Source organism: Streptomyces sp. NPDC127177 (assembly GCF_042672475.1).
Taxonomy (GTDB): Bacteria; Actinomycetota; Actinomycetes; order Streptomycetales; family Streptomycetaceae; genus Streptomyces.
This window is the reverse complement of the sequence record NZ_JBHXUW010000006.1, coordinates 56,664-170,621: the sequence shown is the minus strand read 5'-3', so window position 1 is coordinate 170,621 and position 113,958 is coordinate 56,664. Positions and strand designations below refer to the sequence as shown.

Below are 113,958 nucleotides of genomic sequence, written 5' to 3'. Positions count from 1 at the left end.
AGATCCCGGAGTACTTCGTGGAGAACAAGGAGACGGGAAAGAAGGTCGTGCTGTCCGAGCCGTTGAAGTGGGGGCAGCGGTTGACGCTGTTCGACTTCGATCTCGTGTGGGAGAAGGGGCGCTGGGTGGTCGAGAAGGCCGGCTCCCAGGTGTTGAACTCCAACACGGCGGCGGAGGACCGGAAGATCACCAAGTTGCTGACGGATGAGCACAAGAAGGTGATCGCGTACGTCAACCAGGTGATCGGTACGTCGGCTGCGACGATGACGACGGCTGAGGCGGCGTGGAAGGATGAGCCGATCATCGATCTGATCAGTGTCGTGCAGACGGAGACGGTGAAGGCGGCGCTGGCGGGCGGGGAGTACGCGGAGTTGCCTGTGTTGTCGCAGGCGTCGTGTTTCTCGCGTACGGCGCAGATTCCGGCCGGGGACGTGACGATCAGGGATGCGGCGGGTCTGTACACGTTCGAGAACACGCTTGAGGCGCGGTTGATGACGGGCGCGCAGATCAAGGACTACCTGGAGTTCTCGGCACGGTATTACGTGCAGACGGCGGCCGGAGCTCCGGTGGATCCGGCGAAGTTGACGAATGCGGATGGCACTCCGGACTACAACTACGACGCGGTGTCGGGTGTGACGTACGACATCGACATCGCGAAGCCGAGTGGTTCGCGGATCGTGGGGCTTTCGTTCGACGGGAAGGCGATTGATCCGGCGGCGCAGTTCGTGTTGGCGGTGAACAACTACCGGGCGAGTGGTGGGGGTAACTTCCCGCACGTGGCGGCTGCGAAGCAGTTGTGGGCGAATTCCGAGGAGATCCGTAACACGATCATCGCTTGGGTGCAGGCGAAGGGGTCGGTGGATGGTTCGGAGTTCGCCTCGGTGGACTGGCGGCTGACGCGGGACGGTACGCCGGTGTTCTAGGGGCCGGTGGGGTGTTGTGCGGGTGAAAGGCGGCTGCTCTGTTCTCTCCTGGTTGTTCCGGGAGCCTGGCGGCCGCCTTTCTTCTGTGCGGGGGTGTTTGGTGGGTGGTCAGTTGCTCTGGACGAGTGGGGTGAGGGCGGGGTTCTGTGCGGGGATTCTGGGGTTCTGTGGGGTGAGGCCGAACGTGGTGAAGGCGGTGCGTTGTGGGAGGGGGTAGGGGGTGGTGTCGGTGAGGTTGTTGAGGATGGTGGCGCTGCGCCAGGCGGCGAGTCCGAGGTCGGGGGCGCCGACGCCGTGGGTGTGGCGTTCGGCGTTCTGTACGTAGATGTTGCCCGTGATGGTGGGGTCGAGGTCGAGGCGGAACTGGTCGTCGATGCGGGGGCGGCCGGCGTTGTCGCGGCGGAGGTGGTTGTTGAGGCTGTCGAGCATGTGGTCGAGGGGGCGTTCGCGGTAGCCGGTGGCGAGTACGACGGCGTCGGTGGTGAGGCGGGAGCGGGTGCCTTGTTGGATGTGTTCGAGGTGGAGTTCGACGCGGCTGGTGGCGACGCGGCCCGCGGTGCGTACCTGGACGCCGGGGGTGAGGGTGGCGTCCGGCCAGCCGCCGTGGAGGGTGCGGCGGTAGAGCTCTTCGTGGATGGCGGTGATGGTGTCGTGGTCGATGCCCTTGTGGAGTTGCCATTGGTGCGGGACGAGTTCGTCGCGGACGGTCTCGGGAAGTGCGTGGAAGTAGCGGGTGTAGTCGGGGGTGAAGTGTTCGAGGCCGAGTTTGGAGTACTCCATGGGCGCGAAGGCGGGGGTGCGGGCGAGCCAGTGGAGTTTTTCGTGGCCGGCGGGGCGGGCGCGCAGGAGGTCGAGGAAGATTTCGGCGCCGGACTGGCCTGATCCGATGACGGTGATGTGTTCGGTGTTGAGGAGTTGCTCGCGGTGGTGGAGGTAGTCCGCGGAGTGGATCACGGGGACTGATCCCGCTTCGGCGAGGGGTTTGAGGGGTTCGGGGATGTGGGGTTCGGTGCCTACGCCGAGGGCGATGTGGCGGGTGTGGGCGCGGCCGAGGGCTTCGGCTTCGCCGTGGGTGTCGAGTTGGGTGAAGTCGACTTCGAAGAAGGCGTGTTCGTCGTTCCAGCGGATGGCCTCGACTTGGTGGCTGAAGTGGAGGCCGGGGAGTTGTTGGGTGACCCAGCGGCAGTAGGCGTCGTATTCGGCGCGTTGGATGTGGAAGCGCTCGGCGAAGTAGAAGGGGTAGAGCCGGTCGCGGGTGCGTAGGTAGTTCAGGAAGGTCCAGGGGCTGGTGGGGTCGGCGAGGGTGACGAGGTCGGCGAGGAAGGGGACTTGGAGGCTGGCGCCGTCGATGAGGAGGCCGGGGTGCCAGTGGAAGGCGGGGCGTTGTTCGTAGAAGGCGGTGGTGAGTGGGTGGGGGTTGCCCGGGATGCCGTGGGCGAGGGCGGCGAGGGAGAGGTTGAAGGGGCCGATGCCGATGCCGACGAGGTCGTGGGGTTGGTCGGTCTCGGGGGTGGGCCGGTCTGACCGGGGTGTCCGGGTCGTCATCGGGGGGTGGTGCCTTCCGTGAGTTCTGTTGCGAGGCGGGTGACGAGGTCGAGGAGTGTCTGGAGGTCGTGGGGGGTGGTGTGGGGGTTGAGCAGGGTGGCCTTGAACCAGAGCCGGCCGTGGGTGTGGGTGCGGCCGAGTACGGCGTGGCCCCGGGTGAGGAGGGTGCGGCGGATGGTGGCGACGGTGTGGTCGTCGGCGTCGGTGGGGCGGAAGAGGACGGTGGTGATGGTGGGGCGGTCGTAGAGGTCGAGGGTGGGGGTCTTGGTGATGAGGTCGGCGAGGTGGTGGGCGGCGTTGCTGGTGCGGTCGATGAGGTCGGCGAGTCCGGTGCGGCCGAGTGCTTGGAGGGTGACGGCGATTTTGAGTGCGTCGGGGCGTCGGGTGGTGCGTAGGGAGCGGCCGAGCAGGTCGGGCAGGCCGGCTTCGGTGTCGTCGTCGGCGTTGAGGTAGGGGGCGTGGTGGTGGAGCGCGTCGAGGTGGTGGTGGTCGGGGACGGCGAGGATTCCCGCGGACGCGGGTTGCCAGCCGAGTTTGTGGAGGTCGAGGGTGACGCTGTGGGCACGGTCGAGGCCGTTGACCTTGTTGCGGTGGGCGGGGCTGAAGAGGAGTGGTCCGCCGTAGGCGGCGTCGATGTGGAGTTCGGCGCCGTGGATGGTGCAGAGGTCGGCGATGTCGGTGAGGGGATCGATCTGGCCGGTGTCGGTGGTGCCTGCGGTGGCGGCGACGAGGAGGGGGCCCTGGAGGCGGGTGAGGGTTTCGTCGAGGGCGGTGAGGTCGATGACGCCGGTGGGGGCGGGGACGGTGATGGGTTCGGGGAGACCGAGGAGCCAGGCGGCCCGGGCGATGCTGTGGTGGGCGTTGGCGCCGGTGACGGTCTGGACGGGGCCGTGGCGTTCACGGGCGAGGAGGAGCGCGAGCTGGTTGGCTTCGGTGCCGCCGGTGGTGACCAGGGCGTCGGGTGCGGTGTGGCGGGGGTAGATCTCGGCGGCGAGTGCGGTGGTGAGGTCGGCTTCGAGGGCGGAGGCGGCGGGTGCCTGGTCCCAGGAGTCCATGGAGGGGTTGAGGGCTGAGGCGGCGAGGTCGGCTGCCGCGGCGAGGGCGAGTGGCGGGGTGTGGAGGTGGGCGGCGCAGAGGGGGTCGGCCGGGTCCGCGGCGCCTTGGGTGAGGGCGGTGATGAGGGTGGTGAGGGCGTGGTGGGCGCCGGTGCCGTGGTCGGGGATGACGGGGTGGAGGGCGGTACGGGTGTGGGGGGTGACGGTGTCGGGTCCACCGGCGGGGAGGGGGCCGTCGCGTCGGCGTGCGCCGTCGTGGAGTGCGGTGAGCACGGTGTCGATGAGGGGGCGCAGGGCGGCGGGGCCGGCGGTGCCTCCGGCGAGGGGCGGGGTGGGCATGGAGGTGGTGGCCCTTCGGTGCGCATGGGTGGACATACCAGCTTGTCGGGGTTTCGTGGGGCGCGACCGGTGAGCTCGGTGATCTGAACTCGAAAGGGGGATGGGTGTGGGATGAGGTGCGGCTACTGGGAGTTGGGGTGGTATGGGTGTGCCCGGCCTGCCCCTGGGTGGTGGGGCGGGCCGGGCACGGGTGGTGCGGGTCGTGGGGTCCGGGGTGTCAGTGGGCGTTGCGTACGGCGAGGGCGCGGCGCAGGTCGTCGATCTGGTCGGCGAGCTTGCGGCGCAGGGCGGGGATGAGCGCCTGGTCGGTGAGGGCCTGTTCGCCGAGGTGGAGGCTTTCGGCGTCGATGGCGTAGGCGGGGAAGGCGTAGCGTCCGGCGGCTTCGGCGATGGCGGGGCCGCGGCGGACGGCGAGTTCGGTTGCCTCGGGGTAGTAGCGGGGCACGTACGCGCTGACGAGGTCGGTCTGTTCGGGTTGCCAGAAGCCTTGGGCGGTGGCGTTGAAGAGGTAGTTGGAGAGGGTGTCGTCGGTGAACATGGCGTGCCAGGCGGCGGCCTTGGCCTCGGGGGTGGGGAGGGCGGCGCGGCAGCGGGCGGCGCCTTCCTGGCCGGTGGCGCTGGGGTCCTGGTCGAGTTCGGCGGCGATGGCGGTTTCGTCGGTGGCGCCGAGGACGGCGAGTCGGGTGAGGATGCGCCAGCGCAGTTCGGGGTCGAGTTCGGGTCCGCCGGGGACGGTGCCTTCGGTGAGCCAGCCGTGGATGGTGTCGGGCTGGGTGGCGGTGTCGATGAGGTGGCGTACGGCGATGAGGCGGAGGCCGGGGTTGCTGCCGTCCTCGGTGCGGCGGATGAGGTCGCGGCAGAGGGCGGTGAGGGTGGTGAGGGCGGCGGGCCGTTGTTCGGGGGTGAGGTAGCGTCCGGCGATCTGGGTGTCGGCGAAGGTGAGGACGCCTTGGTGGAGTGCGAGGTCGCTCTCGTGCGGGAGGTGGTTGCGGGCGGCGTCGATGTAGGTGGTGGGGGTGAGTTCGCCGTCGCGGACCATGTCGCGGGCGGCGTTCCAGATGACGGCCCGGGTGAGGGCGTCTGGGATGCCGGAGAGGCTGCGCAGGGTGGTGTTCCAGGAGTCCGGGTCGAGGCGGACCTTGGCGTAGGTGAGGTCGTTGTCGTTGAGGACGACGAGGGCGGGGCGGCGGCCGGGCCGGGTGGTGGTGGCGTTGTCGTCCTGGGGGATGCCGATCTCGAAGCGGTCGCGCAGGACGAGGCGTTCGGGGCCGGACTGGGTGTCGATGGCGTGGTCGTAGGTGCCGACGGCGATGCGGTGGGGGCGGGTGCCGTGGTGGTCGACGGCGAGGGTCCAGGTCGTGTCGGCTTCGGTGATGTGGGGGGTGAGGGTGTCGACGCCGGTGGTGCGCAGCCACTGCTCGGCCCAGGCGTGGACGTCCTGGTCGGTGGCGGATGCGAGGTTGTCGATGAAGTCGGCCAGGGTGGCGTTGGCGAACCTGTGGCGGGCGAAGTGGGTGTTGATGCCGGCGAGGAAGTCCTTTTCGCCGAGCCAGGTGACGAGTTGGCGGAGGGCGGAGGCGCCCTTGGCGTAGGAGATGCCGTCGAAGTTGAGCATCGCGGAGGCGGTGTCGGGGACGGCGGCGGGGTCGGGGGCGACGGGGTGGGTGGAGGGACGCTGGTCTGCGTCGTAGCCCCAGCCCTTGCGTGCGACGCCGAAATCGACCCAGGTGTCGGGGAACAGGCTCTTCCCCGCTCGGGCGGAGTTGAGGGCCTGGGGAACGGTGGCTTCGGCGAGGGTCTGGTAGCCCATGTACTCGGCGAAGGACTCGTTGAGCCAGATGTCGTCCCACCAGGCGAGGGTCACGAGGTCGCCGAACCACATGTGGGCCATTTCGTGGGCGATGACCATGCCGCGGGTCTGGCGTTCGGTGTCGGTGACGGCGGAGCGGTAGACGAATTCGTCGCGGAAGGTGACGAGACCGGGGTTCTCCATGGCGCCCGCGTTGAATTCGGGGACGAAGGCCTGGTCGTAGGAGTCGAAGGGGTACGGCTCGTCGAACTTCTCCTGGAACCGGTCGAAGCAGGCCCGGGTGATGTCGAGGATCTCGTCGGCGTCGGTGTCGAGGTGCGGGGCGAGCGAGCGGCGGCAGTGGATACCGAAGGGCAGTCCGGCGTGTTCGGTGGTCACGGAGTGCCAGGGGCCGGCGGCGACGGCGACGAGGTAGGTGGAGATGGGGGGTGTGGGGGCGAGGGTCCAGCGGCCGTCGCCGGTGTGCCGGGCGGTGCCGTTGCCGAGGACGGTCCAGTCCTGGGGGGCGGTGACGGTGAGGGCGAAGACGGACTTGAGGTCGGGCTGGTCGAACGCGGCGAAGACGCGCTGGACGTCTTCCATGAAGAGCTGGGTGTAGACGTAGGTCTCGTTGTCGGTGGGGTCGGTGAACCGGTGCATGCCTTCGCCGGTGCGGGAGTAGCGCATGGTGGCGTCGACGCGGAGTTCGTGTTCGCCGCTGGTGAGGGCGGTGAGCGGGAAGCGGTTGCCGTCGAGGTCCGCGGGGTCGAGCGGCTGCCCGTCGAGGCTGATCGAGCGCAGGGTGGCGGGCTTGATCTCGACGAAGGTGTCACCGTCGGTGCGGGCGGTGAACCGGATGAGGGTGTGGGAGTGGAAGGTCTCCTCCCCCGCGGTGAGATCGAGGTCGATCGTGTACCGCTGTACGTCGAGGAACTGGGCTCGGGTCTGCGCTTCGTCGCGCATCAGTACGGACATGGGCCCATGCTGCCGTATGCGATGTGCGGTGTGCAGGAGGGTTCGCGGTGGGCTGAGTGGGTTCGGTCCCCACGGCTCGCCCGAGAGCCGGGGTTCCTTGAGCGCTAAGATTCTTACCTGTTGTGTACCTGTACGGAGGAGTGCCCGCGATGGCGAAGAACGAGGCTTCCGACGCGGTGGCGTCGATCGTGCAGGACTGGCGGCGGGAGCGGCCGGAGCTGGACACGGCGCCGCTGGAGGTGTTCGGACGGCTGCACCGGGCGTTCCTGCGGTACAGCACGGCGATCTCGCGGCCGGTGGAGCGCAAGGGGCTGTCGATGGCCGGGTTCGACGTGCTGACGGCGCTGCGCAGGGCGGGGGCGCCGTTCCGTCGTACGGCGGGGGAACTGGCGGACTCGGGGCTGATCAGTTCGGCCGGGGTGACGTTGCGGATCGACCGGCTGGAGAAGGACGGTCTGATCAGGCGGGAGCGGGACCCCGAGGACCGGCGGGTGGTGCACTCGCGGCTGACGGAGGAGGGGCTGTCGGTGATCGACGAGCTGTTCTCGGAGCATCTGGACAACGAGCGGCGGATGCTCGCGGGGTTGTCGCCCGCGGAGTGCCGGCAGTTGGCTCGGTTGCTGGAGAAGCTGGAGCGGTCCGTGTTGGCGGCGGAGTCGGAGTAGCGGTGGCGGTTCGGTGGGGCGGGGGCGCTCCGCGGGGCGCCCCCGCCCCGGCGCGGGCGGTGTCCTCAATCGCCGGACCGGCTTGGACTCCCCCGGTGTCCGACGTGATTTCCGCCTGTGACCGGGGTGATTCCGCCGGTGTCCGGAGTGATTTCCGCCGGTGCGCGGGTGGCGGGCTGGTTGCCGGCGATTGAGGACGGTTTCAGACCGTCGCGGCCTGGGCTTCCGCTTCCGTGCGGTACATGCGTCGGACGCGGACCACGCCGAGGTCGTGCTGGTATAGGTTCTCCGCCTGGTCGGCGTCCGTGCGGAGGTCCTCCAGCATGATGCGGTCCTGTTCGAGGACGTCCCAGTGGCGGTCCTCCAGGAGTGTCCGGTAGAGGAAGCGCCAGGTGTCGCGCTGCCAGCCGGTGACCTTGCGGTAGCGCCAGAAGAAGACGGAGCAGCGGTTCTCGTCGATGGGGGTGGCCATTCCGACGATGCCGAACGGGCCTCCGGGGCCGGCGGTCGGCGGGTACGGGATGGTGAGGTCGACCCAGTCGACGCCGGTGCGGCAGAGCTCGACCCAGTCGAAGTTGACGCCGCTCTGGTCGGTCTTCTCGAAGAAGAAGCCGCGTTCGGTCTCGCGGATGCGGAAGCGTGCGGTGGTCTGGCCCTCGGCCATGCTGTGCGAGTCGCGGTGGAGGAACGATCCGTGCATGGGGTCGAGCAGGTTCTCCACGGCGTAGCGCCAGTTGACGTTCCACTCGGCGTAGCAGAGGAATGCGGTGGTGCCGGGGTCGGTGAGCTGTTCGGGGAGGGTGAGGGGGGCCGGTTCGGCGTGTGTGCTGTCGCCGAAGTAGGCGAGGATCGCGCCGCCGGTCTCGATGAGGTGGGGGGCGGCCACGAGCTGCTTGCCTTCGAGGTTGCAGCCGGGCAGGCCCGGTACGGCGGCGACGGTGCCGGTGCCGTCGACCTGGACACCGTGGTACCAGCAGGCGATGCGGTCGCCGAGGTGTTTGCCGAGGGAGAGCCGGGCGCCGCGGTGCGGGCAGCGGTCCTCGAGCATGTGGAGGGTGCCGTCGGCGCGGCGGAAGAGGAGCCATTCCTCGCCGAGGAGGGTGAGGCGTTTCGTGCCCCCGGCAGGGACGAAGTCGGAGGGGCAGACGGCGTACCACTGGTTGCGGACGCCGGTGGCGAAGAGCCGGTCGGCCGTGCGGTTGCCGGGGCGGGCGACTTCGGAGGGGCGGGTGGGGGTGCCCGGCTGTACGGGGGTGGTGGTGGCGGTGGTCATGGCTGTCTCACGCTCCCAGTCGTCGCATTTCGGTACGGAAGGTTTCCTCGGTCCACGGGCCGCCGTCGGGGGCGGGCAGGTCGCGGGCGTTGAGTCCGGCGACGAGGCCGGGCAGGTCGTGGGCGCCGCCGCCGAAGACCTCCTCGATCTCCGCGGCGAGCTTCTTCTCGTACGGGGTGGGTTCGGCGGAGCGTGACTGGTTCGGGTTGAGGTACTGCGGGCTGGTCATGCCGGCTCCCTTCGGGGGCGGTTCAGAGGTCGAGTACGAGGCGGGGGGTGCGGGCGCGGGAGACGCAGAGCATCATCGAAGCGCCGGTCTCGCGTTCGTCGTCGGTGAGGAGGAAGTCGCGGTGTTCGGGGGTGCCTTCGAGGACCTTGGTCTCGCAGGTGCCGCAGATGCCGTCGCGGCAGGAGGAGGCGATGGTGATGCCTGCGCTCTCCAGCGCGTCGAGGGCGGAGGTGTCGGGGCCGACCCGGACGGTGCGTCCGGTGCGGGAGCAGACGATGTCGAAGCCGGTGTCCTCGCCGTCGCGCGGTGGGGCTTCGGGTGCGGCGAATCGTTCGGTACGGGCGTCGGGGCAGCGTTCCTCGACGGCGGCGAGGAGGGGTTCGGGCCCGCAGCAGTAGACCTGGGTGCCCGGGGTGAGGCCGGTGAGCAGGCTGTCCAGGTCGAGGTGGCCGTGTTCGTCCTGGGGTACGAAGTCGACTGCGCCGCATGGGAGTTGTGCGAGTGCGGCGAGTTCGGTGCCGAAGGCCATGGAGGTGCGGCTGCGACCGCCGTGGACGAGCCGCCAGGGGGTGTTGGTGCGGGCGGCATCGCGGGCCATGGCGAGGATCGGGGTGATGCCGATGCCGCCTGCGATGAAGAGGTAGCCGGTGGCGTCGCCCGTCGGGTCGAGCTCGAAGTGGTTGCGGGGTCCCTGGACGTGGAGGGTCTGGCCGGGGCGGAGCTGGGTGTGGATGTGGGCGGAGCCGCCGCGGGAGTCGGCTTCCCGGAGGATGCCGATGCGCCAGTGGCTGGTGTCGGCGGGGTCGGAGCACAGGGAGTACTGGCGGATGTGGCCGCCGGTGTGCACGTCGATGTGGGCGCCGGGCTCCCAGGCGGGGAGCGGGTCGCCGTCCGGGTGGGTGAGTTCGATGCTCAGGACCCCGTCGGCCTCCCACGTCATGCGGTGGACGAGCAGGTCGAGCCGGGGTTCCTCGGCGGTTGTCATGACGGGTTGCCTCCTTCTCCAGGGGTATCGGTGGCGGTGGCGGGGAGCTTGACCGGCGGTGTGAACGGGGTGTTCATCGGGCCGAGTGCGGTGAGGTCGATCTCGACGAGGGTGGGGCCCGGAGAGGTGGTGGCCTCCTTGATGACGGGTCCGGCGTCGGCCGCTGCGGCGATGCGTGCGTAGGGGAGGCCGACGGCGGCGGCGAGCTGCTGGAAGTCGGGGGTGGTGAGGTCGACTCCGGAGCGGCGTGCGAAGTGGTTGTCCTGCATGTTGCGCAGTACGCCGTAGCCGCCGTCGTTGAAGACGAGCAGGGTGAGATCGGGCTTCTCCTGGGCGAGGGTGAGGAGTTCGCCCAGGTGGACGGCGAGGCCGCCGTCGCCCGCGATGACGACGGTGGGGGTGTCGGGGCGGCCGAGTGCGGCGCCGATGCCCATGGCGAGGCCCTGGCCGATGCCGCCGCCGCGCGGGAAGACGTTGGTGGCCGGGTCGGTGATCTCCAGGAGCCGGTTTCCCCAGGTGGAGGAGGGGATGGTGACATCGCGGGCGATGACGGAGCCGGGTGAGCAGGCGTCGCGGACGGCATCGTTGACCGCGGCCTGCGGGCCGATTGCGTGGCGCTGCGCGGTGCGGGCGTCGGTGCGGGCCCTGCGTACGCGCTCCGGCCAGCTCGGCTCCGTACCGCCGCTGGTGACACGTCCGACGAGGGCGGCGAGTACGGCGGCGGCGTCGCCGTGCAGGGCGGTGGTGGCGGGGTACACGCGGCCGGGGGCGGCCGGGTCCAGGTCCAGCTGGATGTGGACGGTCGGCAGTTCGAGGCTGTAGTCGGCGGTCTCGTTGGAGCGGAAGTGGGTGCCGATGGAGAGCAGTACGTCGGCTTCCGCGAGCAGGGCGCGGCCGGCGGGTGCGGTGGCGTAGTTGCCGAGGACCCGGTCGTCGGTTTCGGGGACGGCGCCACGGCCGGAGTTGGAGGTGACGAGTCCGGCGTTCAACGCTTCCAGGAGCGCGGCGAGTTCGTACCGGGCGTTGTTGGCCCCGCCGCCCGCCCAGACGAGGGGACGCCGGGCGGCGGAGAGCAGGGCGGCGGCTTCGTCGAGGAGCGCGGGGGCGGGCAGGGCGGGGGCATCCGCTGTCCGGACCGGGGCGCCGGTGAGCTGCTGGGGGGCGAACTGCAGGTCGATGGGCCATTCGACGCTGACGGGGCCGTGCGGGGCGGTGAGTGCGCGGGCCGCCGCGTCGCGGAGGACGTCGCCCGCGCTTTCGGCGTCGGGGACGGTGACTGCGTGGGTGGAGACCGCGCGGAGCATGCCGAGCTGGTCCTTGGTCTCGTGGATGAAGCCGCGTCCGGAGCCGAGGTACTCGCTTTCGATCTGCCCGGTGATGTGCAGGACGGGGGTGCCGGAGCTGAGGGACTCGATGAGCGAGCCCGCCGCGTTGCCGGCTCCCGTACCGGTACTGGTGAGGGCGCAGCCCAGCTTGCCGGTGGCGCGGGCGTAGCCGTCGGCGGCGTTGACGGCGGCGGCCTCGTGGCGGACGGGGACGAAGCGCAGATCGCGGTCGGCCGCTTCGACGAGCGGCAGGTTGTGCACGCTGACGATGCCGAACACCGTGTCGACGCCGAGTCCGCGCAGCGTCTCGACGAGCAGGTCGCCGCCGTTGGGTTGGGTCATGTCGGGTGCTCCTGAGTGGGTGGGGGCGGGGCTACCGCGTTACGGGCTACGGGTTGCGGGCTACGGGCTACGGGCTACGGGCTACGGGCTACGCCACGGCGCGGTTCACTCCGCCGCAGACATCGACGGTGGTGCCGGTGATGTACGAGGCCCTGGGCGAGAGCAGCGCGGTGACGGCGTAGGCGACTTCGTCGGCGGTGCCGAGCCGGCCGAGGGCGATACCGCGGTCTTCGGCGAGTGCGGCCTGCCAGGCGCTGTAGTCGAGGGGGCTGCCGGAGGCGGCGTAGCGGCGTTCCCACTGGCCGGTGTCGACGAGGCCGAGGCAGACGGAGTTGACGCGGATGCCGTCGGGGGCGAGTTCCTTGGACAGGGAGGTGGAGAGGTTGAGGATGCCTGCGCGGGCGGCGCTGGTGGTCATCAGCGCGGTCTCGGGCTGTTTGGCCAGGACGGCGTTGATGTTGACCACGGAGGCGTTGCCGGAGGCCCGCAGGTGGGGCAGGGCGGCGTTGAGGGGGTTGAGGACGCCGAAGAACTTGAGTTCCAGTTCGTCGCGCCAGTCGTCGGCGGTGGTCTCGGCGAAGGGTTTCATCCGGGAGGCGCCGGCGTTGTTGACGAGCCCGTCGAGGCCGCCGAGGCGGGCTGCGGCGGCCTCGGTGAAGGCGCGTACGGCGGCTTCGTCGCGGACGTCGCAGGGGGCGTGGAAGAGCCGGTCCGGGGTGGCGAGGCCGTCCAGGGCGGCGGCGAGGGCGTCGGGGCGGCGGCCGCAGGTGGCGACGCGGGCGCCTTCGTCGAGCAGCGTGCGGATGGTGGCGAGGCCGACGCCGGAGCTGCCGCCGGTGACGAGGACGCGGGTGCCTTTCAGGCGGAGGTCCATGGGGCTCCTTTCGGGTGGGGTGCGGGGCGCTCCGCGGGGCACCGGGGCCCCGGTGCGGGGGGGTCCTCAATCGCCGGACGGGCTTGGTCTGCCGGACGGAGTTGGGTTCGCCGGACGGGCTCGGATGCGCTCGGGCCTCAGTTCATCGTGAAGCCGCCGTTGACCGCGAAGGTCTGGCCGGTGATGTAGCCGGATTCGTCGCCGATGAGGAAGGCGATCAGGCCGACCAGGTCCGCCGGTTGCTGCGGCCGGGAGATCGCCCGGTTCAGCCGGTACAGCTCGTGGCGCTCCGCGGGGATGTCCACGGCGGACTCCCCCTCCGTGAGGCCGGGGGCGACCGCGTTGACCGTGATGCCGAGGTCTCCGGTCTCACGTGCCATGGCCCGGGTCAGGGAGATCACCGCGCCCTTGGAGGCGATGTAGTGGGCGAGCCTGGGCGATCCGTACAGCGCAGCGTCCGAGGCGAGGTTGACGATGCGTCCGCTGCCGTGGGCCCGCATGAGCGGGAGGAGGGCGCGGGCTACGAGCCAGGGGCCGCGGGCGTTGACCGCCATGATGCGGTCCCAGGCCTCGACGTCGATCTCGTGGAACGGCTTGCCGCCCACCGCGTTGGCGAGTCCGGCGTTGTTGACCAGGCCGTACAGCCGGCTGCCGTCCGCGGCGACGGCCGCGGCCAGGGCGTCGGCGGAGTCCGGGTCCGCGACGTCGAGCGGATGGAAGTCCGCCGCGATGCCGTCGGCGCGCAGTTCCTCGGCGGCCTGCCGGCCGGTGGCCGCGTCCAGTTCGGCGATGACGACGCGGTATCCGTCGCCGCCGATCCGGCGGGCCGCGGCAAGTCCCAGGCCGCGGCCGGCGCCGGTGACGACGACCGTACGGACGGTACGGGGGGTGTCGTCGGTGGCCATCAGTCGCGGGTGACGCCGTGCATCGGGGAGTGCTCGGGGTACGTCGGGACCTGCGGCTTCCGCGTGCCGATGATGACGCAGAACAGGGCGTCGGTGTCGCCCTCGTTCTTCAGCGAGCGGGCCACTCCGGCGGGCACGACGATCATGTCGCGGTAGCCGAGGGTGCGGTATTCGACCTCGTCGGCGCCCCGGTGGATACCGACCCTGACCTGGCCCTCCAGGACGAAGAAGGCCTCCTCGACGTCGTGGTGGGTGTGCTCGGGGCCCTCCCCGCCCGGCGGGAGCAGCATGTTGGAGAGGGTGAATCCGCCGGAGGGCAGGATGCGGTTGTCGTTCTCGTGGTTGCCGGTGGCGCCGGAGCCGACGTAACGGATCTGGGCGCGGCGGTACTGGGCGCCCGCCTTCTCCTGGAACGACAGGGTGTTCCAGTCGGGCTCGCGGGAGTCCTTGGTGGCGATGAGCGAGTCGGTGAACTGAGCGAGGTCGCCGTCGGTCTCGTAAGGAGTGTTGTCGATGGGCACGGGATGCTCCTCGGGTCGGGTCGGGTCGGGGTGTGGGGCGGGGTGGTGGGTCGTGGAGTGGGGCGGGGTGATGGGTCCTGGGGTGTTACGCCGGGAGTCGGGCCACGACGTGGAGGTGGGCGCGGACCCAGGCGTTGAAGGCCTCGGGGCGTTCCTGGTTGGCGAGGTGTCCGGCGCCGGAGAGCGTGACGTAGACGGACTTGGTGAGTGCTCCGGCGATGGCCTGTGACTCGTCGGTTCCGGTGACGGTGTCCTGTTCACCGCACAGGACGAGGGCCGGTGCGGTGATGGCGGACAGTTCGTCGGTGAGGTCGGCGCCCGCCATGGCCTCGGCGGCGTACCCGTAGCCGGGGCTGCGGACGGCGGTGGCCATGGTGGCGACGACGCGTTCGACGAGGGCGGGGGGCGCGGCGGCCGAGACGAGGCGTGGTCCGCGGGCGGCGGCGAAGGCTTCGGGCCCTTCGGCAGCGAGCTGTTCGGCGCGCCCGCGCATGGCCTTCGCCCGGTCCGGGTGGGTGCCCGAGCCTCGGCTGGAGTCGGCGACGATCAGGGAGGCGACGAGTTCCGGGTGCCGGGCCGCGAGGCGCAGCGCGATGACGCCGCCCCAGGAGACGCCGAGGACGTGGGCGGGGCCGCCGTGTTCGCGGATGAGGGCGGCGGCGGTGTCCGCGTAACCATCGAGGCCGGGGGCGCGGTCCGGGTCCGGTGAGTCCGCGTAGCCGGGCGCGTCCCAGGCCACCACGTGTACCTGGTCGGCGAGTTGGTCGAGTTGCGGGGTGAAGGCGGCGGAGGAGGAGCCGATGCCGTGCAGGCAGAGCAGCAGCGGCGCGTCCGGGGCGCCGGCCTCGCGGGTGTGGACGGCGGCCCCGCCGGTGAGGATCGTGGCGGTCACAGGATCTGTCCTGCCCGGCCGACGACGGCGCCGAGGCTGCGGAGCACGGCGTGCGGGACGACCTGGCTGGTGGCGGGGTTGGCGGCGTCCGGGCGGTGAGCCACCTCGAAGCGGTACGTGCCGTGCGGTCCGGCCGCTTCGATCAGGTGCCGGGTGTGGGTGGCGGCCGGGTCGGCGACCACGACGACCTCGACGAGGCCCGGATCCCCGGTGGCGAGGGCGACCGATGCGGCGACGTTCGTCGACTTGGGGAACTTCACCGGGACGTCGATGGCGGTGCCGCGCATCACCTCGACGGGTTCGGTGGCCGTCCGCAGCCGCTCGGTCAGCTCGGCGTCCATCCACGGCTGGTGGAGGGTGCCGGGCAGTTTGGTGGTGGTGAGGGTGACGGAGGTGAGGGGGCCGAGGCCGCGGACGGCCTGGAGGAGGTCGAGTCCGCCGACGGCTCCACCGGTGAAGTAGACGCGTCCCGGTCCGGCGGCGCGCAGCCGGCCGGCGAGTGCGGGGTCGACGAGTGCGCCGGTGGAGGCGATCAGCAGGTCGGCGCCGCTGTTCAGGACCCGCTCGGCCCATTCCCGTACCACTGCCTGGCCCGCGGCCTCGACGATCAGGTCGCAGACGGCGAGGGCGTCGTCGAAGGACAGCTGGGGTGCGGGGGCGTCGACGAGGGGACGGTTGTCGATGATGCAGGTGAGTTCGGCGCCGGGGACGCGGCCTTCGGCGAGTGCGGTGCCGACGACACGTCCGATGGCTCCCCAGCCGACGAGGCCGATGCGGCGCACGGGGCGGTCGGGGCGGGCGGGTGTTTCCGGGCGGGGGGTGAGGGTGGCGGTCATGCGGTCACCTCTTCGGTCGTGTCTGTGGGGGAATCCGGGCCGGTAGGGGAATCGGGGCCGGTGACGGACTCGGGGCAGCCGGGGGAACCGGGGCCGGTGGGGGAATCCGGGCCGGCGAGGGGGCCGGGGTCCGGGGTGCCCGCCATGTGGCAGCGGATTCCTGGCGAGGGTGGGCCGGCGGTCCCCCACAGGTCGGAGAGGTCGGGGGTGCGGCGCCAGACCTTGGCGATCCAGGCGTCCTCGACTATCTGGGCGACCTCTGAGGTGTATTCGCAGACGAGCCCGGCGGGGTCGGTGAAGTAGGAGAACGTGTTGTTGCCGGGGCCGTGCCGGCCGGGCCCCCACTGGGGGGTGATGCCGTGGTGGCGCAGCCGGCCGAGACCGCGCATGAAGTGGTCGACGGAGGTCATCTCGTAGGCCACGTGGTTGAGGGAGGTCCACTCGGCCTGGTTGAAGGCGATGCAGTGGTGGTCGGCGTTGCAGCGCAGGAACGCCATCTGGTGCTCGGACCAGTCGGAGACGCGCAGGCCGAGCACCGAGGTGTAGAAGGCGACGGCCGCGTCGATGTCCGTGGTGTTGAGGACGGTGTGGGTGACGCCGACGGGGACGGCGGCGTCCCGGCCGCGCGGGGTGACGGCGTGGGTCTGGGCGCTGAGTTCGATCAGCCGGCCCTCGGGGTCGGTGAAGCGGAGTCCGTAGCCACCGCCGACCTGGTCGAGGGGGCCGGGCCCGGCGACGGGGACGATGGACCGGGCGAGGAGCCGGCGGGCGGCCTCGTCGATCTCGTCGGGGGTGGCGACGGCGAAGGTGATGCGGCCGAGGCCGTTGCGGTCGCCCCGGGTGAGGTGCAGGACGTGGTGTTCCCCGCCGGTGCCGCGCAGCCAGGTGGCGTCCGTCTCGCGTTCGACGGGTTGCAGGCCCCAGACCTCGGCGTAGAAGTCGGCGGACTCGGTGAAGGCGGGGGTGTGCAGTTCTACGGAGCGCAGGGCGCGCAGCCGGGCGACGGGCTGGGGATGGGGGTGGGGGTTCTCGTGGGGCATGGCGTTCTCCCGCTCGGGTTCGTGGGGCGCGTGCGGCGTCAGTGGGCGGCGGCCCAGGGCAGCGGGGCGGTGTCGGTGGCCCAGTAGAGGGACTTCTGCCGCTGGTAGCCGCGGATGAGGTCGCGGCCCTTCTCGGTGCCGATGCCGCTGTCCTTCAGCCCGCCGAACGGGGTGGAGATGCTGAACTGCTTGTACGTGTTGATCCAGACGGTGCCCGCGTCGATCCGGCGGGCCAGGCGCCACGCCCTGGCGTGGTCGCGGGTCCAGATGCCGCAGGCCAGCCCGTACACGCTGTCGTTGGCCTGGGCGACGAGATCGTCCTCGTCGTCGAAGGGCAGGGCGATCAGGACCGGGCCGAAGATCTCCTCCTGACAGACCCGGGCGGTGTTGGGGAGCCCCTCCAGGACGGTGGGCAGGTAGTAGGCGCCGTCGCGGTAGCGCTCGCCCTCGGGGGCCGCTCCCCCGCACCGGACGGTGGCACCCTCCTCGCGGGCGAGGTCGACGTGGGCGGCGACGCTGTCGCGGTGGCGGTGGTGGACGAGCGGGGCGACCTGGGTGTCGGGGTCGGTGCCGGGACCGACCCGCAACTTCTCGGTACGGGAGACGAGTTCGCCGACGAACTCCGCGTAGCGGGAGCGGGCGACGAAGAGCCGGGAGCCGGCGATGCAGCTCTGCCCACTGGAGGAGAAGACCCCGTACATCACTCCGGCCAGCGCCTGCTCCAGGTCGGCGTCATCGAGCACGATCGTCGGGGACTTGCCGCCGAGCTCCAGGGACAGCGGCATCAGCTTGTCGGCGGCGGCGTGGGCGAGGGTGCGGCCGGTGTCCGTACCGCCGGTGAAGGTGATCTTGCCGACGGCCGGGTGGCGGACGATCGCGTCGCCGATGACGCTGCCTCGGCCGGGCAGCACGGAGAGCAGCGCGGTGGGCAGGCCGGCCTCGGTGAGTGCCTGGTGGACGAGGCGGCCGAGCGCGAGGGCGACCAGGGGCGTCCACTCGGCGGGCTTGAGGAGGACGGCGTTGCCGGCGGCGAGCGCCGGGGCCAGCTTCTGGGCGTCGCTGGCGATCGGCGAGTTCCAGGGGGTGATCGCGCCGACGACGCCGATGGGTTCGTGGACGCTCATCGTGACGTACGGGCCGCGGGACGGGGTGATGGCGTCCTCGGCGGTCTCCAGGGCGGCGGCGGTGTAGCGGAAGGTGCCGGCGGCACTGAGGACGAGGGCACGGGTCTCGGTGCGGCACTTGCCGGTGTCGGCGGTCTGCAGGGCGGAGAGCCGGTCGGCGCTCTGCTCGACGAGGCCGGCGACGCGGTGCAGCAGCCGGGCGCGCAGGTGGGCGGGCAGCTCGCGCCAGGCGGGGTCCCGGGCTGCGCGGGAGGCGGCGGCAGCGGCCTCCTCGACGTCGTCGAGGGAGGCGGCGTGCACGGTGGCAATGACCTGGCCGGTGGCCGGATCGACCGTTTCGATGAGGGTTCCACGGCCCTGGCGCCACTGCCCCGCGACCAACACCTCGTCGGCAAGCATCAGTTGGCCTCCTGCTGTCGTTTCGGTTACCTCAGGACTAAAAAGCTAAGCCCTTAAGTAATCGACCGCAAGCCCCCTCGGAAAAAACTCTTTCGCCTCGGAGGTCTTGACGACATCCACCCCCGGGCGGATAAAACTTAAGACCTAAGAAGCTAGGCACTTGCAGAGATCTCACGGGGACACCGCTCGGTTCCACCCGCTCACGAGCACCGTGAAAGCCGTTCCTCACCGGTACGCTCGGCTCACTCCCGCCCCCTCTGCAACCCGTACGCCTGGCTCCCCAACCGCTCCGGCCCCACGCGGAGCAGGAGGAACCCTGGATGAGCACCGACACCTCGAAGGACGCCGTACCGGGCCCACCACCGGCCGGCACCACTCGCGCCGCCATCGCAGCCCGCTTCGAACGGCTGCCCCTCTCCCGCTGGCACGTCACCGTCCGCCTCATCGTGGGGGTCGTCACCTTCTTCGAAGCGTTCGACCAGCTGCTGATCGCCTACGCGCTGCCGGAGCTGCGCGACGAATGGCACCTGACCACGGGCGACGCCACGGCGGTCCTCACCGTGGGCTCGGTCGGCATGCTCGTCGGCGCCCTGCTGTCGGGCCGGCTGGCCGACCGCTACGGCCGGGTGAAGGTGATCGCGTACTGCGTGGCGGCCTCCGGCCTGGTCAGCCTGGCGCTGACCGCCTGCACCTCGCTCACCCCCTTCCTGGCGCTCCGCTTCGTACAGGGCCTCGCGATCGGCGGCGAGGTGCCGGTGGCCGCGGCCTTCATCAGCGAGATCACCCGGAGCTTCAAACGGGGCCGTTTCGTCCTGCTGTACGAGCTCGTCTTCCCGGCCGGCCTCACCGTCGGCGCCCTGGTCGCGGCCTGGGTGGTCCCGGTGGCGGGCTGGCGCGTGATGTTCGCGGTCGCCGCCGTACCGGGCCTGCTCGCCTTCCTCGTCCAGCGCAAGGTCCCGGAGTCGCCGCGCTGGCTGGCGGACCGGGGCCGGCTCGCGGAGGCCGAGACGGTGATGTCCCTGATCGAGACGAAGGTGTCGGCGGCGACGGGCGAACCGCTGCCCGCGCCGGTCCGCCCCGCGTCGGAGCCGGAACCGGGACCCGCCGCAGCAGCCGCCGCCACCCCCGCGGAACGCGCCGCGAACGGCGTCCGCGGGCTGTTCACCGGCCGCTACCGGCGCCGCACGCTGGTCGTCGGCGCGATCTGGTTCACCGGCTACTTCGTCAACTACGGCGTGACGTCCTGGCTGCCCAGCATCTACAAGGACGAGTACGGCCTCACGCTCTCCGACGCACTGCTCTACTCCACGGTGACCTCGGTCGCAGGTCTGCTCGGCTGTCTGCTGGTCGCGCTGACCGTGGACGTCGTGGGACGCCGCCGGGTCTTCGCGATCTGCCTCGGCGCCTCGGCCGCGCTCCTGCTGACGCTCGCCGCACTCGGCGCCCACTCCCCCGTCCAGGTCCTGATCTGGACCTCGCTGTCGGCGGTCGGCTTCTTCGGCTCCAACATCTGTCTGTACCTGTACACCCCAGAGCTGTACCCGACCCGGATGCGCGCCCTGGGCTGCAGTGTCGGCGGCGCGGTCAACCGCCTGGGCGTGATCCTCGGCCCGATCCTGGTCGGCGTGGTCTACGCGGCGGGAGACAGCGTCGCCGCGGTGTTCGTGATGCTCGGCGCGGTGGCCGTCGTGGGCGCGGTGGTGGCGGGAACGCTCGCCGAGGAGACGGCGAACCGCCCGCTGGAGGAGATCTCCCCCTGAGCGGGGACGGCGGGCGGCTGCGGGCGGGGCGGCGCGGGGGGCGGCGGGCGGCGGCTGCGGGGGGCGGCGGACCTGGGCTTCGGCGCTCAGGCCTGGGCGTCGGCCGCCGTGCCGTTCGCCGATTCGTCGGCGATGCGCTCGTGGTGACGGATGACCTCGGCCACGATGAAGTTCAGCAGTTTCTCGGCGAACGCAGGGTCCAGGTGCGCGCTCTCCGCCAGCTGCCGCAGCCGGGCGATCTGGCGGGACTCACGGGCCGGGTCGGCCGGGGGAAGATGGTGGGCGGCCTTGAGGTGGCCCACCTGCTGGGTGCACTTGAAGCGCTCCGCGAGCATGTGGACAACAGCCGCGTCGATGTTGTCGATGCTCTCGCGCAGCCGGTTCAGTTCTGCGCCTACGGAATCGTCGATGTCACTCGTGGTCATGGTCATCGAGCTTAGAGGGTCCGGCGGCCCGGCCGTCGGGGGCGGTCACGGGCTGATCGTCGGTGGGTGGTCCGGGTCCGGCACCCGGTCGCTCCAGCCGCCCGGCACACTGCGCCCCTGCTGTTCGCGGAAGCGGACCGGGGCCGTACCGACCCGGCGGGCGAACAGCCGGGAGAAGTACGCCGGGTCGTCGTACCCGACGCGGCGGGCGACGGCCGCGACCGGCAGATCACTGGTGGCGAGGAGCTCCTTGGCGCGACCGAGCCGGATGCCGAGCAGGTAGTCCTTCGGGCTGCACCCCGCGCCGCGCCGGACGGCCGTACGCAGTTCGGCGGGTGTCATGCCGTGCCGCGCCGCGTGCTCGGCGACCGAGAGCGGCTGGAAGGCGTCCCGGGCCAGGGCCTGGAGCACCGGGTCGCCGTCGGGGCTGACATCCGCGCGGGCCCGGCGCAGGGCGACGAGCAGTTCGTGGACGGCCGCCCCCGTCTCCACCTCCAGCAGCGGGTTCCCGCGCCGCGCCGCCCGCACCATCCGGCCGACGGCCGCCCGGGGCGCTGCCGTGTCGGAGAGCGGGACGAGGGGTCGGTCCGGCTCGATGTAGCCGAGCTCGGTGTAGGTGGTGGTGGCGGGGCCGGTGAAGTCGACGAAGCTCTCGTCCCAGCCGGTGACCGGATCGGCGCCGTAGTGGTGCGGGGTGCCCGGGGTCAGCCAGATCAGGCTCGGCCCGGTGACCGGCATCCGCCGCCCGTCGGGCCCGGCGAACCATCCGCTGCCCGAGTTGATGACCACGGCCACGTGGTGGTCCAGGGTCCGGGGCCCGACGGTGGGCAGCGCGCCGTGCTGGAGCCCGACCCCCAGACAGACCAGGCCGAGGCGGTGGTGGAGCGGGCTCGGGGTGAAGAAGCGCATCCAGGTGTGGTACATCGGCCTTCGCTCCCGGTGCTCGGGTCCTCGGGTCGTGCCGCGACAGCGGCGGGCTGTGCGGCAACGCCGTGCTGCGTGACGTGGCGTCGCGGTACCGCGTGACATGACATCGCTGTACCGCGTGAGGTGAGAACGCTGTGCTGCGTCCAAACAGCAGTGATCTTTGTCCATGGACCGGCCGCACGCCAGGGGGTGAGGCTGGGTCGCGACATTCCTCCCGGGTTCGCCCGCTCCGTCGCTCGTGCCGCATTCCGCCGGTACCGGTCCGCGGGACACGGCGGCCCGGGCCGCCCGCACAGGAGAGAACGAGCACGATGGCTGACTTCACGGTGGGCGACGACGACCACTTCCGGATCGACGGGCGGCCCGTACGGATCCTGTCCGGCGCCCTGCACTACTTCCGGGTGCACGAGGCGCAGTGGGACCACCGGCTGTCGATGCTGCGGGCGATGGGCCTGAACTGTGTCGAGACGTATGTGCCGTGGAACCTCCACGAGCCGCGGCCGGGCGGCTTCCGCGACGTGGCGGCGCTCGGCCGGTTCCTGGACGCGGCCCGGCGGGCCGGACTGTGGGCGATCGTCCGCCCGGGACCGTACATCTGTGCCGAGTGGGAGAACGGCGGACTTCCGGCCTGGGTGACCGGGGAGTTCGGCCGCCGGGTGCGCACCAGGGACACCGGTTATCTGGACGCGGTGCGGCGGTGGTTCGCCGAGCTGATCCCCCAGGTCGCGGAGCGGCAGATCGACCGGGGCGGCCCGGTGATCATGGTGCAGGCGGAGAACGAGTACGGCAGTTACGGCACCGATCGGGTTTATCTGGACCGGGTGGCGCAGATGCTCGGTGAGTACGGCGTCAGCGTCCCCCTGTTCACCTCCGACGGCCCCGAGGACCACATGCTCACGGGCGGCTCGGTGCCCGGTCTGCTCGCCACGGCGAACTTCGGGTCGGGGGCGCGCGAGGCGTTCCGGGTGCTGAGGCGCCACCAGGAGGCGGGCCCGCTGATGTGCATGGAGTTCTGGTGCGGATGGTTCGAGCACTGGGGCTCGCCGCCGGTCGTCCGGGAGCCCGCCCGGGCCGCCGACGCGCTGCGGGAGATCCTGGAGTGCGGGGCGTCGGTCAACATCTACATGGCGCACGGCGGGACGAACTTCGGCGGCTGGGCGGGCGCCAACCGTTCGGGCCCCCTCCAGGACCAGGGCCTCCTGCCGACGGTGACGTCGTACGACTACGACGCGCCGATCGACGAGTACGGGCGGCCCACGGAGAAGTTCTGGCTGTTCCGGAAGGTACTCGCCGAGTACGCGGACGGTCCGCTGCCCGAACTCCCCGCCGAGCCCGCCGGGCTCGCCGCGCCGTCGCGGGCCGCGCTGACCGACTGGGCGCCGCTCCAGGACGTACTGGAGGCGCTCGGCGACGCGGAGCGGCCGGAGTGCGGTGTGCCGCCGACGTTCGAGGAGCTGGGCGTCGACCGCGGCCTGGTGCGCTACCGGGTGGACGTGCCGGGCCCGCGCCGCCCGTACGCCCTGGGCGTCACGGGGCTGCGGGACCGGGCCGTGGTGTACGTGGACGGTGTCCGCAAGGGTGTGCTGGCCGAGGAGGACGGCACTCTGGAGGAGCCGGTGGCCGGGCCCGCCGAGGTCGAGCTCTGGGTGGAGTCGCTGGGCCGGGTCAACTACGGGCCCCGGCTGGGCGAGGCCAAGGGGATCACCGGCGGTGTGCTGCACGAGCGCCAGTACCTGCACGGGGTACGGGCGCGGGCCCTGCGGCTCGACGCGTTCCAGGGACCGGCGGTGGCGGGCATCCCGTTCGCACCGGTCGACGGGGCGGGCCGCAGCGGCCTGTACCGGGGCGTCTTCGAGCTCGCGGACGCGGCCGGTACCGGCCACGCGGGACTGGAGCTGCCGGGCTGGACCCGCGGGTTCGTCTGGGTGAACGGGTTCTGCCTCGGGCGGTACTGGTCGGAGGGCCCGCAGCGGACGCTGTACGTGCCGGGCCCGGTACTGCGGGACGGTGCCAACGAGGTCTGGGTGCTGGAGGTGGAGGGCGCGGGAGCGCCGTACGCGGAGCTGGGGCCCGGTCTGCCCGTCCGCACGGGATCCGATGCGGGCACCGGCGCCTGAGGGCGGGCGGTCCTGCCCGGTCCGCGCGTGGGGCCCCGGCTACAGTGGGGCGGAGCCGAGCGGCGCGGACGGGGGTGAGTGCGTGAGCGACAGCCCCCACGGCAGCCCGGTCGTGCACGGTTTCCCGCACCTCGCCACCGTCCGGTCGGCGATCACCGCCCTGTACCGGCGGCTCTCCCATGACGGTGTCCACCGTTTCGCGCCGAGCTTCCTCCCCGTCGACGCCGCCTTCGCCGACTCGGACGATCTGCACCTCGGCGCGCAGCGCGTGGCACGGGCGATGGTGCAGCACCTGCACCTGCCGGACGCGCGCATGATCGTCGCGTTCCGGCCGATGGAGCATGCGGGGAGCGTCGAACTCGCCGCCGGGCCGGAGTACTTCATCGAGCTCAACGACCGCTTCCGCACCCATCGCAGGGACATCGGCGCCGCGCTGTCGCACGAGGTCATGCACGTACTGCTGCACCGGCTCGGTCTCGAGTTCCCCGGCACCCGCGACAACGAGATCCTCACCGACACCGCGGCGGCCTATCTGGGGGCGGGCTGGCTGCTGCTGGACGCGTTCCGGGAGGACGCCACCTCCAGCCAGAAGCTCGGCTACCTCACGCCCGAGGAGTTCGGGTACGTGCTGGCCAAGCGGGCGCTCGCCTTCGACGAGGACCCCTCACCGTGGTTCACCAGCCCGCAGGCCTACACGGCTTACACGAAGGGGCGGGCGCGGGCCCTGCGCGAGAGCCTGCAGCCGCCGCTGACCGCAGCCGGCTGGGCGGGCCGCCGCCGGTACGCCAAGGACCGGCGGTACGCCCAGGACCATCCCGGTGCGGGTGCGGCTCCCGGCCCCGAGGCCCCGTACACCTTCGAGACCACCCGGGACGGGCTCCGCGTCGCCTTCCCGTGCCCGACCTGCCACCAGCGCAACGGGGTTCCGGTGCGCGGCCGGGTGCGGGCGCGGTGCGCGCTGTGCCGCACGGTCCTGGACTGCTCGACGTGAGGGGCCGCCGCCCGCAACGGGCCGCGGAGCCAGGCGTATTCGCGAAGCGTATTACAGTCGAAATGTGACAGAAGATCCGATGGCGGAAGCGGCGGCGGGCGGACAGGGCCTGATCGACGCCGTGTACGAGGGCGAGAACGCCGTCGTACGGCTGCTCCGCGCCGGTGTGTCCGCCGAGACGTCCGACGAGGAGGGCGCGAGCGCGCTGTATCTGGCGGCGGTCTCGGACCGGCCCGGCGTGGTGCGGCTGCTCCTTGCCGCGGGCGCCGATCCCGACCGGGCCTGCGGGCCCGAATCGGGCGACCTGCCGATCTGCGGGGCGGCGTGCGGCGGTCACACCGAGGTGGTGGAGGCGCTGCTGGCCGCCGGGGCACGGCCGGATCTGCGCGAGCAGTTCGAGTTCACGGCGCTGCGCTGGGCGGTGGGGCTGGGCCACGCACGGACGGCGTGGGCGCTGCTCGCCCATGGCGCGGACCCCTGCCTGCCGGGTCCCGAGGGTGAGCCACCCCTGGTTCTGGCCGCCCGACGGGGCTCCCTGGAGACGGTACGGGCGCTGCTGCACCATGGTGCGGGCGCGCCGGACGGGGCGCTGGAGGAGGCGCTCGCCGAGGCGCGTCGGATGCTGGACGTGGACCTGGAGCAGGAGATGCGTGACGGTCTGCTGGAGGCGTACGGGGACACGGCGCCGCACCAGGTGGTGGTGGACCGTGCCGTCGTGGACGGCGGTCGGACGCTGACCGTCGAACTGGTGCGGGACGGGGTGCCGTTCGCGGGCCGGGACCAGCAGACGGGGCACGGGGCGATCGCCACGCTCCTGGAGACCGAGCTGGGGCTGGAGGCGTCGTTCGAGGAGCTGGCCCGCAGGGCACTGCGGTCCGGCGGTCCGGACGTGGACAACTGGCGGGCGTCGGCGGAGGCGTTGTGCGAACGCGGTGACGAGGAGACGCGGCAGGCGGCGATCGCCTGGTGCGCGGCGGACGACCCGTCGCGCCGCGCGTTCGGCAAGGACGTCCTGTCCCGGCTGGGTTGATCTCGCGCTGCCGCACCCGAACGATCCGGTCGGGCACGAACGAGCCCGTCCGGCGTTCGAGGACGGAAGCGATGCTCGGGTGAACCCGGCTGACGCTCCGTCCCGAATCGCCGGACGGGCTCGAACGACACGCCGCCCGCCCGGAAAGCCGGACGGGCCGAACGTACGGCTACGCGGCGCGACGGCCGCGCGCGGGGGCTCCGCCGCGGCCGGAGCCGCCCGAGCGGGCCGCACCACCGGTACCGGTTCCCCCGGCGCCACCCGCACCGGAGCCGCGCCGGCCACGCCCCCGCGTGCCCGAGCGGAATCCGCCACCGGTACCCGCACCGGACCCGCTCCCGCCGGACCGCGTACGCGGCTTCGGCTGGGTCGGCTGCGGGACCTCGACCACGATGGCCACACCGGACGGCTCGCGCGCCCCGGTGATCCGGGTGAGCTCCTCGTCGGTGGACTTGATCCGGGTGGTGCGCGGCGCGATGCCCGCGTCCTGCATCAACCGGGTCATCTCCCGCTTCTCCTCGGGCAGCACCAGCGTGACGACGCTGCCGGACTCCCCGGCGCGCGCGGTGCGCCCGCCGCGGTGGAGGTAGTCCTTGTGGTCGGTGGGCGGGTCCACGTTGACGACCAGGTCGAGGTCGTCGACATGGATGCCACGGGCCGCCACGTTCGTCGCGACGAGCGCGGTGACCTGGCCGTTCTTGAACTGGTCCAGAGTCCGGTTGCGCTGCGGCTGCGAGCGTCCGCCGTGCAGGGCGGCAGCACGTACACCGCTGGCGAGCAGTCGCTTGGCGAAGCGGTCGGCGGCACGCTTGGTGTCGACGAACATGATCACCCGGCCCTCACGGGCGGCGATCTTCATCGCGACGACCTTCTTGTCGGTCTCGTCGAGCACATGGAGGACGTGGTGCTCCATGGTGGTGACCGCGCCTGCGGACGGGTCGACCGAGTGCACGACGGGGTCGGTCAGGAACATCTTGACCAGCCGGTCGATGTTCTTGTCCAGGGTCGCGGAGAACAGCATCCGCTGCCCGCCCTCCTCGACCTGCTTGAGCAGGGCGACGACCTGCGGCATGAAGCCCATGTCGGCCATCTGGTCGGCCTCGTCGAGGACGGTGATGGCGACCTGGTCGAGGCGGCAGTCGCCGCGCTCGATGAGGTCCTTGAGCCGGCCCGGCGTGGCGACGAGCACCTCTGCGCCGCGGCGCAGGGTGCCGGACTGCTTGCTGATCGACATCCCGCCGACGACCGTGGCCATCCGCAGGTTGACGGCGGTGGCGTACGGCGTCAGCGCGTCGGTGACCTGCTGCGCGAGCTCACGGGTCGGGACGAGGACGAGAGCGAGCGGCGCCTTCGGCTCGCAACGGCGTCCCGCGGTGCGGGCCAGCAGCGCGAGGCCGAAGGCCAGGGTCTTGCCGGAGCCGGTACGGCCGCGGCCGAGGATGTCCCGGCCGGCCAGCGAGTTCGGCAGGGTGGCGCCCTGGATCGGGAACGGGTCGGTGACGCCCTGCGCGGCAAGGGTCTTCAGCAGGGCGGCGGGCATGTCCAGCTCGGCGAACGCCTCGACGGCGGGCAGTGCGGGGGTCATGGTTTCGGGCAGGGCGAACTCACCCTGCGGCGGCGTGGCCCTGCGACGGGGTGACGCCTTGCCGGATCCCTTGCCGGAACCCTGTGCGGTTGCCTTTGCCTGGGCCGTGCCACGCCCCCTCGACGGGCGATTACGGGCGGGACGGTCCTGACGTTCGGAGCGGGTCATACGGAATTGCCCTCCTGGGGATTCCTGGGAACTACGTGGGACTACGGGGACTTGCCGGGGACTGCGCAGAATGCGGACTGCTGCACGCGGTGCGCGTGGGCCCGGTCCACCCGGGGTGCTTCGTCGCACCCGGTGCGGGGCACCCGAAGGTGCCCGGAACTTCCGTACTTTCCCAGGGACAGCACAAGCCGGGACCCGCACCTTCACGGTGCGGGCCCCGGCTGCGAGGTACGCGTCCGGCAATTAGGCCGGGACGATGTTCTCCGCCTGCGGGCCCTTCTGGCCCTGCGTGACGTCGAAGGAGACCTTCTGGCCCTCCTGGAGCTCACGGAAGCCCTGGGTGGCGATGTTGGAGTAGTGGGCGAAGACGTCGGCGCCGCCGCCGTCCTGCTCGATGAAGCCGAAGCCCTTTTCCGAGTTGAACCACTTCACGGTTCCAGTAGCCATGTCATTCTCCTAAAACAGGTGCAGTGCCGGAAATCCGCACTTTACGAATTCCAAGTCGCCGCATTGAGCCCCACCCGGAGAAAGCCGGAAAACAATAAAGCGCCTGAGGAAGAGTTCCCGTCAGGCGCACATAAAGTTCATGGGTACCAAAACTGCAACCGGACCACCGTAGCACGATCTGCCGACCAGCGGTGGGACACGCCACGCCGCCGGCCGGCAGTTTTCCGTGGAACCCTTGGGACGCAAGGGCCCGAGCCGTTCGAAGATCGTCCGGTCGGCTCAGTCGCGCAGCGCGATCCCGTCCAGGACCATCGACAGGTACTGGCGGGCGATCTCCTCAGGGCTGTGCTGCCCGCCGGGCCGGTACCAGGACGCGGCGACCCAGACGGTGTCGCGGACGAACCGGTAGGTGAGCCGGATGTCGAGGTCGGCACGGAAGATCCGGTCGGCGACGCCGCGTTCCAGGGTGCCGAGCCAGGCCTTCTCGAACTTCTGCTGGGAGTCGGCGAGGTACTGGAACCTCGGCTGGGCCGACAGGTGCTGGGACTCCTTCTGGTAGATGGCGACGGCGGCCCGGTGGCGGTCGATCTCGCGGAAGGACTCGGTGACGAGTGCCTCGATGGTCTCCCGGGGGCCGAGCCCGGCTCCGAGCACGGCGTCGTACCCCTCCCAGAGCTCGTTCAGGAACGTGGAGAGGATCTCGTCGACCATCGATTCCTTGGAATCGAAGTGGTAGTAGAGGCTGCCCGCGAGCATTCCGGCCGCGTCCGCGATCCTGCGGACGGTCGTGGCGTTGTATCCCTGCGCGGCGAACACCTCGGCGGCGGTGGCGAGCAGCTCGGCTCGCCGCTCGGGAGAGGGCGTCGCCCGGGGCTTCTTCTTGGTAGGCACGTCCCCCATTCTCCGCCCGGGGAGGGGTGTCGCGGCCACCGCGTCACCCCTCCCCCGAACGGTCAGGGCGCCGTCGCCGTCGACCCGTCGTCGTTGCCCCTGCGGATCGTGCGTACCGGGCGGCCGGGGCGCCAGGACCGGATGACCACGGTGTCGCCACCCTCCAGCCCGACGCGTACCACCTCGGTGGGCTCCACCCGGAAGAGGTGGAAGGGCTCCGGCGGTCTCCGCTCGCTGATGAAACGGGCCAGCAGACCGGCGTCGGTCACCTCGGTCGCGCGCCCCGAGATCCGCACGTCCCCGTCGGCCATCTCGGCACCGGGGCCGGGGTTGGCGTGCACGGCGAAGCGGGGATCGCGGCGCAGGTCGAGCGCCTTGCGGGAGTTCGGCATCATGCCGAGGTACGGCTCACCGAGCCAGAAGTCCACTTCGAGGCCGGTCACCCGCGGCGACCCGTCCTTGCGGAGGGTCGCCAGTACGTGGTGCTTGTACTGCTCGAAGCGCTGTCGCACGGTGTCGGCGAAGTCCGGCTCCGCGGTTCGGAAGTCTGCCCAGGAACTCGATGTCATGCGTTCATCGAACTCCGTAAACCCGACATCTCCTGTCCTGTTTCCGTAGGAGGTTTCGTGGACCACCCGATCGGATGGCGCCGTGATCAATGCGCCCGGGGCCCGCGGGCGGCGAGCGTGATCAGTGCCGCGTACCCCTGTGTCCGCAGCACACAGGCTGCCCGGCCGTGCAGCAGCACCGCGTCGTAGCGGTCGAGTGCGGTGTCCGTGCCTTCGATGACGGCGCCGTCCTCCAGGGCGACGGCCAGCACGGTGCCGCCTTCCGGTGCCGTCAGCCGGAGGGTGCCCCGTACCACCGCCACCTGCGCGCTCGTACGGTCCCTGCGGTACATCACGTTGAGGTTGAGGACCGGGCCGGCCAGCAGCCTGCCGTCGGTCTCCAGGTCGCCGGGGAAGTCGTGGGGCCAGTACGGCTCGTCGACGATGTGGTGCTCACCGCCGACCACGAGGTCCATTCCGGCACCCCGCACCACGGTCAGGGTGCGGTCGACGCCCGGGAACACGGAGAAGGGCCCGTCCCCGGTCACTTCCGCCAGGCTGACCCGCCAGTCGAAGCCGTCCGGTCCGGCGCCGGGTGCCGCGGCGATCTCGCCGGTGACTCCCCCGCCGTTCTTCCAGGGGGTCTGCGGGCGGCCGGCCGCGGGCAGGATCCGGAACGCCTCGGAGGTCATGCGGGTTCTCCAGTCTCGACGGGTTCGGGGCCCCGAGCGTAAACCCGGATGTCGTCCGTCCGGCGCTGTTCGCTATCTTGATCGCCGCCGCCCCCACCGGCCGCTCTCGCCCGTCCACTGATGAAGGAGCCGGCCATGGAGGCCGCCGCCACCACCTGTTTTCGCCATCCCGCGTACGAGACCGGTGTGAGCTGCACCCGCTGTGAACGCTTCATCTGCCCTGACTGCATGCGCGAGGCGGCCGTCGGCCATCACTGCGTCGAGTGCGTGCGGGAGGGGCGGCGCTCGGTTCGGCAGCCACGCACGGTGTTCGGCGCGGCGGTGTCCCGGGGCGCGGTGCCGATCGTCACCTGTGTGCTGATGGGGCTCAACATACTCGCGTACGTGGTTGAGCTGATCCGTCCGGAGATCGTCGACCGGTTCGGGATGACCGGCGCGGGGCTCGTCGGACCGGACGGCAGCCGGTACATCTACACGGGCCTCGACTTCCACGGCGTCGATGTGATCGGGGTGGTGGACGGCGAGTGGTACCGGCTGCTGACCGGGGCCTTCCTCCACCTCCCGCCGGGCGGGTCCTCCTTCGGTCCGCTGCCGTTCGGGGTGCTGCACATCGCCTTCAACATGTACGCGCTGTGGAATCTGGGCCGGGTCGTCGAGGCGCAGCTCGGCCGGACCCGCTATCTCGCGCTGTATCTGCTGTCCGCGCTGGGCGGTTCGGTCCTGGTGTATCTGATCGCGCCGCTGGACAACTCCGTGGGTGCCTCGGGTGCGGTCTTCGGTCTGGCGGCGTCGTTCTACGTCATCAACCGGCGGCTGGGCCGGGACATGCAGGCGGTGAACAGGTTCCTGGCCGGATTCCTGGTCTGGATGGTGATCTCCGCCGGGTTCACCTCGTGGCAGGGGCATCTGGGCGGCCTGCTGACCGGCGGCATCGTGACGGTGGTGTACGCGTACGCCCCGGCGCAGCGCCGCACGACGGTCCAGGCGGCCGTGTGCGTGGTGGTGTTCGCCGTGCTGATGCTGCTGGTGGTCCTCAAGACGTCGGCGCTGAGGGGCTGAGGCGCCGCTGAGGGCGTTGCGCGGGGCCTGTGCGACCCGCCCCGGGACGCGCCACGGCGCCTGCCGAATCGTCCGGTCGGGGACGGGCAGGCGCCGCGTTCAGTTCCGTACGCCGTTGTACGGGACGTCTGGTTGGGCCGTGATCAGACCATCATGGAACGGTCTGTCGGGCGGATCGGGGCATGCAGTGCGCTGGCCCCGGTCAGGAAGCGGTCCACGCCGCGTGCCGCGGAGCGGCCCTCGGCGATGGCCCACACGATGAGGGACTGGCCTCGGCCAGCGTCACCGGCGACGAAGACACCGTCGACGTTCGTAGCGTAGTGCTTGTCGCGGGCGATGTTGCCACGGGCGTCGAGTTCCAGGCCGAACTGCTGGACCAGGCCGTTGGCCTGGTCGGTGCCGGTGAAGCCCATGGCGAGGGTGACCAGCTGCGCCGGGATGACCCGCTCGGTGCCGGCCTTCTGCTCCAGCTTGCCGTCCTTGAACTCCACCTCGATGAGGTGGAGGGACTGGACGTTGCCGTCCTCGTCGCCCTCGAAGTGGGTGGTGGAGACGGAGTAGATCCGTCCCTCGCCCGCCTTCGGCGAGGAGGGGCCCTGCCCCTGAGCAGCACCCTCCTTGAGGCCCGCCAGGACCTCGGTCTCCTCGTGCGCGGAGGTGACCTTGTAGAGCATCGGGAAGGTCGGCCAGGGCTGGTTGGCGTTCCGGTCCTCGCCCGGCCGGGGCATGATCTCCAGCTGGGTGACGGACAGGGCGCCCTGGCGGTGGGCGGTGCCGACGCAGTCGGCGCCGGTGTCACCGCCGCCGATGACGACGACGTGCTTGCCCTCGGCGGTGATCGGGGAGACCGTCAGGTCGCCCTCCTGCACCTTGTTGGCGAGCGGCAGGTACTCCATCGCGAAGTGCACACCGTTCAGCTCGCGGCCCGGGACGGGCAGATCGCGGGAGACGGTGGCACCGGCGGCGACGACGACGGCGTCGTAGCGGCGGCGCAGCTTGGCTGCGTCGACGTCCCTGCCGACCTCGACCTCGGTGCGGAACTTGGTGCCCTCCGCGCGCATCTGCTCGATGCGGCGGTTGATGTGCGACTTCTCCATCTTGAACTCGGGGATGCCGTACCGCAGGAGGCCGCCGATGCGGTCCGCGCGCTCGTAGACGGCGACCGTGTGGCCGGCCCGGGTCAGCTGCTGGGCGGCGGCGAGTCCGGCCGGGCCGGAGCCGATGACGGCCACGGTCTTGCCGGAGAGGCGCTCGGGCGGCTGCGGGGTGACGTCGCCGCGGTCCCACGCCTTGTCGATGATGGAGACTTCGACGTTCTTGATGGTGACGGCCGGCTGGTTGATGCCGAGCACGCACGCCGACTCGCACGGGGCCGGGCAGAGCCGTCCGGTGAACTCCGGGAAGTTGTTCGTGGCGTGCAGGCGCTCGGACGCGGCGGTCCAGTCCTCGCGGTAGGCGTAGTCGTTCCACTCGGGGATGAGGTTTCCGAGCGGGCAGCCCTGGTGGCAGAACGGGATGCCGCAGTCCATGCAGCGGCCGGCCTGCTTGCTGATGATCGGGAGCAGCGAGCCCGGAACGTAGACCTCGTTCCAGTCCTTGACCCGCTCATCCACGGGGCGGGTCTTGGCGACCTCGCGGCCGGTGGTCAGGAAGCCCTTGGGGTCAGCCATTGGTCGCCGCCTCCATCATCTTCTCGGTGGTCTCCTGCTCGGAGAGACCGGCGAGCTCAGCGGCGTCCTTGGCGGCGAGCACTGCCTTGTAGGTGGACGGGATGATCTTGCTGAAGCGGGACACCGAGGTGTCCCACTCGGCGAGGAGTTTCTCGGCGACCGTGGACGCGGTCTCCTCCTGGTGGCGGCGCACGACGTCGTGCAGCCACTGCTTGTCGGTGTCGGAGAGTTCCTCGACGGCGCCGAGGTTTCCGACGTTGACGTGGTCGCGGTCGAGGTCGATGACGTAGGCGACGCCGCCCGACATGCCGGCCGCGAAGTTGCGTCCGGTCTCGCCGAGGACGACGGCGTGTCCGCCGGTCATGTACTCGCAGCCGTGGTCGCCCACGCCTTCCGAGACGACCGTGGCGCCGGAGTTGCGGACGCAGAAGCGCTCGCCTGTACGGCCGCGCAGGAACAGCTCGCCGCCGGTGGCGCCGTAGGCGATGGTGTTGCCGGCGATGGTGGAGTACTCGGCGAGGTGATCGGCACCGCGGTCCGGGCGGACGATGACCCGGCCGCCGGAGAGGCCCTTGCCGACGTAGTCGTTGGCGTCGCCCTCCAGGCGAAGCGTCACACCGCTGGGCAGGAAGGCACCGAAGGACTGGCCGGCGGAGCCGGTGAAGGTGATGTCGATGGTGTCCTCGGGCAGGCCCGCACCGCCGAACTTCTTCGTGACCTCGTGGCCGAGCATGGTGCCGACGGTCCGGTTGATGTTGCGGATCGCGATCTGCGCCCGGACCGGCTGGGCGGCTTCGGCGCTGTCGGCCTTCAGGGCGTCGGCGGCGAGCTTGACCAGCTCGTTGTCGAGGGCCCTGGACAGACCGTGGTCCTGCTCGGTGATCCGGTGCCGGACCGCACCCTCGGGCAGCTCGGGCACGTGGAAGAGCGGCTTGAGGTCGAGGCCCTGGGCCTTCCAGTGCGTGATCGCGCGGTCGGTGTCGAGCAGCTCGGCGTGGCCGACGGCTTCCTCGATCGTGCGGAAGCCGAGCTCGGCGAGGATCTCGCGGACTTCCTGTGCGATGAACTCGAAGAAGTTGACGATGTACTCGGCCTTGCCTGAGAACCGGTCGCGCAGGACCGGGTTCTGGGTGGCGATGCCGACCGGGCAGGTGTCCAGGTGGCAGACGCGCATCATGACGCAGCCGGAGACGACGAGCGGCGCGGTCGCGAAACCGAACTCCTCGGCGCCCAGCAGTGCGGCGATGACGACGTCGCGGCCGGTCTTGAGCTGGCCGTCGGTCTGCACGACGATCCGGTCGCGCAGGCCGTTGAGCAGCAGCGTCTGCTGGGTCTCGGCGAGGCCGAGCTCCCAGGGTCCGCCCGCGTGCTTCAGCGAGGTGAGCGGGGAGGCGCCCGTTCCGCCGTCGTGGCCGGAGATGAGGACGACGTCCGCGTGCGCCTTGGAGACACCGGCGGCGACCGTGCCGACGCCGACCTCGGAGACCAGCTTCACGTGGATGCGGGCCGCCGGGTTGGCGTTCTTGAGGTCGTGGATCAGCTGAGCCAGGTCCTCGATGGAGTAGATGTCGTGGTGCGGCGGCGGGGAGATCAGACCGACACCCGGGGTGGAGTGCCGGGTCTTGGCGACCCAGGGGTAGACCTTGTGGCCGGGCAGCTGGCCGCCCTCGCCGGGCTTGGCGCCCTGCGCCATCTTGATCTGGATGTCGTCCGCGTTGACCAGGTACTCACTGGTGACACCGAAGCGGCCGGAGGCGACCTGCTTGATGGACGAGCGGCGCGCCGGGTCGTAGAGCCGGTCGGCGTCCTCGCCGCCCTCGCCGGTGTTGGACTTGCCGCCCAGCTGGTTCATGGCGATGGCGAGGGTCTCGTGCGCCTCGCGGGAGATCGAGCCGTACGACATGGCGCCGGTGGAGAAGCGCTTGACGAGGTCGGCGACGGACTCGACCTCGTCGATGTCGATCGCCTCGCGGTCCGACTTGAAGCCGAACAGGCCGCGGAGCGTCATCAGCCGCTCGGACTGCTCGTTCACCCGGTCCGTGTACTGCTTGAAGATGTCGTACCGGCGGTTGCGGGCGGCGTGCTGGAGGCGGAAGACCGTCTCGGGGTCGAACAGGTGCGGTTCGCCCTCGCGGCGCCACTGGTACTCGCCGCCGATCTCCAGCGCCCGGTGCGAGGCGGAGATGCCGGAGGCGGGGTAGCCCTTGGCGTGCCGGGCGGCGACCTCCTTGGCGACGACGTCGAGCCCGGCGCCGCCGATCTTGGTGGTGGTGCCGTTGAAGTACTGCGCGACGAAGGCCTCGTCGAGGCCGACGGCCTCGAAGACCTGGGCTCCGCGGTAGGAGGCGACGGTGGAGATGCCCATCTTGGACATCACCTTCAGGACGCCCTTGCCCAGCGCGTAGATGAGGTTGCGGATGGCCTGGTCGGCCTCGATGCCCTCGATGAAGGTGCCGGCCCTGACCAGGTCCTCGACGGACTCCATGGCCAGGTACGGGTTGACGGCGGCGGCGCCGAAGCCGATCAGCAGCGCGACGTGGTGGACCTCGCGGACGTCACCGGCCTCGACCAGCAGCCCCACCTGGGTGCGCTGCTTGGTGCGGATGAGGTGGTGGTGGACGGCCGAGGTGAGCAGCAGCGACGGGATCGGCGCGTGCTCGGCGTCGGAGTGCCGGTCGGACAGGACGATCAGGCGGGCGCCGTCCTCTATGGCGGCGTCGACCTCGGTGCAGATCTCCTCGATCCGCGCGGCCAGCGCCTCGCCGCCGCCGCCGACCCGGTAGAGACCGGAGAGGGTGGCGGCCTTCATGCCCGGCATGTCGCCGTCGGCGTTGATGTGTATGAGCTTGGCCAGCTCGTCGTTGTCGATCACCGGGAAGGGCAGCGTGACGCTTCGACACGCGGCGGCGGTCGGCTCCAGGATGTTGCCGGCCGGGCCGAGCGTGGAGCGCAGCGAGGTGACGAGCTCCTCGCGGATGGCGTCCAGCGGCGGGTTGGTGACCTGCGCGAACAGCTGGGTGAAGTAGTCGAAGAGCAGCCGGGGGCGTGCGGACAGCGCGGCGATCGGCGAGTCCGTGCCCATGGAGCCGAGCGGCTCACCTGCGGTGCGGGCCATCGGGGCGAGGATGACGCGGAGCTCTTCCTCGGTGTAGCCGAAGGTCTGCTGGCGGCGGGTGACGGAGGCGTGCGTGTGCACGATGTGCTCCCGCTCGGGGAGGTCCTCCAGCTCGATCTCGCCGGTCTCCAGCCACTCCTGGTAGGGCTGCTCGGCGGCGAGGGACGCCTTGATCTCGTCGTCCTCGATGATGCGGTGCTCGGCGGTGTCGACGAGGAACATCTTGCCGGGCTGCAGGCGGCCCTTGCGGACGACCTTGGCGGGGTCGATGTCCAGGACGCCGACCTCGGAGGAGAGCACGACGAGGCCGTCGTCGGTGACCCAGTAGCGGCCGGGGCGCAGACCGTTGCGGTCGAGGACCGCGCCGACCTGGACGCCGTCGGTGAAGGTGACACAGGCCGGGCCGTCCCAGGGCTCCATCATCGTGGAGTGGTACTGGTAGAAGGCGCGCCGGGCCGGGTCCATCGAGGCGTGGTTCTCCCACGCCTCCGGGACCATCATCAGCACCGAGTGCGGCAGCGAGCGGCCGCCGAGGTGGAGCAGCTCCAGGACCTCGTCGAAGGAGGCGGAGTCGGAGGCGTCCGGGGTGCAGACAGGGAAGATCCGGTCCAGCTGCTCCGAGCCGAAGAGGCTGGAGGCGAGCTGGGACTCGCGGGCCTTCATCCAGTTGCGGTTGCCCTTGACCGTGTTGATCTCGCCGTTGTGCGCGACGAATCGGTACGGGTGGGCGAGCGGCCAGCTCGGGAAGGTGTTGGTGGAGAAGCGCGAGTGGACCAGCGCGACCGTGGTGGCGAAGCGGGCGTCGGAGAGGTCCGGGAAGAACGGCTCCAGCTGCCCGGTGGTGAGCATGCCCTTGTAGACGATCGTGCGGGCGGAGAGCGACGGGAAGTAGACCCCGGCCTCACGCTCGGCGCGCTTGCGCAGCACGAAGGCCTTGCGGTCCAGGACGATCCCGCTGCTCTCACCGTCCGCGACGAAGAGCTGGCGGAACTCGGGCATGGTGGCGCGGGCGCCCTTGCCGAGGATGTCGGGGGCGACCGGGACGTCGCGCCAGCCGAGGACCTTCAGGCCCTCCTCGGCGGCGATCTTCTCGAGGCCGCTGACGGCCGCTGTGGAGTCGTCCGCGGGAAGGAATGCGATGCCGACGGCGTAGGCACCGGCCTCGGGGAGGTCGAAGGGGACCTCTGCGCGCAGGAAGGTGTCCGGTACCTGGAGCAGGATTCCGGCTCCGTCACCGGAGTCGGGTTCGGATCCGGTGGCGCCGCGGTGTTCGAGGTTGCGCAGTACGGTCAGCGCCTGCTCGACCAGCTCGTGGCCGGCCACACCGGTCAGAGTGGCGACGAATCCGACACCACAGGCGTCGTGCTCGTTGCGGGGGTCGTACATCCCCTGGGGGGCGGGGCGACCGTCCATGGGCGACCAGGCGTCGGTGCGCATCGGCTCTCCCGTCGTCGTCGTGGCATATGAGCAGCCGAGGGACGACGTTGGCCCTCTGCGAAATTTCGTGCAGATTACATGATGGGACGCTTCTCAAGAAGCGGATAGCTCGTTCCAACATACGGACACCGCGAAGGCGGTGGAGTGGGTCGCAGTCGGAGGATCGGCGCCCGGGAGACCGCAGAGAGCAGGCGTCGTTGCCTGCGGTGTCTACGGCTCATGCCCGGCGGCAAAGGAAACGAAACCGCCGGGTAACGACTACTTATGTGTAGCCCTGCATAGACTCTCATTTTACGTCGCGCGAGGCCGTCCCGCCCAGTGGCCCGGGCCAAGACGTACGTCACACGGATGGCGCACACGTTACGGCCATGCTGCGCGGCCCGGCGCCCCTGCGATACCTCAGCCCCCGACGGCCACACCGAACAGCATGCCCAGACCGTAGGTGATCGCGGCCGCCGCGCCGCCCAGCACCAGCTGGCGCAGCCCGCTGAACCACCAGCTGCGGGCCGTGACCCGGGCGACCACCGCGCCGCAGCCGAAGAGCCCGGCCAGGGCGAGCAGCACGGCCGGCCACAGCGCGTCGGCGCCGAAGAGGTACGGCAGCAGGGGGAGCAGGGCACCGAGCGCGAAGGCGCCGAACGAGGACACCGCGGCGACGAGCGGCGAGGGCAGATCGCCCGGGTCTATGCCGAGCTCCTCGCGGGCGTGGATCTCCAGGGCCTGTTCCGGATCGCGGGACAGCTGCCGGGCGACCTCGCGGGCGAGGCCCTTGTCGACGCCCCGGGACTCGTAGAGCTCGGCGAGCTCCCGCTCCTCGTCCATCGGGTGCTTGCGCAGCTCCCGCCGCTCGACGTCGAGCTCGGCCTCGACGAGCTCGCGCTGCGAGGCGACGGAGGTGTACTCACCGGCCGCCATCGAGAAGGCGCCGGCGGCCAGACCGGCCAGTCCGGTGATCACGATCGTCCGGTGCGAGACGTCGCCACCCGCGACGCCGGTCATCAGGGCGAGGTTCGAGACGAGACCGTCCATGGCGCCGAACACCGCCGGCCGCAGCCAGCCACCGTTGACGTCACGGTGCGTGTGGTTGTCCCGGTGCGCCTCGTGCAGTACGGCGTCGGTCTCGATGATGGACACAGCTCTCCCCTTCTCCCGGAGGGGTGTTCACCCGCTCCGACCCCGTTCGACACCATCGAAAGTACGCACGAAAAATGGCCCCCGCCAGCAAGGCAGGCCGTACTTACCACTGTGTGTGACCGGATAGGTACGGCTTGCCTTGCTGTTCGAAGGACGTCATCCGAGTGGCCCTTTTCTTATGATCAGCGGCCTTTGTCGATGCTCTGCGTGGCAGATATCCCACAGGCAGGAGAACTGGCTCGGCAGGAGCGAAGGGTCGACGCGATGGAGCTGATCGCAGGAATTCACACAGCACCGCGGACGGACGGCACGCGGACGGCGGTGCGGGAGGTACCGGCCCCGGGCGAAACGCCCCGGGGCGGTCCGGGCGACCGGGCCGGCGGCTCCATGCTGGGCCTCGCGGTCGGCGACGCGCTGGGGGCACCGGCGGAGAACCTGCGGCCCTCCGAGATCCGCCGCCGCTGGGGCCGCATCGAGGGCTTCGTGAGCGACGACCCGGCGGGCACCGACGACACGGAGTACGCGATCTTCTCCGGGCTGCTGCTGGCCCGGCACGGTTCGGCGCTGACCGTCACCCATGTCGAACGGGCCTGGCGGCTGTGGATCGCCGATCTGGACGAGGGGCCGTTCCGCGGTGCCGGTTTCAGCGAACGCGGCACCCTGGAGAACCTGCGCCGGGGCCTGGCCGCCCCGATCTCCGCCCAGCACCGGCATGCCTGGAGCGACGGTCTGGCGATGCGGGCTGCGCCGTTCGGCGTCTTCGCGGCGGGCAGGCCCGCCGAGGCGGCCCGGCTCGTCGCGGTGGACGGCCGGGTCAGCCACGAGGGCGAGGGCATCTACGGCGGCCAGGCGGTGGCGGCCGGGGTGGCAGCCGCGATGACAGGCGCCGGGGTCACCTCCGTGATCGCCGCCGCCCTCTCCGTCGTACCGATGGACTCCTGGACGGCCCGATCGCTGCGCCGCGCGGTGACGGCGGCCCAGCGCCCCTACCCGGACCGGCTCACGATGGAGCGTGCGGTGCGCTCGGCCGTGGTCGTCGGCGGCTACCCGTGGACGGACCTGGCGCCGGAGGCGGTGGGCCTGGCCTTCGGCGCGTTCGCCGCCGCACGCGGCGACTTCCGCACGGCGGTGCTGACCGCCGTCAACATGGGCCGCGACGCCGACACGACGGCCGCGGTGGCGGGCGCGCTGGCCGGGGCGCTGCACGGGCTCTCGGCCATCCCGCGCCACTGGGCGGACGCGATCGGCCCGGTCCGGGGCAGCTGCCTGCCCTCGATGCGCGGTCACCACGTCCTGGACATCGCGGAGCTGCTCACGCCGGCCGAGGCGGACGAGCGCGGCGCCACGGGTCGCCCGGCCGGCCGGGACCCGGATGCCACCGGCCCCGCGGCTTCCACAGACCGCGAGAACGGCACCGCCCCCGTCGCGGGCGGAACGGCGGTCGGGCGATGACCACCACGAGGGACACCGCACACGCCGGGCACCCGGACGCGGCGCGCGGGGCCGACGGACGCGAAGTGGGGGCCGGCCCCGGCCCCGACGGGCCCGGACTCGACGCGGAACGCGGGCCCGACGCGGAGCCCCGGTCCCACGAGCGCGGGCGCGACGCGTGCGACGCGGGTCTTCCCGCGCGGCCGTCCACCGGCCGGCGGGCCCGGATCGAGGGGCTGCTGCTCGGGCTGGCCGCAGGGGACGCCGCCGGGTGGCCGGCCGCGCGGCACCGGGCGGCCCGGATGCCGGAGTGGACCCGGCGCCTCACCCGCGAGCTGGACACCTTCGCGGAGCAGAACGCGACCACCACACTGCCCGTCCCCATCGCCCTGAACCAGCCGCCCGAGCCCCTGCGGCTGGGTCCGTCCGACGACGCCGAATGGGCGGCGTTCGCGGCCGGGACCGTACTGACCTCGGCGTCCTGCGCCCTGCAGGACCTCTCCCCCGGGCGGCGGACGCGGGCCGCCGTGGACGCGGCCTGGAACGCGCTGGCCGCCGAGGTCGCCGCTGCCGCGGCCCGGGCCCCCGAGGTCGAGGCGGCGGTGCTGCCGCTGCGGGCCCGGATCTCGGTGCGCGCCGGTCTGGGCAACCTGGCCGCCGGGCTGCGTCCGCCCGCCACCGGCCACGACAACCCGCACTACTTCGACGACGCGGCGTGCGTACGGGCCGCCGTACTGGCGGTCGCCCACCCCGGGGACCCCGTCGCGGCGGCCGGTCTCGCGGAGTTCGACGCGCGCTACACCCAGGACGGCGACGGCGTGCACGGAGCACGGGCGATGGCCGCCGCGATCGCCGAGGCGCTCGGCGGGGCGGACGTGGACACGGCCGTGAACGCCGCCCTGGCACAGCTTCCCGAAGGCACCGAGATCGCCCGCAACGCCGCGCACGCCGTCCGGATCGCCCGCGAGTTCGCCGGCGAGCCGGCGGGCGCCTTCGCCCTGGTGCCGGTGCTGGAGCACCAGATCGTGGACCACGTCTACAGCTACGGGATCGCCGCGGCCGAGACCGTCCCGGTCGCCCTCGCCCTGGCCACCGCGGCCCGCGGCGAGATCGCCCAGGCCGTGCCGTCCGCGGCCTGTCTGTCCCGGGTCGCCGATTCGGCACCGGCCCTGGCCGGTGCGCTGACGGGAGCGCTCGGCGGCATCGCCACCGTGCCGGACGGCTGGCGCGAGGCGTGCCGGACCCTGGCCGGGTGCGCGCTGCCCCGTTTCGCGGGCACGGATCTGATGGAACTCGCCGGGCTGCTGGCAGACACGGAACCGGCACCCCGGGGTGGACAATTCGGACATGACATCCACTGCGCCGATGGCGCCCACGAGGTCCGCACCCACGACGCCCACGGCGCTCACCCTCGATGAACGGATCGCGGGCGCGCTCGTCGGCGCCGCCGTGGGCGACGCGCTCGGCGGTCCGGTCGAGGGCCGGCCCCCCGAGCAGATCGTGGCCCGGCACGGCGGGCGGATCACCGGCGTCGTCGGTCCGTGGGACGGCGACGACTGGCGTACCGCCCGCCCCATCGCCCCGTACCACAAGGGCGACGGGCACGTCACCGACGACACCTTGATGACCCATGCGCTGGTTCGGGTGTACGGGAAGGTGCGCGGCCACCTCGACGCGTACTCCGTGGCCGACCACCTGGTGCCGGAGCTGATCTCCAACCCCCGCTGGATTCCGGAGCTGGAGGCCGAGGCGCTGCCGCTCCAGCGCGTCTTCCTCGCCGAGAAGTGGATCGTCGCCCGGCTGCACTACGGCCATGTCGACCCGCGCGAGGCCGGCTCCGGAAACATCGTCAACTGCGGTGCGGCGATGTACATGGCGCCGGTCGGTCTGGTGAACGCCGCCCATCCGCAGGCCGCTTACGCCGAGGCGCTGGATATCGCGGGCGCCCACCAGTCCTCCTACGGAAGGGAGGCGGCCGGGGTCTTCGCAGCCGCCGTCGCCGCGGCCTGCGCACCGGGGGCGACGCCCGCGACGGTCGTCGAGAGCTGCCTGTCGCTCGCCAAGGACGGCACTCTGGCCGCCATCGAGGCGGTGTGCGAAACAGCCTCCCACCACCGGGACTTCGAGTCCGCCCTGATTCCGTTGCGGGAGGCCGTCGCACCCTTCGACACCGTCGGCCCCGACTACCGTGCCCCCTCGCTCGGCGCCCGCCGCCCCTCCCGGCTGCACGCCATCGAGGAGCTGCCCGTCGCGCTCGGCATGCTGCTCGTCGCGGACGGGGACTACCGGAACGCGGTCCTGGGTTCGGTCAACTACGGACGGGACTGCGATTCGATCGCCACCATGAGCGGCGCCATCGCGGGGGCGCTGCACGGCGAACGGGCCGTCCCCGCCGACTGGGTGAAGACGGTCGCCTCGGCCAGCCGACTCGATCTGCACGCCCCGGCCCGGACCCTGTCGGACGTCGCCCGCGAGGTGTTCGCGCACGACACAGCCCGCCGCCGCGCCCACGAGGCCGCCTTCACCTCGCTGGCGGGCACCCCATGACCGCGACGGTACGGGCCACCTGGGTACAACCGGAGGACCTGGTCGGGCACGAGCTGCGGCAGGCCGCCGAGGACGGGCGCGACGCCCGGGACATCGCACGCCGGTGGTACGAGGCCGGCGGATCGCCGGCGCCGGGCCGCGCGGGCGCGTCCGAGCACCCCGCCACACCGGAGCTGCGCGCGGTCGCCGAACACCTGCTGGACGAACTCGCCCTGCTGGAAGCTCCGTCGGCCGACGAGGAGCCGACCGGGATCGACGCGATCCGGGCCGCGTGCCCGCACTGGCCGGGGCCTCTGACGGACCGGCCCGCCGTGGGCCGCGAGCGGCTGCACGCCGCCTGGCTGGGACGAGCGGCGGGCTGTCTGCTCGGGAAGCCGGTCGAGAAGCTGCCGCTGGAGGGCATCCGCGCCCTGGCCCGCGCCACCGGGAACTGGCCGCTCACCACCTGGTTCACCGCCCGCGGCCTGCCCCCGGGGCTGGCCGCCACCTACCCCTGGAACCGGCGCTCCGCGACGACCTCGCTCGCCGAGAACATCGACGGCATGCCGGAGGACGACGACCTCAACTACCCGCTCCTCACCCTGGTGCTGCTCCAGCGGTGCGGCCGGGACTTCAGCACCGCCGACGTCGGAAGGCTCTGGCTCGACGAGCTGCCGGCGGGCCGGACGTTCACCGCCGAGCGGATCGCGTACCGCAATCTGCTGGACGGCTTCGAACCGCCGGACACCGCCCGGTACCGCAATCCGTTCCGGGAGTGGATCGGGGCGCAGATCCGGGCCGATGTGCACGGCTGGACCCATCCCGGCGATCCCTCCGCCGCGGCGGAGCAGGCCCACCGGGACGCGGTCCTCACCCACACCGGGAACGGGGTGTACGGCGCGATGTTCACCGCTGCGGCGCTCGCCGAGGCGGCCGGTGGCGAGGCCGACGTCCACGGCTGTCTGGCCGCCGGGCTCAGGGTCGTACCACCGGGCTCACGGTTCGCCCGCGCGGTACGGGACGGTGTCGTGGCAGCGCGCGAGGAGGCGGACTTCGATACGGTCGTCGACCGGCTCCACGACCGATACGGCAGGTATCACTGGGTGCATGTGCTGCCCAACGCGGCTCTGCTCGCCGCCGCGCTCACCCACGCGGACGGCGATTTCACCGGGTCCGTCTGCCGTGCGGTGTCCGGCGGCTGGGACACCGACTCCAACGGGGCGACCGCGGGTTCGCTCGCCGGGCTGCTGGCCGGGCGGCCCGAGGCGCTGCCCGACCGGTGGACCACCCCGCTGAAGAACCGGCTCGCCACGTCCGTACCCGGTTTCGACTCGGTCGGCTTCGACACCCTCGCCGATCTGACCCACCGGCTCACCCATGAGGAGGCACTCCGCCCATGACCAAAGTCGCGGTGCTCGGCAGCACCAATATGGATCTTGTGGCCTACGTCGACCGGGCTCCGGAGCGCGGGGAGACGGTCACCGGGCAGGAGTTCCGCACCGTCCCCGGCGGCAAGGGCGCCAACCAGGCCGTCGCCGCCGCCCGTGCGGGCGGTGACGTGATGATGATCGGTGCGGTCGGCAACGACGAGTACGGGCTGCGGATGCGGGAGAACCTGGAGCACTCGGGCGTGGACACCGATCTGCTGCACACCGCCGAAGGGCCCAGCGGGACCGCGCACATCGTGGTGGACGCCAAGGGTTCCAACGCGATCGTGGTCATCCCCGGTGCGAACGGCGCCGTCACCGGGCTCGGTCCGGGCGAGATCGCCGCGGTCGCCGACGCCGATCTGCTGCTGCTCCAGCTGGAGCTGCCGATGTCCGCGGTGATCGAGGGGGCGCGGGCCGGTCACGCCCAGGGGGTACGGGTCCTCCTCACCCCGTCGCCCGTACAGGAACTGCCCGACGAACTCCTCGACTGCGTCGACCTGCTGATCCCCAATGAGCACGAGGCGGCCGAGCTGTCCGGGCACGCCGAACCGCATGCGGCGGCGGAGGTCCTGCTCAGCCATGTGCCGGCGGTCGTCATCACCCTCGGCTCGAAGGGCTGCCTGTACGCGGCCCGGGGCAGCCGGACCGTTCACTTCCCGGCTCCCGAGGTCACCGCCGTCGACACAACCGGCGCCGGGGACACCTTCGTCGGCACGCTCGCCGTGGCGATCGGCGATGGCCTGCCGGTGCCGCAGGCCATCGCCCGGGCCTCCGCGGCCGCCGCGCTCTGCGTACAGAAGCAGGGTGCCTCGACCTCCATGCCGTACCGCAGCGAAATCGACGCCGCATGACCGGGCCCGCGGCAGCGCCGCCCCTCACCGGACTCCGGGTCATCGATCTCGCCACGCTCTTCGCGGGTCCCCTGTGCGCGACCATGCTCGGCGACTACGGCGCCGAGGTGATCAAGGTCGAGCATCCGGGGCGGCCCGATCCGTCCCGGGGACACGGCCCCACGAAGGACGGCATCGGTCTGTGGTGGAAGCTGCTCGGCCGCAACAAGCGCACCATGACGCTCGACCTGTCCGGGCCCGGGGGCCGCGACATCCTGCTGCGGCTCGCCGCCGACACCGATGTGATCATCGAGAACTTCCGGCCGGGCACACTGGAGCGGTGGGGGCTGGGCTGGGAGGAGCTGCACGCGGTCAACCCGCGGCTGGTGCTGGCCCGGGTCACGGGCTTCGGCCAGTTCGGCCCGTACGCGCACCGTCCCGGCTTCGGGACGCTCGCGGAGGCGATGAGCGGATTCGCGGCGATCACCGGGGAACCGGACGGGCCGCCGACACTGCCGCCGTTCGGTCTCGCCGACTCCATCGCGGCGATCGCCACCGCGTTCGCGGTGATGACGGCGCTGGCCGGGCGGGAGCGCACCGGTGAGGGCCAGGTCGTCGACCTGGCGATCATCGAACCGATCCTCACGGTGCTCGGGCCGCAGCCCCTCTGGTACGACCAGCTCGGTTATGTCCAGCCGCGCACCGGCAACCGTTCGCGCAACAACGCCCCGCGCAACACCTACCGCACCTCCGACGGACAGTGGGTCGCCGTCTCCACCTCGGCGCAGTCCGTCGCCGAGCGCGTGATGCGGCTGGTGGGGCGGGCTGAGCTGATCGACGAGCCATGGTTCGCCTCGGGCACCACGCGCGCCGGCCACAGCGAGGAGCTCGACGAGGCGGTCGGCAACTGGATCGCCCGGCACACCCGTGACGACGCGGTCTCCGCGTTCGAGAAGGCGGAGGCGGCCATCGCACCCATCCAGGACATCAGTGACGTGATGGAGGACCCGCAGTACCGGGCGCTGGACTCCATCACGGAGGTCGACGACCCCGAACTGGGCCCGCTGCGGATGCAGAACGTCCTGTTCCGGCTCTCGGGGACCCCCGGGGCGATCCGCTGGGCGGGCCGGCCGCACGGGGCGGACACCGAGGAGATCCTCACCGGGCTCGGTCTGACCGGCCCGGAGATCTCGGCACTGCGGGCGGAGCGCGTGCTGTGACCGCGACGATCCCGCTCACCTGGCTGTACGTCCCCGGGGACCGGCCGGACGTGGTGGGCAAGGCGCGCGGCTCCGGGGCGGACGTGGTGATCGTGGACCTGGAGGACGCGGTCGCCCCCGACCGCAAGGAGTACGCACGGGCGGCCACCGTGGAACTCCTCTCCGGCCCCGCGGGCCCCGGCGAGGTGCCGGTCCATGTCCGGGTCCACACCGAGGCCGACGTCCTGGCCCTGGCAGGGCTGCCGGGCCTGGCGGAACTGCGGCTGCCGAAGATCACCCATGCTGCCTCCGTCCACCACATCGCCGCGCTGGCCCCGGGGGTCGCGCTCTGTCCCCTGCTGGAGTCCGCGCTCGGCATCGAGCACGCGTACTCGGTGGCAGCCGCCCACCCCCAGGTGCGCTCCATCGCGCTGGGCGAGGCGGATCTGCGGGCGGATCTGGGAGTGCGGGACGACACGGGGCTCGACTGGTCACGCAGCCGGGCGGTGGTGGCGGCCCGGGCGGCGGGCCTTGTCCCGCCCACCCAGTCGGTCTTCCCGGACGTCCGGGACCTGGACGGGCTGTGGGCGTCCTGCGCGCACGGCCGGGCGCTGGGGTTCCTGGGGCGGGCGGCGATCCACCCCCGGCAGTTGCCGGTGATCGAGCGTGCGTTCCGGCCGACGCCGCGCGAGATCGAGGCCGCGCAGGAGATCGTCGAGGCGGCCCGGACGGAGGCGGGCGCGCTGGCCCTGCCGGACGGGCGCTTCGTGGACGCGGCGGTGGTGGCCTCGGCCCACCGCACGCTTGCCCTGGCGGGGCGCACGGTGGTGGCCGGCCAACGGTGACCCGGGCCCCGTGGTGTCCTCAATCGCCGGACGGGCTGGGTTTGCCGGACAGGCTGACTTCTGGCTTCGCCCGGCACATCCGAAGGGGCCCACAGGAACCCGGCGTCGGGCAGCAAAATCAAGCCCGTCCGGCGATTGAGGACACCACGACCGGCACAACCCGCAAAGAACCGGTCACGGACAGCAAATCCAAGCCCGTCCGGCGATTGAGGACACCTCGGCGACGGGGTCGCGGGGCGCACAACGCGAGGGGCCGCCGGGTTGTCCGGCGGCCCCTCGGTGTCGTTGTGGCGGCGTCAGCCCTTGGCCGTCTCCGCCGCATCCTTCGTCTCCGGCGCGTCGGACTCGACCGCGGCGTCACCGGACTCCGTCTCACCGGACCCCGCGTCGGCCTCCGCATCAACCGCGTCCGGAGCCTCCGGCTCCCCCGGCTCCACGATCTCCTCGCGCCCCGGCCGCACCTTCGCCGAGACCACGATGTAGACGACCGCCAGGACGAACACGATCAGCGCGGTCCACACGTTCAGCCGCAGGCCCAGGATGTGGTGGGCCTCGTCGACTCGCATGTACTCGATCCACGCACGCCCCGAGCAGTACGCCGCGACGTACAGCGCGAACGCCCGCCCGTGCCCGAGCTTGAACCGCCGGTCCGCCCAGACCACCAGGAGCGCCACACCGACGCACCACAGCGACTCGTAGAGGAACGTCGGGTGGTACGTGCCCGCCACCCGGTTGGGGCCCTCGCTGATCTTCAGCGCCCACGGGACGTCGGTCTGCTTCCCGTACAGCTCCTGGTTGAACCAGTTGCCCCAGCGGCCGCAGGCCTGGGCCAGGGCGATGCCGGGTGCGAGCGCGTCGGCCCAGGCGGGCAGCGGGATCCCGCGGCGGCGGCAGCCGATCCAGGCACCGACCGCGCCGAGCGCGATCGCACCCCAGATACCGAGGCCGCCCTGCCAGATCTTGAAGGCGTCGACCCAGTTCTCACCGTCGCTGAAGTACAGCTGGTAGTCGGTGATGACGTGGTAGAGCCTGCCGCCGACAAGGCCGAAGGGCACGGCCCAGACGGCGATGTCGGCGACGGTGCCGGCTCTGCCCCCTCGGGCGACCCAGCGCTTGTTGCCGAACCAGACGGCGACAAAGACACCGATGATGATGCAGAACGCGTAGCCGCGAAGCGGGATCGGGCCGAGATCGATCACGCCGGTCGACGGGCTGGGAATGTAGGCAAGGTCCATGACAGGGTCGACGCTACCTTGCCGGGCGGGACGTACGGCAACCCGCCCGACAACGTCTGGGTAACGAGCGGGTCATCGATTCCCCGGGTTCGCGCCGTTCAGGACCCGGAAGGGGCGGGTGTGACCGTGCCCGGCTTCTTGCCCTTGCCGGCCTCGGCGACCCACTTCTTCAGGTTGTCCACGGTGATCGCTTCGTCCCCCTTCTTGGGGAAGATCGACTCTCCGTTGAGCAGCGCCGTCGGCGTGCCCTGGAAGCCGCCCTTCTGGAAGGCGGTATTGGATTTCTGGACCCACGCGTCGTGTGTACCGTCCTCGACACAGCTGCGGAAGGCGGGCGTGTCGAGCCCGTCGACCTTCTTGGACAGCTCGATCAGCTTGCCGTTGTCGCCGAAGGCGTCGTCGGTCTCCTTGGGCTGGTTGCGGTACAGGACGTCGTGGTACGCGGAGAACTTGCCCGCGTCCTGGGCGCAGGCCGCCGCGTTGGCCGCCTTGAGGGAGCCGCTGCCGCCCAGATTGCCGTCGATCAGCGTCGCTAGGTGGTACTCGACCTTGATCTGCCCGCTCTGCTCCATCTGGTGGATCGTGTCCCGGAACGCGTTCTCGAACTGGGCGCAGACCGGGCAGCGGAAGTCCTCCCAGACCGTGAGCGTGGACGGGGCGTCGTCAGCTCCCACCTGGATGGCCAGACTGTCCTTGCCACTCGCGCCCGACGGCGCGACGGCGGGTCCCGACGCCTTGTCCTTGTTGCCCTTGCCGCCACTGTTCGCGGCGATCACGCCGACGACGGCGGCCAGCGCCAGGACACCCACCACGGCGGTGGAGACGATCAGCGTGCGGCGGCGGCGCTCTCGCGCCTTCGCCAGCTCACGCTGCTGGATCAGCCGGTCTCGCGCGGCCCTTTTTCCCTCTTGGTTCTTCTCGCTCACACCGCAGCAACGAACCGGGGAGGCACTCGCGTGCCTCCCCGGTCCCAGGTCCACCCATTCGAGTTACGCGGGTATCAGCGCTTTCGAACACCTTCGGCCAGATCGGCCGCCAGCGAGCGGACGGCCTCCAGGCCGGCCGTCGCGTCGGGGGCGTCCAGCATCCGCTTGACGAAGGCCGAACCGACGATCACGCCGTCGGCGAAGCCGGCGACCTCGGCGGCCTGGTCGGCGTTGGAGACTCCGAGGCCGACACAGACCGGGATGTCCGTGGTGGCGCGGGTGCGCCGCACCAGTTCCTGGGCCTGCTCGCCGACCGACACCCGGGTTCCGGTGACCCCCATCAGCGAGGCCGCGTAGACGAAGCCGGAGCCGGCCGCCGTGATGGTGGCCAGACGCTCGTCCTTGCTGCTGGGCGCAACGACGAAGACGGTCGCCAGACCGTGCTTGCCGGCGTGCTCGCGCCACAGGGCGGACTCCTGGACCGGCAGGTCGGGCAGGATGCACCCGGCGCCGCCCGCCTCGGCGAGCTCGGCGGTGAAGCGCTCGACGCCGTACCGGTCGATCGGGTTCCAGTACGTCATGACGAGGATCGGGACACCGGTCGCCTCGTGCGCCTCACGGACCGTACGCATCACGTCGGCGATCTTCACACCGCCGCGCAGGGCGATGTCGTCGGCGGTCTGGATGACCGGTCCGTCGAGCACCGGGTCACTGTGCGGCAGCCCCACCTCGACGACGTCGGCGCCGCCGGCCACGACGGCCTTGACGGCCTCGATGCCGCCGTCCACGGTCGGGAATCCGGCAGGCAGGTACGCGATCAGCGCGGCCCTGTTCTCGGCCCGTGCGGTGGCGAGCGTGCTGTTCAGCAGTTCGATGTTGCCACTCACTTGGCGTCCCCTTCGATCTCCGCGTTCTCGCCGTCCGCGTCCGCCTCGACGGCCGCGTCCGTGTCGTACAGCCCGAAGTACCGCGCCGCCGTGTCCATGTCCTTGTCGCCGCGGCCGGACAGGTTGACCAGGATCAGCCCGTCCTTGCCCAGCTCCTTGCCGACCTCCAGGGCGCCGGCCAGCGCGTGCGCGCTCTCGATGGCCGGGATGATGCCCTCGGTGCGGGAGAGCAGCCGCAGCGCCTGCATGGCCGCGTCGTCGGTGACGGCTCGGTACTCACCGCGCCCGACGTCCTTGAGGTAGGCGTGCTCCGGGCCGATGCCCGGGTAGTCCAGACCGGCCGAGATGGAGTAGGGCTCGGTGATCTGGCCCTCCTCGTCCTGGAGGACGTAGCTGCGCGAGCCGTGCAGGATGCCGGGCTCGCCCGCGGTCAGGGTCGCCGCGTGCTCGCCGGTCTCCACACCGTGTCCGGCGGGTTCGCAGCCGATGAGGCGGACGTCCGCGTCCGGGATGAAGGCGTGGAAGAGGCCGATGGCGTTGGAGCCGCCGCCCACGCAGGCGACCGCGGCGTCCGGCAGCCGGCCGGCCCGCTCCAGGATCTGCCGCCTGGCCTCCACACCGATGACCCGGTGGAAGTCGCGGACCATGGCCGGGAAGGGGTGCGGGCCCGCGACGGTACCGAAGAGGTAGTGCGTGCGGTCCACGTTGGCGACCCAGTCGCGGAACGCCTCGTTGATGGCGTCCTTGAGCGTGCGCGAGCCGGACTTCACGGCGATGACCTCGGCGCCGAGCATGCGCATCCGCGCCACGTTCAGCGCCTGCCGCTCGGTGTCGATCTCGCCCATGTAGATGGTGCATTCGAGGCCGAAGAGCGCACAGGCGGTCGCGGTGGCGACACCGTGCTGGCCCGCCCCGGTCTCCGCGATGACCCGGGTCTTGCCCATGCGCTTGGTGAGCAGCGCCTGGCCCAGCACGTTGTTGATCTTGTGCGAACCGGTGTGGTTGAGGTCCTCGCGCTTGAGGAAGATCCGGGCGCCGCCGGCGTGCTCGGCGAAGCGCGACACCTCGGTCAGGGCGCTTGGCCGGCCCGTGTAGTCGACCATGAGCTCGTTGAGCTCGGCCGCGAAGGCGGGGTCGGCCTTCGCCTTGTCGTACTCGACGGCGACCTCGTCCACGGCGGCGACGAGCGCCTCCGGGATGAACTTGCCGCCGTAGGCACCGAAGTAGCCTTCGGCGCTGGGGATCAGACCCTCCGGGTCCGGGATGAAGAAGTCGGACGACATCTCGACGTGCTCCTCGGCATTGCAGTGGGTGGGTTCACCGTATGCGCCGTGAGCGGAGCGCCGCCGCGGCCGTGGCCGGGCGGTGCGGTCGTGCGGTTCCGCCTGTCGGGGCGGTGGGTGCGACGGCCGGGGCTCGCTCTACTGCGCGGACCCCGTGCGCCATCGCATGCCGTTGACCTGACCGGGCTCGTCACCGATCACGTACCGGACCCGCCGTCCGTGCACACGGCGTGCGGGGGCGCGGCAGCCGCGGGGGCGGCAGCCGCGCGCCAGCGGCGCATGCGGATCCCGGCCCGTGGCCGCGGCGGGGCGCAGGCCCGGCCGGATGCGGGACGGGGAACGGTCGAGGGTCACGGGCGCGGGTCAGCCCCGTCCGTGGCGGAGCGCCGGGTGGGCGCCGGCCGCGACCAGGTCGGCGACCGCGGAGCGCGGGTCGCGTCCGGTGACCAGGGACTCGCCGACCAGCACGGCGTCCGCGCCGGCGTTGGCGTAGGCGATGAGGTCGTGCGGGCCGCGGACGCCGGACTCGGCGACCTTGACGATGTGGTCGGGGATCTCGGGGGCGACGCGCTCGAAGGTGGAGCGGTCGACCTTGAGGTCCTTCAGGTTGCGCGCGTTGACGCCGATGATCTTCGCGCCGGCGTCCACCGCTCGCTCCGCCTCCTCCTCGTCGTGCGCCTCGACGATCGGGGTGAGCCCGATCGACTCGGCGCGCTCGATCAGGGAGACCAGGGCCTCCTGGTCGAGGGCGGCGACGATCAGCAGGGCGAGGTCGGCGCCGTAGGCCCGTGCCTCCCACAGCTGGTACGAGGTGACGATGAAGTCCTTGCGCAGGACCGGGATGTCGACCTTGGCGCGGACGGCCTCGAGGTCGGCCAGCGAACCGCCGAAGCGGCGCTCCTCGGTGAGGACCGAGATGACGGACGCGCCGCCCGCCTCGTAGTCCGCCGCGAGTGCGGCCGGGTCGGCGATGGCGGCGAGGGCCCCCTTGGAGGGGCTGGAGCGCTTGACCTCGCAGATGACGGTGACGCCCTCTTGGCGCAGGGCGGCGACTCCGTCCTTCGCCTGGGGGGCGCGCGCCGCGCGTTCCTTCAGCTCATCGAGGCTGACGCGCGCCTGCCGCTCTGCGAGGTCGGCGCGTACGCCGTTGATGATCTCGTCGAGCACACTCACGCGAGCGGCCCCCTTCCGGGACGGTGACAAGGGAACAGGATCAGCCATGTCGATGGTATCCGCAGGAGGCCGCTGGGCCCGCATCCGGCCGCCGGATGTCCCACTACCTGGGCATTCACGGCGCCAGTGCCGATCCGAACGGCAGGTTCCGGACGATGGTGAAGATCAGCAGCACGGCTCCGATCCCCCACCAGTGCAAGGGCTTCAGCGTGACCCGGGCGGGCTTTCCGGCGGCGGCGCGCACGGTCCAGCGGACCCAGAGCACGGCGAAGATCCCGTAGCCGATGACGGCGAGGGCGTTGGAGCCGAACGCCGCCGCGATGTCACCGTGGGCGACGGCATGGGCGCTGCGCAGCCCGCCGCAGCCGGGGCAGTAGATGCCGGTGAAGCGGAGCAGCGGGCAGACCGGGTAGTGGCCTGGCTCGTTGGGGTCGACGGAGCCGACGAAGGCGAAGGCCCCGACGACCGCGGCCATGACCCCGGCCGGGCCCGCGATGCGCCGCAGCCGCGAGGCGGGCGCGGGAGGCGGTGGGAGGACCCGCCCCGGCCCCCACCGGCCCGTGTACGGGCCGGCGGCGTGCGGGTGGCCGCCGGGGACGGGCGGACCGGGCGGCGGCTGGGGGCCCGGGGCCGGCCGGGGGCCGGGAGCGGGCTGCGGGCCCTGCGTCGGCGGGGCGGCGGCTGGAGGGGTTGAGGCGTCCACCCCGTGATTGTCGCCGCTGACGCGGAAAGGCGCAGCCCGGTCCGGGCTGCGCCTCGCGTGCGTACGTCCCGCGGACGGGGTCAGGAGGTCTGCGCCTGTCCGGCGCGGGACCGTGCCTGGGCCATCTCGGCCGACTCCTTCGGCATGCCGAGGCCGGCGGCCTTCATCGCGAGACCGACGATCCCGCCGACGAGGGTGACGGCGATCCCGGCCCAGAAGCCGAGCGGGTTCGCCGCGACCATGAAGACGCCTGCGATGCAGAAGCCGATGAACGAGATGATGACACCGGTCCAGGCGGCCGGGGTGTGTCCGTGGCTGCTGCCCGCCATGAGTTGCTCCTCGTTGGTGTTGCGCTGTTGGTATCGCTCGGTGTCGCTGGACGCAGAGCCGGTGCCGCTTAGGGTGCCGCTGTGCTGTGAGCTCATGGTCATTGTCCCGTACGTGCGGGTAGGCCGTGAGCCGGGGTCATGCCTCGCGCGTCGGGTCCTCACCGCGGTCCAGGGCCTTCCACAGGTCCTCGGGCCGGTCGGGGTCCAGGGCCCTGGGGGCGGTCTTGCGGGGACGCGGGGTGCCGTCGCGCTCGTAGCGGCCCGACATCGTGGGCCAGCCCCTGCCGTAGCGCAGGGCGAGGAGCCCGGCCAGCAGGATGAGAACGCCGCCGGCCGCGGTCACGTACGGCCAGGCGGTGTGGCTGAGGGCGCCGATGGTCGCGGAGGTGTCGCCGGTGGTCGAGGCGGCCTTCTCGTCGAGGGCGGAGCCGTCGGATGCGCCGAGGTAGGCGCTCAGCGCGGCGCCGAAGCCGCTGAGGGCCAGCAGCCCGGCGACGACCACCCGGCCGCTGCTGCGGACGGCGAAGACGGCTACGAGGGCGGCCAGGCCGACGATGGCGAGGGCGGCCGGAAGACCGGTGACGTCCTGTCCGTCGGCGCTGAGCGGGAGGGCGCCGCCGCCGACCGCGGCCCGGCCCTCGGCCCAGGTCTGCCCGGAGGCGAGCAGGACGACGGTGGCGCCGGCCGCCCCGAGGAGCAGGCCGGCGGCGAGGCTTCGGCGGCTTCCCGCGCTGTCGGGCGCGGGGGCGGCTTCGGCACGGGGCTGGGGTACGGGGACAGCACTCACGTACTCCACTATCCCTTACGGACCCGGGCCGACGGGCACATGGGGGGTGTGAGATGGAGCCCCCCGCGACGCGGCCCCCACCGCCTCGCCGGCCTCAGGCGCCGCCGAGGCGGTTCGCCGTGTGGACGGCCCGCAGCACCGCCGCGGCCTTGTTGCGGCACTCGGTGTCCTCGGCGACCGGGTCGGAGTCGGCGACGACGCCCGCCCCGGCCTGGACGTATGCCGTTCCGTCGCGCAGCAGGGCGGTGCGGATGGCGATGGCGGTGTCGGAGTCCCCGGCGAAGTCGAGGTAGCCGACGCAGCCTCCGTACAGCCCGCGGCGGGTGGGTTCGAGCTCCTCGATGATCTGCATGGCGCGCGGCTTGGGGGCGCCGGAGAGGGTGCCCGCCGGGAAGCAGGCGGTGAGGACGTCGAAGGCGGTGCGGCCCTCGGCGACCCGGCCGGTGACGGTCGACACGATGTGCATCACGTGCGAGTAGCGCTCGACCGACATGAAGTCGACGACCTCGACGCTGCCGGGCTCGCAGACCCGTCCCAGGTCGTTGCGGCCGAGGTCGACGAGCATCAGGTGCTCGGCGCGTTCCTTCGGGTCGGCGAGGAGTTCCTCGGCGAGCGCCTGGTCCTCCTGCGGGGTGGCGCCGCGGTGCCGGGTCCCGGCGATGGGGTGGACCATCGCACGGCCGTCCTCGACCTTGACGAGGGCCTCGGGGCTGGAGCCGGCGACGTCGAAGCCGTCGAACCGGAAGAGGTACATGTACGGCGAGGGGTTGGTGGCGCGCAGCACCCGGTAGACGTCCAGTGCGCTTGCGGTGCACGGCGTCTCGAAGCGCTGGGAGGGGACCACCTGGAAGGCCTCGCCCGCCCTGATCCGTTCCTTCACGTCCTCGACGGCGCCCTGGAAGGCCTGGCCGCCCCACAGCGCGGTGTACGGCGGGAGCTCGGAGGGCGGGAGGGCGGCCGGGGCGTTCTCGACGGGCCGGCGCAGGTCCTGTTCCATGGCGTCGAGCCGGTTCACCGCGTCGGTGTACGCCTCGTCGACGCCGGTGGCCAGGTCGTTGTGGTTGATCGCGTTGGCGATCAGCAGGACGCTGCCGTCCCAGTGGTCCAGGACGGCGAGGTCGGAGGTGAGCAGCATGGTGAGCTCGGGGAGCTTCAGGTCGTCGCCCCCGCTCTCGCCGATCTTCTCCAGCCTGCGCACGATGTCGTAGCCGAGGTAGCCGACCATGCCGCCGGTGAAGGGCGGCAGTCCGGACTCCTGGTCGTGCGGGGTGTGCAGGGTCTCGATGGTGGCGCGCAGTGCGTGCAGCGGGTCGCCGTCCACGGGGACGCCGACCGGTGGGGTGCCCTCCCAGTGGGCCCGGCCGTCCTTCGTGGTGAGCGTGGCGGCGCTGCGTACCCCGATGAAGGAGTAGCGCGACCAGGTGCGGCCGTTCTCGGCGGATTCGAGGAGGAAGGTGCCGGTGCGCTCACCCGCGAGCTTGCGGTAGAGCCCGACGGGGGTGTCTCCGTCCGCGAGGAGCCTGCGGGTGACGGGGATGACGCGCCGGTCGACGGCCAGCTTGCGGAAGGTGTCGCGGTCCATGGCGGGTGACCCTACTGTCCGAGCGGGAGTACGTCGGCGTCGAAACAGGTGCGCTCGCCCGTGTGGCAGGCGGCGCCCGTCTGGTCGACCCGGACGAGGACGGTGTCGGCGTCGCAGTCCAGTGCGACGGACTTGACCTGCTGGATGTGGCCGGACGTGTCGCCCTTGACCCAGTACTCCTGGCGGCTGCGCGACCAGTAGGTGCAGCGTCCGGTGGTCAGGGTGCGGTGCAGGGCCTCGTCGTCCATCCAGCCGAGCATCAGCACCTCGCCGGTGTCGTACTGCTGGGCGATGGCCGGGACCAGTCCGTCGGCGCCGCGCTTGAGGCGGGCGGCGATGGCGGGGTCGAGGCCGCTGGCGGGCGGTGGGGTGCCGGGCGTGGGCGTGCTGGTCATGTGCCCATTGTGCCGTGACCCGGAGGACCGTCCGGGCGCGCGTCCACTGGGCGGACCGTGGACACCGGCCGTACGCTGGCGGACATGTCGACCCATGCGAAGCGCGAACGACTTCTGCTCGCCGACCTGTTGGAGGCGGCGGGCCCGGAGGCCCCGACCCTCTGCCACGGCTGGACGGCCCGGGACCTGGCGGCCCATGTGGTGGTGCGGGAGCGCCGCCCGGACGCGGCGGCCGGGAGCATGATCGGCCCGCTGAAGAACCGGAGCGAGCGGGTCCAGACCGAATTCACCTCGAAGCCGTACGAGGAACTGATCCAGCTCATCCGGACGGGGCCGCCGCGGATGTCCCCGTTCGGTCTGAAGCAACTGGACGAGGTCGCCAACACCGTCGAGTTCTACGTCCATACGGAGGACGTGCGCCGAGCCCAGCCCGACTGGTCGGCGCGTGAGCTGGACCCGGTCTTCGCCGACGTCCTGTGGTCGCGTACGGAGAAGGCGGCGCGGATGCTGGGCCGGAAGGCCCCGGTGGGACTGGTGCTGCGCCGCCCCGACGGGCAGACCGTGGTCGCGCACAAGGGCACCCCGGTGGTGACGGCGACCGGCGAGCCGGGCGAGCTGCTGCTGTTCGCGTTCGGGCGGCAGGACGCGGCGCGGGTGGAGCTGGAGGGCGAGCAGGAGGCCATCGCCCGGGTGACGACGGCCAAGCTCGGCATGTAGCGCGTAGTTCCGCGCGCTCAGCCCGGGAGTTCCGCGCGGCGCAGCGGGGCGATGACCAGACCGGTCACCGCCCCCGCCGCGCACAGCGAGGCGCTGGCGACGAAGACCGGGGCGGTGCCCCAGAGGGCGACGGCCGCCCCGGTGACCGGGTAGCTGAGCGGCGACAGGGCATGGGTGAAGAGCGTCGAGACCGAGGTGACGCGGCCCAGGTAGGCGGGGTCGGCCGCGGTCTGCACGAGGGCGCCGCACAGGGCGCCGCCGAGGCCGGCGAAGAGTCCGACGAGGACGGCGACGCCCGCGGCGAGCGGCACGGAGGGCGCGTACGCCATGGCGGCGATGGCACCCGCGCCGGTCAGCACGGTGAGGCACATGACGAGCCCGGCCCGGGGGACGTGTCCGCGCACGGTGAGCAGCAGGGCCGAGGCGCCCGCTCCGGTACCGAAGGCGGCGATGATCCAGCCCATGCCGGAGGCGCCCCAGCCGCGTTCCTCGCTGAGCAGGATCAGGCCGAGGTTGAGCGGTCCGACGAAGCCGAGTTCGCTGACGGCGACGACGAGCATCAGGGGTCCGAGCAGCGGGTGCCGGCGGATATGGCGCAGCCCGCCGGCCAGTTCGCGCCAGGCGGTGCCGGCGGGCGCGGCCCCGGTCCCGTCCGCCGTCGGCAGTGGGCTCATCCGCACGGCCAGCAGCAGGGGCAGGGAGACGGCGAAGAGCACGCCCGCCGCCGCGAAGGCGAGGACCGGGCCGCCGATGGCGACCGCGACGCCGCCGAGCGGGGCGCCGACGACGTTGGCGGCACGGGTGGCGAGGCCGCGCATGCCCTGGACCCGGGCGAGCTGGGAGGCGGCGGTGATCCGTGGCGGCAGTGCTCCGACGGCGGGCAGGAAGAGGGCGTCGGCAGCGCCGAAGACGAGTGCGACGGCGATCAGCATCCACACGGTGGGCGAGGTGAGGAGCAGGGTGCCGGCCAGGCCCAGGATGACGAGGCAGCGGGCGGTGTCGCTCGCGACCACGACGCGGCGCGGTCCGATCCGGTCGGCGAGCACTCCCCCGCCGAGCAGGAGTAAGGCCCGGGGTATGGAGCCCGCGGCGAGCACCAGGCCGGTCTGCGAGGCACTGCCGGCGTGGGTGGCGGCCCAGGCGAGTGCCATGTAGTAGACGCTGTCGCCGATCATCGACGCGGTGTACGCGCCGAGCCAGCGCAGGACGTTGCCGTCGCGGTGGGCGGGGCGTTCCAGGGGTTCGGTGGCGCTGAGGGTGACGGTCACTGGGTCGTCCTCTCGGGTGCCGGTCAGGTCCGGAACGGGAATCCGTACATGTGCACGGCGACGTTCTCGCGGTTCTCCGTGTCGCCCGACTCCTCCCGGGAGCGGCCCAGTTCCTCGTACCGGCGGACCAGGTCGTGCATTTCGCGGCTGAGCTCGGTGAGCTCTTCGGCGGTGAGGCGGGGCAGGAGCTCGGAGGCGAACGCGGCGCTGCGCCACTCGGGCTGCCAGGACTGGTACGCGTCCAGATGGCGGCGGTACATCTCGACGTGCTGGTCGAATGAGAGCCGGCCGACGGCGGCGTGGGTGGCGACCTGTTCCGGCTCGTCGCGGAAGTCCTCGTCGCGGAAGCTCAGCCCGTGCGAGGCGGGCTGCCACCAGCGCTCGCGGCCGTCCGTGCCCCGGCCCTCGGCCTCCTCGATGAGGCCGTGGTCGGCGAGCTTGCGCAGGTGGTAGCTGACCAGCGAGACCTGCTCGTCCACCTGCTCGGCGAGCTGGGAGGCGGTGGCCTGCCGGGCGATGTAGAGCGCGCGGTACAGGCGCATCCGCAGGGGGTGTCCGAACGCCTTGAGGGTGCCGAGGTCGGACACCTGGCGTGTCTCGTTGCTTGCCATGCCCTCCACGGTAGACAGGAAAGAAAACTTGCACAATATTTATTGCGCAATAAATATTGTGCGTCTTGTCCTGCGGCCGGGCAGCCTGGAAGCGTGGCGCGGCCGGTCTGCGGGGATGCGCGCGTACGGGCCGCGCCGCGCGGAGCTCTGCCGGGGCCCGGGTCCCGGGTGCGGCCGGGTCAGCCGGTCAGCAGCCGGCGCGCGGCCAGGGCGAGCGAGACCTCGACCGCGTCGGTCGGGCGGGTCAGGCAGCGGCCGGTCAGCTGCTCGAAGCGGCGCAGCCGGTTCAGGACGGTGTTGCGGTGGCAGTAGAGCCGGGCCGCCGCCCGCTGGGCCGAGCCGTCGGAGTCGAGCCACGCGGTGAGCGTCTCGATGAGTACGTCGCGGTCGGCGGGGTCCAGCCGGTCCAGTGGCCCCAGCACCCTGGCGGCGAGCGCCGTGCCGAGCGCGGGGGACGAGACGACGAGCGCGGCGGGCAGTTCTTCGTCGAGCAGGACGACTCCGCCGCCGGCCGGGCAGGCCCGCAGGGCGGTCTCGGCGAGCCGCCGGGCGTCCCCGACGGCGGCCAGCCCCTCGACGACGGAGCTGATGCCGACCCGCGCGCCCGGCGGTACGGACAGCCCGGCCGCCACCTCCGCGAGTTCGGCGTCACCTTGGACCGGGGTGTCCGGTGCGCCGGTCCGCGGGGCGGCTCTGCCCTCGGCCACGGGTCCGGCCGCTTCCGCGGGGGCCATGGGGGGTTCCTCGCCCGGGGTCAGCGGCAGGATGGCGAACTCCGCGTCCGGGCCCGGGTGCCAGAGCGCCTCCGTGCCGGTGGGGAGCGTCATCGGCGGTCGCGTGGTGCCGTGCGGGGCGCGGCGGGCGGTGGCGACCGCGAGCACCGCGTATCTTCCGTGCTCAGGCAGCCCCAGCATCGCGGCGGCGTCCGGCAGTTCGGCGATCCGGGCGGTGCCGTCCAGCAGCGCGGCCGTCGTCAGCCGTCGGCAGTTCTCCCGGCGCCAGGCGAGCCTGCGCTCCGTCTGCCGGTAGGCGTCGGCGACGACGCCGCAGTGCTCGTCCACGAAGTTCCAGACGTCGGCCGCGACATGGACCAGCAGCCGGACGTCGTCGGGGTGCCGGCGTGCGGTCTCGTCCACGAGGTCCTGCCAGACCATCGCCCCGCCCATCCGGAAGGCGTGCAGGACCGCGTCGAGCGGCAGCCCCTGTTCGGCCCGGATCTCTCCGATCCGCCGGGAGGTGCGGTGGGCGGCGTCCCGGAACTCGCGGGGCTGGATCAGCGATCCGACGTTGTGGCGCAGCGAGTGGTGCACCTCCTGCCAGATCTCCGCCGCGTCGGCCTCGATCGCCGAGCGGTAGGCGGGTTCCTGCTCCCGCAACGCCTCGACGAGCCGGTCCGTCAGCTCGGGCAGCGCCTCGATCAGCACCCGGGCGGCCCGGTGCAGCACGGCGACGGCTTCGCGGTCGGCCAGCGAACGGAAGCGGCGCGGCACCGGCGCGACGGGCGGCAGCCCGTGCAGCGCCCTGACCCGTGAACGTACGACCTGCGGCATGGCGGCCTCCACCGGGATTCGGCCGGCTCCGGAAGACGGCCGGCTCCGCGTCGCCCAGCCCGGCATGGGGCGTGAGCACACCGAATGATCCTGACGCCCGCAGAATGGCATACCGCCCGGTCGGTACCTAGGGGTCTGCGGCGTACTTATCATCACGGTCCTGCAACCTCCCCGATTCGGGGAGCACTTCAGAGCGCGCCCCGGCGGTCCAGCAGCCTGGCCAGCTCGGTCCTGGACCGCACACCCAGCGCCGCGAACACATTGCGCAGATGGTGGTCGACGGTGCGGGTGCTCACCGAGAGGCGCAGCGCCACCTCACGGTTGGTGGCCCCCTCGGCGACACAGCGGGCGATCCGCTCCTGCTGCGGGGTCAGCAAGGCCGTCGGGTCCGTCCTCCCGGCGCCGCCGGAACCCTCCACCGCCTCCCCGGCGGCCCGCAGTTCGCCTCTCGCCCGCATGGCCCAGGGCCGTGCGGCACACCGCTCGAAGCCGACCAGCGCGTCCCGCAGCGGGTCCCTGGCCTCCCGGGTGCGCCGTCGCCGGCGCAGCCAGGCGCCGTACAGCAGCTGGGTGCGGGCGCGTTCGAAGTCGCCGCCCGTGCGGTCGTGGTGGGCGAGCGCTTCCTCGTACCGTCCGGCCGCCTGCGCCGGCGGCGCCAGCAGGGCCCGGCAGCGGGCCAGCTGGGCGGGGGCCTGCGGGTCGGTGGTGCGGGTGGCCCAGACGGCGAACTCCGCGACGGCGTCGGCGACCGGGTCCGCTCCCCCGTTCCGGCCCGCCCGTCCGGCCAGGACCGACGCCTCAACGAAGCACGGCACGGCGAGCATCCGGCCCGCGAAGTGGCCGCGCCGCGGACCGGGCCGGACCAGTGGGCCGAGCCTGGCCGCCGCTTCACCGGAGCGCCCGGCGGCCAGGTCGGCACGGGCGAGCGCCCAGGTGGCGAGGGTCGCGGCCTGGACGAGGCCGTGCGGTCCCGCGCCCGCCAGGGCGGCGTCGGCGTGGCCGGCGCAGGTCTCCGTCCCGCCTTCCACGGAGGCGGCCAGGGCGAGTACGGCGTGCAGATGGGCGGCGGTGTTGGGCTGCCCGGTGCGGCGGGCGGCGAGCAGACCCTCCAGTGCGTGGGCGCGGGCGCGCGCGTGGCGTCCGGCCCGGAGTTCCGCGTAGGCGAGGTGTTCCAGGGCCTGGGGCAGCAGTGCGTCCGGGCCGGTCACGAGTACGGCGGCGAGGGCCCGCGCGCCGGACCGGCAGGCGGCGTCGATGTCGCCGAGCACCAGCGCCGAGACCCCGCCGCGCAGCATCACCGCGGGGTCCCGGTTCCGGTCGGCGGAGTCGAGGCAGCGGCGCAGCAGGGCGTGGCCCTCGGTGATCCGGCCGCGCAGCATCGCGCACATTCCGTCGCGGTACTGCGCGAGGGCCTGGTCGGGCGCGGCGGCCGGGATACGGGTCATGGCGTCGAGGTAGGCGGGGGCGTCGCCCATCGCCCAGGCGGCCTCGGCGGCTCCGAGGAGCGCGTCGAGGGTGTGGTGGGGGTCGTGCGGGGCGAGCAGCGCCGAGGCGGTGAGCAGTGCCTCCAGCGCGTCGGCGGCCGGGCCGTCGCGCAGGGCGAGCAGCCCGCGCACGCGGTGCGCGCCGCCGTGCGGGGGCCATCCGCCGGCTCTGGCCAGCAGCGCACGAGCCCGCCCGGCGTCGCCCGCGAGACGTGCGTGCTCGGCGGCCGCGGCGAACCGGTCGGCCCGCAGGGTCCCGTCGGTGGTGAGCGTCGCGGCTCGGGAGAGCGCGGCCGCCCGCTCGGCGTGCGGGCGGGGCGGCGCGGCCGCCGCCTCCAGCGCGTCGGCGAGCCCGGCGTCGGGCCCGGCGGCCGCTCCGGCCCGCTGGACGAGAGCCGCGAGCGCGGAGGGGCCCGCCGGGCCCGCCGCCAGCAGGGTGGCGAGCAGACCGTGCGCGGCGCGGCGGCGCTGCGGGGCGGCCCGGCGCAGGATCGCCCGGCGCAGCAACGGATGGCTGAAGTGGACCCGGTTTCCCGCCCTTTGGAGCGCGTTCCCGGTCGCGGCGGGGGTGTGCAGGGCGCGGTCGAGGGCGGCCGGGCCGAGGCCGGCCGAGGTGGCGGCGCGCAGTACAAGGGCGATGTCGGCGCCCGCGCCCTCCGGTTCGTGCTCCTCCGCGGCGGCCGCGAGCAGCAGGAGGGCGCGGGTGCCGGGTGGCAGCGCGTCGAGGCGTGCGGCGTGCGCGTCCAGGACGTCCTCGCCGCCGGGCAGCGGGCAGGGCAGCGCGGTCCGTCCGGCGAGCTGGTCCGGGGTGAGGCGTTCGGTGAGTCCGGTGAGCAGCCGCGGGTTGCCCGCGGCCTCCCGCAGCAGTTCGCCGCGGACCACCGGGTCGATCCGTTCGGCGGTGCCGGCGGCGTCGGTCAGCCGGTCCAGGAGGGCCGCCGCCGCGTCGTCGTCCAGCGGACCGAGCCGGAGCGTGGGCAGCCCCGCGAAGGACGCAGCGTCCCCGGAGCCGAGCAGGACCGCGACCCGGCTGCCCGCACCGAGCCTGCGGGCAGCGAAGCCCAGGGCGGCGCGCGAATCGGCGTCCCAGAGGTGGGCATCGTCCACACACACCAACAGGGGTCGTTCGGCACCCAGTTCACGCAGCAGGACGAGCAGCGCGGCGGGTCCGATGCCGTCGCGCAGGATGCGGTCGGGCGGGACCGGGAGCGGTCCGGGCGCCGAGCAGAGCAGGGCGTGCAGCCCGCTGTGGGGCAGCCGTTGCTCGGCGGGGGCCGCGGTGCAGCTCAGGACCTGTCCGGTGCCGCGTTCGCGGTGGGCCGCGACGGCGCTGTCCAGGAGCGCGGTGCGGCCGGTGCCGGGCGGTGCGGTCAGCACCAGCGCACCGCCGTCACCCTCGCCCAGCCGGGCCGACAGCGCTTCCAGGACGGCGAGTTCACCGCTGCGGCCGTACAGCCGGTGGGGACTGTGCACGGTCGTCGATGGGGTCACCTCCGGCACGTTACTTCCGCGTAACCAGGCTCGGAAGGTGTGCGTCCGTCCCCGCCCGGCCGCCGGCCGCTTGCGGGGCGCCCTCCCAGCGAGGACCGCGATCCGCTGTGCGCGCGCACAGCCGGGCCAGGGTCCGGCGGGGCCGCGCGGACGGCGAAGGGGGCCGGACCGCGGTTCGCGGTCCGGCCCCTCACACACCGTCAGGAGCTATGAGGTGTGCGGGCAGTTGCCGCGTGACTCGGCGACCGTCAGGCTCACCGCCGGCAGCGGGCAGAGGAACTGCTCGTACCGGGTGTCATTGTCCATGAAGCGCTTCAGCCACGAGATGCTGTACTTCGCGATCGTGGTGTTGGAGGTGTTCGGGGTGAAGTGCGTGGCCCCGCGCAGTTCCACGTACGCCTTGTCCAGATTGCTCGGCAGCGACTGGTAGAACGGCTCGGAGTGCGTGGCGACGGGGGCGATCGTGTCGCCGTCGGCGCCGAAGATCAGGGTGGGGGTGCGGACCTCGGGCCAGGTGGTGTCGAGGTTCCAGCCGGTCAGCGGGATCGCCGCCTTCAGCGATGTGCGGCTCTTCGCGGCCTCCAGGGTGCCGCCACCGCCCATCGAGTGGCCCATCACCCCGAGCCGGGTGGTGTCGATCCGGCTGCGCACCGAGCTGGTCTTCGTCAGGTAGTCGAGCGCGGCCAGTAGTTGGCGGCCTCGGCTGTCGGGCTGGTCGAGGGTGGTGTTGGTGTCGATGGTGAAGACGACGAAGCCCTGCGAGGCGAGCCGCGGGCCGAGCCAGGCGATGCTGGACTGGTAGGCGGTGAAGCCGGGTGAGATGGCGACCGCGCCGAAGGTGCCGTCCGCGGTGGACGTCGGGTAGTAGACCGTGCCGCCGCCGAAGCCGCTGACGGCGAGCGAGGAGACGCTGGTCTGCGAGACCGCGTACGGACCGCGGCTCGCCTCGATACTCGAATCGCTCGGGGCCGGTCCGCGTTCGTAGGGGTTGTCGGCGGCCTGGGCACCCGGCATCAGCGCGGTGCACAGACCGGCGGTGGCGACGGTGGCGGCCAGCAGTCCCCTGACGACACGGGACCGGCTCTTGGACATCCGGTGGCGTGGGGAGGCGTCGCCGGGGAGGAGGTGCTGCTGCACGAGGGGGCCTCTCGGTCGTGGCGGAGCCACGCCGGGCAGGGAACCGAGGACCCCCTGTCACCTGGGGCCTTCGGGGTGCGCCGCGCGGGAACCGCCGTTGTTCTCTGGCGGTCGCCACTCTCGCGGTGCACCCCGGTGGCACACATCGGCAACTTCACCGGTCTTCACGACCGGTGTCGCATCCGCTTCCTCAGCGGACCGGGTGCCCGGCCTCCCGGAGGGCGCCCTTGACCTCGGAGATCCGCAGATCGCCGAAGTGGAAGACGGACGCGGCCAGGACCGCGTCGGCGCCCGCGCCGACGGCCGGTGCGAAGTCCGCGAGCCGGCCCGCTCCGCCGGAGGCGATCACCGGGACGGTCACGTGCTTGCGCACTGCCGCGATCATCTCGGTGTCGTAGCCGTCCTTGGTTCCGTCGGCGTCCATCGAGTTGAGCAGGATCTCGCCCGCGCCGAGTTCCGCGGCCCGGTGGGCCCATTCGACGGCGTCGATGCCGGTGCCCTTGCGGCCGCCGTGCGTGGTGACCTCGAAGGTGCCCGCGGGGGTGCGCCTGGCATCGACGGAGAGCACCAGGACCTGGCGGCCGAAGCGTTCGGCGATCTCCCGGATCAGCTCCGGTCGGGCGATGGCCGCGGTGTTGACGCCGACCTTGTCCGCACCGGCCCGCAGCAATTTGTCGACATCGTCGGTGGTGCGGACGCCGCCGCCGACGGTGAGCGGGATGAAGACCTGCTCGGCGGTGCGGCGCACCACGTCGTACGTCGTCTCGCGGTCGCCGCTGGAGGCGGTGATGTCGAGGAAGGTCAGCTCGTCGGCGCCCTCGGCGTCGTACAGCTTCGCCATCTCGACGGGGTCACCGGCGTCGCGCAGGTTCTGGAAGTTGACGCCCTTGACGACGCGGCCCTTGTCCACGTCGAGGCAGGGGATGACACGTACCGCGAGCGTCATCGTGCACCTGCCCGGTACGCCTCGACCTCGACCTCGACGACCAGTCCCGGGTCGACGAAGCCGGACACGATGATCATGGACGCGGCGGGGCGCACGTCGTCGAACAGTTCCTTGTGGGCGCGGCCGACCTCGTCCACGTCCCGGGCATGCGTGATGTACATCCGGGTCCGGACGACGTCCGCACGGCCGAGGCCCACCTGCTTCAGCGCCTCGAAGGCGGCCTCGAAGGAGGTGACGGCCTGCTCGTAGGGGCCGCCGGCGGAGATCTCCCCGCCCACCACGGAGGTGCATCCGGCCACCAGTACCAGCCCGTTCGGCAGCTCGACGGCGCGGGAGTAGCCGAACTTCTCCTCCCAGGGGCCGCCGGAGGCGACACGCTTCACCGAGTCGGTCATACGCCGACCGCCTTGAGCGCCTCTTCCAGCGTGAACGCCTTCGCGTACAGCGCCTTGCCGACGATGGCGCCCTCGACGCCTTCCTGGACGAGCAGGGAGATCGCGCGCAGGTCGGCCAGCGAGGAGACCCCGCCGGAGGCCACGACGGGCCGGTCGGTTGCGGCGCAGACGTCACGCAGCAGCGCCAGGTTGGGACCCTGGAGGGTGCCGTCCTTGGCGATGTCGGTGACGACGTAACGGGCACAGCCCTCGGAGTCGAGGCGCTCCAGCGTCTCGTAGAGGTCTCCGCCGTCGCGCGTCCAGCCGCGGCCGCGCAGCGTGGTGCCGCGCACGTCGAGGCCGACGGCGATCTTGTCGCCGTGCTCGGCGATGACCTTGGCGACCCACTCCGGGGTCTCCAGGGCTGCGGTGCCGAGGTTGACCCGGCGGCAGCCGGTGGCGAGGGCGGCGGCGAGCGAGGCGTCGTCGCGGATGCCTCCGGACAGCTCGACCTTGATGTCCATGGCGCCGGCCACCTCGGCGATGAGGGCGCGGTTGTCACCGGTGCCGAACGCGGCGTCCAGGTCGACCAGGTGCAGCCACTCGGCGCCGGAGCGCTGCCAGGCCAGTGCGGCTTCCAGCGGGGAGCCGTAGGAGGTCTCGGAGCCGGACTCGCCGTGCACCAGGCGGACCGCCTGGCCGTCGCGGACGTCTACGGCGGGGAGCAGTTCAAGCTTCGGCATTACAGCGTCTCGATCCAGTTGGTCAGCAGCTGGGCGCCGGCGTCGCCGGACTTCTCGGGGTGGAACTGGGTGGCCCACAGCGCGCCGTTCTCCACGGCCGCCACGAACCGTTCGCCGTGCGTGGCCCAGGTGACCCTGGGGGCACGGATCTTCGCGTTGGTGACTTCGAGGGACCAGTCGTGCGCCGCGTAGGAGTGCACGAAGTAGTACCGGGCCTCGGGGTCCAGTCCGGCGAACAGCCTGGAGCCCTCGGGGGACTCGACGGTGTTCCACCCCATGTGCGGGACGACGTCGGCCTTGAGCGGGCCGACGGTGCCCGGCCACTCGTCGAGGCCTTCGGTCTCCACGCCGTGCTCGATGCCGCGCTCGAAGAGGATCTGCATGCCGACGCAGATGCCCATGACGGGGCGTCCGCCGGAGAGCCTGCGTCCGATGATCCACTCGCCGCGGGCCTTCTTCAGACCGTCCATGCAGGCGGAGAACGCGCCGACGCCGGGCACCAGCAGCCCGTCCGCGTTCATCGCCGTGTCGAAGTCACGGGTGATCTCCACGTCGGCGCCGACCCGGGCGAGGGCGCGTTCGGCGGAGCGGATGTTGCCGAAGCCGTAGTCGAAGACGACGACCTTCTTCCTGGTGTCCACGCGGCCCCCTAGTCCCAGAGTCCCTGGATCCGCATGACGCCCGCGGCCAGGCACATCAGGGATCCGATACCGAGCAGCACGATGACGCCCTTGGGCATGCCCTGCTTCGAGAAGGAGTAGACCCCGCCGGCCAGGAAGAGGCCGACCAGGATCAGGATGGTGTTCAGGCCGGTCACAGCGCGCCCTTCGTGGAGGGGAGGATGCCGGCCGCGCGCGGGTCGTGCTCGCTCGCGTAGCGCAGGGCCCGGGCGAGCGCCTTGAACTGGCACTCCACGATGTGGTGGGCGTTGCGCCCGTACGGGACGTGGACGTGCAGGGCGATCTGCGCCTGGGCGACGAAGGACTCCAGGATGTGCCGGGTCATCGTCGTGTCGTACTCGCCGATCATCGGCGCCATGTTCTCGGGCTCGGTGTGCACCAGGTACGGGCGGCCGGAGAGGTCGACGGTGACCTGGGCGAGCGACTCGTCCAGCGGGACGGTGCAGTTGCCGAAGCGGTAGATGCCGACCTTGTCGCCGAGTGCCTGCCTGAAGGCGGCGCCGAGCGCGAGCGCGGTGTCCTCGATGGTGTGGTGCGAGTCGATGTGCAGGTCGCCGTCGGTCTTGACCGTGAGATCGAAGAGTCCGTGCCGGCCGAGCTGGTCGAGCATGTGGTCGTAGAAACCGACCCCGGTCGCGACATCGACCTTGCCGCTGCCGTCGAGGTTGATCTCGACGAGCACGGAGGTTTCCTTGGTGGTCCGCTCCACTCTTCCTACGCGGGCCTCGCGAGTCATGCGTCGTGCTCCTTCTTCAGTTCGCGTACCGCATCGAGGAACGCGTCGTTCTCTGCCGGGGTCCCCGCGGAGACCCGCAGCCATCCCGGTACGCCGTTGTCCCGGACCAGGACGCCCCGGTCGAGGATGTACCGCCAGGCGGTGTGGCTGTCGGCGAAGCGGCCGAACTGGACGAAGTTGGCGTCCGATTCGGTGACGTCGAAGCCGAGGGTGCGCAGCTCGGTGACGATCCGGTCGCGTTCGTCCTTGAGCTGCGCGACGTATCCGAGGAGCGTATCGGTGTGCTCCAGGGCGGCGAGCGCGGTGGCCTGGGTGACGGAGGACAGGTGGTACGGGAGTCGCACCAGCTGGACGGCGTCCACGACGGCCGGGTCCGCGGCGAGGTAGCCGAGGCGCAGCCCGGCGGCGCCGAACGCCTTGGACATGGTGCGCGAGAGCACCAGGTGCGGGCGGTCCTCGATGAGCGGGAGCAGCGAGGCGTGGTGGCTGAACTCGCCGTACGCCTCGTCGACCACGACCATGGACGGCTTCGCGGCCTGCGCGGCCTCGTACAGCGCGAGGACGGTGCCGGCGTCGACGGCGGTGCCGGTGGGGTTGTTGGGTGAGGTGATGAAGACGACGTCGGGGCGGTGCTCGGCGATGACCGCGCGGGCCGCGTCGACGTCGATGGTGAAGTCCTCGTTGCGCGGGCCTGAGATCCACCCCGTTCCGGTGCCGCGGGCGATGAGGGCGTGCATCGAGTACGAGGGCTCGAAACCGATCGCGGTGCGTCCGGGGCCGCCGAAGGTCTGCAGCAGCTGCTGGAGCACTTCGTTGGAGCCGTTGGCTGCCCACACGTTGGCCGCTCCGACCTCGTGGCCGGCGGTGCGGGTGAGGTAGCGGGCCAGCTCGGTGCGGAGCTCGACGGCGTCCCGGTCGGGGTAGCGGTTGAGGTCGCGGGCCGCCTCGCGGACCCGTTCGGCGATCCGGTCGACCAGCGCCTCGGGGAGCGGGTACGGGTTCTCGTTGGTGTTCAGCCGGACCGGTACGTCGAGCTGGGGAGCCCCGTACGGGGACTGGCCGCGCAGTTCGTCCCGGATGGGGAGGTCGTCCCAGGCGTTGTGCGTGGCGCCGGCGTTCGTGGTGCTGTCGTTCACTGCTGCGGAACCTTCCAGCCGAACCTGGCCTTGAGGGCGGCGCCGTGGGCGGGGAGGTCCTCCGCCTCGGCGAGGGTCACGACGTGGTGGGTGACCTCGGCGAGCGCGTCGCGGGTGTAGTCGACGATGTGGATGCCGCGCAGGAAGGACTGCACGGACAGGCCCGAGGAGTGGCAGGCGCAGCCGCCGGTGGGCAGCACGTGGTTGGAGCCGGCGCAGTAGTCGCCGAGCGAGACGGGCGACCAGGGGCCGACGAAGACCGCTCCGGCGTTGCGGACCCGGGCGGCGACGGCGGCGGCGTCCGCGGTCTGGATCTCCAGGTGCTCGGCGGCGTACGCGTCGACGACCTTGAGCCCGTCCTCCAGGTCGTTGACCAGGACGATCGCGGACTGGCGGCCGGCGAGCGCGGGCTCGATCCGGTCGGTGACGTGCTTGGTGGCGGCGACCTGCGGCTTCAGCTCGGCCTCGGTTGCGGCGGCGAGCTCCTCGGAGTCCGTCACGAGCACGGCGGCGGCCATCGGGTCGTGCTCGGCCTGGCTGATCAGGTCGGCCGCGACGTGCACCGGGTCGGCGGTGGCGTCGGCGAGGATCGCGATCTCGGTGGGGCCTGCCTCGGCGTCGATGCCGATGCGGCCCTTGAGGAGGCGCTTGGCGGCGGCGACGTAGATGTTGCCGGGGCCGGTGACGAGGTTCACCGGCAGGCAGTCCTCGGTGCCGTACGCGAACATCGCGACGGCCTGGGAGCCGCCGGCGGCGTACACCTCGTCCACACCGAGCAGGGCGCACGCGGCCAGGATCGTGGGGTGCGGCAGACCGCCGAACTCCTTCTGCGGCGGGGAGGCGACGGCGATGCCCTCGACTCCCGCCTCCTGGGCCGGTACGACGTTCATCACGACGGACGACGGGTAGACCGAACGCCCGCCCGGCACGTAGAGCCCGACGCGCTCGACGGGCACCCACTTCTCGGTGACGGTGCCACCGGGGACGACCTGGGTGGTGTGGGTGGTGCGGCGCTGCTCCCGGTGGACGAGGCGGGCGCGGCGGATCGACTCCTCCAGGGCGGCGCGCACGGCGGGATCGAGCCCCTCCAGCGCCGAGGTGACGGCCTCGGCCGGGACCCGGATCGAGCCGATCCGTACGCCGTCGAGCTTCTCCCCCCAGTCGATCACTGCCGCGGAGCCACGATGGCGTACGTCCTCGCAGATGGGCCGCACCGTCTCCAGGGCGGCTTCCACGTCGAACTCGGCACGGGGCAGCAGGTCGCGCAGGGCGCCGCCCTCGGGGAGGGCATCGCCGCGCAGATCGATTCGAGAGATCACACCGCAATTCTCTCAGACCGCCCCAGCCGTCCGGACGCCCGTATCACTGGCTGATACATGCCCACGCTGTCACGGCTGACTATTAGCGTTCATTCGGTCACTCAGAGGGAATAACGGGATTACTGCTCCGAGTGGAAGGGGCGTCGGTGACCGAACCGCACGACGGGGATTTCCCGGACGGCCTCAGCGCAGCCGAGCTGGGCATGTGGCAGTCCTTCAAGAACGGGACCACCTACGACCTACGCGTCCGCGACGCGGCGCGCAACGATCCGTTCGCCCCGCTCGACTGGGGCGTCGAACGCAGCGTGGACGCCCGGGTCGTGGCCCGGCTGCTGCTGAGCGGTCCACGGGCCAGGCCCGGCCGGGTGGCCGCACTGAAGCTCCGCGGTCTGCGGATCACCGGGAAGCTGGATCTCGCGGGCGGCCGCGTCGATCCGTACGTGGAACTGACCGGCTGCCGCTTCGAACAGGAAGTGGTGCTGCCCGAGTGCCACTTCACGACACTGCGGATGGTCGGGTGCGCGATCCCCCGGCTGGACGCGGCCCGGCTGCACACCGAGGGCGACCTCCATCTGCCGCGCTGCCGGGTCGAGCGGGGCATCCGGCTGACGGACGCCCAGATCGGCACGGATCTGCTGATCAACCAGATCGAGGTCGGCCCCGACCGGCAGGGCCGGGCCTTCATCGGCGACGGACTCACGGTCGCCCAGGACCTGCAGGCCGAGATGATCGAGACGCTCGGCGAGCTGAGCCTGCGCGGCGCGACGGTCGGCGGTTCGCTGAGCCTGCGCGGCAGCCGGCTCCGCGCCACGCAGGGGCTGCGCGCGCTGAACGCCCCGCAGCTGAGCGTGGAGCGGACGCTGTACATGAGCGAGGCATGGGTCAGCGTGGACACCGGGAACCAGGGCAACACTCCCCCGTTCGGCATCGTCACGTCCCCGACCCCGGCCCACGGCACCCGCGCGCAGGTCTTCCGCTGCCGGGGCGGGGTGCGGCTGGACGACGGGCGGTTCGGGGACGCGGTCGACCTGCACAAGGCGGTCTTCGTGCTCGTCGGCCACGAGGAGCTGTCGCTGCGGCGGATCGTCGCGCCGGAGCTGAGGTTCAACCCGGAGCGCCCGGCCCAGGGCCGGGTGGTGCTGAACGGGGCGAAGGTCGTCACGCTGATCGACGTGTCCTCCAGCTGGCCGGGTCCGGGCGGTCTGGCGATGGGCGGGTTCGTGTACGAGAACCTCGTCCCGTACGGGCACTTCCCGCTCTCCCGGCGCCTGGAATGGGTGGCGGCGGCGACCCCCGAGTACGTGCCGGAGCCCTACGAACGCCTCGCCACCGTGCTCCGCAGCAGCGGCGAGGACGCGGACGCCCGCGAGGTACTGCTCGCCAAGCAGCGGCGGCGCCGCGAGACGCTGCCACCCGCCGCGAAGCTCTGGGGGTACCTCCAGGACTGGACGGTGGCTTACGGCTACCGGCCGGGGCGGGCCGCGGTGTGGATGGCGGTGCTGTGGGCGGCCGGGGCCGTGGCCTTCTCCCGGTACCAGCCGGCCGCGATCAAGGGGAGCGAGCACCCGGAGTGGAACCCCTCCCTGTACGCGCTGGATCTGCTGGTGCCGGTGATCAATCTCGGCCAGGACGGCTACTGGCTGATGGAGGGCGGCTGGCAGTGGGTGGCGGCCGTTCTGATCCTGCTGGGTTGGATACTGGCCACCACCGTCGCGGCCGGCGCCTCCAGACTGCTGCGCCGCAGCTGACCGCGGACCACACCCCGGGCGGTGCCGCACCCCCTTCCGCCCTGTCCCCGACAGGGCGGAACGGCATCCGAGGACGCCGTCCTCCCTCCGGGCACACCAGTCGGCCACTACCCCGGGAACGACAGGAACAGGCCAGAATCGACGCTTTCCTTTACTCTTTCTTGGCCGACCCCAGGGCAACTCCTCCACTCGGCACCAAAGTTTCACAGCGCTCCTCTGGCGCCGCCCCGACCAGCGCTTTTCAATGGTCCGCACCATGCCTTTCCTCCGCGCTCTGCTCCGTACCGCGCGCATGATCCGGCACACCCCGGAGCTGTCCGCCGGGTTGCCCTCGGACCATGCGGTGATGCTCGACGCCCCCGACGAGCGGCTCTCACCCGCGCTGGTCGCCGCCGCGCTCGGGGAGTACGAACCCGCGGCGAAGCTGCTGGCCACCACCCGGGACGCGGCCGAGTGGGAGAGCCGGGACCGCTATCTGCGGCGGCTCGTGGCCTTCGCCCGCAGCCGGGACGGCTGGCTGGGCGACTGGCTGGCCTCCTCCCCGCACGACCCGGACGCGCTGCTCGTCAAGGCCCAGCTCGCGCTGTTGCGCGCCTGGGAGTCACCGGCCCGCGCGGAACAGCTGCGCCAGGTGGGACCGATGATCACGGCCGCGGCGGAGTGCGATCCGCGTGACCCGGTGCCCTGGCGCCTCGCGCTCGACCACGCCCGCGGCACGCATGCCACGCACACCACGTTCGAGACGCTGTGGGAACAGGCCATACAGCGCTCCACGCACCACTACGGCTGCCATGTCGCCGCCCTCCAGTACCTCTCCGCCGCCTGGTACGGCTCGCACCGCGAGTGCTTCGACTTCGCCGAGCGGGCCGCCGAGGACTCGCTGCCCAGCTCCCTGGTGCAGGCGCTGCCCCTGCGGGCGGCCTTCGCCGTGCTGGCCGAGGGGCCGGACGCACGGACCACCTCGGTCCAGGAGGAACGCATCGACCGCGCGGCGGATCTGGCGATCTCGCTCTCCGTCACGTTCGCACCGGGCGACCCGTGGCCTGCCGAGTTCCGCAACCTGCTCGCCTACGTGCTGGTGGCGCGGGGCCGCTGGGACGAGGCGCTGGAACAGTTCCGGCAGATCGGACCCCACGCGGCCTCGTTCCCTTGGTCCTCGGCGTCCGACGATCCGCTCGGCCGGTTCCTCGACGCACGCGACGGCGCACGCCTCCAGGTGGCCTCTGTGACGCCCTTGCGACACCGGGCCGACCGTGGACGTGCCCGCGGCCATTACGCTTGACCGTTGTGACCACCGCTCGCCTGCCTCTGTTCCCGCTGAACGCGGTGCTTTTCCCCGGCCTCGTGCTGCCGCTGAACGTCTTCGAGGAGCGTTATCGCGCCATGATGCGCGAACTGCTGAAGACCGACGAGGACGAACCGCGCCGCTTCGCCGTGGTCGCCATCCGCGACGGCCGCGAGACCGCTCCGACGGCCGCCGGGATGCCGGACTCGGCGAGCGCTCCCGTCGAGCGCGGCCCCGCCGACGGCTTCGGCCCCGATCCCGTCCAGACGTTCCACCGGGTGGGCTGTATCGCCGACGCGGCGAAGATCCGGGAGCGGTCGGACGGCAGCTTCGAGGTCCTGGCGACCGGCACCACCCGGGTCCGGCTGCTCTCGGTGGACGCGAGCGGCCCCTATCTGACGGCCGAGCTCGAAGAGCTGGAGGAGGAGCAGGGCGAGGACGCGGGCGCGCTCGCGGAGGGCGTCCTGCGGGCCTTTCGCAGCTACCAGAAGCGGCTGGCGGGTGCGAGCGAACGCTCCCTCACCACCGGCGCCGACCTGCCCGACGAACCGTCCGTCATCTCCTACCTGGTCGCCGCGGCGGCCATGCTGGACACCCCCGCCAAGCAGCGGCTGCTCCAGGCCCCGGACACCGCGACCCGGCTCCGTGAGGAGCTGACCCTGCTGCGCTCCGAGACCGCCGTCATCCGGCACCTGCCGTCACTGCCCGCGACGGAGCTGACCCGCGCCCCGACCCACCCCAACTGAGCGACCGGAGGGCCACTCCCCCGTGGCGAAGAAGGCGAAGAAGCAGCACCAGTCGGGCGGCACCCCGGCAACGGTCGCGCTGACCGCGGCCGGCACGGCCTTCACGGTGCACGCCTACGAGCACGACCCGGCGTCGGCCTCCTACGGCGAGGAGGCGGCCGAGGCGCTGGGGGTCTCCCCCGACCGGGTGTTCAAGACCCTGGTGGCCGACGTGGACGGCCACCTCACCGTCGCGGTCGTCCCCGTCGCGGGCTCCCTGGATTTGAAGGCCCTGGCGTCGGCGGTGGGCGGCAAGCGGGCCACGATGGCGGACCCGGCGGCGGCGGAACGGACCACGGGCTACGTCCGCGGCGGCATCTCTCCGCTCGGCCAGCGCAAGCGGCTGCCCACGGTGCTGGACGCGTCGGCGCGGGAGCACCCGACGATCTGCGTCTCGGCGGGGCGCCGCGGCCTGGAGGTCGAGGTGTCCCCGGAGGATCTGGCGTCCCTGACGGGTGCGGTGTTCGCGGCGATCGGCCGGGGCTGAGCGGCGGGGCCGTCCCCCCGGCGAACCGGTTCCGCTCTCAACCACCGGACGGGCTGAATCCGCCCGGCACCGTCCAGCCGTCCGGCCACTCCCGGCCCGCCCCGCTGCTTTCTTCCAGCCCGTCCGGCGATTGAGGTCCGGGGCCCGGGGCGGAGCCCCGGTTTCGGGAAGGGGCGGGGAGGGGACGGCCCCGCGCGGCCGCCCCGCCCCCGCTACGACCCCGACGGCGGAGCGGGCGGCTCGGACGACGAAGGCGACGAGGACGGCTCGGACGACGAAGGCGGCTCGGACGACGAGGACGACTCGGGCGACGAGGACCGCTCAGACGGCGCAGGCGCAGGTCCGTACACAGGCGCATCCCCCGCCCCGTGGTAAACCCCCCACTCCGGCTCCGGATCCCGCGGCCCGAACACCGCCGTCAGCCCCAGATGCACGACCATCGCGGCCAACGACCAGGCCAGCAACGCCCCCTTCGCCCGGAGCTCCAGCGGCGCGTCGAAGATCACGCCCTTGCCGACCGCGCGCGCATGGGCGACCACGTCGTCGGTCGGTCCGAGCCGTGTCCCCAGCTGCCATGCGAGGAGCGAGCCGAGTACCCCGCCCACGGCGAGGCCCAGGACGAGCGGGACCCCGCCCCGCCGGTGGAAGACGAAGGCCAGCACCGCGGAGACCGCTCCGAACGCCAGCGCGAGCAGAGCAAACGTTCCGTCGGCCCCGATCGCCTCTTCGCCCTCGCTGTCACTGAGGAAGACGGCCGTGTTGTCGGAGACCAGCGGCACCCGGGGGGCCAGCCAGAGCCACAGCAGGCCGAGCGCGAGCCCGGCGACCGTCACGGCCGCGCAGACGATCGCGGCCCGGCGCAGTTCCGTACGGGAATCCTTCGCCTCGGGCGACTCCAGCAAGGTCCCGGTATGGGAGCCGCTGGGCCCGCCCCCCTTCTGCGGCGTCTGCCACGGGTCGTTGGGCGAGGGCTGGTGCGGCGGCGTCAGAGGTGCTGTCACCGTGCCATCGTGCCAGGCGTCCCTGTGCCGCGCCTCACCGGACCGCTGCCCTGCGGTAAGCCCAGGTCGCCACGGCCAGCGAGAGCACGCCCACGACAGCGCAGACGGCGAGGTCGAGGGCGACGACCGCCCAGTCCGGGTGGGCGTCGAAGGAACGGGAGAGCGCCTCGACGCCGTACGTGGAGGGCAGCAGGTCGCGCGCCCAGCCGATCGGTCCGGGCAGCCGGTCCGCCGGGAGCACGCCCAGCAGCAGCGCCGCGGACATGCCCAGCTGACCCAGCAGCGTGGCCAGCTCCTGCCTGGGCGCGAGCAGCCCGAGCGCGGCGCCGAGCCCGGAGAGCGCCGCCCCGGAGAGCGGGATGACGGCGACGAGTACCCACAGGTGGGTCAGCGGCAGCCCGAAGAGCACGCTGCCGGCCACGGCCGTGACGATCGTGCCGGGCACGGTGAAGGAGGCGTACGCCCCGGCCGCTCCGAGCACCACGGCGGCCGGCGGCACCGGCAGGGTGGCGTAGTGGTCGAGCCCCCCGCCGGCCCGCAGCTGCCCGAAGTACTGGGCCAGCAGGTTCAGCGCGACGAAGGCGACGACCAGGACGGCCGACCCGGCGACGACGGCCCGCGCCTCGGAGCCGCCGTCGACGACCCCGCGCATCAGGATCATGATCCCGACGGACTGGAAGGTCGCCACGAAGAGCAACGGGATCCGGGCGACCCGGGCCCGGGAGAGCTGGGCCCGGTAGACCGCCGCGAGCGAGGGGAAGAGCCGGGCCCGCGGTGCGAGCGGCGCGGGCCGGCCGTCGGCGCAGTCACCGCGTCCGACGCTGCCGGAAGGCTCCACGTGCGCTGACTTCCTGGGCTGGCCGGGCTGCCTCGACTGCCCGGACACCGCCTCCGCGGGAACGATGCTCGTCACCTGGCGCTGCTCCTCTTCGGTCCCTGCCCGGCCGCACGCCCGCACCGGTCCGCTTCGGCCGTGCCACTCGTCGCGCGCACCGCGCTCATGACTTCACCAGCCCCTTGGTCGCGCCCCCGCCGAGCGCCAGATAGACATCCTCGAGGCTGGGGGTCGCCAGGCTGAAGTCGTCGAGCGCGGCGAAGGCCGCGCCACCGGTCACCGCGGCGACAGCCGCACGCGCCTCGTCCGGCCCGAGCCGCAGCACCCAGCGGCGTCCGGACTCCTGGGCACAGGCCCGCAGCGCCGCGACCTCGGGCACGTCCAGCGGTGCCCGCTCGCGCCACACCAGCTCCACCCTGACCTCGCCCGCGACCCGGTCCTTGAGTCCGACCGGGGTGTCGCACGCGATGACCTTGCCTCGGTCGATGACGGCGACCCGGTCGAGGACGGTCTCGGCCTCGATCACGTTGTGGGTGACCAGCAGCACCGTCGCGCCGCGCTCGGCACGCCGCCGGTCGACGGCGGCCCAGACGGCACGCCGGGCGACGGGGTCCATGCCGGTCGTCGGCTCGTCGAGGATGAGCACCGGGCGTTCCCCGACCAGCGCGGCCGCGACGCACGCGAGACGCCGCTGTCCGCCGGAGAGCTTCTTCAGGGGACGGCCGGCGAGCTCGCCGAGGCCGAGTTCGTCGAGTACCGCGTCTCGTTCGGCGCGGGCCTGCCGGACCGGCAGTCCGCGCAGCCGTCCGGTGGTCTCGGCGGCCAGAGCCACCGTCAGTTCGTCGAGCGCGGTCGACTCCTGGCCGAGGTAGCCGATCAGCCGGGAGGCTCGCTCGGGATGGCGCACGAGGTCGTGGCCGAGCATGTCGACACTGCCGGAGTCGGGCCGCATCAGCCCGGTGAGCTGCCGTACGAGGGTGGATTTACCCGCGCCGTTGGGGCCGAGCAGCCCGAAGATCTCGCCGCGCCGGACGTCCAGGCTGATGCCGTCGGTGGCTCGCACCTCGGGGGTGGCGGGTGTGCCGCGCCGGCCCCGGGCGGCCGGGTAGGTCTTGACCAGGTCACGCACCGCGCACACAGTGCCGTTCGCCGTCTGCGCCTGTGCTGTGCCCGTACTCACGAGGTACGAGAGTACGGGGTCCGGGCGTCCTCATTACGCCCGGGGCCGCACCGATCGGACATCAACGCGGCGAACGCCGCCCGGGTTGACCGCCCCCGGTCCCGATGTGGCCTCAGCTCGCGGCCGGCCCCGGTTTCTCCGTGTGCCCCACCGGCGGGGCGTGCTTCTCGGGCAGCGGCGGGGCGTGCTCGGCGGCCGCCCGCACATCGATCTCGCGCCAGAATCCGGCCCGGATCGCGTAGCGGTCGTGCTCGTCGATCTGGTCGTCCTTGTGGGCGAGCAGCCCGAACCGGGCGGCGTAGCGCAGCAGCTCACCGTCGATGCGGTGCGGGATACGGGGGTACATGGTGGACAGCTTCTGGAGGTGAACAGTCTCCGGGAGCCGTTCCATCCAGCGCCGGGCGAAGACCTGTCCCACCTCGAACGGGTCGCCGCCGACCGTGGTGATGTCCTCCTCGCGGTCCGCCCAGCGCTGCTCGGCGCTGGTGAGCTGGGCGAGGGTGGGCAACGAGGCGGTCTCGGGCGGCTCGCCGAGCGGTCCGCCGCGCTCCACCCAGCCCCGGTCCGATGACCAGCGCAGGGTGGCGTTGGCGGGCGACGGCTGGGTGGGGTGCTGGGCGGGCTGGGTGCCCGGTCCGCGCAGGGTGCCAGCGAGGTCCTTCGGGGTCGGCACTCCCCGGCCCGGGTGGCTGTGCGGGGCGTGGGCGGTGCTCTCGTCGGACGGGGCGGCGGCCCCGTCACGAGCGGCCTCGGCCTGGGCCTCCGACGCCCGCTCGGCGGAGGCCGCGAGGGCCGCCTCCGGCAGCGGCGCGGAGAGGATCGCGGCGATCTCGGAGTTCCGCGCGGCGGGGGGCGGGGCGCACGGGCCGCCGGTCTCCTTGGCCCGGACCGCTCGGGTGATCCAGGCCCGGTCCAGCACCCGGCGCTCGTCGGCCTCGGCCACGAGGTCCTCGGACTGGTTGTAGTCGCCGTCGGCGGCCTGGACCGCCCAGAGGTGGACGGCGACGCCGTGTTCCTTGGCCGACATGAGGCCGGGCAGCAGATCGCCGTCGCCGGTCACCAGGACCACGTCCGAGCAGGCGCGGTTCCTCGCGAGCTCGGTGAGCTCGGCGTGCATCGCCGCGTCCACGCCCTTCTGCGCCCACCGCCCGTCACTGCGGGTGAGGGCCCCCAGCCGCACCGTCACCCGCGGCATGACGCGCAGTCTGCGGTGTTCGGGCTGGGGTACGCGGTCGGGGGCGCCGTCGAACCAGTAGATCCGCAGCAGCGGCTGTTCCGTATCGGCCTCCGCCCGTTCTCTGAGCCCCTGGATCAGGGCGGCATGGTCGACGGTGATGCGGGAACGGGCGGGCTCTCCGGCCAGCAGACTCGCGGCTGCGCCCAGCAAGTAGCCGGCGTCCACCAGGACGACGCAACGGTCCACGCGTTCCACCCTCTTCCAGGAATTCGGGAACGGGTTCAGCGGGTCCGGTCCTCGGAAGAAGGAGGGGGCCCGCTCACTCAGAGTTTCCTTCGAGTCTGCCCGACCACGCGGGGGTTAACGGCCGGAACTCGATCATCGGCGTGGCGGATCGGCAAAACGGCGCATCATACCCCCTCGCTACGCGCTGTAATGATCCAACATGCGATGTTTATCCGATTATGTGAATCTGACAGCGGTCCTGGCCCCGAGAGTCCCCATAGGAGGAAGACCATGGCCAAGAACAAGAACCGCAAGCAGGGCAGCCAGCAGGAACGCGCCACCGAGTCGGAGCGCGGTGCCCAGGAGGCACGGTCGACGGCCTTCGAGTCGCAGAACCAGCCCCAGGCACAGTCCCAGGGCAGCCCGTCGGATGTTGCGCGTAAGCACCAGCGGCGCTTCGGCCACAACTGACCGGACACCTCCGGTACGGCCGCAGGCCGATGACCGAGAGGGGCGCACCCGCTTTCGCGGGGCGCCCCTCTCGTGCGTGCGGACCGGCCCCGGCTCAGCCGGCCAGGCAGGCCGGGCCGAGCAGCACCTTCAGGTCCCCGAAGAGCGCCGGGTCGGCCTTCACCCGGTGCCGGTCGAGCCGGAGCACCGTGGTCTTGCGGGGGCCCTGGAGCCTGATCCGCACCTCGGTGTCGCCGCGGTGGCTGTTGAGCACCTCGCCGAGCCGGCTGACCATGGGCGGGGTGATCTTGACCGTGGGGATGGTCAGCACCACGGGGGCGTTGGTGCCCGCGTTGGAGATGTCGGGGACCTGCATCTCCATGGCGACGAGCCGGGGCACGTCCTCACGCTTGTCGAGGCGTCCCTTGACGAAGACGACGGTGTCCTCGACGAGCTGGGTGGAGACCAGCTGGTAGGTGGCGGGGAAGAACATGCACTCGATGGAGCCGGCCAGGTCCTCGACGGTGGCGATGGCCCAGGCGTTGCCCTGCTTGGTCATCTTGCGCTGGAGGCCGGAGATGATGCCGCCGATGGTGACGATCGCGCCGTCGCTGTGCTCGCCGCCGGTGAGCTGTGAGATCGCGGCGTCGGACTTGTCGCTCAGCACGTGCTCGATACCGAAGAGCGGGTGGTCGGAGACGTACAGCCCGAGCATTTCGCGCTCCTGGGCCAGCAGGTAGGACTTCTCCCACTCGATGTCGGAGAACTCCACGTCGAGCCCGAAGCCCGGCTCGTCGCTGTCCTCCTCACCGCCGCCGAAGAGGTCGAACTGTCCCTCGGCCTCCTTGCGCTTGACCTGCACCACGTTGTCGATCATCGGTTCGTGGTGTGCGACGAGCCCCTTGCGGGTGTGGCCCATCTCGTCGAAGGCACCGGCCTTGATGAGCGACTCCACGGTCCGCTTGTTGCAGACGACCGCCTCGACCTTGTCGAGGAAGTCGGGGAAGCTGCTGTACTTCCCCTTCGCCTTGCGGCACCGGATGATCGAGTCGACGACGTTCTGGCCGACGTTACGGACGGCCGTCAGTCCGAAGAGGATGACGTCGTCGCCCTGCGCGGCGAAGTTCGACTCGGACTCGTTGACGTTCGGCGGGAGCACCTTGATGCCCATGCGGCGGCACTCGTTGAGGTAGACCGCCGACTTGTCCTTGTCGTCCTTGACCGAGGTGAGCAGCGCGGCCATGTACTCGGCGGGGTAGTTCGCCTTGAGATAGGCGGTCCAGTAGGTGACGAGGCCGTACGCGGAGGAGTGCGCCTTGTTGAAGGCGTAGCCGGCGAAGGGGACCAGGACGTCCCACAGCGCCTTGATCGCCGCGTCGGAGAAGCCGTTCTTCTTGGCGCCCGCCTCGAAGAGGACGAAGTTCTTCGCCAGCTCGTCGGCCTTCTTCTTGCCCATCACTCGGCGCAGGATGTCGGCCTCGCCGAGCGAGTACCCGGCGACGATCTGGGCGGCCTTCTGGACCTGCTCCTGGTAGACGATCAGGCCGTAGGTGAGCCCGAGGACCTCCTTGAGGGGCTCCTCCAGCTCCGGGTGGATCGGGGTGATCTCCTGGCGGGCGTTCTTGCGCTCGGCGTAGTTCGTGTGCGAGTTCATTCCCATCGGGCCCGGCCGGTACAGGGCCGAGACGGCGGAAATGTCCTCGAAGTTGTCGGGCTGCATCTGGCGCAGCAGCGAACGCATGGGCCCGCCGTCGAACTGGAACACGCCGAGCGTGTCGCCGCGGCAGAGCAGCTCGTAGGTCTTGGGGTCGTCCAGCGGCAGGGCGAGCATCTCCAGGTCGATGCCCTTGTTGGCCTTCACCATCTTGATGGCGTCGTCCATGATCGTCAGGTTGCGCAGGCCCAGGAAGTCCATCTTCAGCAGGCCGAGCGACTCGCACTGCGGGTAGTCCCACTGTGTGATGGTGACGCCGTCGGTGTGCCGCACCCAGACCGGGGCGTGGTCGACGATGGGCTCGCTGGACATGATCACGCCTGCGGCGTGCACGCCCATCTGCCGGACGAGGCCCTCGACGCCCTTCGCGGTGTCGATGACCTTCTGGACGTCCGGCTCGTTCTCGTACATCCCCCGGATCTCGCCCGCCTCGCTGTAGCGCGGGTGCTTGGGGTCGGTGATGCCGCTGAGGTCGATGCCCTTGCCGAGGACGTCGGCGGGCATGGCCTTGGTGAGCCGGTCACCCATCGCGTACGGGTAGCCGAGGACGCGCGCGGAGTCCTTGATGGCGTTCTTGGCCTTGATCTTGCCGTAGGTGCCGATCATGGCGACCTTGTCGGCGCCGTACTTCTCGGTGACGTACCTGATCACCTCGACGCGCCTGCGCTCGTCGAAGTCGATGTCGACATCGGGCATGGAGACGCGCTCCGGGTTGAGGAAGCGCTCGAAGATCAGCCCGTGGGTGATCGGGTCGAGGTCGGTGATGCCCATGGCGTACGCGACGATCGAACCGGCGGCGGAGCCACGGCCGGGGCCGACGGCGATGCCGTTGTTCTTGGCCCACATGATGAAGTCGGCGACGACGAGGAAGTACCCCGGGAACCCCATCTGGATGATGATGTCCATCTCGTACTCGGCCTGCTTCTGCCGGTCCTCGGGAACGCCTCCGGGGTAGCGGCGGCCCATGCCGACCCGGACCTCCTCCTGGAACCAGGTGACCTCGGTGAAGCCCTCCGGGATCTCGAACTTCGGCATCAGGTCGCGCTTCTCGAACATCCCGGTGGTGTCGATCTGCTGCGCGACCAGCAGGGTGTTGGCGCAGCCCTGCTGCCAGGCGTCCGAGGAGTCGACGGCGTACATCTCGTCCGTCGTCTTCAGGTAGTAGCCGGTGCCGTCGAAGCGGAAGCGGTCCGGGTCGGAGAGGTTCTTGCCGGTCTGGATGCACAGGAGCGCGTCGTGGGCCGTCGCCTCGTTCGCGTACGTGTAGTGCGAGTCGTTCGTCACCAGCGGCGGGATGTCCAGCTTCTTGCCGATTTCGAGGAGGCCGTCACGGACCCGGCGCTCGATCTCGATGCCGTGGTCCATCAGCTCCAGGAAGTACTTGCCCTCGCCGAAGATGTCCTTGTAGTCGGAGGCCGCCTGCACGGCCTCGTCGAACTGTCCGAGCCGCAGCCTGGTCTGGACCTCGCCGGAGGGGCAGCCGGTGGAGGCGATCAGGCCCTCGGACCACTGGGAGATCGTCTCCTTGTCCATCCGCGGCCACTTCTGCAGCCAGCCCTCGGCGTAGGCGTCGGACGAGAGCTTGAAGAGGTTGTGCAGTCCCGTGCTGTTGGCCGCCCAGATCGTCTTGTGGGTGTAACCACCGGAACCTGAGACGTCGTCGCGCTTCTGGTGCGGCTGGCCCCACTGGATCTTGCGCTTGTGCTTGCGGGACTCGGGAGCGACGTAGGCCTCGATCCCGATGATCGGCGTCACACCCGCCTTCTCGGCCGAGTGGAAGAAGTCGTAGGCGCCGTGCAGGTTGCCGTGGTCGGTCATCGCGATGTGCGACATGCCCATCGTGTTCGCCGCCTCGAACATGTCCTTGAGCCGCGCGGCACCGTCCAGCAGCGAGTACTGGGTGTGGACGTGAAGGTGCGTGAAAGGCGGCTTGGTCACGGCGCTGTGCCTCCGGGAAAACGAGGATGACGGCTGGGGGTGTCCGGCCGATCAGGGCCGCGGGGGCCCGAGGGGGGACAGCGTGGAAGTCTACGTCTCCGAGGTGACGATCGGCGGGCACTCCCGGATACGGTCGCGCGTTGGAAGAGCTGGGGACACCCGTCCCATTTGTCATGTACGTAGTCACGCAGGCCAGGTACCAGGAGGCACCCAGAGATGTCGGAAACGCAGACCGGCGCAGCGCAGCGCGGGGAGCAGATCCTTGAGGTCTTCGACACCGCTTTCGGGGAGCTGCTGACCGCCGATCCGGCTGCCTTCCGGGTCAAGTTCCGCAAGATGGCGGGCTCGGCCTTCGCCTTCTACCGGGGCACGGCGTGCCTGTTCTACAGCGACCTGGAGCTGGAGCGGCACGGCGGCCCGTATCTCGACGAGCGCACCGGCAGGGTGTGGATCCACGGCGATCTCCACGCGGAGAATTTCGGCACGTACATGGACGCCGAAGGCCGGCTGGTCTTCAACGTGAACGACTTCGACGAGGCGTACGTCGGCCCGTTCACCTGGGACCTCAAGCGCTTCGCCGCCTCGGTCGCCCTGATCGGTTACGCGAAGGCGCTGGGCGACGACCAGATCACCGAGCTCGTCCGGATCTACGCGGCGGCCTACCGCGAGCGGATCCACGCGCTGGCGACGGGCGCGAAGAACGACGAGGTCCCGCCGTTCACCCTCGACACCGCCGATGGGCCGCTGCTGGGCGCCCTGCGCGCCGCCCGGTCGCTGACCCGGTTCTCGCTGCTCGACTCGATGACGGAGATCCGTGACTTCGAGCGCCGGTTCTCGGACGGCGGCGGGGCGATCGACCTGGACGCGGCGACGCGCTACAAGGTGCTCGCGGCCTTCGACGGCTATCTGGAGACGCTGCCGGATTCGAGCCTGACCCGCCCGGACTCCTACCGGGTGAAGGACGTCGTCGGCCGGCGCGGGATCGGAATCGGATCGGCCGGGCTGCCCTCGTACAACATCTTGCTCGAGGGCAACAGCGACGCCCTGGAGAACGATGTGGTGATCTACCTCAAGCAGGCGCAGACCCCGGCCGTCTCGCGGCACATCACGGACGCGGCCGTGCGGAGCTACTTCCAGCACGAGGGGCACCGCACGGTGATCTCGCAGCGCGCCCTGCAGGCGCACGCCGACCCGTGGCTGGGCTGGACCGAGCTGGACGGCTCCGGTCAGCTGGTCGCCGAGGTGTCGCCGTACGCGGTGGATCTGGACTGGTCCGACATCGACGAGCCCGACGAGATCGCGGCGGTCGTCGCCGACCTCGGCCGGGCGACGGCGACGATGCACTCCGCGGCGGACGACGAGAGCGGCCACTCACTGGTGCCGTTCTCCACCGAGCGGGCGATCGACGCGGCGATCGCGGCGGACGAGGAGGGCTTCGGGGAGCTGCTGGTGGACTTCGCCCACAGCTACGGGGCCCGGGCCCGGGCGGACCACCAGATCTTCGTCGACCTGTTCCGCAACGGCCGGATCCCGGGGCTGTAACCGCGAGGGGCGGTGGCTTTAGGAGTCGCTTACAGGTTCGCATGCGACACTCCTCGACGATGGACATATCCGGGACCCAGCTCAGAGTCGTACGCGCGGCGCTCTTCACAGCGCTCGTCGTGACGCTCTCCGCTGCGTCCCATGTGCTGCTCTCCCGGGTCCCGCTGCCGCTGCCCCTCGTCGCCGTACTGGCCGCCGGGGTCTTCGCCGTGGCGTACGCGCTGGCCGGCCGGGAGCGCGGCTTCGGGGCGATCGCCGGGCTGCTGGTACCGCTGGAGCTGGCCGCCGACACCGTCTTCACCACCGGTCAGCACCTCTGTTACGGCGCCGCGGGCGGCCCGATCGCCGGCCCGCTGCGTTCCGTGGGCGTCGACGTGTTCTGCGGCGGGGGCCACATCGGCTCGGGGGCTGCCCCGTTCGGCGCCGTCGGCGAGATGGGCACCCCGCTGGCCTCGGTGGCCGGCGGCGGGCACGGCGCCGCCGCGCTGCTGGCCTCCCCGGGCCCCCTGGTCCCGTGGCTGCTGCTGGCCGCCCATGTCACGGTCGGGCTGCTCGCCGCGGCCTGGCTGCACCGGGGCGAGCTGGCGCTCGGCGGTCTGCTGGGGGCCTTCGCGCTGCTGGCGTTCCGGCCGCTGCTGGTCGCCTTCGCGGTGGCGGGCACGGCCCGGTACCGCGTGCGCCGCCCGGCCCGGCCCGCACCCCGTGGCCCCCACGCGCACGCACCCGCCCGCCTCCTCGTGCACTCCGTGGGACGGAGGGGACCGCCGCGCTCGGCCTGTGCCACCGCCTGAGCGGACGAACCCCCTCACGTACGACCACACACCCCACGGAGAACCGAACCATGAGCAAGCGCAACAGCCAGGCCAACAAGTCCGCCGCCCGCGAGCGCCTGCGCGCCGAGCGCGAGCGCCAGGCCAAGAAGGACAAGACCCGCCGCCAGGTCATCGTCGGCGTCTCGATCGTCGGCGTCCTCGCGATCGCCGCGGTCGTCGGCTACGGCGTGATGCAGCTGAACAAGCCCGGCCACTGGGAGGACGTCGCCGACGCGAAGAACGTCACCGCGCCGAAGAACACCTCGGGCACGGACGGCACGACCGTCGTCGTCGGCAAGTCGACCGCCAAGAAGACCCTGGAGCTGTACGAGGACTCCCGCTGCCCGATCTGCGCCACGTTCGAGCAGACGGTCGGCGAGACGGTCCACAAGGACATCGACGCCGGCAAGTACAAGGTCAAGTACATCGGTGCCACGTTCATCGACAACAGCGACAACGGCGAGGGCTCGAAGAACGCGCTGAGCGCGCTGGGTGCCGCCCTCGACGTGAGCCCCGAGGCGTTCCTCGACTACAAGTACGCGCTCTACTCGGCGAAGTACCACCCCTCGGAGACCGAGGACAAGTTCAAGGACGACTCGTACCTGCTCAAGGTCGCCGACACGGTGAAGGCCCTGAAGGGCAACGCCGCGTTCCAGAAGAACGTCAAGGACGGCACCTTCGACAGCTGGGCGATGAAGATGTCCAAGGCCTTCGACAAGAGCGGCGTGCAGGGCACCCCGACGCTCAAGATGGACGGCAAGACGCTGACCGGCTCGGACAACAAGAACGCGCCCATGTCGGTGGAGGACTTCACCACCGCGATCACCGCGGCGCTGAAGGGCTGACCGGCCCCCGGTAACCACCCGCGAAGGGCCCCGCGCGACGTTCCGTGCGCGGGGCCCTTCGCGTGCTCCTCACGACGCGCTCCTCACGGCGGGCTCGTCACGACGTACCCGCCACGGCGGGCTCGTCACAGCGTGGCGAGGAAGCCGATCGCGACCTTCCAGGCCAGCTCGGCCGACGCCTGGTCGAAGTCCGGCAGCTCCGCGTCGGTGAACACGTGGCCCGCGCCCGGGTAGCGGTAGACCTCGACGTCGGCGCCGGTCCGCTGCATCTGGAGGTACCAGGAGCTCAGCCAGTCGTGCGTCTCGTACGGGTCCGGGTCCGCCACGTGCAGCTGTACGGGCAGCTCGTCCACCGAGGCGTTCTCCGCGATGTCCGATGTGCCGTGGAAGAGCAGCAGCCCGCGCGCCTTCGCGTCCCCGAGCGCCAGTGTCTGGGCGACCGACGCGCCGAGGGAGAACCCCGCGTAGACCAGCCCGGAGTCGGAGTAGGGCGCCGCGGCCAGCACGGCCCGCTTCAGCAGCTCCTCCTTGCCCGTCTCCTGCTGGAAGGCCAGTCCTTCCTCGACGGTTTCGAAGGTGTGCCCCGCGAAGAGATCGGGCACCCGCACCTCGTGCCCGGCTGCACGCAGCCGGTCGGCGGCCGCGTGCACCGCGGGGCGCAGACCGTACGTCGAGTGGAAAAGCATGATGTTCATGAGGCCCATGGTGCCAGTTACCGTCGAGAGCTTGGAGAGCGACAGGATGGAGAACGTACTGCGCCCGGTGATCGTCGTCGGCGGTTCGGTGGTGATCACACTGCTGGTCGGCTGGCTGGCCGACCTGCTGCTCAGGCGGGCCGACGGGCGGCACCACGAGACCCCGTTGTGGGGGCTGCTGCGACGCTGCCGGATACCGTTCCAGGTCATTCTCTGCACGGCGCTGCTGCGGGCCAGCTACACCCACACCCGGCTCGATCCGATCAGGGACCACCGCGCGGGCATCGGGCAGCTGCTGACGCTGGTGATGATCGGCGCCTCGGCCTGGCTGGTGGTGCGGATCGCCATCGCGGTGGTGGACTCGGTGTACGCGCGCTACGCGGCGAACACCCGGGACCCGGCGCGGGTGCGACGGGTACGGACGCAGGTGACGCTGATCCAGCGCGTGGTCATCGCGGTCGTGACCACGGTCGCCGCCGCAGCGATGCTGCTGACGTTCCCGACGATGCAGGCCGTGGGCACCTCGATGCTGGCCTCCGCCGGTGTCCTCGGCATCGTCGCCGGTGTCGCCGCCCAGTCCACGCTCGGCAACCTCTTCGCGGGCCTGCAGATCGCCTTCGGCGACATGGTGCGCATCGGCGACACCGTGGTCGTGGACGAGGAGTGGGGCACGATCGAGGAGATCACGCTGACCTTCCTCGCGGTACGGACGTGGGACGAGCGGCGGATCACGATGCCGGTCTCGTACTTCACCAGCCAGCCCTTCGAGAACTGGTCGCGCGGCGGTGCGCAGATGACCGGTTCGGTCTTCTTCCACCTGGACCACTCGGCGCCGGTGGCCGCGATGCGCGAACAGCTGCGGGACATCCTGGGCGACTGTGCCGCGTGGGACGGCCGGGACTGGTCGCTGGCCGTCACGGACACGACGCCCTCCACGGTCGTGGTGCGCGCGGTGGTCACGGCCAAGGACGCGGACGACATCTGGACGGTGCGCTGCGCGGTCCGGGAGCAGCTGATCGGCTGGCTGCGCGATCACCACCCGTACGCGCTGCCGCGCATCGCGACGGGGCCCGCTGCGCAGCCGCCCAGCGACGACCGGGCCCTCCCGCCCCACCCGCGCGCGAAGCCGGCGGGCCGGGCCAGGGCGCCGCGCACGGGCCGCGGCTGACCGGCCCGCCGGGTGCGGGGTCAGCGCAGGCTGCGTACGTCCAGCTGTCGCAGCACCCGGTCGACGATCTCGGGGTCGGCGCCCGCCTCGCTGCGCGCGGCGAGCACCGCGTGGCGGGCGGCCGACATCATCTCGCGCTGGATGCGGCTGATCGCCTTGAACCGCTCGGTGCGCTTCGCGTACGCCTCGCGCCGCTCGTCGTCGACCATGTCGGGGCTGATCCTGGCCCCCACGTCGTAGGCCATCCGCTGGAGGCGCTCCATGACGTCCTCGGGGAACTCCTCGACCTCCTGGATCTCCTTGAGCCGCTGTTTGGCGGCCTTCGCGGCCCTGACAGCGAGGTCCTTCTCCAGCGCCTCCTCGGCGTCGGTGTCCGCCTTGACCCGCAGCTTGCGCACCAGCCAGGGCAGCGTCAGCCCCTGGAAGACCAGGGTGACCATGATCACGGCGAAGGCGATGAAGACGATCTCGTCGCGGCCCGGGAAGGGTTTTCCGTCGTCCGTCTTCAGCGGAATGGCAAGGGCCAGCGCGACGGACGCCACCCCGCGCATCCCGGCCCACCACATGACGACGGTCTCCCGCCAGCCGGTGGGGATCTCCTCGCTGACGTCGCGGCGGGTGTGCAGCCGCTTGGCCAGCCAGGTCGCCGGCAGCAGATAGAGCAGCCGGACGCCGACGACGACCACGACGACGGCCAGCGCCCAGCCGGCCATCTCCAGTTCGCGCCCGTCGGCGGTGCCGAAGACGTTGTGCAGTTCGAGGCCGATCAGTCCGAAGGCCACACCGGTGACGAGGGTGTCGACGATCTCCCAGAAGGTGCGGCCGGTGAGCCGGCCGAGCACGTCGTCGGCGTCGGCGGTGTGCTCGGCGAGGAAGAGGGCGGTGGTCAGGACGGCGAGCACGCCGGAGCCCATCAGCTCCTCGGCGAGTACGTAGCTGACGAACGGCACCAGCAGGGTGAGCCCGACCTGGAGGGTGGCGTCACCGAGCAGGCCCATGAGTTTGATGGTGAGCCAGCCGAGCGCGAGGCCCACGGCCACCGCGACGACGGCGGAGAGGATCAGGAGTCCGAACGCCTCCGGGAGCGAGAAGGTGCCGCTCACCGCGGCGGCGATCGCCACGTGGTAGAGCACGATCGCGGTCACGTCGTTGAACAGGCCCTCGCCCTCCAGGATGGAGACGAGCCTGCGGGGCAGCCCGACCGAACCCGCGACGGCGGTCGCCGCGACCGGGTCGGGGGGTGCGACGAGCGCGCCCAGCGCGACGGCGGCGGCGATGGGCAGACCGGGGACGATCGCGTTGGCGACCGCGGCCACGGCCGCCGTCGTCAGGAAGACGAGCGCCACGGCCAGCAGGAAGATCGGCCGCTTGTTGGCGGCGAACTGCCGCCAGGACGTGCGTTGCACGGAGGCGTAGAGCAGCGGCGGGAGCAGCGCGGGAAGAATGATCTCCGGCGGGATGTCCACATTCGGTACGAAGCTGAGGAAGGCCATCCCGACGCCCGCGAGCGTCATCAGTACCGGCGCGGGGAGCCCCAGCTTGTCCCCGAGTGGCACAGTGACCACCGCTCCGAGCAACAGCAGGAGCAACAGGGCCATTTGGTCCACGAGGTGCCTTCCGGAGCGCGGCGAGCCGGCCTCGGTGATCGGCCGATACGGAGCTCCAGCCTGCCATGCAGGGGCCGCAATCCCGACAACACCCCCTCCGCCGCAACGGCGGTGACCACCCCGCGGGCACCTACGAGGGCGTGTCCAGCGCGCGGCGCATCGCCCGGTGCGGGATGCCCGCGTCGGGGAACTCGGGGCCGTAGGCCTCGTAGCCGAGCCGTTCGTAGAAGCCGAGCGCGTGCGTCTGGGCGTGCAGGTCGACGGCGGCCAGGCCGAGGTCACGGCCCGCGTCCTCGATGGCCCGCACCAGCGCCGCGCCGACCCCGAGGCCGCGCGCCTGCCGGGTCACCGCGAGCCGGCCCAGCGAGCCGACCCCGAGGTCACCGCCGGTCTTCGCCTCCGTGCCGGGGCCGTGCAGCAGCCGTCCGGTACCGAGCGCCGTACCGTCCGCCGCGACGGCGATGACATGCACCGCGTCCGCGTCGTAGGCGTCGTACTCGATCTCCTCGGGCACGTTCTGCTCACCGACGAAGACGTCCTTGCGCACCTGGAAGCAGGCGGCGCGGTCCTCATCGCCGGTGACGGTGCGGGTGGTGTACGAGTCAGGTGTGCCGGTCATTCGCTCTCCGCCGCGATCCGGTCGAGGGCCTGCTGGAGGTCGTCGGGGTAGGTGCTGGAGAACTCCACCCAGCGGCCGTCGGAGGGGTGCTCGAAGCCGAGCCGGACGGCGTGCAGCCACTGCCGGGTCAGGCCGAGCCGCTTGGCCATCGTCGGGTCGGCACCGTAGGTCAGGTCGCCGACGCAGGGGTGGCGGTGGGCGGACATGTGCACCCGGATCTGGTGCGTACGGCCGGTCTCCAGCTTGATGTCCAGGAGGCTGGCGGCGCGGTACGCCTCGATGAGGTCGTAGTGCGTGACCGACGGCTTGCCCTCGGCGACGACCGCCCACTTGTAGTCGTGGGTGGGGTGGCGGCCGATGGGGGCGTCGATGGTGCCGCTCATCGGGTCCGGGTGCCCCTGGACCAGCGCGTGGTACTTCTTCTCGACGATCCGGTCCCGGAACTGGGCCTTCAGCAGGGTGTAGGCGCGCTCGGACTTGGCGACGACCATCAGCCCCGAGGTGCCGACGTCGAGCCGGTGCACGATGCCCTGGCGCTCGGCGGCGCCCGAGGTGGAGATCCGGTACCCGGCTGCCGCGAGGCCGCCGATGACGGTGGTGCCGGTCCAGCCGGGGCTCGGGTGAGCGGCGACGCCGACCGGTTTCATGATCACGACGATGTCGTCGTCGTCGTGGACGATCTCCATGCCCTCGACGGGCTCGGCGACGATCTGGACGGGCGCGGGAGCCTGCGGCATCTCCACTTCCAGCCAGGCGCCGCCCCGCACCCGTTCGGACTTCCCGACAACCGAACCGTCCACCTGCACCTTCCCGGCGGCGGCCAGCTCAGCGGCCTTGGTGCGGGAGAAACCGAACATGCGGGAAATGGCGGCGTCCACACGCTCGCCTTCCAGGCCATCGGGTACGGGCAGGGTTCGGATCTCGGGATGCGTACTCACCTGTCGAGTATGCCTTGCCGTCCCTAGTCCTTGTGCACGGTGCCGTCGGGGTCCAGACCCTTGAAGGAGAGGATCACGATCAGGATGCCGCCGCAGACGATCGCGGAGTCGGCCAGGTTGAAGACGGCGAAGTGGGCGGGGGCGATGAAGTCCACCACCGCGCCCTCGAAGACGCCCGGCGCCCGGAAGACGCGGTCGGTGAGGTTGCCCAGCGCACCGCCGAGCAGCAGCCCCAGCGCGATGGCCCACGGCAGGCTGTAGAGCTTGCGCGCCAGCCGGGCGATCACCACGATGACGGTCGCCGCGATGATGGTGAAGATGATCGTGAAGGCCTCGCCCAGGCCGAACGCGGCCCCCGCGTTACGGATCGCGTCGAGCCTGAGCCAGTCGCCGAAGATCTCGATCGGCTCCTGGTGCTCCAGCTTCGCCACCACGAGCATCTTGCTGCCCAGGTCGAGCAGGTACGCGAGCACGGCGACGCAGAAGAGCAGGATGATCCGGCGCCGGCGCCTGGCCGGCGACCGGTCGACCGCCGCCTCCCCGTCCTGGTCGACGGTGTCCGCGACCTGCTGGTCCGGGTCGCCGGCCCCGTCGCTCCGCCCCGGCTCGGCTCCGTCGTGTCCCTCAGCCTCAGGGATGTCCGGCGTACCGATGATGCGCTCCGCCTCTGCCACGTGAGTCCCTCAACCTAGTTCCCGACTGAGGACGAGGGTACGACACACCGGTGGCGATCAGCCGCGTCGCTCCTGCTTCTGTTTGTCCTCGACGCAGAGGGTGGCCCGGGGGAAGGCCTGCATCCGCGCCTTGCCGATCGGATTGCCGCAGATCTCGCAGAGTCCGTACGTCCCCGCTTCGAGGCGGGCGAGCGCCCGCTCGGTCTGTTCCAGCGTCTCCTGGGCGTGCGCGGCGAGCGACATCTCGTGTTCGCGGGTGATGTTCTTGGTGCCGGTGTCCGCCTCGTCGTCACCCGCCCCGTCCCCGGAGTCCCGCATCAGACCGGCCAGTGCCGCGCCCGAGGTCTCCAGCTCATTGCGCAGCCGGGTGATCTCGCCGGTCAGCTCGGACCGCGCGGCCTCGACCTCCTCCGGCGTCCAGGGATCCTCGCCCGGACGTACGGCCAGCTCCCCGGGCGTGGTCGCGACGGCGCGGGCCGGGGGCACGGGTGCCGCGCTCCGGCCGGCCGGCCGGGTCCTGGCCGCGCTCTTCTTGGCTACCACCGTGTGGTCTCCCGTCTGCTCGGCGGCCTCGGCCGCCCCCGTGGCCGCCGTGGCGGCCTTCTTCGAAGCCTTCTCGGCCGTGGACTTCCCGGCTGCGGTCTTCTTCGGGGCGGCCTTCCTGGCCGCCGCCTTACTGGTCGCCGTTTTCTTGGTCGCCGCCTTCTCGGCAGCCTTCCTCGTCGTCTTCTCCTCGGCCGCCGTGCCCGTGGATTGCGCTGACGCCGTCTTCTTTGCGGCGGTCTTCTTCGCCACCATGGCCGCGGCCCCTTCACACATTGTGATCTTGCTCGCGAGTCGTGCTGGGACGATAAGTCGACCCCAGCCGCGCGGCAACGGGGCACGCCGCCGAATCGCCCCTCCCCGTGTCCGGATCACAGTGCGCCTGAAACCGTTGTGCCCAGCTCCCCGCCGGGTAATCCGCCTTCCGCTCCCCCGCACGGCCGCGCCGGGACTCCGTACGCCGCGTCTGGCCATTCGGGTCAGGCCGGGCCCGCCCCCAAACCGGTCGGCCGACGCGGCCCCGGGCCCGTACACTGGGCCCAGCGAGAGGCATGGATGGGACGAGTAGCGTCGTACGCAGCCAGGAGCGACCCGGGGACGGTGGAAGCCCGGGGGCGAGCGCGTCGTGAAGATCACCCGGAGCTGCCGGAAGAAAGCCTTGGACAGTGGGGTCCGCCCACGGACGCAAGGCGAGTAGAGCCGGCATCGCACCCCAATGAGGGGGCCACGGGCACACACCCGGGGCCAAGGAGGGTGGTACCGCGGGAGCCGAGAGGTTCTCGTCCCTCCGACGGAAGTGGAACACGTCCGCCGGAGGAAGCCCGCACATGACATCGCCGCTGTACCGCCAGGTACCCGCCCAGGTCGACCTGCCCGCGCTGGAGCACGCAGTGCTCGACTTCTGGCGCGAGAACAAGGTGTTCGCCAAGACCCTCGAACAGTCCGACGGCCGCCCGGAGTGGGTCTTCTACGAGGGCCCGCCGACCGCCAACGGCATGCCCGGCGCCCACCACATCGAGGCCCGCGTCTTCAAGGACGTCTTCCCGCGCTTCCGCACCATGCAGGGCTACCACGTCGGCCGCAAGGCCGGCTGGGACTGTCACGGTCTGCCGGTCGAGCTCGCGGTCGAGAAGGAGCTGGGCTTCAACGGCAAGAAGGACATCGAGGCGTACGGCATCGCCGAGTTCAACGCCAAGTGCCGGGAGTCGGTGACCCGGCACACCGACGCCTTCGCCGACCTCACGACCCGGATGGGCTACTGGGTCGACCTCGACGACGCGTACCGCACGATGGACCCCGAGTACGTCGAGTCCGTGTGGTGGTCGCTGAAGGAGATCTTCAACAAGGACCTGCTGGTCCAGGACCACCGCGTCGCCCCCTGGTGCCCGCGCTGCGGCACCGGCCTCTCGGACCACGAGCTGGCCCAGGGGTACGAGACGGTCGTCGACCCGTCGGTCTTCGTGCGCTTCCCGCTCACCTCCGGCCCGCTGGCCGGTGAGGCCGCGCTCCTGGTCTGGACGACGACCCCCTGGACCCTGGTGTCCAACACGGCCGTCGCCGCGCACCCCGAGGTCGAGTACGTCGTGGCGACGAACGGCGAGGAGAAGCTCGTCGTCGCCAGGCCGCTCGTCGAGAAGGCGCTGGGCGAGGGCTGGGAACTCACCGGGCAGTCGTTCACCGGCCGCGAGATGGAGCGCTGGACGTACGAGCGCCCGTTCGCGCTGGTGGACTTCCCCGCGCCCGCGCACTACGTCGTCAACGCCGAGTACGTGACGACCGAGGACGGTACGGGGCTGGTCCACCAGTCCCCCGCCTTCGGCGCCGACGACCTCCTGGTCTGCAGGGCCTACGGCCTGCCGGTGGTGAACCCGGTCCGTCCCGACGGCACCTTCGAGGAGGACGTCCCGCTGGTCGGCGGTGTCTTCTTCAAGAAGGCCGACGAGGCGCTCACCGAGGACCTCTCGGACCGCGGTCTGCTCTTCCGGCACGTCCCGTACGAGCACAGCTACCCGCACTGCTGGCGCTGCCACACCGCCCTGCTGTACTACGCGCAGCCGTCCTGGTACATCCGCACGACCGAGGTCAAGGACCGCCTCCTGGAGGAGAACCAGAAGACCAACTGGTTCCCCGACTCGGTCAAGAACGGCCGGTACGGCGACTGGCTGAACAACAACATCGACTGGGCGCTGTCCCGTAACCGCTACTGGGGAACCCCGCTGCCGATCTGGCGCTGCGAGGACGACCACCTCACCTGCGTCGGCTCGCGCGCCGAGCTGAGCGAGCTCACCGGCACCGACCTCTCCGGGCTCGACCCGCACCGGCCGTTCATCGACGAGATCACGTTCACCTGCTCCCACGAGAGCTGCCAGCTGGAGGCCTACCGCGTCCCGGAGGTCATCGACGCCTGGTACGACTCGGGTTCGATGCCGTTCGCGCAGTGGGGCTACCCGCACAAGAACAAGGAGATCTTCGAGAGCCGCTACCCGGCGCAGTTCATCTCGGAGGCGATCGACCAGACACGCGGCTGGTTCTACACGCTGATGGCGATCGGCACGCTCGTCTTCGACAAGTCCAGTTACGAGAACGTCGTGTGCCTCGGCCACATCCTCGCCGAGGACGGCCGGAAGATGTCCAAGCACCTGGGCAACACCCTCGAACCGATCCCGCTCATGGACCAGCACGGCGCCGACGCGGTCCGCTGGTTCATGGCGGCGGGCGGCTCCCCGTGGGCGGCACGCCGCGTCGGCCACGGCACGATCCAGGAGGTCGTCCGCAAGACGCTCCTCACGTACTGGAACACGGTGGCCTTCCAGGCCCTGTACGCCCGTACGTCGAACTGGGCGCCGTCGGCGGCCGATCCGGCCCCGGCCGACCGCACGGTCCTGGACCGCTGGCTGCTCAGCGAGCTGAACGCGCTGGTCGACCAGGTCACCCAGGCGCTGGAGGGCTACGACACCCAGCGCGCCGGCAAGCTCCTCTCGGCGTTCGTCGACGATCTGTCCAACTGGTACGTACGCCGCTCCCGTCGCCGCTTCTGGCAGGGCGACAAGGCGGCGCTGCGCACCCTGCACGAGGTGATCGAGACGGTCACCCGGCTGCTGGCCCCGCTGACCCCGTTCATCACCGAGCGGGTCTGGCAGGACCTGATCGTGCCGGTCGTCACGGACGTGCCCGAGTCGGTTCACCTGTCGTCCTGGCCGAAGGCCGACCTGTCGGCGGTCGACCCGGCCCTGTCCACGCAGATGGCGCTGGTCCGCCGGCTGGTCGAGCTGGGCCGGGCCACCCGTGCCGAGTCGGGCGTCAAGACCCGTCAGCCGCTGTCCCGGGCCCTGGTCGCGGTCTCGGGCTTCGAGAGCCTCTCCCCCGAGCTGCACGCCCAGATCACCGAGGAGCTGAACGTCTCCTCGGTGGCCGCGCTGTCCGAAGTGGGCGGTTCGCTGGTCGACACGACGGCGAAGGCGAACTTCCGGGCGCTGGGCAAGCGGTTCGGCAAGGGCGTCCAGGCGGTGGCCAAGGCCGTCGCGAACGCGGACGCGGCGGCTCTCTCCCTCGCCCTGCGCGAGGGCACGGCGTCGGTGGAGGTCGACGGCGAGACGGTCACCCTCTCCCCCGACGAGGTGATCATCACCGAGACCCCGCGCGAGGGCTGGTCGGTCGCGTCCGACTCGGGCGCCACGGTCGCACTGGACCTGGAGATCACTCCGGAGCTGCGGCGGGCGGGCCTGGCCCGTGACGCGATCCGCCTGATCCAGGAGGCCCGCAAGAACAGCGGCCTGGACGTGGCGGACCGCATCGCCGTCCGCTGGACGTCCACGTCGCCGGCGACGGCGGAGGCGCTGACCGAGCACGCGTCACTGATCGCGGACGAGGTCCTCGCCCTGGACTACGCGCAGGGCGAGGGGGAGGCGGCTTACGGCGAGCCGTTCGAGGACGAGGGGCTGTCCCTGACGTTCCGCCTCCGCAAAACGAGCTGACCCGCCCCCTGAAGGGCCCGGCCGGAACCCTCCGGCCGGGCCCTTCCCCTTTGCGCCCCTCCACACCCCTCCACAGCCCTCCCGGCCCCTTCCCGAACCCGGGGCCCGCCCCGCCAAGGCACCATCCAGCCCCCTCGGAGCACCACCCAGCCCCGCGAAGGCACCACCCACCCAGCCCCTCACGCGATTGAGGAACGGGGGTCCGGGGGGGGAGCCCCCGGGATGCGACGCAGACGGAGCCCCGAGAGGGCACACGCACCGGCCACGGCAAAGGGCCGGGCCCCGGGGAAACCCCGGGGCCCGGCCCTCAGCCTGCCGACGGCTACGCGCTCATCGCGCGCCTGCCGCTCAGTTGTCGTCCTCGTCGATCAGGAACCCGCGCATCGGCGAAGGCGCCTGCTGCATCGGCTGCGGCGCCTGCGGCCGCACCGGCGCCATCGGCTGGGTCATCGCCGGTGACATCTGCTGCTGGCCACCGTACGAGGGGCCACCGCCCATGGACGGGTTGCCGCCCATCTGCTGGTTGCCGTGACCGCCGTGGTTGCCGCCCATGGTGTGGCCCATGGCACCCGCACCGGCCGGAGCCAGCGAGGGCGACGGCGGCAGCGAAGCGGTCGCCGGGGTCCGCGGCGGGGCGAGCGAGTCGTCCGCCTGGGTCTCCAGCTGACGCAGCTGGCTCTCCAGGTAGGACTTCAGACGGGTCCGGTACTCGCGCTCGAAGCCACGCAGGTCCTCGACCTTGCGCTCCAGCGTCGCGCGGGCCGACTCCAGCGAGCCCATCGCCACGCGGTGCTTCTCCTGCGCGTCCCGCTCGAGCGCGTCCGCCTTGGCACGCGCGTCGCGCTCCAGGCCCTCGGCACGGCTGCGCGCCTCGCCGACGATCTTGTTGGCCTCGGAACGGGCCTCCGCGATCGCCTGGTCGGCGGTCTGCTGCGCCAGGGACAGCACACGGGCGGCGCTGTCGCCACCGGGACCCTGCTGCTGCATCTGCGGCGGCTGCTGCTGCTGCTGCATCTGCTGCATCTGCTGCTGCTGGGGGTTGTGACCGCCCATGGGGCCGCCCATCGGGCCGCCCATGGGACCGCCCTGCATCGGGCCGGGGCCGTGCGGGCCCTGCGGACCGGGGCCGTGCGGGCCCTGGGGGCCGTGACCGCTGGGACCGGCCGGCAGCTGAGGAGCTCCTCCGGGCAGCTGGGGCGGACCCATCTGCGGGGGCTGCTGCTGGACCGGCGGACCAGATATGGCGGCGGGCACCGGTGCGCCGGGCCGGTCCTGCTGCTCCGGCTTGCGCATACCTTGCTGCTGCTGGTTCTGCGCGGCGGCACGCGTGGCGGCGGCCAGCTTGGCGCGCAGGTCCTCGTTCTCACGGAGCAGGCGGGTCAGCTCCGATTCGACCTCGTCGAGGAAGGCGTCAACCTCGTCCTCGTCATAGCCTTCTCGGAGGCGGACCGTCGTGAACTGCTTGTTCCGCACGTCCTCGGGGGTCAGCGGCATCTCTTCTTCACCTCTACGTAGTCGTCGGCAGTCGGCAAGACCGTATCGCTCACAACCTGATCACGACGCTGATCAGGATGGAAACGATGATCATCAGAACGAAGAAGGACAGGTCGAGTGCCACGCCCCCGAGACGCAGCGGCGGGATGAATCGCCGCAGGAGCTTGAGCGGTGGATCGGTGACTGTGTAAGTGGTCTCGAGTACGACCACCATCGGCTTGCCCGGCTGCCATGAACGTGCGAACTGGAAGACGTAGTCCATGACCAGCCGGAAGATCAGCACGATGAGGAAACACATCAACGCGATGTAGACAACACTTTGTGCGACGCCCATCTCTCGCGCTTCCCTCTCCCCTGGCTCTCGTAGCTCCGGCCTCTCGGCCGGGTGGTTCCCGTGTCGTGTTCTCAGCTCTGGTTGAAGAATCCGCCCTCTGCGATGCGGGCCTTGTCCTCCGCCGTGACATCGACGTTAGCAGGCGACAACAGGAACACCTTCTGCGTCACTCGTTCAATGCTGCCATGGAGACCGAAGACAAGTCCCGCGGCAAAGTCGACAAGTCGCTTCGCGTCCGTGTCGTCCATCTCCGTGAGATTCATGATCACCGGGGTGCCCTCACGGAAGTGTTCCCCGATGGTACGGGCCTCGTTGTAGGTCCTGGGGTGCAACGTGGTGATGCGGTAGGGCTCCCGCTCGGACACAACCTTGGGCATGACCACCGGTGCGTTCTTCTCCAAGTTCGAGCGTTCAGGTGTGATGGATGCCACGGGGGCGATCCGGGCGGGTCGCTCCCGATCCGCCGGGATCTGGACCGGCTCCCGCTGCGCCGGAGGCTGCACCACTCGTACCGGTTCGTCCCGCTCCCGCTCCACCTGATGCGCGGGCTGGTGCCGGCGGCGGTCCCGCTCCGGCTCCGGCTCGGGTTCGAATTCGTCGTCGGGGTCGAACCCCGGGCCGTCGTACCCATCGTCCTCCACGAGGCCGAGGTAGACCGCCATCTTGCGCATCGCGCCGGCCATGCTCTGAGTCCTCCGCTCTGTGGTGGATCGGCATCTGTCACCAAGTGCCCGCGATCCACTGTGGCCTACCCGCCATGGGCGGTAATGACCATATTTTCTGCTGTGGTCCGACTTGCTTGGCGACGTTACCCGAGCCCGGGTCGGACTCCGAGTACCGCAGTACCGACGCGCACATGTGTCGCTCCGGCCGCGACCGCGTCCTCGAGGTCCGCACTCATCCCCGCAGAGACCATGTTCGCAGCCGGATGGTTCCCGCGCAGCCGGGATGAGATTTCCATCAGCCGGTCGAACGCCGCCCGTTGCCTTCCGGCGAACGGTCCGGCGAGCGGAGCGACGGTCATCAGACCGGCCGGAGTCAGTCCGGGGGCCGATTCGACCGCCGCGGCCAACTCCTCGACCCCGTCCGGTGCGACGCCGCCGCGCTCCCCCCGTTCACCGCTCTCCGCGTCGAGCGCGACCTGGATGAGACATCCGAGCTCACGCCCCTCGCGGCTCGCCGCCGCCGAGAGTGCGGTCACCAGCTTGACACGGTCCACCGACTGCACGACATCGGCATAACTCACCACAGAGCGAACCTTATTCGTCTGCAGTTGACCGACAAAGTGCCAGGTAAGGGACAGATCAGCACATGTGGCGGCTTTGGGTGCCGCGTCCTGGTCGCGATTCTCCGCGACTTGACGGACGCCGAGTTCGTGCAGGATCCGCACATCGCTCGCGGGGTAGGTCTTGGTGACCACGATGAGGGTCACTTCTTCCCGCTTGCGACCGGCGGAAGCGCAGGCGGAAGCAATGCGTTCCTCCACCTGTGCGAGATTCGCGGCGAGTTGATGCTTACGGTCCGTCATGCCCTATCAGTCCAACCAGACATATCCGGCGAGCCGCCCCGTGGTGCGGTCGCGTCGGTACGAGAAGTGGTCGCCCGATTCGAGGGTGCAGACGGGCGACATGTGCCGGTCTGTGACCCCGAGGGCATCGAGCTGGGCGTGGACTCCGGCGGTGACATCCACCGCCGGGGTCCCCCAGCTGGTCTCGGACCAGGAGGCGGGGACGCTCGCGGCGACCTCGTCCCGCATCCGGGCCGGGACCTCGTAACACCGTCCGCAGACGGCCGGCCCGGTCCGGGCGATGATCCGGGAGGTGTCCGCGCCGAGCCGGATCATGGCCTCGACGGCGGCCGGCACGACTCCGGCGACCAGACCCGGACGGCCCGCATGTGCGGCTGCGACGATTCCGGCGACCGGATCGGCGAGCAGTACAGGGGTGCAGTCCGCGGTGAGGACGGCGAGCGGGAGTCCGCGCCGCGCGGTCACCAGCGCGTCCACGGCGGGAATCGCCGGGTCTTCGCCCCAGGGGCCTTCGACCACGGCGACGTCCCGGCCGTGGACCTGGTTCATCCAGACGACCTGCGCCGGATCGAGTCCACAGCCGCGGGCGGCGCGCTCACGGTTGGCGAGAACGGCGGCGGGGTCGTCACCGACCGCGCCGCCGAGGTTGAGCTCCGCATACGGGGCGGCGCTCACCCCTCCCCACCTGTCGGTGAAGGAGAAGTGGGCGCCGCCCCCGGAAGAAACCGAATCCGTTGAACTCACTGCGTGTTGCGGACCTATCACTTCAAGAAGTCCGGAACATCCAGCTCTTCGGCCTGGGAGTCCTGGTAGGGACGGGCCGGCGGGACGTGCGGCGGAGCGACCGGCGGGAGGTGGCTCTCGTTGGCCGCCGGCACCGGCTCGGCCTGGGCCGGGGTCTCCTCACGCGGGGGAACCGAACCGAGTCCGCTCGTCTGGCGCACGGGCTCGGTGGTCCGGACCGGCGTGGCCGGCTCCTCGCGCTTGGCGGAGTTCGCGCCCAGGACGTTCTCGCGACGGGTCGGCGGCTGTCCGCCGTCGAAGCCCGCGGCGATCACGGTGACCCGCACCTCGTCGCCCAGCGCGTCGTCGATGACCGCGCCGAAGATGATGTTCGCCTCGGGGTGCGCCGCCTCACTGACCAGTTGGGCGGCCTCGTTGATCTCGAAGAGACCGAGGTCGCTGCCGCCGGAGATGGAGAGCAGGACACCGCGGGCGCCGTCGATGGACGCCTCCAGGAGGGGCGAGGAGATCGCCATCTCCGCGGCGGCCACCGCGCGGTCGTCGCCGCGCGCCGAGCCGATACCCATGAGCGCCGATCCGGCCTCGGACATGACCGACTTGACGTCGGCGAAGTCGAGGTTGATCAGACCCGGGGTGGTGATGAGGTCGGTGATGCCCTGGACACCCGAGAGCAGCACCTGGTCGGCCGACTTGAACGCGTCGAGCACGCTGACCTGGCGGTCCGAGATGGACAGCAGTCGGTCGTTGGGAATGACGATGAGGGTGTCGACCTCTTCGCGGAGTTCGGCGATGCCGTCCTCCGCCTGGTTCGCGCGACGCCTGCCCTCGAAGGTGAACGGGCGGGTGACCACGCCGATCGTCAGGGCGCCGAGCGAGCGCGCGATGTTGGCGACGACGGGTGCGCCACCGGTGCCGGTGCCGCCGCCTTCGCCTGCGGTGACGAAGACCATGTCGGCCCCCTTGAGGACCTCCTCGATCTCCTCACGGTGGTCCTCTGCCGCCTTGCGACCGACGGCCGGGTTCGCCCCGGCGCCGAGGCCACGGGTGAGTTCACGGCCGACGTCGAGCTTGACGTCGGCGTCGCTCATCAACAGGGCTTGCGCATCAGTGTTGATCGCGATGAACTCGACGCCCTTGAGACCGACCTCGATCATTCGGTTGATGGCATTGACACCACCGCCGCCGACACCGATGACCTTGATGACTGCGAGGTAGTTCTGCGGTGCTGCCACGTCGAAGGCCTCTCGCCTCGAGTTACGTGTCGTCGCTTGGCGGTAGTCCCGCCGCGACGACGGATGCCGATTGGGACGGTCCGAACGCCGACCCAAACCCTAACGTTGAAGTTTAGGGTTACCAGTGTGTCTGCTTCATGGACTCTTCCGAACAGGACACTAAGTCGACAAGTGGCGCACGTTCAACGAACACGCCGAACCTCCCGTTTTTCTTTTCACCCTATGTGATCACCCGTAGCGCTGACCAACCAGGGTGCTGGCCAGGCCGAATGTGCGTCAACTACGCGACACCGCAGGAGCGGTGGGTGCACTCACGTCGAAGTGTCCCGCTTTGGGAGCGGCTTTCATGAGGGCGGTGAGGACTTTCGCCTTCACCGCACCTTCTTCACCACTCCCCCAGATCACCTCACGGTCCCCGGTGAGTTCCAGCGAGACCGAATCGTACGAGGTGACCCGCACGACCCGGGTGTCCCTGGAGATGGTTCCCGGAAGATCACCCGCGACGCGAACTGCTTCCCGCACCAGCCGGTCACCGCCGAAACGACGCAGACTCGCTGACTGATCAGCCGTCAATTCCAGCAGAGGTACGCGTCCGGGCGCCTTGTCCACCGTGGCGAAGCGCACGCCTTTGGCATCCACTTCAATGAACTTTGCGCCCTTTTTCACCAAAAGGACCGGCTTCCGTTCGGTCACCTTAAGTCCGATGCCGTGCGGCCATGACCGTACGACATCCACCGAATCGATACGAGGCAACTTCTGGCGCAACCGGCCGGCGATGGCGTCCGTGTCCACGGAAATCAGCGGGGAGCCCATCGGCACCCCGGCCGCGGCCTCCACCTCGGCCGGTGACAGTACGTCGACACCGGTGATCCGGACCTTCTCGGTGCGGAGCCAGGAAGAGCCGTAGAGGGCCCAGACGGCTCCGGAGCCGAGCACCAGCACGGCCGCGACGATCACGACCAGCAGTCTGCGCCGGGACATCCGGCGCCCGCCGGCGTCCGGGCGCGGCGGGCGGTCCGGCTTCTCCTCCTGCTGCCCTGCACCGCGCTGGGCGGTCGTCGGTCCGGCCACGCTCGCTCCTTACGCCGGGTCCGGGGGCGCCGCCCCCGGACCCGTCCGCCTCACGCGCCTCGGCGTGCGGCAATCGCCTCGTACACCATGCCGACCAGCAGGTCGTCGGCGTCCCGGCGGCCGAACTCGGCGGCCGCGCGGGACATTTCGTACAGTCGGTGCGGATCCGACAGGACCGGAAGGACGTTGCCCTGGACCCACTCGGGGGTGAGCGCCGCGTCGTCCACCAGCAGACCGCCGCCGGCGTTGACCACCGGCTGGGCGTTGAGCCGCTGTTCGCCGTTGCCGATGGGCAACGGGACGTAGGCGGCGGGAAGCCCGACGGCGGAGAGTTCGGCGACGGTCATCGCGCCCGCGCGGCAGAGCATCATGTCGGCCGCGGCGTACGCGAGGTCCATCCGGTCCACGTACGGTACCGGGATGTAGGGCGGCATCCCGGGCATGTTGTCCACGCGCGGCATTTCGTTCTTCGGGCCGACCACGTGCAGGATCTGGATGCCGGAGCGCTGCAGCAGCGGAGCGACCCGCTGGACCACCTCGTTGAGGTGGCGGGCGCCCTGCGAGCCGCCGGAGACCAGCAGCGTCGGCAGGTTGGGGTCGAGGCCGAAGGCGTTGCGCGCCTCGGGACGGACCCGGGCCCGGTCCAGGGTGGCGATCGTGCGGCGCAGCGGGATGCCGATGTAGCGGGCACCGCGGAGCTTGCTGTCGGGGGTGGAGACGGCGACCCCGTGCGCGTACCGCGAACCGATCTTGTTGGCCAGGCCCGGCCTCGCGTTGGCCTCGTGGACCACGATCGGCACCCCGGCTCGCTTGGCGGCGAGGTAGCCGGGGAGCGCGACGTAACCGCCGAAGCCGACCACGCAGTCGGCCTTGGTGCGTTCCAGGATCTGCTCGGCGGCCTTGATGGTGCCGCGCAGCCTTCCCGGGACGGTGATGAGTTCGGGGGTGGGCTTGCGCGGCAGCGGCACGGCCGGGATCAGGGCGAGTTCGTACCCCCGCTCGGGTACGAGTCTTGTCTCGAGTCCGCGCTCCGTGCCGAGAGCGGTGATTCCCACGCTCGGGTCCTGCCTGCGCAGGGCGTCCGCGAGGGCAAGCGCGGGCTCGATGTGGCCGGCGGTCCCCCCACCGGCGAGTACGACATGCACCGAAATTCACCGCTCTCCGGACGGACGCTTCTTGATGCGCCGTCTCATCGTCTTCCATCTCACCCCGGGCCTCCGCATGGCCAGGGCCGCCTTCGCGGCGGGATCCTCCCGCGCGAACGCGATGAGCAGCCCGACTGCGAACATGGTCGGCAGCAGGGCCGACCCTCCGTAGGAGAACAGCGGGAGCGGGACGCCGGCGATCGGAAGCAGACCGAGCACCGCACCGATGTTGATCACGGCCTGAGCCGTGATCCAGGTGGTCACACCTCCCGCGGCATACCTCACGAAGGGGTCCTCCGTGCGTCCGGCCACGCGGATACCCGCATAGCCTAGAGCCGCGAAGAGGGCGAGTACCGACAGCGTCCCCGCCAACCCCAGTTCCTCCCCGGTGATGGCGAAGATGAAGTCCGTGTGCGGCTCGGGGAGTTGACCCCATTTTTCCACGCTCGCACCGAGTCCGGATCCGAACCAGCCGCCGGACGCAAGGGCGTAGATACCGTGTACGGCCTGCCAGCACGAACCACCCGGTCCGGGTTCGCTCGCGCCCATGCAGTCGAGCCTGGACATCCGGTTCGGACTGGTCTTGATCAGCACGAAGCCGATCAGCCCGGCGGTGGCGAGCACTCCGGCGAACAGCCGGGTGGGTGCCCCTGCCAGCCAGAGCAGCCCGAAGAGGATGGCCGTGAGAATGATCGCAGTGCCCATGTCACCGCCGAGCATGATCAGCCCGAGCAGCATGAAGGCGACCGGGACGAGCGGCACGAGCATGTGCTTCCACTGGGTCAGCAGTCGCTTGTCCTGTTTGCGGGCCAGCAGATCGGCCCCCCACAGGACGAGGGCGAGCTTGCCGAACTCGCTGGGCTGGAGCTGGAAGGGGCCGCCCAGGTAGAGCCAGTTCCGGTTGCCGTTGACCGACATCCCTATCCCCGGCACCTGGACCAGCACCATCAGGAAGACGGCGCCCATCAACAGCGGGTAGGACAGGGCCCGGTGCAGTTTGACCGGCATCCGGGCGGCGACGGCCATCAGCCCGGCCCCTATGACGGCGGCCAGGAACTGCTTGCGGAAGAAGTAGGTGCCCGGCTTGTCGAGTTCCAGCGCCTTGATCATCGAGGCGGAGTAGACCATCACGAGACCGAGCACGGTGATGAGCAGCCCGGCACCCAGGATCAGGTAGTACGCGGTCAGCGGGCGGTCCCAGGCCCGGCGTGCCTGCTCGTAGAGGCGCCGCACCCCACCGCCGCGAGGGGTGCGGGGGCTGCCCGTGGTCCTGGAGCGGGCCGCCGGGGGCCGCCGGGAGCCCGCTGCGGAGCTGACGCGCAGGGCGGGGCCCGATCGCAGGGGGCCGCCTCCCGCGGCCGCGAGAAGGGGTGGGCGGAGCGTCCGGCTGATCGCCGGGGTCGCCCGTGAGCGGCCCCTGCCGGGTGCGGCAGAGCTCTCTTCGGCCGGCATGGTCCCTGTCCCCTCCACTGCTCGTGCCCGGGGCCTCGGTGCCGAGGGCACGGGCCCCCGGCACAGCCGTACGTGCCCGGTTGCCCCGGGACGGTACGGCGTGGGGGCCGGGCCCGTCAGGCGCTCTCGGCGGCGAGTGCGCGGACGGCGTCCGCGAAGGCCTCGCCCCGCTTGTTGTAGTTGACGAACATGTCCATCGAGGCGCAGGCCGGGGCCATCAGTACGGTGTCTCCCGGCCTGGCGAGCCGTGCCGCCTCGCGGACCGCCTCGGACATCGCCCCAGTGTCGGTCCGGTCGAGGTCGACCACCGGGACCTCGGGCGCGTGTCGCGTGAGGGCTTCGTGGATCAGGGCCCGGTCCGCGCCCATCAGTACGACACCCCGCAGGCGCTTCGCGCACCCGGTCACCAGCTCGTCGAAGGTGGCGCCCTTGGCCAGGCCCCCGGCGATCCAGACGATCGGCTCGTAGGAGGCCAGGGAGGCCTCGGCGGCGTGGGTGTTGGTGGCCTTGGAGTCGTCGATGTAGGCGACTTCGTCGATGTCCGCGACGTGCTCGATGCGGTGGGGGTCCGGGCGGAAGGCCCGCAGCCCGTCCCGCACGGCGGCGGGCTCGACGCCGAAGGCGCGGGCCAGCGCGGCGGCCGCCAGCGCGTTGGCGATGTTGTGCGGCGCGGGCGGGTTGACGTCCGCGACCTCGGCGAGTTCCTGGGCCTGCTTCTGCCGGTTCGTCACGAAGGCGCGGTCGACGAGGATTCCGTCGACGACGCCGAGCTGCGAGGGCCCGGGAGTGGAGAGGGTGAAGCCGATCGCCCGGCAGCCCTCCTCGACGTCCGCCGCACGCACCAGGTCCTCGGTGGCACCGTCCGCGGCGTTGTAGACGCAGGCGACGGTGTTGCCCTCGTAGATCCGGCCCTTGTCGGCGACGTACGCCTCCATGGAGCCGTGCCAGTCGAGGTGGTCGGGGGCCAGGTTGAGTACGGCGGCGGAGTGGGCCCGCAGCGAGGGCGACCAGTGCAGCTGGTAGCTGGAGAGCTCGACGGCGAGGACGTCGTACTCCTGGTCGCCGAGGACCGCGTCCAGCAGGGAGACGCCGATGTTGCCGACGGCGGCGGTGCGCAGTCCGGCCGCCTCCAGGATCGAGGCGAGCATCCGTACGGTCGTGGTCTTGCCGTTGGTGCCGGTGACCGCGAGCCAGGGGGCCGGCTCCCTGCCGTCCCGTCCGCGCAGCCGCCAGGCGAGTTCGACGTCACCCCAGATGGGGACGCCCGCCTCGGCGGCCGCGGCGAACAGTGGCTTGCCGGGCTGCCAGCCCGGGGTGGTGACGATGAGCTCGGTGGAATCCGGCAGGGTGGCCCCGTCGCCGAGGCGCACGGTGATGCCCTGCGCCTCCAGCTCCGCGGCCTGGGCGCGGGAGCGCTCGTCGTCGCCGTCGTTGACGACGGTGACGACGGCGCCGAGACCGTGCAGCACCCGGGCCGCCGGGATCCCGGAGACCCCGAGTCCGGCGACCGTGACGTGCTTGCCCTGCCAGTCCACGTTGCTCACTTCTTGGCTGCCCATCCTGCGTAGAAGAGGCCGAGACCGACGATCACGCACATGCCCTGGATGATCCAGAAGCGGACCACGACAAGGACTTCGGACCACCCCTTGAGTTCGAAGTGGTGCTGGAGCGGCGCCATCCGGAACACCCGCTTGCCGGTCATCTTGAACGAGCCGACCTGGATGACGACGGACATCGTGATCATCACGAAGAGGCCGCCGAGCACCGCCATCAGGAACTCGGTGCGGGAGCAGATCGCCAGGCCGGCGAGGGCTCCGCCGAGGGCCAGCGAACCGGTGTCGCCCATGAAGATCTTGGCGGGCGAGGTGTTCCACCACAGGAAGCCGAAGCAGGAGCCCATCAGCGCGGAGGCCACGACCGCGAGGTCGAGTGGATCTCGTACCTCGAAACAGGCGCTCGGGTTGGTGAGGGTGGCCGCGTTGGCGCAGGACTCCTGGAACTGCCAGAGGCCGATGAAGGTGTACGCGCCGAAGACCATCACCGAAGCACCGGTGGCGAGGCCGTCCAGACCGTCCGTCAGGTTCACGCCGTTGGACATGGCGAGAATCATGAAGAGCGCCCAGACCACGAACAGCACCGGGCCGATCGACCAGCCGAAGTCCTCGACGAACGAGAGCTTGGTGGAGGCGGGGGTGTTGCCGCGGGCGTCGGCGAACTGGAGCGAGAGCACCGCGAAGGCGATGCCCACGATCAGCTGGCCTGCCATCTTCGCCTTGGCGCGCAGGCCCAGTGAGCGCTGCTTGACGATCTTGATGTAGTCGTCGAGGAACCCGACGAGTCCCATCCCCGCCATCAGGAAGAGGACCAGCACGCCGGAGAAGCGCATGTCCTCGCCGGTGATGACCTTCGCCAGGACGTACGCGATGATCGTCGCCAGGATGAAGGCGATGCCGCCCATGGTGGGCGTGCCCTTCTTCGATCCGTGGCTGCGCGGGCCGTCGTCCCGGATGAACTGCCCGTATCCCTTGCGGGCCAGCAGCTTGATCAGCAGCGGGGTTCCGACCAGGGTCAGGAAGAGCCCGATGGCCCCCGCGAAGAGGATCTGCCTCATCGGCCGGCGACCTCGCCCTCGGTCGCGTTCTCCAGCAGTGCCGTAACGACCTGCTCCAGGCCGACCGACCGGGACGCCTTCACCAGCACGACGTCTCCCGGGCGCAGTTCACTGCGCAACAGGTCGACGGCAGCCTGTGCGTCGGACACATGCACCGACTCCTCACCCCACGAACCCTCGTTGTATGCGCCCAGTTGCAGCCAGGAGGCTTCTCTGCCCCCGACCGCGACGAGCTTGCTGACGTTGAGCCGGACGGCGAGCCGTCCGACCGCGTCGTGCTCGGTGAGCGAGGCGTCGCCGAGCTCGGCCATCTGGCCGAGCACCGCCCACGTACGACGCCCCTTCCCCATGGCGGCCAGCGCGCGCAGCGCGGCCTTCATGGATTCGGGGTTGGCGTTGTAGGCGTCATTGACGAACGTCACGCCGTCCGGACGCTCGGTGACCTCCATGCGCCAGCGGGAGAGGGTGCCCGCCTCGGAGAGCGCCTCGGCGATCTCGTCTGCGGACAGGCCCAACTCATGGGCGACGGCGGCCGCGGCGAGCGCGTTCGACACGTGGTGCTCACCGTACAGGCGCATGGTCACATCGCTGCACCCGGTGGGTGTGTGGAGGCGGAACGCGGGGCGTCCGTCCTCGGTCAGCCGGACGTTCTCTCCCCGTACGTCCGCATCCGCGGCTTCGCCGAAGAGCAGCACCCGGGCCTTGGTGCGGGACGTCATGGCGCGCACGAGCGGATCGTCGGCGTTGAGTACGGCGAGACCCTCCGCGGGGAGGGACTCGACCATCTCGCCCTTGGCCTGGGCGATCTGCTCGCGGCCGCCGAACTCGCCGATGTGGGCGGTGCCGACGTTGAGTACGAGGCCGATCCGGGGCGGGACGAGGCCGGTGAGGTAACAGATGTCGCCGATGTAGCGGGCACCCATTTCCAGGACCAGGTGCTGGGTCTCCTCGGTGGCGCGCAGAGCGGTCAGCGGCAGACCGATCTCGTTGTTGAGGTTGCCCGCCGGGTACACCGTGGGGCCCTTGCGCTCCAGGAGCTGGGCGATCAGGTCCTTGGTGGACGTCTTGCCGGCGGATCCGGTGAGGGCGACCACGGTGGTGCCCAGGCGCCCGACGACGGCGCGGGAGAGCGCGCCGAGCGCCGCCACGACGTCCTCCACGACGATCGCGGGAACCCCGACGGGACGGGCGGCCAGGACGACTGCCGCGCCCGCCTCGACGGCGCGCCGCGCGTAGTCGTGGCCGTCGACCCGTTCGCCGGCGAAGGCGACGAAGAGGCTGCCTTGCTTCACCTCCCGGGAGTCGATGACGACTGGCCCGCTGACGGTTGCTGCCGGATCCGGTATGTCGTACGACTGCCCGCCGACGATTTCGGCGATCTCGGCGAGTGAAAGGGCGATCACTTGGTCATCCCTGACTGTTGTTCTCGTGGGTGGGCGCACGGTGGGTGGTGCTCTCGTGGCCCAGGGACCGCTCGATGGCCTCGCGCAGGACCACCCGGTCGTCGAAGGGGCGGACCACGCCGTGGATGTCCTGGCCCTGCTCGTGGCCCTTGCCCGCGACGATCACGGTGTCGCCGGGCTCCGCTCGGCCGACCGCCGCAGCGATGGCGGCGGCCCGGTCGGCTTCGACCAGGACGTCGCCCCGTTCGTGCACGGGCACTTCGGCGGCGCCCGCGAGCATGGCGGCGAGGATGCCCAGGGGGTCCTCGGAGCGGGGGTTGTCCGAGGTCAGCACGGCGGTGTCGGAGAGCCGGGCCGCCGCGGCGCCCATCGGGCCGCGTTTGGTGATGTCGCGGTCGCCGCCGCAGCCGAGGACGATGTGGACCTTGCCCTCGGTCACCTTCTGGAGGGAGCGGAGCACCGATTCGACGGCGTCGGTCTTGTGGGCGTAGTCGACGAGCGCGAGATACGGCTGTCCGGCGTCGACCCGCTCCAGCCGGCCGGGCACCCCCGGCACCACGGCGATGCCGTCGGCGGCGGTCTGCGGGTCGATGCCCGCGACCGCGAGGGTGACGATCGCGGCCAGGGTGTTGGCCACGTTGAACGGGCCGGGCAGCGGCGCCTTGGCGGTGGCCCGTTCGTCCTTGGGGCCGACGACGGTGAAGGTGGAGCCGAGCTGGCCGACCTCGACGTCCTCGGCCCGCCAGTCGGCGTCCGGGTGGCCCTCGGCGGAGAAGGTGGTGATGGGGACGGTCGCCTCGGTGATCAGCCTGCGGCCGTACTCGTCGTCGAAGTTGACGACGCCCTGCCTGCTGAGCCGCGGGGTGAACAGCCGCGCCTTGGCCTGGAAGTAGTCCTCCATGCCGGAGTGGAACTCCATGTGCTCCGGGCTGAGGTTGTTGAAGACGGCGACGTCGAAGACGCAGCCGTCGACCCGGCCGAGCACCAGGGCGTGGCTGGAGACCTCCATGGTCACCGCGTTCACGCCGCGTTCGCGCATCACGGCGAACAGGGCCTGCAGATCGGTGGCCTCGGGGGTGGTCCGCTCGGACTTGATGCGCTCGTCGCCGATCCGCATCTCCACGGTGCCGATCAGGCCGGTGCCGCGTCCGGCGCCGCGGAAGCCGCCCTCGATGAGGTAGGCGGTGGTGGTCTTGCCGGAGGTTCCGGTGATGCCGATCTGGAGCAGGTCGGCGCCGGGGTGACCGTAGATCTCGGTGGCGAGTTCGCCCATCCGGCCGCGCGGGTCCTCGGTGACCAGCACCGGAAGTCCGGTGGCGGCGGCGCGTTCGGCGCCCGCCGGGTCGGTGAGGATGGCGGCCGCGCCGAGGCCGGCCGCCTGGGCGGTGAAGTCGGCGCCGTGGAGGCGGGCACCCGGCAGGGCCGCGTACACGTCTCCGGGGCGTACGGCCCGGGAGTCGTGGGTGATGCCGGTGACGTCGCCGGTGCCCGGCGGTTCGATTCCCAGCCGGGCGGCCAGCTCAGCGATGGAGGTCGGCCGCAGCCGATCCGGGCGGGGCGCTCCCGGGTAGTTCACAGGGGCGTCCTTCTGGGTGGTTCGGGACTGTTCAGCGTGGGGCACGGCGGTGAGCGTACCGGGAGCACCCGGCCTCTCGCGAAGTGAGGGGCCGGGGTCGCGGTGGTTCCCTTTCCGGTTCCCGGGATCAGGGGTGATGGTTGTCACTGGGTGGTCTCCCCGAGTTCACTCGCCGGGTTTGAAGGACACCGGCAGCCTGGCCGGCTCGCTGCCGGACGGCGCGGTCTGAAGCGTCTTCAGCGCGAATTCCATGACCTGCTTGTAGATCGGACCGCAGATCTGGCCGCCGAAGTAGCCGCCCTTGGTCGGGTTCTGGATCGCGCAGTAGACGGTGATCTGGGGGTCGTCGGCGGGGGCGAAACCGGCGAAGGACGCGGTGTAGCCGTGGTAGCCGCCGCGCACCGGATCGACCCGGTTGGCCGTACCGGTCTTGCCCGCGACGCGGTAGCCGGGGATCTTGGCCTTCGTCCCGGTGCCCTCCTCGTCGCCGACCACCGACTCCAGCATGCTCGCGAGGGTCTTGGCGGTCTTCGTGCTGACCACCCGGGACTGCTCGGGTGCCTCGGCCGCGGTGAAGCGGCCGTCGGCGCCCTTGGTGCCGCGGACCAGACTCGGTTCGATCCGGACCCCGCCGTTGGCGATCGTGGAGTAGATCGAGGCGGCCTGCATGGCGTTGAGCGAGAGCCCCTGGCCGAACGGGATCGTGTACTGCTGCGAGGTCGACCAGTCCTGCGGTTTGGCGAGGATGCCGGGGGTCTCGCCCGGGTAGCCGAGGCCGGTCGCCGAGCCGATGCCGAACTTGCGCAGGTAGGAGTAGAGCGTCTTGTTGGCCTGCGCCTGGGTCTTCCCGAGCTGTCCGGCGGCCAGGATGGTGCCGATGTTGCTGGACTTGGCGAGTACGCCGTTGAGCGTCAGGTACCAGGTGGGGTGGTCGATGTCGTCCTTGAAGAGCCGGTCGCCGCGGTGCAGCCGGTTGGGGACGGTGACGTGGGTGCCGGGGGTGGCGGCCCCCTCCTCCAGCACCGCGGCCATGGACATGACCTTGCTGGTGGAGCCGGGCTCGTACACGTCCTGGAGCGCCGCGTTGCCCAGCGACGCCGCGTCGGCCTGCGAGAGGTCGTTCGGGTCGAAGCCGGGGGCGTTGGCCATGGCGAGCACCTCGCCGGTGCGGGTGTTCTGCACGATGACGTAGCCGCGGTCCGCCTTGGACTTCTTCACCTGGTCGGCGATGGCCTTCTGGGCCGCCCACTGGATGTCGCGGTCGATGGTCAGCTCGATGTCGGAGCCCGCGACGGCCGGGACCTCCTTGGTGCCGGCCGTGGGCACCCGGCGGCCACCGGACTGGGCGTACTTGATCGTGCCGTCCTCGCCCGCGAGCTCCTTGTCGAGCTGCGATTCGAGGCCGCCCGCGCCCTTGCCCTCCGCGTTGACGTAACCCAGTATCCCGGCGGCGAGCCCCCCGTTGGGGTAGACGCGCTTGGTGGTCGCCTCCTGGAAGACACCGGCCAGCACGTTGGCTCCGGGGCCGCCGGCCGCCTTGTCCTTGGCGGCCTTCTCGGCGAAGACCGACTTGAGGTCCTTGATCTGCTTCCAGACCTGCGGGGTCTGCCGGCGGGCCAGCACCGCGTACCGGCTCTTCGGCTTCGCCAGCTTCTTCGTCAGTTCGGCGGCGTCGGCGCCGAGGATCGGCGCGAGCAGCGCGGCCGCCTGCTGGGGGGCGTCCGGGGCCTTGCTGTCGGCCGGGGTGAACATCTTGGGGTCGGCCGTGATGTCGTACGCGTCGACGCTGGTGGCCAGCGCGATGCCGCTGCGGTCGGTGATCTCGCCTCGCTCGGCGGCGACCGTGTAGCTGAGGTAGCGGTTCTTGTCGGCCTTCGCGGCGTAGGCGTTGGCGTCGACCGCCTGGACCTGTAGGAGCCGGACGACGAACGCGATCATGACGAGCGTCAGCGCGAGGCTGACCAGCCGCAGTCGCGGCCGCGGACTGCCGAGTCGCAGCGGGCGGCCGGACCGGCTGCGCTGGGTCCGCCCGCGCGCAGCGGCCGACGAGGGCCGCCGGCGGGCCTCGGGGCGGGGGCGGCCGGAACGGGGCGCCGCCTTGCGGGGGCGCGCCGGACCGGGGACCCGGCGTCGCGGTGGTTCCTGGGAAGGCACTGCGTCACCTGCCGGGGCTCGTGGAGGACGGGTCTGCGGGAGTGCGGGGGGCGACCGAGCCGGTCGGCCCGGGTGCTGAGGTGCCTGGCGCGGCCGCGGAGGAGCCCGGCCCGGCCGCGGGGGTGGTGCCCGAAGGCGTGGGGCCCGGCGAACCGGAGGAGGACGCCGGGCCGACGGGGGGCTGGGGCGGCGCGGCGGTGACCGGCGGCGGGGCGGTGGAGGGCGCGGCGGTGGCCTCCGACGGGACGCCCCGGACCGTGCCGTCGGGGCGGAGGAAGACCGGGCTGCCGCCGGGGACCATGCCCAGTTCCCGGGCGCGCCGGGCCAGGGCGTCGGGCTCGGCGGAACTGTCGACGTCGCGCTGGAGCGCCTGCTGCTCGTCGGTGAGGTCCGTGGTCCGCTTCTTCAGCTCGCTCAGCCTGAACGATCCTTCGTTGAGCGCGGAGTTCAGCAGGAGCAGGGTGATCAGGCCGCCGCCCAGCAGCAGGACGACCAGCAGGACGAAGGGGGCCCGGGCGGCGTTGCTCGGCCCGGCCGGCATCAGCCGGGAGAGCCGTGCGGCGCGCCCTTTCAACTGCCCGGCCGGTTTGCTCACCGCTGCGCCCCGTCCCTCGCCGCCGCGTGGACGGCCGGGCTCCGGGGGCTCATCGCTCCTCCGCCCGGATCCGCTGGACCCCTCGCAGCCGGGCGGGGGCGGCGCGCCGGTTCTCGGCGACCTCCTCCTCAGTGGGCAGCTCGGCGCCGCGGGTGAGCAGCTTCAGCCGGGGCTGGTAGCGCTCGGGGACGACCGGCAGCCCGGCCGGAGCGGTGTTGGCGGCGCCCGCCGCGAACACCTGCTTCACCAGCCGGTCCTCCAGCGAGTGGTACGAGAGGACGGCGATGCGCCCGCCGACGGCGAGGCTCCGCACGGCGGCCGGGATCGCGCGTTCCAGCACGGTCAGCTCGCCGTTGACCTCGATGCGCAGTGCCTGGAAGGTGCGCTTGGCGGGGTTGCCGCCGGTGCGCTTGGCGGCCTGCGGCAACGAGTCACGGATCAGTTCGACGAGTCTGGCGCTGTTGCTGAAGGGTTCCTTCTCGCGTTCGCGGACGACCGCGGAAACGATCCGCTTGGCCTGCTTCTCCTCGCCGTACGCCCGCAGGATCCGCACCAGTTCGCCCGGCGGATAGGTGTTGAGCACCTCGGCGGC

At 71.5% G+C, this 113,958-nt stretch carries 100 protein-coding genes (2 of these 100 running past the window's edge); 25 read left to right on the top strand and 75 right to left on the bottom strand.

Annotated features, from left to right (window positions below; all coding sequences use genetic code 11):
• Positions 1–923 carry the 3' portion of a bifunctional metallophosphatase/5'-nucleotidase gene (locus ACFVJX_RS06960; RefSeq protein ID WP_384135767.1) on the top strand. The gene continues 889 nt to the left of window position 1, outside the view, so 923 of the gene's 1,812 nt are visible here — the last part of the coding sequence; its start codon lies beyond the left edge, outside the window; the stop codon is at positions 921–923.
• A 108-nt stretch (positions 924–1,031) separates the two neighbouring features.
• Here ACFVJX_RS06960 and ACFVJX_RS06955 read toward each other — a convergent pair whose 3' ends face one another.
• The 3 genes from ACFVJX_RS06955 to pepN all read right to left on the bottom strand — a co-directional run bounded on the left by ACFVJX_RS06955 (position 1,032) and on the right by pepN (position 6,626).
• Positions 1,032–2,468 carry a lysine N(6)-hydroxylase/L-ornithine N(5)-oxygenase family protein gene (locus ACFVJX_RS06955; protein ID WP_384135765.1) on the bottom strand — a complete coding sequence of 479 codons (1,437 nt, stop codon included), beginning with the start codon at positions 2,466–2,468 and terminating at the stop codon, positions 1,032–1,034.
• Positions 2,465–3,862, bottom strand: a complete 1,398-nt coding sequence (locus tag ACFVJX_RS06950; RefSeq protein WP_384135763.1) for a pyridoxal phosphate-dependent decarboxylase family protein — start codon at positions 3,860–3,862, stop codon at positions 2,465–2,467. The genes ACFVJX_RS06955 and ACFVJX_RS06950 overlap by 4 nt, the downstream gene beginning before the upstream one ends.
• 217 nt (positions 3,863–4,079) lie before the next feature.
• Entirely contained in the window at positions 4,080–6,626 is a 2,547-nt protein-coding gene (gene pepN / locus ACFVJX_RS06945; protein WP_384135762.1) for an aminopeptidase N, read from the bottom strand.
• Between the two features lie 149 nt (positions 6,627–6,775).
• Between pepN and ACFVJX_RS06940 the strand changes: the two genes are divergently transcribed.
• The gene (locus tag ACFVJX_RS06940) at positions 6,776–7,291 is read left to right on the top strand and encodes a MarR family winged helix-turn-helix transcriptional regulator (RefSeq protein WP_384135760.1); all 516 of its coding nucleotides are present in this window, start codon (positions 6,776–6,778) and stop codon (positions 7,289–7,291) included.
• Positions 7,292–7,493: 202 nt separating this feature from the next.
• On the opposite strand, the gene ACFVJX_RS06935 is transcribed toward ACFVJX_RS06940, so the two are convergent.
• The 11 genes from ACFVJX_RS06935 to ACFVJX_RS06885 all read right to left on the bottom strand — a co-directional run bounded on the left by ACFVJX_RS06935 (position 7,494) and on the right by ACFVJX_RS06885 (position 18,036).
• A complete protein-coding gene (locus tag ACFVJX_RS06935; RefSeq protein ID WP_384135758.1) occupies positions 7,494–8,564 on the bottom strand; it encodes a Rieske 2Fe-2S domain-containing protein in 1,071 nt (356 codons plus the stop codon).
• A 7-nt stretch (positions 8,565–8,571) separates the two neighbouring features.
• Positions 8,572–8,793: a recombinase-like helix-turn-helix domain-containing protein gene (locus ACFVJX_RS06930; RefSeq protein ID WP_384135757.1), complete on the bottom strand. Its 222-nt coding sequence runs from the start codon at positions 8,791–8,793 to the stop codon at positions 8,572–8,574.
• A gap of 22 nt (positions 8,794–8,815) precedes the next feature.
• Entirely contained in the window at positions 8,816–9,778 is a 963-nt protein-coding gene (locus tag ACFVJX_RS06925; RefSeq protein ID WP_384135755.1) for a PDR/VanB family oxidoreductase, read from the bottom strand.
• On the bottom strand, positions 9,775–11,445 hold the full coding sequence (locus ACFVJX_RS06920; protein ID WP_384135753.1) for a thiamine pyrophosphate-binding protein: 1,671 nt from the start codon (positions 11,443–11,445) through the stop codon (positions 9,775–9,777). Before ACFVJX_RS06920 ends, ACFVJX_RS06925 begins: the two co-directional genes overlap by 4 nt.
• Before the next feature lie 88 nt (positions 11,446–11,533).
• Positions 11,534–12,319: an SDR family oxidoreductase gene (locus ACFVJX_RS06915; RefSeq protein ID WP_384135751.1), complete on the bottom strand. Its 786-nt coding sequence runs from the start codon at positions 12,317–12,319 to the stop codon at positions 11,534–11,536.
• Positions 12,320–12,456: 137 nt separating this feature from the next.
• On the bottom strand, positions 12,457–13,224 hold the full coding sequence (locus ACFVJX_RS06910; protein WP_384135749.1) for an SDR family oxidoreductase: 768 nt from the start codon (positions 13,222–13,224) through the stop codon (positions 12,457–12,459).
• A complete protein-coding gene (locus ACFVJX_RS06905; RefSeq protein ID WP_384135747.1) occupies positions 13,224–13,745 on the bottom strand; it encodes a cupin domain-containing protein in 522 nt (173 codons plus the stop codon). Before ACFVJX_RS06905 ends, ACFVJX_RS06910 begins: the two co-directional genes overlap by 1 nt.
• An 85-nt stretch (positions 13,746–13,830) precedes the next feature.
• Entirely contained in the window at positions 13,831–14,637 is an 807-nt protein-coding gene (locus tag ACFVJX_RS06900; RefSeq protein ID WP_384135745.1) for an alpha/beta fold hydrolase, read from the bottom strand.
• Positions 14,634–15,473 (bottom strand): aspartate dehydrogenase domain-containing protein, encoded by an 840-nt coding sequence (locus ACFVJX_RS06895; protein ID WP_384135743.1) that lies wholly within the window; start codon positions 15,471–15,473, stop codon positions 14,634–14,636. The genes ACFVJX_RS06900 and ACFVJX_RS06895 overlap by 4 nt, the downstream gene beginning before the upstream one ends.
• Entirely contained in the window at positions 15,470–16,513 is a 1,044-nt protein-coding gene (locus ACFVJX_RS06890; protein ID WP_384135741.1) for a VOC family protein, read from the bottom strand. The genes ACFVJX_RS06895 and ACFVJX_RS06890 overlap by 4 nt, the downstream gene beginning before the upstream one ends.
• A 38-nt stretch (positions 16,514–16,551) precedes the next feature.
• Positions 16,552–18,036, bottom strand: a complete 1,485-nt coding sequence (locus tag ACFVJX_RS06885) for an aldehyde dehydrogenase (protein ID WP_384135739.1) — start codon at positions 18,034–18,036, stop codon at positions 16,552–16,554.
• Between the two features lie 320 nt (positions 18,037–18,356).
• Between ACFVJX_RS06885 and ACFVJX_RS06880 the strand changes: the two genes are divergently transcribed.
• Entirely contained in the window at positions 18,357–19,796 is a 1,440-nt protein-coding gene (locus tag ACFVJX_RS06880) for an MFS transporter (protein ID WP_384135738.1), read from the top strand.
• A gap of 86 nt (positions 19,797–19,882) precedes the next feature.
• On the opposite strand, the gene ACFVJX_RS06875 is transcribed toward ACFVJX_RS06880, so the two are convergent.
• Both ACFVJX_RS06875 and ACFVJX_RS06870 read right to left on the bottom strand, forming a co-directional pair.
• On the bottom strand, positions 19,883–20,221 hold the full coding sequence (locus tag ACFVJX_RS06875; protein ID WP_384135736.1) for a chorismate mutase: 339 nt from the start codon (positions 20,219–20,221) through the stop codon (positions 19,883–19,885).
• Positions 20,222–20,266: 45 nt separating this feature from the next.
• Positions 20,267–21,145 carry a helix-turn-helix domain-containing protein gene (locus ACFVJX_RS06870; protein ID WP_384135734.1) on the bottom strand — a complete coding sequence of 293 codons (879 nt, stop codon included), beginning with the start codon at positions 21,143–21,145 and terminating at the stop codon, positions 20,267–20,269.
• Between the two features lie 314 nt (positions 21,146–21,459).
• Between ACFVJX_RS06870 and ACFVJX_RS06865 the strand changes: the two genes are divergently transcribed.
• The 3 genes from ACFVJX_RS06865 to ACFVJX_RS06855 all read left to right on the top strand — a co-directional run bounded on the left by ACFVJX_RS06865 (position 21,460) and on the right by ACFVJX_RS06855 (position 25,286).
• Positions 21,460–23,265 (top strand): beta-galactosidase family protein, encoded by a 1,806-nt coding sequence (locus ACFVJX_RS06865; RefSeq protein ID WP_384135732.1) that lies wholly within the window; start codon positions 21,460–21,462, stop codon positions 23,263–23,265.
• Between the two features lie 82 nt (positions 23,266–23,347).
• Positions 23,348–24,256: a hypothetical protein gene (locus tag ACFVJX_RS06860; RefSeq protein WP_384135730.1), complete on the top strand. Its 909-nt coding sequence runs from the start codon at positions 23,348–23,350 to the stop codon at positions 24,254–24,256.
• Between the two features lie 64 nt (positions 24,257–24,320).
• Positions 24,321–25,286 carry an ankyrin repeat domain-containing protein gene (locus ACFVJX_RS06855; protein WP_384135729.1) on the top strand — a complete coding sequence of 322 codons (966 nt, stop codon included), beginning with the start codon at positions 24,321–24,323 and terminating at the stop codon, positions 25,284–25,286.
• 169 nt (positions 25,287–25,455) lie between these two features.
• Here the strand turns inward: ACFVJX_RS06855 and ACFVJX_RS06850 are convergent, their stop codons facing one another.
• The 5 genes from ACFVJX_RS06850 to ACFVJX_RS06830 all read right to left on the bottom strand — a co-directional run bounded on the left by ACFVJX_RS06850 (position 25,456) and on the right by ACFVJX_RS06830 (position 29,617).
• Positions 25,456–27,039: a DEAD/DEAH box helicase gene (locus ACFVJX_RS06850; protein ID WP_384130517.1), complete on the bottom strand. Its 1,584-nt coding sequence runs from the start codon at positions 27,037–27,039 to the stop codon at positions 25,456–25,458.
• Positions 27,040–27,282: 243 nt separating this feature from the next.
• On the bottom strand, positions 27,283–27,486 hold the full coding sequence (locus ACFVJX_RS06845) for a cold-shock protein (protein ID WP_015607926.1): 204 nt from the start codon (positions 27,484–27,486) through the stop codon (positions 27,283–27,285).
• Between the two features lie 279 nt (positions 27,487–27,765).
• The gene (locus tag ACFVJX_RS06840) at positions 27,766–28,377 is read right to left on the bottom strand and encodes a TetR/AcrR family transcriptional regulator (RefSeq protein ID WP_384130515.1); all 612 of its coding nucleotides are present in this window, start codon (positions 28,375–28,377) and stop codon (positions 27,766–27,768) included.
• A 62-nt stretch (positions 28,378–28,439) separates the two neighbouring features.
• The gene (locus ACFVJX_RS06835) at positions 28,440–28,946 is read right to left on the bottom strand and encodes a pyridoxamine 5'-phosphate oxidase family protein (protein ID WP_384130512.1); all 507 of its coding nucleotides are present in this window, start codon (positions 28,944–28,946) and stop codon (positions 28,440–28,442) included.
• 86 nt (positions 28,947–29,032) lie between these two features.
• Entirely contained in the window at positions 29,033–29,617 is a 585-nt protein-coding gene (locus ACFVJX_RS06830) for a HutD family protein (RefSeq protein WP_384130510.1), read from the bottom strand.
• A gap of 135 nt (positions 29,618–29,752) precedes the next feature.
• On the opposite strand from ACFVJX_RS06830, the gene ACFVJX_RS06825 reads away from it, so the two are divergent.
• Complete coding sequence (locus tag ACFVJX_RS06825) at positions 29,753–30,676, top strand: rhomboid family intramembrane serine protease (RefSeq protein ID WP_384130507.1); 924 nt, start codon at positions 29,753–29,755, stop codon at positions 30,674–30,676.
• 143 nt (positions 30,677–30,819) lie between these two features.
• On the opposite strand, the gene ACFVJX_RS06820 is transcribed toward ACFVJX_RS06825, so the two are convergent.
• From ACFVJX_RS06820 to ACFVJX_RS06810, 3 genes are all read right to left on the bottom strand, one after another.
• Positions 30,820–32,346, bottom strand: a complete 1,527-nt coding sequence (locus tag ACFVJX_RS06820; protein ID WP_384130504.1) for a glutamate synthase subunit beta — start codon at positions 32,344–32,346, stop codon at positions 30,820–30,822.
• Positions 32,339–36,898 (bottom strand): glutamate synthase large subunit, encoded by a 4,560-nt coding sequence (gene gltB, locus ACFVJX_RS06815; protein ID WP_384130502.1) that lies wholly within the window; start codon positions 36,896–36,898, stop codon positions 32,339–32,341. The genes ACFVJX_RS06820 and gltB overlap by 8 nt, the downstream gene beginning before the upstream one ends.
• Positions 36,899–37,297: 399 nt before the next feature.
• Positions 37,298–38,032, bottom strand: a complete 735-nt coding sequence (locus ACFVJX_RS06810) for a VIT1/CCC1 transporter family protein (protein ID WP_384130499.1) — start codon at positions 38,030–38,032, stop codon at positions 37,298–37,300.
• 264 nt (positions 38,033–38,296) lie between these two features.
• On the opposite strand from ACFVJX_RS06810, the gene ACFVJX_RS06805 reads away from it, so the two are divergent.
• The 7 genes from ACFVJX_RS06805 to ACFVJX_RS06775 are packed head-to-tail and all read left to right on the top strand — an operon-like array spanning position 38,297 to position 46,293.
• Positions 38,297–39,484, top strand: a complete 1,188-nt coding sequence (locus tag ACFVJX_RS06805) for an ADP-ribosylglycohydrolase family protein (protein WP_384130529.1) — start codon at positions 38,297–38,299, stop codon at positions 39,482–39,484.
• Positions 39,481–40,881, top strand: a complete 1,401-nt coding sequence (locus ACFVJX_RS06800; protein ID WP_384130496.1) for an ADP-ribosylglycohydrolase family protein — start codon at positions 39,481–39,483, stop codon at positions 40,879–40,881. The genes ACFVJX_RS06805 and ACFVJX_RS06800 overlap by 4 nt, the downstream gene beginning before the upstream one ends.
• Positions 40,811–42,010: an ADP-ribosylglycohydrolase family protein gene (locus ACFVJX_RS06795; protein WP_384130493.1), complete on the top strand. Its 1,200-nt coding sequence runs from the start codon at positions 40,811–40,813 to the stop codon at positions 42,008–42,010. The genes ACFVJX_RS06800 and ACFVJX_RS06795 overlap by 71 nt, the downstream gene beginning before the upstream one ends.
• The gene (locus tag ACFVJX_RS06790; RefSeq protein WP_384130490.1) at positions 42,007–43,389 is read left to right on the top strand and encodes an ADP-ribosylglycohydrolase family protein; all 1,383 of its coding nucleotides are present in this window, start codon (positions 42,007–42,009) and stop codon (positions 43,387–43,389) included. The genes ACFVJX_RS06795 and ACFVJX_RS06790 overlap by 4 nt, the downstream gene beginning before the upstream one ends.
• The gene (rbsK, locus tag ACFVJX_RS06785) at positions 43,386–44,270 is read left to right on the top strand and encodes a ribokinase (protein WP_384130487.1); all 885 of its coding nucleotides are present in this window, start codon (positions 43,386–43,388) and stop codon (positions 44,268–44,270) included. The genes ACFVJX_RS06790 and rbsK overlap by 4 nt, the downstream gene beginning before the upstream one ends.
• Positions 44,267–45,469, top strand: coding sequence for a CaiB/BaiF CoA transferase family protein (locus ACFVJX_RS06780; RefSeq protein WP_384130484.1), 1,203 nt, complete (start codon positions 44,267–44,269; stop codon positions 45,467–45,469). The genes rbsK and ACFVJX_RS06780 overlap by 4 nt, the downstream gene beginning before the upstream one ends.
• Positions 45,466–46,293: an HpcH/HpaI aldolase/citrate lyase family protein gene (locus ACFVJX_RS06775; RefSeq protein WP_384130482.1), complete on the top strand. Its 828-nt coding sequence runs from the start codon at positions 45,466–45,468 to the stop codon at positions 46,291–46,293. Before ACFVJX_RS06780 ends, ACFVJX_RS06775 begins: the two co-directional genes overlap by 4 nt.
• 296 nt (positions 46,294–46,589) lie before the next feature.
• Here ACFVJX_RS06775 and lgt read toward each other — a convergent pair whose 3' ends face one another.
• From lgt to hisI, 11 genes are all read right to left on the bottom strand, one after another.
• Positions 46,590–47,528: a prolipoprotein diacylglyceryl transferase gene (gene lgt / locus ACFVJX_RS06770; RefSeq protein WP_384130479.1), complete on the bottom strand. Its 939-nt coding sequence runs from the start codon at positions 47,526–47,528 to the stop codon at positions 46,590–46,592.
• A 98-nt stretch (positions 47,529–47,626) separates the two neighbouring features.
• Positions 47,627–48,454 (bottom strand): thioredoxin domain-containing protein, encoded by an 828-nt coding sequence (locus tag ACFVJX_RS06765; protein ID WP_384130476.1) that lies wholly within the window; start codon positions 48,452–48,454, stop codon positions 47,627–47,629.
• 74 nt (positions 48,455–48,528) lie between these two features.
• Positions 48,529–49,341, bottom strand: coding sequence for a tryptophan synthase subunit alpha (trpA, locus tag ACFVJX_RS06760; protein ID WP_384130474.1), 813 nt, complete (start codon positions 49,339–49,341; stop codon positions 48,529–48,531).
• Positions 49,338–50,624: a tryptophan synthase subunit beta gene (gene trpB, locus ACFVJX_RS06755; protein WP_384130471.1), complete on the bottom strand. Its 1,287-nt coding sequence runs from the start codon at positions 50,622–50,624 to the stop codon at positions 49,338–49,340. The genes trpA and trpB overlap by 4 nt, the downstream gene beginning before the upstream one ends.
• Positions 50,625–50,762: 138 nt before the next feature.
• Positions 50,763–50,978, bottom strand: coding sequence for a tryptophan biosynthesis modulator TrpM (trpM, locus tag ACFVJX_RS06750; RefSeq protein ID WP_384130468.1), 216 nt, complete (start codon positions 50,976–50,978; stop codon positions 50,763–50,765).
• Between the two features lie 9 nt (positions 50,979–50,987).
• On the bottom strand, positions 50,988–51,797 hold the full coding sequence (gene trpC / locus ACFVJX_RS06745) for an indole-3-glycerol phosphate synthase TrpC (RefSeq protein ID WP_384130465.1): 810 nt from the start codon (positions 51,795–51,797) through the stop codon (positions 50,988–50,990).
• Positions 51,798–51,912: 115 nt separating this feature from the next.
• Positions 51,913–52,500 (bottom strand): DUF2752 domain-containing protein, encoded by a 588-nt coding sequence (locus ACFVJX_RS06740; RefSeq protein WP_384130462.1) that lies wholly within the window; start codon positions 52,498–52,500, stop codon positions 51,913–51,915.
• A gap of 80 nt (positions 52,501–52,580) precedes the next feature.
• Positions 52,581–52,829: an HGxxPAAW family protein gene (locus ACFVJX_RS06735; RefSeq protein WP_384130526.1), complete on the bottom strand. Its 249-nt coding sequence runs from the start codon at positions 52,827–52,829 to the stop codon at positions 52,581–52,583.
• A gap of 136 nt (positions 52,830–52,965) precedes the next feature.
• Positions 52,966–53,625, bottom strand: coding sequence for a TIGR02234 family membrane protein (locus ACFVJX_RS06730; protein ID WP_384130459.1), 660 nt, complete (start codon positions 53,623–53,625; stop codon positions 52,966–52,968).
• An 85-nt stretch (positions 53,626–53,710) separates the two neighbouring features.
• Positions 53,711–55,198, bottom strand: coding sequence for an anthranilate synthase component I (locus ACFVJX_RS06725; RefSeq protein ID WP_384130456.1), 1,488 nt, complete (start codon positions 55,196–55,198; stop codon positions 53,711–53,713).
• Positions 55,199–55,209: 11 nt separating this feature from the next.
• Positions 55,210–55,593: a phosphoribosyl-AMP cyclohydrolase gene (gene hisI, locus ACFVJX_RS06720; protein WP_363078575.1), complete on the bottom strand. Its 384-nt coding sequence runs from the start codon at positions 55,591–55,593 to the stop codon at positions 55,210–55,212.
• Positions 55,594–55,677: 84 nt separating this feature from the next.
• Between hisI and ACFVJX_RS06715 the strand changes: the two genes are divergently transcribed.
• Positions 55,678–56,310, top strand: coding sequence for a TIGR03085 family metal-binding protein (locus ACFVJX_RS06715; protein ID WP_384130453.1), 633 nt, complete (start codon positions 55,678–55,680; stop codon positions 56,308–56,310).
• 17 nt (positions 56,311–56,327) lie between these two features.
• Here ACFVJX_RS06715 and ACFVJX_RS06710 read toward each other — a convergent pair whose 3' ends face one another.
• The 13 genes from ACFVJX_RS06710 to hisD all read right to left on the bottom strand — a co-directional run bounded on the left by ACFVJX_RS06710 (position 56,328) and on the right by hisD (position 69,785).
• Complete coding sequence (locus tag ACFVJX_RS06710) at positions 56,328–57,578, bottom strand: MFS transporter (protein WP_384130451.1); 1,251 nt, start codon at positions 57,576–57,578, stop codon at positions 56,328–56,330.
• Positions 57,579–57,601: 23 nt separating this feature from the next.
• A complete protein-coding gene (locus ACFVJX_RS06705; protein ID WP_384130448.1) occupies positions 57,602–58,189 on the bottom strand; it encodes an ArsR/SmtB family transcription factor in 588 nt (195 codons plus the stop codon).
• A gap of 179 nt (positions 58,190–58,368) precedes the next feature.
• Positions 58,369–59,739 carry a helix-turn-helix domain-containing protein gene (locus ACFVJX_RS06700; RefSeq protein ID WP_384130445.1) on the bottom strand — a complete coding sequence of 457 codons (1,371 nt, stop codon included), beginning with the start codon at positions 59,737–59,739 and terminating at the stop codon, positions 58,369–58,371.
• A gap of 188 nt (positions 59,740–59,927) precedes the next feature.
• On the bottom strand, positions 59,928–62,714 hold the full coding sequence (locus ACFVJX_RS06695; protein WP_384130442.1) for an AAA family ATPase: 2,787 nt from the start codon (positions 62,712–62,714) through the stop codon (positions 59,928–59,930).
• Between the two features lie 207 nt (positions 62,715–62,921).
• Positions 62,922–63,851, bottom strand: a complete 930-nt coding sequence (locus tag ACFVJX_RS06690; protein WP_384130439.1) for an alpha/beta hydrolase family protein — start codon at positions 63,849–63,851, stop codon at positions 62,922–62,924.
• A gap of 190 nt (positions 63,852–64,041) precedes the next feature.
• Entirely contained in the window at positions 64,042–64,797 is a 756-nt protein-coding gene (gene hisF / locus ACFVJX_RS06685) for an imidazole glycerol phosphate synthase subunit HisF (protein WP_384130436.1), read from the bottom strand.
• A complete protein-coding gene (locus ACFVJX_RS06680; RefSeq protein WP_384130433.1) occupies positions 64,794–65,192 on the bottom strand; it encodes a RidA family protein in 399 nt (132 codons plus the stop codon). The genes hisF and ACFVJX_RS06680 overlap by 4 nt, the downstream gene beginning before the upstream one ends.
• Positions 65,189–65,914, bottom strand: coding sequence for a bifunctional 1-(5-phosphoribosyl)-5-((5-phosphoribosylamino)methylideneamino)imidazole-4-carboxamide isomerase/phosphoribosylanthranilate isomerase PriA (gene priA / locus ACFVJX_RS06675; RefSeq protein ID WP_384130430.1), 726 nt, complete (start codon positions 65,912–65,914; stop codon positions 65,189–65,191). Before priA ends, ACFVJX_RS06680 begins: the two co-directional genes overlap by 4 nt.
• Positions 65,914–66,555, bottom strand: coding sequence for an imidazole glycerol phosphate synthase subunit HisH (gene hisH / locus ACFVJX_RS06670; RefSeq protein ID WP_384130428.1), 642 nt, complete (start codon positions 66,553–66,555; stop codon positions 65,914–65,916). The genes priA and hisH overlap by 1 nt, the downstream gene beginning before the upstream one ends.
• 8 nt (positions 66,556–66,563) lie before the next feature.
• Complete coding sequence (locus ACFVJX_RS06665) at positions 66,564–66,731, bottom strand: hypothetical protein (RefSeq protein ID WP_384130425.1); 168 nt, start codon at positions 66,729–66,731, stop codon at positions 66,564–66,566.
• A complete protein-coding gene (hisB, locus tag ACFVJX_RS06660; protein ID WP_384130422.1) occupies positions 66,728–67,330 on the bottom strand; it encodes an imidazoleglycerol-phosphate dehydratase HisB in 603 nt (200 codons plus the stop codon). The genes ACFVJX_RS06665 and hisB overlap by 4 nt, the downstream gene beginning before the upstream one ends.
• Positions 67,327–68,466: a histidinol-phosphate transaminase gene (locus tag ACFVJX_RS06655; RefSeq protein ID WP_384130419.1), complete on the bottom strand. Its 1,140-nt coding sequence runs from the start codon at positions 68,464–68,466 to the stop codon at positions 67,327–67,329. Before ACFVJX_RS06655 ends, hisB begins: the two co-directional genes overlap by 4 nt.
• A complete protein-coding gene (gene hisD, locus ACFVJX_RS06650; protein ID WP_384130416.1) occupies positions 68,463–69,785 on the bottom strand; it encodes a histidinol dehydrogenase in 1,323 nt (440 codons plus the stop codon). Before hisD ends, ACFVJX_RS06655 begins: the two co-directional genes overlap by 4 nt.
• 146 nt (positions 69,786–69,931) lie before the next feature.
• Here hisD and ACFVJX_RS06645 point away from each other — a divergent pair, with 146 nt between their 5' ends.
• From ACFVJX_RS06645 to ybaK, 4 genes are all read left to right on the top strand, one after another.
• The gene (locus tag ACFVJX_RS06645) at positions 69,932–71,533 is read left to right on the top strand and encodes an oxidoreductase (RefSeq protein WP_384130414.1); all 1,602 of its coding nucleotides are present in this window, start codon (positions 69,932–69,934) and stop codon (positions 71,531–71,533) included.
• Between the two features lie 244 nt (positions 71,534–71,777).
• A complete protein-coding gene (locus ACFVJX_RS06640; protein ID WP_384130411.1) occupies positions 71,778–72,815 on the top strand; it encodes a hypothetical protein in 1,038 nt (345 codons plus the stop codon).
• Between the two features lie 5 nt (positions 72,816–72,820).
• Positions 72,821–73,564: an LON peptidase substrate-binding domain-containing protein gene (locus ACFVJX_RS06635; protein WP_384130409.1), complete on the top strand. Its 744-nt coding sequence runs from the start codon at positions 72,821–72,823 to the stop codon at positions 73,562–73,564.
• A gap of 22 nt (positions 73,565–73,586) precedes the next feature.
• Positions 73,587–74,090, top strand: a complete 504-nt coding sequence (gene ybaK, locus ACFVJX_RS06630; RefSeq protein WP_384130406.1) for a Cys-tRNA(Pro) deacylase — start codon at positions 73,587–73,589, stop codon at positions 74,088–74,090.
• Between the two features lie 212 nt (positions 74,091–74,302).
• Here ybaK and ACFVJX_RS06625 read toward each other — a convergent pair whose 3' ends face one another.
• The 4 genes from ACFVJX_RS06625 to ACFVJX_RS06610 all read right to left on the bottom strand — a co-directional run bounded on the left by ACFVJX_RS06625 (position 74,303) and on the right by ACFVJX_RS06610 (position 78,538).
• Positions 74,303–75,091 (bottom strand): ABC transporter permease, encoded by a 789-nt coding sequence (locus tag ACFVJX_RS06625; RefSeq protein ID WP_384130403.1) that lies wholly within the window; start codon positions 75,089–75,091, stop codon positions 74,303–74,305.
• A 34-nt stretch (positions 75,092–75,125) separates the two neighbouring features.
• On the bottom strand, positions 75,126–75,929 hold the full coding sequence (locus ACFVJX_RS06620; protein WP_384130524.1) for an ABC transporter permease: 804 nt from the start codon (positions 75,927–75,929) through the stop codon (positions 75,126–75,128).
• Between the two features lie 160 nt (positions 75,930–76,089).
• Positions 76,090–77,064: an ABC transporter ATP-binding protein gene (locus ACFVJX_RS06615; RefSeq protein ID WP_384130522.1), complete on the bottom strand. Its 975-nt coding sequence runs from the start codon at positions 77,062–77,064 to the stop codon at positions 76,090–76,092.
• Positions 77,065–77,218: 154 nt separating this feature from the next.
• Positions 77,219–78,538: an NYN domain-containing protein gene (locus tag ACFVJX_RS06610; protein ID WP_384130401.1), complete on the bottom strand. Its 1,320-nt coding sequence runs from the start codon at positions 78,536–78,538 to the stop codon at positions 77,219–77,221.
• A 261-nt stretch (positions 78,539–78,799) separates the two neighbouring features.
• Here ACFVJX_RS06610 and ACFVJX_RS06605 point away from each other — a divergent pair, with 261 nt between their 5' ends.
• Positions 78,800–78,979: a hypothetical protein gene (locus tag ACFVJX_RS06605; protein WP_384130398.1), complete on the top strand. Its 180-nt coding sequence runs from the start codon at positions 78,800–78,802 to the stop codon at positions 78,977–78,979.
• A gap of 94 nt (positions 78,980–79,073) precedes the next feature.
• Here ACFVJX_RS06605 and dnaE read toward each other — a convergent pair whose 3' ends face one another.
• A complete protein-coding gene (dnaE, locus tag ACFVJX_RS06600) occupies positions 79,074–82,610 on the bottom strand; it encodes a DNA polymerase III subunit alpha (protein ID WP_384130396.1) in 3,537 nt (1,178 codons plus the stop codon).
• Positions 82,611–82,826: 216 nt separating this feature from the next.
• Between dnaE and ACFVJX_RS06595 the strand changes: the two genes are divergently transcribed.
• The 3 genes from ACFVJX_RS06595 to ACFVJX_RS06585 are packed head-to-tail and all read left to right on the top strand — an operon-like array spanning position 82,827 to position 85,809.
• A complete protein-coding gene (locus tag ACFVJX_RS06595) occupies positions 82,827–84,152 on the top strand; it encodes a DUF2252 domain-containing protein (protein ID WP_384130393.1) in 1,326 nt (441 codons plus the stop codon).
• 59 nt (positions 84,153–84,211) lie between these two features.
• On the top strand, positions 84,212–84,943 hold the full coding sequence (locus tag ACFVJX_RS06590) for a hypothetical protein (RefSeq protein ID WP_384130390.1): 732 nt from the start codon (positions 84,212–84,214) through the stop codon (positions 84,941–84,943).
• A 50-nt stretch (positions 84,944–84,993) separates the two neighbouring features.
• Positions 84,994–85,809 (top strand): DsbA family protein, encoded by an 816-nt coding sequence (locus ACFVJX_RS06585; protein ID WP_384130387.1) that lies wholly within the window; start codon positions 84,994–84,996, stop codon positions 85,807–85,809.
• A gap of 125 nt (positions 85,810–85,934) precedes the next feature.
• On the opposite strand, the gene ACFVJX_RS06580 is transcribed toward ACFVJX_RS06585, so the two are convergent.
• Positions 85,935–86,513 (bottom strand): dienelactone hydrolase family protein, encoded by a 579-nt coding sequence (locus ACFVJX_RS06580; protein ID WP_384130384.1) that lies wholly within the window; start codon positions 86,511–86,513, stop codon positions 85,935–85,937.
• A gap of 37 nt (positions 86,514–86,550) precedes the next feature.
• On the opposite strand from ACFVJX_RS06580, the gene ACFVJX_RS06575 reads away from it, so the two are divergent.
• On the top strand, positions 86,551–87,672 hold the full coding sequence (locus ACFVJX_RS06575; RefSeq protein WP_384130519.1) for a mechanosensitive ion channel family protein: 1,122 nt from the start codon (positions 86,551–86,553) through the stop codon (positions 87,670–87,672).
• Between the two features lie 20 nt (positions 87,673–87,692).
• Here ACFVJX_RS06575 and ACFVJX_RS06570 read toward each other — a convergent pair whose 3' ends face one another.
• The 5 genes from ACFVJX_RS06570 to ACFVJX_RS06550 form a co-directional block, all read right to left on the bottom strand.
• Positions 87,693–89,279, bottom strand: coding sequence for a Na+/H+ antiporter (locus tag ACFVJX_RS06570; RefSeq protein WP_384130382.1), 1,587 nt, complete (start codon positions 89,277–89,279; stop codon positions 87,693–87,695).
• A 130-nt stretch (positions 89,280–89,409) separates the two neighbouring features.
• Entirely contained in the window at positions 89,410–89,898 is a 489-nt protein-coding gene (locus tag ACFVJX_RS06565; protein ID WP_384130379.1) for a GNAT family N-acetyltransferase, read from the bottom strand.
• On the bottom strand, positions 89,895–90,836 hold the full coding sequence (locus tag ACFVJX_RS06560) for an RluA family pseudouridine synthase (RefSeq protein WP_384130377.1): 942 nt from the start codon (positions 90,834–90,836) through the stop codon (positions 89,895–89,897). The genes ACFVJX_RS06565 and ACFVJX_RS06560 overlap by 4 nt, the downstream gene beginning before the upstream one ends.
• Before the next feature lie 23 nt (positions 90,837–90,859).
• Positions 90,860–91,510, bottom strand: a complete 651-nt coding sequence (lspA, locus tag ACFVJX_RS06555; RefSeq protein ID WP_384130374.1) for a signal peptidase II — start codon at positions 91,508–91,510, stop codon at positions 90,860–90,862.
• A gap of 57 nt (positions 91,511–91,567) precedes the next feature.
• Entirely contained in the window at positions 91,568–92,308 is a 741-nt protein-coding gene (locus ACFVJX_RS06550) for a TraR/DksA family transcriptional regulator (RefSeq protein ID WP_384130371.1), read from the bottom strand.
• A 572-nt stretch (positions 92,309–92,880) separates the two neighbouring features.
• Between ACFVJX_RS06550 and ileS the strand changes: the two genes are divergently transcribed.
• The gene (gene ileS, locus ACFVJX_RS06545; protein WP_384130368.1) at positions 92,881–96,027 is read left to right on the top strand and encodes an isoleucine--tRNA ligase; all 3,147 of its coding nucleotides are present in this window, start codon (positions 92,881–92,883) and stop codon (positions 96,025–96,027) included.
• Between the two features lie 348 nt (positions 96,028–96,375).
• Here ileS and ACFVJX_RS06540 read toward each other — a convergent pair whose 3' ends face one another.
• The 16 genes from ACFVJX_RS06540 to rsmH all read right to left on the bottom strand — a co-directional run.
• Positions 96,376–97,521, bottom strand: coding sequence for a DivIVA domain-containing protein (locus tag ACFVJX_RS06540; RefSeq protein WP_384136464.1), 1,146 nt, complete (start codon positions 97,519–97,521; stop codon positions 96,376–96,378).
• Between the two features lie 49 nt (positions 97,522–97,570).
• The gene (locus ACFVJX_RS06535; protein ID WP_024493384.1) at positions 97,571–97,855 is read right to left on the bottom strand and encodes a YggT family protein; all 285 of its coding nucleotides are present in this window, start codon (positions 97,853–97,855) and stop codon (positions 97,571–97,573) included.
• A 71-nt stretch (positions 97,856–97,926) separates the two neighbouring features.
• Positions 97,927–98,538, bottom strand: a complete 612-nt coding sequence (locus tag ACFVJX_RS06530; protein ID WP_384136462.1) for a cell division protein SepF — start codon at positions 98,536–98,538, stop codon at positions 97,927–97,929.
• A gap of 125 nt (positions 98,539–98,663) precedes the next feature.
• Positions 98,664–99,383 (bottom strand): YggS family pyridoxal phosphate-dependent enzyme, encoded by a 720-nt coding sequence (locus ACFVJX_RS06525; protein ID WP_384136461.1) that lies wholly within the window; start codon positions 99,381–99,383, stop codon positions 98,664–98,666.
• A gap of 6 nt (positions 99,384–99,389) precedes the next feature.
• Positions 99,390–100,148, bottom strand: coding sequence for a peptidoglycan editing factor PgeF (pgeF, locus tag ACFVJX_RS06520; protein ID WP_384136460.1), 759 nt, complete (start codon positions 100,146–100,148; stop codon positions 99,390–99,392).
• Positions 100,145–101,359: a cell division protein FtsZ gene (gene ftsZ, locus ACFVJX_RS06515; protein ID WP_384136458.1), complete on the bottom strand. Its 1,215-nt coding sequence runs from the start codon at positions 101,357–101,359 to the stop codon at positions 100,145–100,147. Before ftsZ ends, pgeF begins: the two co-directional genes overlap by 4 nt.
• 276 nt (positions 101,360–101,635) lie before the next feature.
• The gene (locus ACFVJX_RS06510) at positions 101,636–102,430 is read right to left on the bottom strand and encodes a cell division protein FtsQ/DivIB (RefSeq protein ID WP_384136456.1); all 795 of its coding nucleotides are present in this window, start codon (positions 102,428–102,430) and stop codon (positions 101,636–101,638) included.
• 50 nt (positions 102,431–102,480) lie between these two features.
• Complete coding sequence (gene murG / locus ACFVJX_RS06505) at positions 102,481–103,575, bottom strand: undecaprenyldiphospho-muramoylpentapeptide beta-N-acetylglucosaminyltransferase (protein WP_384136454.1); 1,095 nt, start codon at positions 103,573–103,575, stop codon at positions 102,481–102,483.
• Between the two features lie 6 nt (positions 103,576–103,581).
• Positions 103,582–105,027, bottom strand: coding sequence for a putative lipid II flippase FtsW (gene ftsW, locus ACFVJX_RS06500; RefSeq protein ID WP_384136452.1), 1,446 nt, complete (start codon positions 105,025–105,027; stop codon positions 103,582–103,584).
• A 116-nt stretch (positions 105,028–105,143) separates the two neighbouring features.
• Positions 105,144–106,586 carry a UDP-N-acetylmuramoyl-L-alanine--D-glutamate ligase gene (murD, locus tag ACFVJX_RS06495; protein ID WP_384136450.1) on the bottom strand — a complete coding sequence of 481 codons (1,443 nt, stop codon included), beginning with the start codon at positions 106,584–106,586 and terminating at the stop codon, positions 105,144–105,146.
• Positions 106,568–107,638, bottom strand: a complete 1,071-nt coding sequence (gene mraY / locus ACFVJX_RS06490) for a phospho-N-acetylmuramoyl-pentapeptide-transferase (protein WP_123469991.1) — start codon at positions 107,636–107,638, stop codon at positions 106,568–106,570. Before mraY ends, murD begins: the two co-directional genes overlap by 19 nt.
• Entirely contained in the window at positions 107,635–109,041 is a 1,407-nt protein-coding gene (gene murF / locus ACFVJX_RS06485) for a UDP-N-acetylmuramoyl-tripeptide--D-alanyl-D-alanine ligase (RefSeq protein WP_384136447.1), read from the bottom strand. Before murF ends, mraY begins: the two co-directional genes overlap by 4 nt.
• A 4-nt stretch (positions 109,042–109,045) precedes the next feature.
• Positions 109,046–110,764 (bottom strand): UDP-N-acetylmuramoyl-L-alanyl-D-glutamate--2,6-diaminopimelate ligase, encoded by a 1,719-nt coding sequence (locus ACFVJX_RS06480; RefSeq protein ID WP_384136446.1) that lies wholly within the window; start codon positions 110,762–110,764, stop codon positions 109,046–109,048.
• A gap of 18 nt (positions 110,765–110,782) precedes the next feature.
• The gene (locus tag ACFVJX_RS06475; protein ID WP_384136444.1) at positions 110,783–112,771 is read right to left on the bottom strand and encodes a peptidoglycan D,D-transpeptidase FtsI family protein; all 1,989 of its coding nucleotides are present in this window, start codon (positions 112,769–112,771) and stop codon (positions 110,783–110,785) included.
• Between the two features lie 4 nt (positions 112,772–112,775).
• The gene (locus tag ACFVJX_RS06470) at positions 112,776–113,366 is read right to left on the bottom strand and encodes a septum formation initiator (protein ID WP_384195393.1); all 591 of its coding nucleotides are present in this window, start codon (positions 113,364–113,366) and stop codon (positions 112,776–112,778) included.
• Between the two features lie 49 nt (positions 113,367–113,415).
• Positions 113,416–113,958, bottom strand: partial view of a 16S rRNA (cytosine(1402)-N(4))-methyltransferase RsmH gene (gene rsmH / locus ACFVJX_RS06465; protein WP_384128745.1) — the 3' portion only. The gene runs 423 nt beyond the window's last position; the window shows 543 of its 966 coding nt (coding positions 424–966); its start codon lies beyond the right edge, outside the window — the gene reads right to left on this strand; the stop codon is at positions 113,416–113,418.

What these genes read in the sequence shown, in the direction of transcription:
- priA (WP_384130430.1), bottom strand. Translation starts at nt 65,914, where the DNA reads ATGCCGAAGCTTGAACTGCTCCCCGCCGTAGACGTCCGCGACGGCCAG.
- ACFVJX_RS06680 (WP_384130433.1), bottom strand. Translation starts at nt 65,192, where the DNA reads ATGACCGACTCGGTGAAGCGTGTCGCCTCCGGCGGCCCCTGGGAGGAG.
- ACFVJX_RS06870 (WP_384135734.1), bottom strand. Translation starts at nt 21,145, where the DNA reads ATGTACCACACCTGGATGCGCTTCTTCACCCCGAGCCCGCTCCACCAC.
- hisB (WP_384130422.1), bottom strand. Translation starts at nt 67,330, where the DNA reads ATGACTCGCGAGGCCCGCGTAGGAAGAGTGGAGCGGACCACCAAGGAA.
- ACFVJX_RS06565 (WP_384130379.1), bottom strand. Translation starts at nt 89,898, where the DNA reads ATGACCGGCACACCTGACTCGTACACCACCCGCACCGTCACCGGCGAT.
- ACFVJX_RS06930 (WP_384135757.1), bottom strand. Translation starts at nt 8,793, where the DNA reads ATGACCAGCCCGCAGTACCTCAACCCGAACCAGTCACGCTCCGCCGAA.
- ACFVJX_RS06850 (WP_384130517.1), bottom strand. Translation starts at nt 27,039, where the DNA reads ATGACCCGCTCCGAACGTCAGGACCGTCCCGCCCGTAATCGCCCGTCG.
- ACFVJX_RS06715 (WP_384130453.1), top strand. Translation starts at nt 55,678, where the DNA reads ATGTCGACCCATGCGAAGCGCGAACGACTTCTGCTCGCCGACCTGTTG.
- ACFVJX_RS06825 (WP_384130507.1), top strand. Translation starts at nt 29,753, where the DNA reads ATGGAGGCCGCCGCCACCACCTGTTTTCGCCATCCCGCGTACGAGACC.
- ACFVJX_RS06700 (WP_384130445.1), bottom strand. Translation starts at nt 59,739, where the DNA reads ATGCCGCAGGTCGTACGTTCACGGGTCAGGGCGCTGCACGGGCTGCCG.
- ACFVJX_RS06925 (WP_384135755.1), bottom strand. Translation starts at nt 9,778, where the DNA reads ATGACAACCGCCGAGGAACCCCGGCTCGACCTGCTCGTCCACCGCATG.
- ACFVJX_RS06530 (WP_384136462.1), bottom strand. Translation starts at nt 98,538, where the DNA reads ATGGCCGGCGCGATGCGCAAGATGGCGGTCTACCTCGGCCTCGTGGAG.
- ACFVJX_RS06890 (WP_384135741.1), bottom strand. Translation starts at nt 16,513, where the DNA reads ATGCCCCACGAGAACCCCCACCCCCATCCCCAGCCCGTCGCCCGGCTG.
- ACFVJX_RS06820 (WP_384130504.1), bottom strand. Translation starts at nt 32,346, where the DNA reads ATGGCTGACCCCAAGGGCTTCCTGACCACCGGCCGCGAGGTCGCCAAG.
- ACFVJX_RS06535 (WP_024493384.1), bottom strand. Translation starts at nt 97,855, where the DNA reads ATGGGCGTCGCACAAAGTGTTGTCTACATCGCGTTGATGTGTTTCCTC.
- murD (WP_384136450.1), bottom strand. Translation starts at nt 106,586, where the DNA reads ATGGGCAGCCAAGAAGTGAGCAACGTGGACTGGCAGGGCAAGCACGTC.
- hisI (WP_363078575.1), bottom strand. Translation starts at nt 55,593, where the DNA reads ATGACCAGCACGCCCACGCCCGGCACCCCACCGCCCGCCAGCGGCCTC.
- ACFVJX_RS06705 (WP_384130448.1), bottom strand. Translation starts at nt 58,189, where the DNA reads ATGGCAAGCAACGAGACACGCCAGGTGTCCGACCTCGGCACCCTCAAG.
- ACFVJX_RS06935 (WP_384135758.1), bottom strand. Translation starts at nt 8,564, where the DNA reads ATGACCACCGCCACCACCACCCCCGTACAGCCGGGCACCCCCACCCGC.
- ACFVJX_RS06880 (WP_384135738.1), top strand. Translation starts at nt 18,357, where the DNA reads ATGAGCACCGACACCTCGAAGGACGCCGTACCGGGCCCACCACCGGCC.
- ACFVJX_RS06540 (WP_384136464.1), bottom strand. Translation starts at nt 97,521, where the DNA reads ATGCCGCTGACCCCCGAGGACGTGCGGAACAAGCAGTTCACGACGGTC.
- gltB (WP_384130502.1), bottom strand. Translation starts at nt 36,898, where the DNA reads ATGCGCACCGACGCCTGGTCGCCCATGGACGGTCGCCCCGCCCCCCAG.
- ACFVJX_RS06940 (WP_384135760.1), top strand. Translation starts at nt 6,776, where the DNA reads ATGGCGAAGAACGAGGCTTCCGACGCGGTGGCGTCGATCGTGCAGGAC.
- ACFVJX_RS06525 (WP_384136461.1), bottom strand. Translation starts at nt 99,383, where the DNA reads ATGACGGACCGTAAGCATCAACTCGCCGCGAATCTCGCACAGGTGGAG.
- ACFVJX_RS06845 (WP_015607926.1), bottom strand. Translation starts at nt 27,486, where the DNA reads ATGGCTACTGGAACCGTGAAGTGGTTCAACTCGGAAAAGGGCTTCGGC.
- ACFVJX_RS06835 (WP_384130512.1), bottom strand. Translation starts at nt 28,946, where the DNA reads ATGACATCGAGTTCCTGGGCAGACTTCCGAACCGCGGAGCCGGACTTC.
- ACFVJX_RS06735 (WP_384130526.1), bottom strand. Translation starts at nt 52,829, where the DNA reads ATGGCGGGCAGCAGCCACGGACACACCCCGGCCGCCTGGACCGGTGTC.
- ACFVJX_RS06895 (WP_384135743.1), bottom strand. Translation starts at nt 15,473, where the DNA reads ATGACCGCCACCCTCACCCCCCGCCCGGAAACACCCGCCCGCCCCGAC.
- ACFVJX_RS06640 (WP_384130411.1), top strand. Translation starts at nt 71,778, where the DNA reads ATGGTCCGCACCATGCCTTTCCTCCGCGCTCTGCTCCGTACCGCGCGC.
- ACFVJX_RS06595 (WP_384130393.1), top strand. Translation starts at nt 82,827, where the DNA reads ATGTCGGAAACGCAGACCGGCGCAGCGCAGCGCGGGGAGCAGATCCTT.
- ACFVJX_RS06885 (WP_384135739.1), bottom strand. Translation starts at nt 18,036, where the DNA reads ATGCTTGCCGACGAGGTGTTGGTCGCGGGGCAGTGGCGCCAGGGCCGT.
- ACFVJX_RS06575 (WP_384130519.1), top strand. Translation starts at nt 86,551, where the DNA reads ATGGAGAACGTACTGCGCCCGGTGATCGTCGTCGGCGGTTCGGTGGTG.
- mraY (WP_123469991.1), bottom strand. Translation starts at nt 107,638, where the DNA reads ATGAGGCAGATCCTCTTCGCGGGGGCCATCGGGCTCTTCCTGACCCTG.
- ACFVJX_RS06725 (WP_384130456.1), bottom strand. Translation starts at nt 55,198, where the DNA reads ATGGACCGCGACACCTTCCGCAAGCTGGCCGTCGACCGGCGCGTCATC.
- trpB (WP_384130471.1), bottom strand. Translation starts at nt 50,624, where the DNA reads ATGTCGTCCGACTTCTTCATCCCGGACCCGGAGGGTCTGATCCCCAGC.
- ACFVJX_RS06950 (WP_384135763.1), bottom strand. Translation starts at nt 3,862, where the DNA reads ATGCCCACCCCGCCCCTCGCCGGAGGCACCGCCGGCCCCGCCGCCCTG.
- ACFVJX_RS06915 (WP_384135751.1), bottom strand. Translation starts at nt 12,319, where the DNA reads ATGGACCTCCGCCTGAAAGGCACCCGCGTCCTCGTCACCGGCGGCAGC.
- ftsW (WP_384136452.1), bottom strand. Translation starts at nt 105,027, where the DNA reads ATGCCGGCCGAAGAGAGCTCTGCCGCACCCGGCAGGGGCCGCTCACGG.
- hisF (WP_384130436.1), bottom strand. Translation starts at nt 64,797, where the DNA reads ATGACGCTCGCGGTACGTGTCATCCCCTGCCTCGACGTGGACAAGGGC.
- ACFVJX_RS06920 (WP_384135753.1), bottom strand. Translation starts at nt 11,445, where the DNA reads ATGACCCAACCCAACGGCGGCGACCTGCTCGTCGAGACGCTGCGCGGA.
- ACFVJX_RS06865 (WP_384135732.1), top strand. Translation starts at nt 21,460, where the DNA reads ATGGCTGACTTCACGGTGGGCGACGACGACCACTTCCGGATCGACGGG.
- ACFVJX_RS06580 (WP_384130384.1), bottom strand. Translation starts at nt 86,513, where the DNA reads ATGGGCCTCATGAACATCATGCTTTTCCACTCGACGTACGGTCTGCGC.
- ACFVJX_RS06550 (WP_384130371.1), bottom strand. Translation starts at nt 92,308, where the DNA reads ATGGTGGCGAAGAAGACCGCCGCAAAGAAGACGGCGTCAGCGCAATCC.
- lgt (WP_384130479.1), bottom strand. Translation starts at nt 47,528, where the DNA reads ATGGACCTTGCCTACATTCCCAGCCCGTCGACCGGCGTGATCGATCTC.
- ACFVJX_RS06605 (WP_384130398.1), top strand. Translation starts at nt 78,800, where the DNA reads ATGGCCAAGAACAAGAACCGCAAGCAGGGCAGCCAGCAGGAACGCGCC.
- ACFVJX_RS06790 (WP_384130490.1), top strand. Translation starts at nt 42,007, where the DNA reads ATGACCGCGACGGTACGGGCCACCTGGGTACAACCGGAGGACCTGGTC.
- ACFVJX_RS06800 (WP_384130496.1), top strand. Translation starts at nt 39,481, where the DNA reads ATGACCACCACGAGGGACACCGCACACGCCGGGCACCCGGACGCGGCG.
- ACFVJX_RS06795 (WP_384130493.1), top strand. Translation starts at nt 40,811, where the DNA reads ATGACATCCACTGCGCCGATGGCGCCCACGAGGTCCGCACCCACGACG.
- ACFVJX_RS06805 (WP_384130529.1), top strand. Translation starts at nt 38,297, where the DNA reads ATGGAGCTGATCGCAGGAATTCACACAGCACCGCGGACGGACGGCACG.
- ACFVJX_RS06910 (WP_384135749.1), bottom strand. Translation starts at nt 13,224, where the DNA reads ATGGCCACCGACGACACCCCCCGTACCGTCCGTACGGTCGTCGTCACC.
- ACFVJX_RS06590 (WP_384130390.1), top strand. Translation starts at nt 84,212, where the DNA reads ATGGACATATCCGGGACCCAGCTCAGAGTCGTACGCGCGGCGCTCTTC.
- ACFVJX_RS06955 (WP_384135765.1), bottom strand. Translation starts at nt 2,468, where the DNA reads ATGACGACCCGGACACCCCGGTCAGACCGGCCCACCCCCGAGACCGAC.
- ACFVJX_RS06585 (WP_384130387.1), top strand. Translation starts at nt 84,994, where the DNA reads ATGAGCAAGCGCAACAGCCAGGCCAACAAGTCCGCCGCCCGCGAGCGC.
- ACFVJX_RS06875 (WP_384135736.1), bottom strand. Translation starts at nt 20,221, where the DNA reads ATGACCACGAGTGACATCGACGATTCCGTAGGCGCAGAACTGAACCGG.
- ACFVJX_RS06830 (WP_384130510.1), bottom strand. Translation starts at nt 29,617, where the DNA reads ATGACCTCCGAGGCGTTCCGGATCCTGCCCGCGGCCGGCCGCCCGCAG.
- ACFVJX_RS06780 (WP_384130484.1), top strand. Translation starts at nt 44,267, where the DNA reads ATGACCGGGCCCGCGGCAGCGCCGCCCCTCACCGGACTCCGGGTCATC.
- ileS (WP_384130368.1), top strand. Translation starts at nt 92,881, where the DNA reads ATGACATCGCCGCTGTACCGCCAGGTACCCGCCCAGGTCGACCTGCCC.
- rbsK (WP_384130487.1), top strand. Translation starts at nt 43,386, where the DNA reads ATGACCAAAGTCGCGGTGCTCGGCAGCACCAATATGGATCTTGTGGCC.
- pepN (WP_384135762.1), bottom strand. Translation starts at nt 6,626, where the DNA reads ATGTCCGTACTGATGCGCGACGAAGCGCAGACCCGAGCCCAGTTCCTC.